The organism is Pseudomonas sp. 5P_5.1_Bac1, from assembly GCF_025466015.1.
GTDB lineage: Bacteria > Pseudomonadota > Gammaproteobacteria > Pseudomonadales > Pseudomonadaceae > Aquipseudomonas.
The window spans coordinates 1-115,343 of the sequence record NZ_JANLNX010000027.1 but is presented as its reverse complement, the minus strand read 5'-3'; the positions used below and the strand labels follow the sequence as shown (position 1 = coordinate 115,343).

At 59.7% G+C, this 115,343-nt stretch carries 95 protein-coding genes, 2 tRNA genes, 1 other RNA gene and 3 pseudogenes (1 of these 101 running past the window's edge); 58 read left to right on the top strand and 43 right to left on the bottom strand.

Going from position 1 to position 115,343, the window contains the following annotated elements; genetic code table 11:
* Nucleotides 1-656: the 3' portion of a nucleotidyltransferase domain-containing protein gene (locus tag NTD82_RS05390; RefSeq protein WP_262128013.1), read on the top strand. The gene continues 145 nt to the left of window position 1, outside the view; 656 of the gene's 801 nt are visible here — the last part of the coding sequence; its start codon lies beyond the left edge, outside the window; it ends in the stop codon at nt 654-656.
* Between the two features lie 65 nt (nt 657-721).
* Here the strand turns inward: NTD82_RS05390 and NTD82_RS05385 are convergent, their stop codons facing one another.
* The 6 genes from NTD82_RS05385 to NTD82_RS05360 all read right to left on the bottom strand — a co-directional run bounded on the left by NTD82_RS05385 (nt 722) and on the right by NTD82_RS05360 (nt 7,843).
* The gene (locus tag NTD82_RS05385) at nt 722-1,513 is read right to left on the bottom strand and encodes an outer membrane protein OmpK (RefSeq protein ID WP_262128012.1); all 792 of its coding nucleotides are present in this window, start codon (nt 1,511-1,513) and stop codon (nt 722-724) included.
* Nucleotides 1,514-1,762: 249 nt separating this feature from the next.
* Complete coding sequence (locus NTD82_RS05380) at nt 1,763-2,728, bottom strand: 2-oxoglutarate and iron-dependent oxygenase domain-containing protein (protein ID WP_262128011.1); 966 nt, start codon at nt 2,726-2,728, stop codon at nt 1,763-1,765.
* Between the two features lie 223 nt (nt 2,729-2,951).
* Nucleotides 2,952-4,034, bottom strand: coding sequence for a BMP family ABC transporter substrate-binding protein (locus NTD82_RS05375; protein ID WP_262128010.1), 1,083 nt, complete (start codon nt 4,032-4,034; stop codon nt 2,952-2,954).
* A gap of 173 nt (nt 4,035-4,207) precedes the next feature.
* A complete protein-coding gene (locus NTD82_RS05370; protein ID WP_262128009.1) occupies nt 4,208-5,134 on the bottom strand; it encodes an ABC transporter permease in 927 nt (308 codons plus the stop codon).
* Between the two features lie 60 nt (nt 5,135-5,194).
* Nucleotides 5,195-6,295, bottom strand: coding sequence for an ABC transporter permease (locus NTD82_RS05365; RefSeq protein ID WP_262128008.1), 1,101 nt, complete (start codon nt 6,293-6,295; stop codon nt 5,195-5,197).
* A gap of 12 nt (nt 6,296-6,307) precedes the next feature.
* Nucleotides 6,308-7,843: an ABC transporter ATP-binding protein gene (locus NTD82_RS05360; protein ID WP_262128007.1), complete on the bottom strand. Its 1,536-nt coding sequence runs from the start codon at nt 7,841-7,843 to the stop codon at nt 6,308-6,310.
* Between the two features lie 686 nt (nt 7,844-8,529).
* Here NTD82_RS05360 and NTD82_RS05350 point away from each other — a divergent pair.
* The 6 genes from NTD82_RS05350 to NTD82_RS05325 all read left to right on the top strand — a co-directional run bounded on the left by NTD82_RS05350 (nt 8,530) and on the right by NTD82_RS05325 (nt 16,380).
* Complete coding sequence (locus NTD82_RS05350; protein ID WP_262128006.1) at nt 8,530-8,853, top strand: hypothetical protein; 324 nt, start codon at nt 8,530-8,532, stop codon at nt 8,851-8,853.
* Nucleotides 8,854-9,015: 162 nt separating this feature from the next.
* Complete coding sequence (locus tag NTD82_RS05345) at nt 9,016-9,219, top strand: helix-turn-helix domain-containing protein (protein ID WP_262128005.1); 204 nt, start codon at nt 9,016-9,018, stop codon at nt 9,217-9,219.
* Between the two features lie 92 nt (nt 9,220-9,311).
* Nucleotides 9,312-10,874, top strand: a complete 1,563-nt coding sequence (locus NTD82_RS05340; protein ID WP_262128004.1) for a type I restriction-modification system subunit M — start codon at nt 9,312-9,314, stop codon at nt 10,872-10,874.
* Nucleotides 10,871-12,082 carry a restriction endonuclease subunit S gene (locus NTD82_RS05335; protein WP_262128003.1) on the top strand — a complete coding sequence of 404 codons (1,212 nt, stop codon included), beginning with the start codon at nt 10,871-10,873 and terminating at the stop codon, nt 12,080-12,082. The genes NTD82_RS05340 and NTD82_RS05335 overlap by 4 nt, the downstream gene beginning before the upstream one ends.
* Before the next feature lies 1 nt (nt 12,083).
* Nucleotides 12,084-13,283, top strand: a complete 1,200-nt coding sequence (locus NTD82_RS05330; RefSeq protein ID WP_262128002.1) for an AAA family ATPase — start codon at nt 12,084-12,086, stop codon at nt 13,281-13,283.
* The gene (locus tag NTD82_RS05325; RefSeq protein ID WP_262128001.1) at nt 13,276-16,380 is read left to right on the top strand and encodes an HsdR family type I site-specific deoxyribonuclease; all 3,105 of its coding nucleotides are present in this window, start codon (nt 13,276-13,278) and stop codon (nt 16,378-16,380) included. Before NTD82_RS05330 ends, NTD82_RS05325 begins: the two co-directional genes overlap by 8 nt.
* A gap of 460 nt (nt 16,381-16,840) precedes the next feature.
* Here NTD82_RS05325 and NTD82_RS05320 read toward each other — a convergent pair whose 3' ends face one another.
* Nucleotides 16,841-17,098, bottom strand: a complete 258-nt coding sequence (locus NTD82_RS05320) for a helix-turn-helix domain-containing protein (protein WP_262128000.1) — start codon at nt 17,096-17,098, stop codon at nt 16,841-16,843.
* A gap of 1,293 nt (nt 17,099-18,391) precedes the next feature.
* A complete protein-coding gene (locus tag NTD82_RS05315) occupies nt 18,392-18,601 on the bottom strand; it encodes a hypothetical protein (protein WP_262127999.1) in 210 nt (69 codons plus the stop codon).
* 308 nt (nt 18,602-18,909) lie between these two features.
* Between NTD82_RS05315 and NTD82_RS05310 the strand changes: the two genes are divergently transcribed.
* The 15 genes and pseudogenes from NTD82_RS05310 (at nt 18,910) to NTD82_RS05245 (ending at nt 36,771) form a co-directional block, all read left to right on the top strand.
* Nucleotides 18,910-19,587, top strand: coding sequence for a thermostable hemolysin (locus NTD82_RS05310; protein WP_262127998.1), 678 nt, complete (start codon nt 18,910-18,912; stop codon nt 19,585-19,587).
* The gene (locus NTD82_RS05305) at nt 19,577-21,040 is read left to right on the top strand and encodes an AMP-binding protein (RefSeq protein WP_262127997.1); all 1,464 of its coding nucleotides are present in this window, start codon (nt 19,577-19,579) and stop codon (nt 21,038-21,040) included. Before NTD82_RS05310 ends, NTD82_RS05305 begins: the two co-directional genes overlap by 11 nt.
* Before the next feature lie 8 nt (nt 21,041-21,048).
* Nucleotides 21,049-21,729: a TenA family transcriptional regulator gene (locus NTD82_RS05300; protein ID WP_262127996.1), complete on the top strand. Its 681-nt coding sequence runs from the start codon at nt 21,049-21,051 to the stop codon at nt 21,727-21,729.
* Complete coding sequence (locus NTD82_RS05295) at nt 21,716-22,522, top strand: SDR family oxidoreductase (protein ID WP_262127995.1); 807 nt, start codon at nt 21,716-21,718, stop codon at nt 22,520-22,522. Before NTD82_RS05300 ends, NTD82_RS05295 begins: the two co-directional genes overlap by 14 nt.
* The gene (locus tag NTD82_RS05290; RefSeq protein ID WP_262127994.1) at nt 22,519-23,160 is read left to right on the top strand and encodes a tetratricopeptide repeat protein; all 642 of its coding nucleotides are present in this window, start codon (nt 22,519-22,521) and stop codon (nt 23,158-23,160) included. The genes NTD82_RS05295 and NTD82_RS05290 overlap by 4 nt, the downstream gene beginning before the upstream one ends.
* A gap of 2 nt (nt 23,161-23,162) precedes the next feature.
* Nucleotides 23,163-23,825, top strand: a complete 663-nt coding sequence (locus NTD82_RS05285) for a response regulator (RefSeq protein ID WP_262127993.1) — start codon at nt 23,163-23,165, stop codon at nt 23,823-23,825.
* Nucleotides 23,822-25,216, top strand: a complete 1,395-nt coding sequence (locus NTD82_RS05280) for an ATP-binding protein (RefSeq protein WP_262127992.1) — start codon at nt 23,822-23,824, stop codon at nt 25,214-25,216. Before NTD82_RS05285 ends, NTD82_RS05280 begins: the two co-directional genes overlap by 4 nt.
* Before the next feature lie 51 nt (nt 25,217-25,267).
* Complete coding sequence (locus NTD82_RS05275) at nt 25,268-25,810, top strand: cytochrome b (RefSeq protein ID WP_262127991.1); 543 nt, start codon at nt 25,268-25,270, stop codon at nt 25,808-25,810.
* A gap of 288 nt (nt 25,811-26,098) precedes the next feature.
* Nucleotides 26,099-26,863, top strand: a pseudogene (locus tag NTD82_RS29240) (MCP four helix bundle domain-containing protein); the annotation flags it as partial.
* Nucleotides 26,858-27,721, top strand: coding sequence for a methyl-accepting chemotaxis protein (locus tag NTD82_RS29235; protein WP_410017030.1), 864 nt, complete (start codon nt 26,858-26,860; stop codon nt 27,719-27,721). The pseudogene NTD82_RS29240 and the gene NTD82_RS29235, both read left to right, overlap by 6 nt.
* A gap of 269 nt (nt 27,722-27,990) precedes the next feature.
* On the top strand, nt 27,991-29,433 hold the full coding sequence (locus tag NTD82_RS05265; RefSeq protein ID WP_262127989.1) for a diguanylate cyclase: 1,443 nt from the start codon (nt 27,991-27,993) through the stop codon (nt 29,431-29,433).
* Between the two features lie 377 nt (nt 29,434-29,810).
* Nucleotides 29,811-32,639, top strand: a complete 2,829-nt coding sequence (locus NTD82_RS05260) for an ATP-binding protein (RefSeq protein WP_262127988.1) — start codon at nt 29,811-29,813, stop codon at nt 32,637-32,639.
* Nucleotides 32,629-33,717, top strand: coding sequence for an HD-GYP domain-containing protein (locus tag NTD82_RS05255; RefSeq protein ID WP_262127987.1), 1,089 nt, complete (start codon nt 32,629-32,631; stop codon nt 33,715-33,717). The genes NTD82_RS05260 and NTD82_RS05255 overlap by 11 nt, the downstream gene beginning before the upstream one ends.
* A gap of 282 nt (nt 33,718-33,999) precedes the next feature.
* Nucleotides 34,000-35,052, top strand: a pseudogene (locus NTD82_RS05250) (cation:proton antiporter); the annotation flags it as partial.
* A gap of 168 nt (nt 35,053-35,220) precedes the next feature.
* Complete coding sequence (locus NTD82_RS05245; RefSeq protein ID WP_262127986.1) at nt 35,221-36,771, top strand: sensor histidine kinase; 1,551 nt, start codon at nt 35,221-35,223, stop codon at nt 36,769-36,771.
* Between the two features lie 23 nt (nt 36,772-36,794).
* Here the strand turns inward: NTD82_RS05245 and NTD82_RS05240 are convergent, their stop codons facing one another.
* The 12 genes from NTD82_RS05240 to NTD82_RS05185 form a co-directional block, all read right to left on the bottom strand.
* Complete coding sequence (locus NTD82_RS05240) at nt 36,795-37,154, bottom strand: response regulator (protein WP_262127985.1); 360 nt, start codon at nt 37,152-37,154, stop codon at nt 36,795-36,797.
* Nucleotides 37,155-37,478: 324 nt separating this feature from the next.
* Entirely contained in the window at nt 37,479-38,192 is a 714-nt protein-coding gene (gene arsH, locus NTD82_RS05235; protein ID WP_262127984.1) for an arsenical resistance protein ArsH, read from the bottom strand.
* Between the two features lie 23 nt (nt 38,193-38,215).
* Nucleotides 38,216-38,686: an arsenate reductase ArsC gene (locus NTD82_RS05230; protein WP_262127983.1), complete on the bottom strand. Its 471-nt coding sequence runs from the start codon at nt 38,684-38,686 to the stop codon at nt 38,216-38,218.
* Between the two features lie 14 nt (nt 38,687-38,700).
* Nucleotides 38,701-39,984 (bottom strand): arsenic transporter, encoded by a 1,284-nt coding sequence (locus NTD82_RS05225; RefSeq protein ID WP_262127982.1) that lies wholly within the window; start codon nt 39,982-39,984, stop codon nt 38,701-38,703.
* A 20-nt stretch (nt 39,985-40,004) separates the two neighbouring features.
* Entirely contained in the window at nt 40,005-40,352 is a 348-nt protein-coding gene (locus tag NTD82_RS05220; protein ID WP_262127981.1) for a metalloregulator ArsR/SmtB family transcription factor, read from the bottom strand.
* A gap of 491 nt (nt 40,353-40,843) precedes the next feature.
* Nucleotides 40,844-41,059, bottom strand: coding sequence for a helix-turn-helix transcriptional regulator (locus tag NTD82_RS05215; RefSeq protein ID WP_262127980.1), 216 nt, complete (start codon nt 41,057-41,059; stop codon nt 40,844-40,846).
* 725 nt (nt 41,060-41,784) lie between these two features.
* Nucleotides 41,785-43,023: a tyrosine-type recombinase/integrase gene (locus tag NTD82_RS05210; protein ID WP_262127979.1), complete on the bottom strand. Its 1,239-nt coding sequence runs from the start codon at nt 43,021-43,023 to the stop codon at nt 41,785-41,787.
* A gap of 164 nt (nt 43,024-43,187) precedes the next feature.
* Nucleotides 43,188-43,579, bottom strand: a transfer-messenger RNA (tmRNA) gene (gene ssrA / locus NTD82_RS05205).
* Between the two features lie 96 nt (nt 43,580-43,675).
* Nucleotides 43,676-43,954, bottom strand: coding sequence for a hypothetical protein (locus NTD82_RS05200; protein WP_095159715.1), 279 nt, complete (start codon nt 43,952-43,954; stop codon nt 43,676-43,678).
* Between the two features lie 126 nt (nt 43,955-44,080).
* Nucleotides 44,081-46,891, bottom strand: coding sequence for an FAD-binding and (Fe-S)-binding domain-containing protein (locus tag NTD82_RS05195; protein ID WP_262127978.1), 2,811 nt, complete (start codon nt 46,889-46,891; stop codon nt 44,081-44,083).
* A 79-nt stretch (nt 46,892-46,970) separates the two neighbouring features.
* Nucleotides 46,971-48,116, bottom strand: coding sequence for an FMN-dependent L-lactate dehydrogenase LldD (lldD, locus tag NTD82_RS05190; RefSeq protein ID WP_095159717.1), 1,146 nt, complete (start codon nt 48,114-48,116; stop codon nt 46,971-46,973).
* A 69-nt stretch (nt 48,117-48,185) separates the two neighbouring features.
* Nucleotides 48,186-49,853, bottom strand: coding sequence for a lactate permease LctP family transporter (locus NTD82_RS05185; RefSeq protein ID WP_262127977.1), 1,668 nt, complete (start codon nt 49,851-49,853; stop codon nt 48,186-48,188).
* A 254-nt stretch (nt 49,854-50,107) separates the two neighbouring features.
* On the opposite strand from NTD82_RS05185, the gene NTD82_RS05180 reads away from it, so the two are divergent.
* A complete protein-coding gene (locus NTD82_RS05180; RefSeq protein WP_095159719.1) occupies nt 50,108-50,875 on the top strand; it encodes a GntR family transcriptional regulator in 768 nt (255 codons plus the stop codon).
* Nucleotides 50,876-50,954: 79 nt separating this feature from the next.
* Here the strand turns inward: NTD82_RS05180 and smpB are convergent, their stop codons facing one another.
* Nucleotides 50,955-51,437 carry an SsrA-binding protein SmpB gene (gene smpB, locus NTD82_RS05175; RefSeq protein WP_095159720.1) on the bottom strand — a complete coding sequence of 161 codons (483 nt, stop codon included), beginning with the start codon at nt 51,435-51,437 and terminating at the stop codon, nt 50,955-50,957.
* 209 nt (nt 51,438-51,646) lie between these two features.
* Between smpB and NTD82_RS05170 the strand changes: the two genes are divergently transcribed.
* Nucleotides 51,647-52,081 carry a type II toxin-antitoxin system RatA family toxin gene (locus NTD82_RS05170; protein WP_095159721.1) on the top strand — a complete coding sequence of 145 codons (435 nt, stop codon included), beginning with the start codon at nt 51,647-51,649 and terminating at the stop codon, nt 52,079-52,081.
* A gap of 88 nt (nt 52,082-52,169) precedes the next feature.
* On the opposite strand, the gene NTD82_RS05165 is transcribed toward NTD82_RS05170, so the two are convergent.
* Nucleotides 52,170-52,691: an outer membrane protein assembly factor BamE gene (locus NTD82_RS05165; protein ID WP_095159722.1), complete on the bottom strand. Its 522-nt coding sequence runs from the start codon at nt 52,689-52,691 to the stop codon at nt 52,170-52,172.
* 97 nt (nt 52,692-52,788) lie between these two features.
* Between NTD82_RS05165 and fur the strand changes: the two genes are divergently transcribed.
* Complete coding sequence (gene fur, locus NTD82_RS05160; RefSeq protein WP_095159723.1) at nt 52,789-53,193, top strand: ferric iron uptake transcriptional regulator; 405 nt, start codon at nt 52,789-52,791, stop codon at nt 53,191-53,193.
* Between the two features lie 63 nt (nt 53,194-53,256).
* On the opposite strand, the gene recN is transcribed toward fur, so the two are convergent.
* A complete protein-coding gene (recN, locus tag NTD82_RS05155; protein ID WP_262127976.1) occupies nt 53,257-54,930 on the bottom strand; it encodes a DNA repair protein RecN in 1,674 nt (557 codons plus the stop codon).
* Between the two features lie 226 nt (nt 54,931-55,156).
* On the opposite strand from recN, the gene grpE reads away from it, so the two are divergent.
* The 8 genes from grpE to NTD82_RS05115 all read left to right on the top strand — a co-directional run bounded on the left by grpE (nt 55,157) and on the right by NTD82_RS05115 (nt 65,514).
* A complete protein-coding gene (grpE, locus tag NTD82_RS05150; protein ID WP_110968928.1) occupies nt 55,157-55,723 on the top strand; it encodes a nucleotide exchange factor GrpE in 567 nt (188 codons plus the stop codon).
* Nucleotides 55,724-55,825: 102 nt separating this feature from the next.
* Nucleotides 55,826-57,745, top strand: coding sequence for a molecular chaperone DnaK (dnaK, locus tag NTD82_RS05145; RefSeq protein ID WP_095159726.1), 1,920 nt, complete (start codon nt 55,826-55,828; stop codon nt 57,743-57,745).
* Between the two features lie 192 nt (nt 57,746-57,937).
* A complete protein-coding gene (gene dnaJ, locus NTD82_RS05140; RefSeq protein WP_110968926.1) occupies nt 57,938-59,062 on the top strand; it encodes a molecular chaperone DnaJ in 1,125 nt (374 codons plus the stop codon).
* Between the two features lie 12 nt (nt 59,063-59,074).
* A complete protein-coding gene (dapB, locus tag NTD82_RS05135; protein ID WP_175651980.1) occupies nt 59,075-59,878 on the top strand; it encodes a 4-hydroxy-tetrahydrodipicolinate reductase in 804 nt (267 codons plus the stop codon).
* Between the two features lie 267 nt (nt 59,879-60,145).
* On the top strand, nt 60,146-61,282 hold the full coding sequence (gene carA, locus NTD82_RS05130) for a glutamine-hydrolyzing carbamoyl-phosphate synthase small subunit (RefSeq protein WP_262127975.1): 1,137 nt from the start codon (nt 60,146-60,148) through the stop codon (nt 61,280-61,282).
* A gap of 107 nt (nt 61,283-61,389) precedes the next feature.
* Complete coding sequence (gene carB, locus NTD82_RS05125; protein ID WP_110968923.1) at nt 61,390-64,611, top strand: carbamoyl-phosphate synthase large subunit; 3,222 nt, start codon at nt 61,390-61,392, stop codon at nt 64,609-64,611.
* On the top strand, nt 64,608-65,090 hold the full coding sequence (gene greA / locus NTD82_RS05120) for a transcription elongation factor GreA (RefSeq protein WP_175651982.1): 483 nt from the start codon (nt 64,608-64,610) through the stop codon (nt 65,088-65,090). Before carB ends, greA begins: the two co-directional genes overlap by 4 nt.
* 28 nt (nt 65,091-65,118) lie before the next feature.
* Nucleotides 65,119-65,514 (top strand): MFS transporter, encoded by a 396-nt coding sequence (locus tag NTD82_RS05115; RefSeq protein ID WP_262128023.1) that lies wholly within the window; start codon nt 65,119-65,121, stop codon nt 65,512-65,514.
* Between the two features lie 12 nt (nt 65,515-65,526).
* On the opposite strand, the gene yhbY is transcribed toward NTD82_RS05115, so the two are convergent.
* Entirely contained in the window at nt 65,527-65,835 is a 309-nt protein-coding gene (gene yhbY / locus NTD82_RS05110) for a ribosome assembly RNA-binding protein YhbY (protein WP_262127974.1), read from the bottom strand.
* A gap of 100 nt (nt 65,836-65,935) precedes the next feature.
* Between yhbY and rlmE the strand changes: the two genes are divergently transcribed.
* The 16 genes from rlmE (at nt 65,936) to NTD82_RS05030 (ending at nt 81,884) form a co-directional block, all read left to right on the top strand.
* Nucleotides 65,936-66,559, top strand: coding sequence for a 23S rRNA (uridine(2552)-2'-O)-methyltransferase RlmE (gene rlmE, locus NTD82_RS05105; RefSeq protein ID WP_095159733.1), 624 nt, complete (start codon nt 65,936-65,938; stop codon nt 66,557-66,559).
* Nucleotides 66,560-66,769: 210 nt separating this feature from the next.
* Complete coding sequence (gene ftsH, locus NTD82_RS05100; RefSeq protein WP_095159734.1) at nt 66,770-68,677, top strand: ATP-dependent zinc metalloprotease FtsH; 1,908 nt, start codon at nt 66,770-66,772, stop codon at nt 68,675-68,677.
* A gap of 8 nt (nt 68,678-68,685) precedes the next feature.
* On the top strand, nt 68,686-69,537 hold the full coding sequence (gene folP / locus NTD82_RS05095) for a dihydropteroate synthase (RefSeq protein WP_262127973.1): 852 nt from the start codon (nt 68,686-68,688) through the stop codon (nt 69,535-69,537).
* Nucleotides 69,538-69,553: 16 nt separating this feature from the next.
* Nucleotides 69,554-70,894 carry a phosphoglucosamine mutase gene (glmM, locus tag NTD82_RS05090; protein ID WP_095159736.1) on the top strand — a complete coding sequence of 447 codons (1,341 nt, stop codon included), beginning with the start codon at nt 69,554-69,556 and terminating at the stop codon, nt 70,892-70,894.
* Nucleotides 70,895-70,960: 66 nt separating this feature from the next.
* On the top strand, nt 70,961-71,716 hold the full coding sequence (tpiA, locus tag NTD82_RS05085) for a triose-phosphate isomerase (RefSeq protein WP_262127972.1): 756 nt from the start codon (nt 70,961-70,963) through the stop codon (nt 71,714-71,716).
* A 3-nt stretch (nt 71,717-71,719) separates the two neighbouring features.
* Entirely contained in the window at nt 71,720-72,109 is a 390-nt protein-coding gene (secG, locus tag NTD82_RS05080; protein ID WP_095159738.1) for a preprotein translocase subunit SecG, read from the top strand.
* Between the two features lie 19 nt (nt 72,110-72,128).
* Nucleotides 72,129-72,214: transfer RNA gene (locus tag NTD82_RS05075), tRNA-Leu, on the top strand.
* A 99-nt stretch (nt 72,215-72,313) separates the two neighbouring features.
* Nucleotides 72,314-72,390 (top strand) — tRNA-Met (locus NTD82_RS05070).
* 131 nt (nt 72,391-72,521) lie between these two features.
* Complete coding sequence (gene rimP, locus NTD82_RS05065) at nt 72,522-72,980, top strand: ribosome maturation factor RimP (RefSeq protein ID WP_157969672.1); 459 nt, start codon at nt 72,522-72,524, stop codon at nt 72,978-72,980.
* Between the two features lie 60 nt (nt 72,981-73,040).
* The gene (nusA, locus tag NTD82_RS05060; RefSeq protein WP_095159739.1) at nt 73,041-74,522 is read left to right on the top strand and encodes a transcription termination factor NusA; all 1,482 of its coding nucleotides are present in this window, start codon (nt 73,041-73,043) and stop codon (nt 74,520-74,522) included.
* A 26-nt stretch (nt 74,523-74,548) separates the two neighbouring features.
* Nucleotides 74,549-77,056 carry a translation initiation factor IF-2 gene (gene infB, locus NTD82_RS05055; RefSeq protein ID WP_095159740.1) on the top strand — a complete coding sequence of 836 codons (2,508 nt, stop codon included), beginning with the start codon at nt 74,549-74,551 and terminating at the stop codon, nt 77,054-77,056.
* A 119-nt stretch (nt 77,057-77,175) separates the two neighbouring features.
* Nucleotides 77,176-77,574, top strand: coding sequence for a 30S ribosome-binding factor RbfA (gene rbfA / locus NTD82_RS05050; protein WP_095159741.1), 399 nt, complete (start codon nt 77,176-77,178; stop codon nt 77,572-77,574).
* A 3-nt stretch (nt 77,575-77,577) separates the two neighbouring features.
* Nucleotides 77,578-78,495: a tRNA pseudouridine(55) synthase TruB gene (gene truB, locus NTD82_RS05045; protein WP_175651988.1), complete on the top strand. Its 918-nt coding sequence runs from the start codon at nt 77,578-77,580 to the stop codon at nt 78,493-78,495.
* A gap of 153 nt (nt 78,496-78,648) precedes the next feature.
* The gene (gene rpsO, locus NTD82_RS05040) at nt 78,649-78,918 is read left to right on the top strand and encodes a 30S ribosomal protein S15 (RefSeq protein WP_095159743.1); all 270 of its coding nucleotides are present in this window, start codon (nt 78,649-78,651) and stop codon (nt 78,916-78,918) included.
* Nucleotides 78,919-79,170: 252 nt separating this feature from the next.
* Nucleotides 79,171-81,276 (top strand): polyribonucleotide nucleotidyltransferase, encoded by a 2,106-nt coding sequence (gene pnp, locus NTD82_RS05035; protein ID WP_095159744.1) that lies wholly within the window; start codon nt 79,171-79,173, stop codon nt 81,274-81,276.
* A 257-nt stretch (nt 81,277-81,533) separates the two neighbouring features.
* Nucleotides 81,534-81,884, top strand: a complete 351-nt coding sequence (locus tag NTD82_RS05030; protein WP_262127971.1) for a BON domain-containing protein — start codon at nt 81,534-81,536, stop codon at nt 81,882-81,884.
* A 106-nt stretch (nt 81,885-81,990) separates the two neighbouring features.
* On the opposite strand, the gene NTD82_RS05025 is transcribed toward NTD82_RS05030, so the two are convergent.
* From NTD82_RS05025 to dksA, 15 genes and pseudogenes are all read right to left on the bottom strand, one after another.
* Nucleotides 81,991-84,927, bottom strand: a complete 2,937-nt coding sequence (locus NTD82_RS05025; RefSeq protein ID WP_262127970.1) for a DUF748 domain-containing protein — start codon at nt 84,925-84,927, stop codon at nt 81,991-81,993.
* A gap of 99 nt (nt 84,928-85,026) precedes the next feature.
* Nucleotides 85,027-86,043: a class I SAM-dependent rRNA methyltransferase gene (locus NTD82_RS05020; RefSeq protein ID WP_095159746.1), complete on the bottom strand. Its 1,017-nt coding sequence runs from the start codon at nt 86,041-86,043 to the stop codon at nt 85,027-85,029.
* Nucleotides 86,044-86,119: 76 nt separating this feature from the next.
* A complete protein-coding gene (locus tag NTD82_RS05015; protein ID WP_262127969.1) occupies nt 86,120-87,298 on the bottom strand; it encodes an acetyl-CoA C-acetyltransferase in 1,179 nt (392 codons plus the stop codon).
* Nucleotides 87,299-87,433: 135 nt separating this feature from the next.
* Complete coding sequence (locus NTD82_RS05010; RefSeq protein WP_262127968.1) at nt 87,434-88,303, bottom strand: oxygenase MpaB family protein; 870 nt, start codon at nt 88,301-88,303, stop codon at nt 87,434-87,436.
* Between the two features lie 121 nt (nt 88,304-88,424).
* Nucleotides 88,425-90,358 (bottom strand): annotated as a pseudogene (acs, locus tag NTD82_RS05005) (acetate--CoA ligase).
* A gap of 161 nt (nt 90,359-90,519) precedes the next feature.
* Entirely contained in the window at nt 90,520-92,184 is a 1,665-nt protein-coding gene (gene pgi, locus NTD82_RS05000; protein ID WP_262127967.1) for a glucose-6-phosphate isomerase, read from the bottom strand.
* A 165-nt stretch (nt 92,185-92,349) separates the two neighbouring features.
* A complete protein-coding gene (gene panC / locus NTD82_RS04995; protein ID WP_262127966.1) occupies nt 92,350-93,207 on the bottom strand; it encodes a pantoate--beta-alanine ligase in 858 nt (285 codons plus the stop codon).
* Nucleotides 93,204-94,004: a 3-methyl-2-oxobutanoate hydroxymethyltransferase gene (gene panB / locus NTD82_RS04990; RefSeq protein WP_095159752.1), complete on the bottom strand. Its 801-nt coding sequence runs from the start codon at nt 94,002-94,004 to the stop codon at nt 93,204-93,206. The genes panC and panB overlap by 4 nt, the downstream gene beginning before the upstream one ends.
* Nucleotides 94,005-94,255: 251 nt before the next feature.
* Nucleotides 94,256-94,732: a 2-amino-4-hydroxy-6-hydroxymethyldihydropteridine diphosphokinase gene (gene folK, locus NTD82_RS04985; RefSeq protein ID WP_175651995.1), complete on the bottom strand. Its 477-nt coding sequence runs from the start codon at nt 94,730-94,732 to the stop codon at nt 94,256-94,258.
* 5 nt (nt 94,733-94,737) lie between these two features.
* Nucleotides 94,738-96,126, bottom strand: coding sequence for a polynucleotide adenylyltransferase PcnB (locus tag NTD82_RS04980; protein ID WP_177454500.1), 1,389 nt, complete (start codon nt 96,124-96,126; stop codon nt 94,738-94,740).
* Nucleotides 96,127-96,830: 704 nt separating this feature from the next.
* The gene (locus NTD82_RS04975; RefSeq protein ID WP_262127965.1) at nt 96,831-98,267 is read right to left on the bottom strand and encodes a sigma-54-dependent transcriptional regulator; all 1,437 of its coding nucleotides are present in this window, start codon (nt 98,265-98,267) and stop codon (nt 96,831-96,833) included.
* Between the two features lie 22 nt (nt 98,268-98,289).
* Nucleotides 98,290-101,244, bottom strand: coding sequence for a sensor histidine kinase (locus tag NTD82_RS04970; RefSeq protein ID WP_175651998.1), 2,955 nt, complete (start codon nt 101,242-101,244; stop codon nt 98,290-98,292).
* Entirely contained in the window at nt 101,228-101,404 is a 177-nt protein-coding gene (locus tag NTD82_RS04965) for a hypothetical protein (RefSeq protein ID WP_010796831.1), read from the bottom strand. Before NTD82_RS04965 ends, NTD82_RS04970 begins: the two co-directional genes overlap by 17 nt.
* 151 nt (nt 101,405-101,555) lie before the next feature.
* On the bottom strand, nt 101,556-102,443 hold the full coding sequence (gluQRS, locus tag NTD82_RS04960; protein WP_262127964.1) for a tRNA glutamyl-Q(34) synthetase GluQRS: 888 nt from the start codon (nt 102,441-102,443) through the stop codon (nt 101,556-101,558).
* Nucleotides 102,444-102,509: 66 nt separating this feature from the next.
* A complete protein-coding gene (gene dksA / locus NTD82_RS04955; protein WP_095159757.1) occupies nt 102,510-102,953 on the bottom strand; it encodes an RNA polymerase-binding protein DksA in 444 nt (147 codons plus the stop codon).
* A 213-nt stretch (nt 102,954-103,166) separates the two neighbouring features.
* Here dksA and NTD82_RS04950 point away from each other — a divergent pair, with 213 nt between their 5' ends.
* On the top strand, nt 103,167-104,339 hold the full coding sequence (locus NTD82_RS04950; protein WP_175652001.1) for a pyridoxal phosphate-dependent aminotransferase: 1,173 nt from the start codon (nt 103,167-103,169) through the stop codon (nt 104,337-104,339).
* Nucleotides 104,339-105,052 (top strand): DNA/RNA nuclease SfsA, encoded by a 714-nt coding sequence (sfsA, locus tag NTD82_RS04945; RefSeq protein WP_262127963.1) that lies wholly within the window; start codon nt 104,339-104,341, stop codon nt 105,050-105,052. The genes NTD82_RS04950 and sfsA overlap by 1 nt, the downstream gene beginning before the upstream one ends.
* Here sfsA and NTD82_RS04940 read toward each other — a convergent pair.
* Nucleotides 105,042-105,359 carry a Rieske (2Fe-2S) protein gene (locus NTD82_RS04940; protein WP_095159760.1) on the bottom strand — a complete coding sequence of 106 codons (318 nt, stop codon included), beginning with the start codon at nt 105,357-105,359 and terminating at the stop codon, nt 105,042-105,044. The two genes, sfsA and NTD82_RS04940, sit on opposite strands and share 11 nt — an antisense overlap.
* 168 nt (nt 105,360-105,527) lie before the next feature.
* On the opposite strand from NTD82_RS04940, the gene NTD82_RS04935 reads away from it, so the two are divergent.
* The 4 genes from NTD82_RS04935 to NTD82_RS04920 are packed head-to-tail and all read left to right on the top strand — an operon-like array spanning nt 105,528 to nt 109,116.
* Entirely contained in the window at nt 105,528-106,409 is an 882-nt protein-coding gene (locus NTD82_RS04935) for a hemin ABC transporter substrate-binding protein (RefSeq protein ID WP_262127962.1), read from the top strand.
* A 50-nt stretch (nt 106,410-106,459) separates the two neighbouring features.
* Entirely contained in the window at nt 106,460-107,443 is a 984-nt protein-coding gene (locus tag NTD82_RS04930) for a FecCD family ABC transporter permease (RefSeq protein WP_262128022.1), read from the top strand.
* Nucleotides 107,443-108,210, top strand: a complete 768-nt coding sequence (locus NTD82_RS04925; protein ID WP_262127961.1) for a heme ABC transporter ATP-binding protein — start codon at nt 107,443-107,445, stop codon at nt 108,208-108,210. Before NTD82_RS04930 ends, NTD82_RS04925 begins: the two co-directional genes overlap by 1 nt.
* Before the next feature lie 9 nt (nt 108,211-108,219).
* Nucleotides 108,220-109,116, top strand: a complete 897-nt coding sequence (locus tag NTD82_RS04920) for a ChaN family lipoprotein (protein ID WP_410017029.1) — start codon at nt 108,220-108,222, stop codon at nt 109,114-109,116.
* Nucleotides 109,117-109,293: 177 nt separating this feature from the next.
* Here NTD82_RS04920 and NTD82_RS04915 read toward each other — a convergent pair whose 3' ends face one another.
* The 3 genes from NTD82_RS04915 to NTD82_RS04905 all read right to left on the bottom strand — a co-directional run bounded on the left by NTD82_RS04915 (nt 109,294) and on the right by NTD82_RS04905 (nt 111,732).
* Nucleotides 109,294-109,566 carry a TfoX/Sxy family protein gene (locus tag NTD82_RS04915; RefSeq protein WP_095159765.1) on the bottom strand — a complete coding sequence of 91 codons (273 nt, stop codon included), beginning with the start codon at nt 109,564-109,566 and terminating at the stop codon, nt 109,294-109,296.
* A gap of 156 nt (nt 109,567-109,722) precedes the next feature.
* Nucleotides 109,723-110,067, bottom strand: coding sequence for a pentapeptide repeat-containing protein (locus NTD82_RS04910; protein ID WP_095159766.1), 345 nt, complete (start codon nt 110,065-110,067; stop codon nt 109,723-109,725).
* 102 nt (nt 110,068-110,169) lie between these two features.
* Nucleotides 110,170-111,732, bottom strand: a complete 1,563-nt coding sequence (locus NTD82_RS04905; RefSeq protein ID WP_095159767.1) for an AAA family ATPase — start codon at nt 111,730-111,732, stop codon at nt 110,170-110,172.
* 117 nt (nt 111,733-111,849) lie between these two features.
* Here NTD82_RS04905 and mrcB point away from each other — a divergent pair, with 117 nt between their 5' ends.
* The 3 genes from mrcB to NTD82_RS04890 are packed head-to-tail and all read left to right on the top strand — an operon-like array spanning nt 111,850 to nt 115,269.
* Nucleotides 111,850-114,171 carry a penicillin-binding protein 1B gene (mrcB, locus tag NTD82_RS04900; protein ID WP_262127960.1) on the top strand — a complete coding sequence of 774 codons (2,322 nt, stop codon included), beginning with the start codon at nt 111,850-111,852 and terminating at the stop codon, nt 114,169-114,171.
* 25 nt (nt 114,172-114,196) lie between these two features.
* Nucleotides 114,197-114,940, top strand: coding sequence for a tetratricopeptide repeat protein (locus tag NTD82_RS04895; RefSeq protein ID WP_095159769.1), 744 nt, complete (start codon nt 114,197-114,199; stop codon nt 114,938-114,940).
* The gene (locus NTD82_RS04890) at nt 114,937-115,269 is read left to right on the top strand and encodes a YqcC family protein (RefSeq protein ID WP_095159770.1); all 333 of its coding nucleotides are present in this window, start codon (nt 114,937-114,939) and stop codon (nt 115,267-115,269) included. Before NTD82_RS04895 ends, NTD82_RS04890 begins: the two co-directional genes overlap by 4 nt.
* The last annotated feature ends 74 nt before the right edge of the window (nt 115,270-115,343 follow it).

Sequence of the window (115,343 nt, the reverse complement as noted above, 5' to 3'; positions counted from 1 at the left end):
ACAGCGATTACGATGTGCGCTTCGTCTACGTGCACCGGCCGGACTGGTATCTGCGCGTGGAAGAGCCCCGCGATGTGCTGGAGCGTCCGCTGACCGACGAGCTCGACCTCAGTGGTTGGGAACTGCGCAAGGCCCTGCGCTTGCTGCGCAAGTCCAATCCGACCTTGCTGGAGTGGTTGGATTCGCCACTGGTCTATCGCCAGGACGAAGCCGCGAGCAGGCGCTTGCGCGAGCTGGCGCTGGAGTTCCATTCGCCGGCGGCGGTGCGGGCGCACTATCTGGCAATGGCGCGGAACCACTACCGCGCGTTTCTGCGCGGCGATGAAGTGCGCTACAAGAAGTACTTCTACGTCTTGCGACCGCTGTTGGCGGTGCGCTGGATAGACCAGGGACGGGGCGTGCCGCCGATGGTGTTTGAAGAGCTGCTGGCGGCAACCCTCGATGACCCGGTCCAGTGCGCGGAGATCAATGAACTGCTGCGCCTCAAGCGGCAGGTCGGAGAGGCCGCGTGTGGCCCGGTTCGCCCGGTGTTGCAGCATCTGGTGGAAACCGAGCTGCACCGAGCCGAGAGCATGAGCGCTCCGCGCACGTACATAGGAGACGTGTCGAAGCTGGATGCGTTTCTGCGGGAGTGCGTGAGCGCTACGGCTGTTTGATCGGAAAGGCACTGGTTTGCACCGGTGCCTTTTTGGTCTGTCCCAGGCTGCGGTTCACTGGAAGCTCAGAAGTGCGCCTTGACCAAGAAGCTGATAGCGCTCTGGTTGGTGCCGCCGAGGATTTCCTCGCCCAGGTAGCTGTTGTCGCTGATCCCGTACTTGTCGCTCCAGTAGTCGTACTCCACGCCTACGTAGAACTTCTCGCCCCAGCCCATGGCCTTGGCCAGGTCGTACTTGATCTGCGGGTTGAAGTGGAAGTTGGCGTGGTAGCTCTTGTCGTTGTCGACGACCCAGTCGATGAAGCCGTCGATCACCACGTTGGAGTTGCCGACCGGCACGGTGTAGCTCCACACGGGAGTGATCTGCCAGACGTTCTTGCCGTCGCGCTTGCCATCCGGGGTGCGCAGGTAGGTGTTGAGCTGGAAGTAATCGAAGCCGGGAATGTTCAGGTCGACCGCCGGGCCGATCAAATAGGCGTCGACATCGTCTTCGCCGAACTCGTAGGTCGCGGCGATGAGCACGTCCTTGATCGGGCCGAACGACAGGTTGGCGCCGCTGATCTTGCCGAGGGACAGGCGCGGGCTGATCTCGCCGTAGAAGCTGTGGCCGTCGCCCGCACCGTTGGTGGCTTCGGTGTTGTACTTGATGCCGTCGACGAAGACGAACAGGTCACCGAAGCTCCAGCCGCTGGCGTGTTCGAAGGTCACGGTCTGCTGCTTGGGCGGATCGACCTTGAAGTCGATGCCGTTGAGGTAAGTGAGGCTGTTGTCCTGCCACAGCAGAAGGTCGCCGGCCATGGCCTGACCGGTTGCCAGCAGACCGCTCGCCAGCAGCAGGGAAGTGGTGGTGCGAGTCATCGAAAGCTCCTGATTTTTGTGTTGTTCAAGCGTTGAACCTGTCGTGTTGGTCAGGCTTTTAATGAGAGAGCAAGAACGGCGCCAATTCCTGTCTTGCCGGACAGAATTGCGGTTTTTTCCGGTGTTTTTTCGTTATTGGCGGTGGGTGGGGCGATGGTGCTGTCACAACAGCGCGCAATGGCCTGGTTGCGCGCTATTGCTCAGGGCGGAGTTGCTTCAGGATGGCGCGTTGCTGCGCCATCGCGGGGCTCAGGCCTTGGTTTCCTCGCGGCGGTAGGCGTAGGTGTCGGCGAAGCGCGAGAGCATGTAGGCGCTGCAGGATACCGGCGGGTACTTGGGCGGGTTATCGCTGCCCGAGCAGTTGGGCAGGCAACTGATTTCGGTGTCCGGGTGCGGCTCGGCGAAGAACGGCATCGAGTAGCGGTCGACGCCCAGCGGGCTGATTACCCGGTGCGGGGTGGACATGTAACGGTCGTTGCTCCAGCGCGCCATCATGTCGCCAATGTTGACCACGTAGGTGCCCTCGATCGGCGGGGCGTCGATCCATTCGCCAGCCAGGTTCTGCACCTGCAAACCACCGGCATTGTCCTGATAGAGCAAGGTCACGCAGCCATAGTCGGTATGCGCGCCGGCGCCTTGCTGATCGGCGCTGCTGGCGGTTTGGCGCGGCGGGTAGTGGATCATGCGGAACACGCTGATCGGGTCGGCGAAGCGTTGGTCGAAGAAGTCCTCCTCGATGCCCAGTGCCTCGGCCATGGCGCGCAGCAGGGTCAGCGACAGTTCGTGCATGTCCTGATAGTGCTGCTGCAACAGCGCTTCCCAGCCGGGAATGTCGGGGTGACGGTTCGGGCCGCGCAGCGGCTTTTCCGCGAGCACGTCGGGATGCTCGGCGCTCATGTGGAAACCCATGTCGAAGGTTTCCTTGAGATCGCTCGGCCGGCTTGGGTCGAGTTGCTCGGTGGCAATGGCGCCGTAGCCGCGGTGGTGAGCGCTGCGGGTGATGTCGATACGCAGTTTTTCTTCCGCCGGGCGGGCGAAGAAATCTACCGCGGCGGCGTTCAGTTCGGCGATGCGCGTGGCCGGGATCGGGTGCCCCTTGATGTAGTAGAAACCCCACTGGCGGCAGGCAGCGTCGATCTGCCGGGCCACGGTCTCGCGGGCGGCGGGGGCGTCCTGGTACAGCGGGGCGATATCGATGATCGGCAGGGTGTTCATGGTTGGCTCCAAGAAGTGCGGACCCCGGTGTCGGTGGGCGGGTCCGTGGTGCTGCGAGTCTTCTCGTACCCATGCAGCGAAGAGATCGGCGGGGCCGATCTTGTGCGCGGTTCTCCGGTAGGAGGGACGGCGACACAGCCTTGAGGCGGCGCGCGATGGGCGCGGCGCGGTTATGAAACAGACGGGAGCGACTGGCGCTCCCGTCCGGCGTTTACAGCGGTACTTACTTCGGCAGTTGCGCGGTGATGCCTTTGACGTAGTAGTTCATGCCCGCCAGTTCGGCGTTGCTGGCCACGGCGCCCTCGGCGATCTTGACCGCGCCGCTCTGGTCCATGATCGGGCCGGTGAACGGGTGGAACGAGCCATCCTTGATGCTGGCGATGATCTGCTCGGCTTCGCTTTTCACGTCAGCCGGGACCAGGTCGCTGATCGGCAGCTCGACCGTGCCTTCAGCCAGGCCGCCCCAGTAATCCTGGGATTTCCAGGTGCCGTCGATGACCGCCTGGGTGCTCTTGATGTAGTGCGGGCCCCAGTTGTTGACGATGGAGGTCAGCACGGCTTTCGGCCCGAAGTGCGCCATGTCCGAGGCGTAGCCCACGGCATAGACCCCACGGCGTTCGGCGGTCTGGATCGGTGCCGGGCTGTCGGTGTGCTGGAAGACCACGTCGACGCCCTGGTCGATCAGCGCGTTGGCGGCGTCGGCTTCCTTGCCCGGATCGAACCAGGAGTTGACCCACACCACCTTGATTTCGGTACCGGGGTTGTACTTGTTCAGGGCCAGCTGGATGGCGTTGATGTCGCGCAGCACTTCCGGGATCGGGAAGGAGGCGACGTAGCCGATCTTCTTGCTCTTGGTCATCTTCGCGGCGAGGAAGCCACCGACGTAACGGCCCTCGTAGGACGTCGCCAGGTAGGTGCCGAGGTTTTTGTCCTGCTTGTAGCCGGTGGCGTGTTCGAAGGTCACTTTCGGGAACTGCTTGGCGACCTTGGCGGTGGGGTTCATGTAGCCGAACGAGGTGGCGAACACCAGGTCGTAGCCGCCCTTAGCCATGTTGCGGATCACCCGCTCGGCGTCGGCACCTTCCGGCACGTTCTCGACGAAGCTGGTGTCGACCTTGTCGCCGAACTGCTTGATCAGCGCCTGGCGGCCCTGCTCGTGCTGGTAGGTCCAGCCGTGGTCGCCGATGGGGCCGATGTAGACGAAGCCGACCTTCAGTGGATCAGCGGCGGAGGCGGACAGCGCGGTGCTCAGGCCGATGGCGGCGGCGAGGGTGCGCAGCAGGTTTTTGCTTTTCTTCTGATGCATCTGGGGTTGGCTCCTGTAGGTCTTTTATAGTGGCCGTGTCGGGCTTTTCCCTTACTGCAAAAAGCTGACCAAGCGGGCAAAAACCGGGTTTTTGCGGGGTGTGGCGGTTGGGGGGTAGCGGATCGGTTCTGGGATGGTGCGTGATGCTTTTCAGGTCGCCTTTTGCTGGTGCATCAGTGCCCCGCCTTCCACGGCTGCCCAAGGGAAACCGGCGCATACAGCCGGGTCTTGATCGCATCCCGCGACAGCACCACCAACACCAGGATGGTCGCCACATACGGCAGCATCGCTAGCAAGTTGGCCGGGAAGCTCACGCCGATTCCCTGGGCCACCAGATGAAGAATGCTGGCCAGGCCGAACAGGTACGCGCCGAGCAGCACGCGGAACACCCGCCAACTGGCGAACACCACCAGTGCCAAGGCAATCCAGCCGCGTCCGGCGGTCATGTTTTCCGCCCACATCGGTGTGTAGGCCAGCGACAGGTAACCACCGGCCAGACCGGCCATGGCCCCACCGAACAACACCGCCAGGGTCCGCACCCGCAGCACCGGCAGGCCCATGGCGCTGGCGGCGTCGGGGTTTTCGCCGACAGCTTGGAGGATCAGGCCGATGCGGCTTTTCAGCAGCACCCAGGCGATCAGACCGAACAGGACGAAGGACAGGTAAACCAGCACATCCTGGTTGAACAGCATGTGGCCGATGATCGGCAGGTCGGCCAGCAGCGGAATGGCCACCGGCTCGAAACCGGTCAGCGGTTTGCCAACCCAGGCCGCGCCGACGAAGGACGACAGGCCGACGCCGAAGATGGTCAGCGCCAGTCCGGTGGCCACCTGATTGGCCTGGCAGCCGAGCGCCACCAGGGCGAACAGCGACGACAGCAGCATGCCGGCCACGCAGGCCATGAGCACGCCGAGCCACAGGTTGCCGGTGGCGAAGGCGGCGATGAACCCAACCACCGCGCCGAACAGCATCATGCCTTCCTGGCCGAGGTTGAGAACGCCGCTCTTCTCGCACACCAGTTCGCCGAGGGCGACCAGCAACAGCGGGGTGCCGCAGCGCACCATGGCGTAGAGGATGTTGCCAAACAGATCGAGATCCATAGTCGAAGCCTCAGGCTGCGCGCAGGCAGCGGCAGCCAAGCGAAAGAGTGAGTGGGGGCGTCAGGCGCTGGCCGTTTCAGCGAGCGCGGCGCGGCGACGGTGATTCAGCTTCAGCCGTGGCGTGTAGAGGATCAGCACATCGCAGGCGAGCAGGTAGAACAGCATCATTCCCTGGAACAGCCCGGTCAGTGATTGCGGCAGGTTGAGGGTCATCTGCGCGTTCTCGCCGCCGAGGTAGAGCAGCGCCATGAGCAGGCCGGCGGCGAGGATGCCGAACGGATTGAGGCGACCGAGAAACGCCACGGTAATCGCCGCGTAGCCGTAGCCGGGCGACACCTGCGGCACCAGTTGGCCGATAGGCCCGGTGACTTCGCTGACCCCGGCCAGACCCGCCAGGCCGCCGCTGATCAGCAGGGCCAACCACACCAGACGCTTCTCGCGGAAACCGACGAAACCGGCAGCGCGCTGGTCCAGGCCCAGCACCTTGATCTGGAAGCCGAGGAAGCTCTTGTGCAGCAGCACCCACACTGCGACCAGCGCTAGCAACACGAAATACAGGCCGATGTGCACCCGACCGTCTTCGAACAGTGCCGGCAGGCGGCTGGCATCACCGAACATCGCCGACTGCGGGAAGCTGAAACCGTCGGGGTCCTTGAGCGGGCCGTGAACGAAGAACAGCAACAGGTTCAGGGCGATGTAGTTGAGCATGATGGTGGTGAGGATTTCGTTGGCGTTGAACCGCGTGCGCAGCCAGGCCGCGAGCCCGCCCCACAAAGCGCCGGCGAGGCTGCCGGCGGCGAGCACCCAGAGCAGCGCCCAGCGGCTTTCCCAATCGATGAGGTGGATGGCCAGGGCGCTGCCGGCCAGTGCGCCTATCAGCAACTGGCCTTCGGCGCCGATGTTCCAGATGCGCGCCTGGTACGCCACGGACAAGCCGAAGGCGCAGAGCAGGATCGGCAGCGCCTTGAGCAGCAACTCGGAGATGCCGTAGAAGTCGCTGATCGGCTCGATCAGCAGGGTGTGGAAAGTCTGCAACGGATCGTGACCCAGCGCGGCGAACAGGATCGCCCCGCTGATCAGGGTCAACAGCCCGGCGAGCAACGGCGAAAGCAGGAGCATGGCGCGCGACTGCTGGGTACGGGGTTCGAGGGATAACAGCATGGTGGGCTCTCGTCAGGCGGCGTCTTGCGGGGCATCGAACTGGCCGGCCATCCAGCCGCCGACCTCCACGGGATGGGTGTCGGCGGTGGCCTTCAGCGGCGACAGGCGCCCGCTGCACAGGGCGCCGATCCGGTCGCTGATCTGGAACAGCTCATCGAGGTCTTCCGAGATCACCAGGATCGCCGCCCCGGCGTCGCGCAGGGCGATCAGCGCGCGGTGGATCGCGGCGGCGGCCCCCACGTCGACGCCCCAGGTCGGGTGCGCGGCGACCAGCAACTTGGGGTTCTGCAGGATCTCGCGACCGAGGATGAATTTCTGCAGATTGCCGCCGGACAGGCTGCGTGCTGCGGTGTGGGCGTCCGGGGTTTTCACCGCGAAGCGCTGAATGATCTCTTCGGCCAGCGCCAGCACCTTGCCCGAGCGGATCAGGCCACGGCTGACCAGTCCCTGCTGGAAGGCGGTAAGCAGGGCGTTGTCGGCCAGGCTCATGTCCGGCACAGCGCCGTGACCGAGGCGTTCGGCGGGAACGAACGCCAGGCCCAGGGCGCGGCGGGCGTCCGGGTACAGGTTGGCCATCGGCTGGTTGTCGAGGGTGACGCGCTCGCGTTCGCTGGCGGGCAGGCGCGTCTCGCCGCTGAGCAGCGCGAGCAATTCGTCCTGGCCATTGCCGGCGACCCCGGCGATACCGACGATCTCGCCGCTGCGCACTTCCAGGCGCAGGTGCTCGAAGGACGTGCCGAACGGATCCTTGTTGCGCCAGCTCAGGTCGTCCACCCGCAGGCGCGGCAGGCCGCCGGCGGTCTTCGCGTAACTGGCCTCCAGCCCCTCCGCGTCGCCGACCATCAGCCGCGCCAGTTCCAGGTCACTGCAACGGGCCGGCACGCAGTCGCCGGATACCCGGCCGCCACGCAACACCGTGGCGCTGTGGCACAGCGCGCGGACTTCGCCGAGCTTGTGGCTGATGAACAGAATGCTGCAGCCCTCCGCGGCGAGGGCGCGCAGGGTGATGAACAGCTCATCGACCTCTTGCGGAGTCAGTACCGAGGTGGGCTCGTCGAGGATCAACAGCTTGATCTCCTGCATCAGGCAACGAACGATCTCCACCCGCTGGCGCTCACCGATCGACAGGCTGTGCACCAGCCGTTCCGGCTCCAGGCCCATACCGTAGCGCTGCGACACCTCCCGGATTCGCGGCGCCAGTTGCTTCGGCGTACCGGCTTCGCGGCCCAGCGCCAGAGCGATGTTCTCCGCCACGGTCAGCGTCTCGAACAGCGAAAAATGCTGGAACACCATGCCGATGCCGAGACCACGGGCTTGTGCCGGGTCGCGCACCTGAACCGGCTGGCCCTCCCACAGCACCTCGCCGGAATCCGGAGCGGTAACGCCGTAGATGATCTTCATCAGCGTGCTCTTGCCGGCGCCGTTCTCGCCAAGCAAGGCATGGATTTCACCGGCGTCGATACGCAGGTCAATGCGGTCGTTGGCCAGCGTGCCAGGGTAGCGCTTGGTGATGGCACGCAACTCCAGGCGCAGGGGGGATTCGGACATGGGACTGCTCGGTGGTGATTGTTTTGAACAGCTTCAAAGCAAAAACATGGCCAAGTGGTCAGATTATTTGCTGAGGCCCGTGTCAGAGGGCTTCGGGGAGGGGTGTCAGAAGATTCTTGCGTGACGGGGTAGGGCGGGTGTGTGGTTTTGGGGCGCGGGGGAGCGCCAATCTGGTGCGGGGCGGCGGGGCGGCGGGGCTGTCGCGTGAAGCGTTTTGCACAGGCACAAAAAAGGCACTTTGCGAGATTCGCGAAGTGCCTGATTTGTTTAGCGTTTGGTGGGCCCGGGGTAATTTGAACAGGAAATATAATTATATGATTTTATTGTAGAAAATCTGGTTAGATTCTTTCATGGAATACCGTTCGGAATACCAGCCTCTGATCTAACGCTTCCGGAGAATCTGACCAAGGTGCAACCCTGCCTCTGCTTCGTTGAGAATGAACCTCTCTAGGATTTTCGTCCTTTGATAGGCGAGATCTGAATGCGCGGGCTAACGTGCACCACGTCATGCGTTACCTGGTCAAGAATGATCAGTATCTGCGGCTCAAACCAGTGGGTGCTCGTTGCCTACGAAAGGGACGGATAGAGAAGGGGGGGGAGGCCGGCGCTTGTGATGCTGGTGGAGCCCAGGCCTGCCGATGGTTTATTCCCTTGTAATGACTCTAGGCTGATATGGGCGCTGATGGATGGCAGAAAGTAGAGCGCTGCCGACAGCACTACCAGTCGGTGTCGAACTGAATCTGACAGAACTCAGCAAGGGCCGTGCTCTTGATGAATGCCTGCATCATTCCCTTGATCATCGCTTGGCAGGTAAGAACAAGAACTTGTCAGTAGTTGATCGTGCGCAAGGCCTGGCACCGGCATCGTTTTGGCTTGATGTGGATGCGGTTGCTCAATCCGAACTCGCCAGTCCAGCCCTCAGTCGCGCGCTGCATTCCGATAATGCAGTCAGTGTCGAGCTGCTGTTGCACCTCGCTAGCTCACGAAGGAGCCTGCCGAGTAGCGGCTGAAGCGGATCTCCTACTTGGGCTCAATCTCCAAGCAAGCCAAAAATCGATAAAATTTGTTTTTGATTGAAAAATTTGAGTCTGACTAACAAAATGTCGTACCAAGAAAAGCGTCGCGTTACTTTCAGGGTTTCGCGAGAAGACAAATTGCTAGGGGGCACAGCCATGATCCGCTGCCACCTCGCCCGCATGATGGGCGAGCACAAGATGCGTATTGCTGATGTTGCCAGAGAAACAGGGCTAAGCCGCGCCACGGTAACCCTGCTCTACAAAGAAACAGCGCAGAAAGTGGATCTGGAAGCCATTGAGAGGCTGTGCCTGCTGTTTGAATGCCAAATAGGCGATCTGTTTGAGCTGATACAAACATAGATGGCGCTGCCGCCAAGGCCCCAGATCACAAACAGACGTCTTAACGACATCAAACAAATGACAAACATTTAGATAATCAATAGGAATACCCCATGACCAGCACCCAACAACGCGCCGCCCTGCAACGCCAGATTTGGGCAATTGCTAACGATGTTCGTGGCGCAGTCGATGGTTGGGACTTTAAGCAGTACGTGCTTGGCACCTTGTTCTACCGTTTCATCAGCGAAAACTTCGCCAGCTACATTGAGGGCGGAGACGACAGCATCAAATACGCTGAGTTGCCCGATAAGGTCATCACCGCAGATATCAAAGACGATGCCATTAAAACCAAGGGCTACTTCATCTACCCCAGCCAGTTGTTTGCCACTATCGCTGCCGGCGCCAACACCAACGAAAGCCTGAACACCGATCTAGCCGCCATCTTTGCCGCTATCGAAAGCTCAGCAAACGGCTACCCCTCCGAGCGCGACATCAAAGGCCTGTTTGCCGATTTTGATACCACCAGCAACCGTCTGGGCAATACCGTAAAGGACAAGAATGCGCGCCTCGCCGACGTGCTCAAAGGTGTAGCCAAGTTGGACTTTGGCACCTTTGACGAAAGCCACATCGACCTGTTTGGCGACGCTTACGAATTCCTCATCTCCAACTACGCCGCCAATGCCGGCAAATCGGGCGGTGAGTTCTTCACTCCACAGCAGGTCTCCAAGCTGATTGCCCAGCTCGCCATGCACAAGCAAACCAGTATCAACAAGATCTACGATCCCGCTTGCGGATCGGGCTCGCTGCTGCTGCAAGCCAAGAGGCACTTTGATGAACACATCATCGAAGACGGTTTTTTCGGTCAGGAACTCAACCACACCACGTATAACCTGGCGCGGATGAATATGTTCCTCCACAACGTCAACTACGACAAATTCAATATCCAGCTCGGTGATACGCTGATCGAGCCGCACTTTGGCGACGATAAACCCTTCGATGCCATCGTCTCCAACCCGCCGTATTCGGTGAAGTGGAAGGGGGCGGACGACCCCACCCTGATCAACGATGACCGCTTTGCGCCTGCCGGTGTGCTAGCCCCCAAATCCAAAGCTGACTTTGCTTTTGTGCTGCATGCACTGAGTTACCTCTCCAGCAAAGGCCGAGCGGCGATTGTCTGCTTCCCTGGTATTTTTTACCGTGGCGGCGCTGAGCAGAAAATTCGTCAATATTTGGTGGATAACAACTACGTCGAAACCGTGATTTCGCTCGCACCCAACCTGTTCTTTGGCACCACCATTGCAGTCAATATTCTGGTGCTGTCCAAACACAAAACGGACACCAACACGCAGTTCATTGATGCCAGCGGCAAAGATTATTTCAAGAAGGAAACCAACAACAACGTGCTGCTGGATACGCACATAGACCAGATCATGGCGGTGTTCGACAGCAAGGCGAATGTGGAGCACTTCGCCTTGTCCGTTCCGTTCGAGAAAGTGGCCGCCAACGACTACAACCTGTCGGTCAGCAGTTATGTCGAAGCCAAAGACATCCGCGAAGTGGTGGAGATTGCTCAGCTTAATGCCGAGTTGAAAACCACCGTCGCCAGGATCGACCGGCTTCGGATGGATATTGATTGCATCGTCGCAGAGATTGAAGGCGAGGAGCTGGAAGCATGAGCGGAGTGACCCTTTTGGAAAAGCTGCTGGATGGCGCAGGAGTGGAGCGGCGGGCGCTGGGGACCCTTGGCAAACTAGTTCGTGGCAACGGCTTGCAAAAGAAGGACTTCACTGACGCAGGTGTGCCGGCTATCCACTACGGCCAGATATATACCTATTACGGCCTATCCACGACTGAAACAAAATCCTTTGTTTCACCTGAGCTAGCTAAGCAGCTAAAGAAGGTAAACAAGGGTGATGTTGTAATCACCAACACAAGTGAAAACCTTGAAGATGTAGGCAAAGCGCTGGTTTATCTTGGCGAGCCGCAAGCAGTTACGGGCGGACATGCAACCGTATTGAAGCCCGGAGACCTTCTTCTGGGAAAATACTTTGCTTATTTCACTCAAACAAACGAATTTGCGTCTGAAAAAAGAAAATATGCAAAGGGTGCAAAGGTAATTGATATTTCTGCCACAGATATGGCAAAAATCCCAATTCCACTCCCCTGTCCAGAAAACCCCAAAAAATCGCTGGAAATCCAGACCGAAATCGTCCGTATTCTGGACGCATTTAGCGAGCTTACACGCGAGCTTACACGCGAGCTTATAGCCCGTAAAAAACAATACAACCACTATCGCGGCCAGTTTTTGAGTTTTGAGGAAGGGGACGTGGAGTGGAAGACGTTGGGGGAGCTTGCTGAAAACCTTGACTCAAAGCGCAAGCCTATAAGAAGTGGACTAAGAGATGTTGGTGATATTCCATACTACGGCGCATCGGGCATTGTCGATTACGTTAAAGATTACATTTTTGATGGTGACTTTTTGCTTGTTTCTGAAGACGGTGCAAATTTGTTGGCACGAAACACGCCAATAGCATTTAGTGTTAGCGGTAAAAGCTGGGTAAATAACCACGCACATGTGCTTAAATTCGAGACATATGCCGAAAGAAGATACGTTGAGTATTACTTAAACAGTATTGATTTAACGCCATACATTTCAGGGGCTGCTCAGCCGAAGCTGAATCAAAAGAATTTAAATGGCATTAAAATTCCAAATCCTTCACCTGAAGAAAAAGAACGCATCGTCGCCATCCTCGACAAATTCGACGCCCTCACCAGCTCTATCACCGAAGGCTTACCGCGCGAAATTGCGTTGCGCCAACAGCAATACGAGCATTACCGCGATTTGCTGCTGAGCTTCCCTGAGCCTGAAGAAGTGGTGGTATAACATGAGCAAGACGCTAACGGAAATTGCTCAACAACTGAGTACACCAAAAACAGTTAAAAAAACTGTACCTGAAAAAACCAAGGAGGTTGAAGAAGCCAAGCCGGTTCCAAAGGTGCAGTTGATATATGCCTTTAACGGTACAGGCAAGACACGCCTTTCACGGGAGTTCAAGCAGCTGATTGCGCCCAAAGCCGATGACAATGAGGGCGATGGTGAACCCAATCAGGATGAGTTGACGCGCAACAAGGTCCTTTATTACAACGCTTTTACGGAGGACTTGTTTTATTGGGATAACGATCTGGAGAGTGATGCAGAACCGAAACTCAAAATTCAGCCCAATTCTTATACAGACTGGCTGCTCACTCTACTCAAAGATCTGGGTCAAGATAGAAACATCGTTACATACTTCCAGCGATATGCGAATGACAAACTAACTCCGCATTTCAGCGAAGATTTTACTGAAGTTAGCTTTTCATTAGAGCGAGGTGACGATGAGCGTACCGGTCATATCAAAATATCAAAAGGTGAAGAAAGCAACTTTATCTGGAGCGTTTTTCACACTCTGCTAGATCAGGTGGTAACGATTTTAAATATCGTCGAGCCTAGCGAGAGAGAAACCAACCAGTTCGATAAGTTGGAATACGTGTTTATTGATGATCCAGTCAGCTCTCTGGATGAGAATCATTTAATTGAATTGGCTGTCAACTTGGCGAGCTTGATAAAATCCAGTCAATCTTCTCTAAAGTTCATCATTACAACGCATAGTCCGCTGTTTTATAACGTACTGCACAATGAGCTAAAAAATAAAACCTGTTACATGCTAGGGCGACTTGAGGATGGCACCTTTGATCTGGCTGAAAAGCAGGGTGACTCCGATACGAGTTTTTCCTATCACTTGCACCTTAAGAAAATTCTTGAGAAAGCAATTGCTGATAATCAGGTGCAAAAATATCACTTTACACTCTTGCGTAATTTGTATGAGAAAACAGCCAGTTATCTGGGCTATCCAAGATGGGCGGAGCTTTTGCCGGATGATAAACAAACCTATTTAAAATTTATTATTCAATTTACCAGTCATAGCACCTTATCCCATGAAACCGTCGCCGAGCCCAGTGAGCCAGAAAAAAATACGGTCGCGCTATTGCTTAATCACTTGACGAACACCTACAGATTTTGGCAACAGGAAAATCAAAATGGTTGATTACACAAAGCCCATCGCCGAATCGAATAGCTTCATCGTTCTGGACAAATACACCCAAGAATGGAAGGTCGCAGAATACTACCAAAGCGAAGGCGACCTAGAGCGAGAGTTCATTCAAGACATGCAGAATCAGGGCTACGAGTATGCCCTTGGTTTAAACACGCCTGCGAAACTTCTGTCCAATGCGCGCGAGCAGTTGCAGGCATTGAACAGCATGCAGTTTCTTGAAGGCGAGTGGCAGCGCTTTGTTGAAACCTATCTGGACAGACCCAGCGACAGCATCGTCGATAAAACCCGCAAGATCCATGATGACTATATCCATGACTTTGTGTTTGACGATGGTCATATTCAGAACATCTATCTGCTGGATAAAAAGAATATTGCCCGCAATAAGGTGCAGGTGATCAAGCAGTTTGAGCAAGCGGGCAGCCATGCCAACCGATACGATGTGACGATCTTGGTCAATGGTCTGCCGCTGGTGCAGGTGGAGCTGAAGAAGCGAGGCGTGGCGATTCGCGAAGCCTTTAATCAGGTGCACCGTTACAGCAAAGAAAGCTTTAACAGCGAGCAGTCTTTGTTCAAGTATCTGCAACTGTTTGTCATTTCCAACGGCACCGATAGTCGTTATTTCGCCAACACCACCCAGCGCAACAAAAACAGCTTCGACTTCACCATGAATTGGGCAAAGTCGGATAACAGCCTGATCAAAGACCTGAAAGACTTTACCGCTACGTTCTTTCAGAAAAATACCCTGCTCAATGTGTTGCTGCATTATTCGGTGTTTGATGTCAGCAATGCGCTGTTGGTAATGCGTCCCTACCAAATTGCCGCCACTGAGCGAATTTTGTGGAAGATCAACAGCGCCTATCAGGCCAAGAGCTGGAGCCAGCTTGAGGGCGGCGGCTTTATTTGGCACACCACCGGCTCAGGCAAGACGCTGACCAGTTTTAAAGCGGCACGTTTGGCTACCGAGCTGGAGTTCATCGACAAAGTGTTCTTCGTGGTGGATCGCAAGGATCTGGATTACCAGACCATGAAGGAATACCAGCGTTTTTCACCGGATAGTGTGAATGGCTCTGACTCTACCGCCGGCCTGAAGCGCAATCTGGATAAGGACGACAACAAGATTGTCGTCACCACGATCCAGAAGCTCAATAACCTGATGAAGAGCGAAGGCGACCTACCCATCTACAACAAGCAGGTGGTGTTTATTTTTGATGAATGCCACCGCAGCCAGTTTGGCGAAGCTCAGAAAAATCTGAAGAAGAAATTCAAAAAATTCTATCAGTTTGGCTTTACCGGCACGCCGATTTTCCCGCAAAACGCCCTGGGCGCAGACACTACTGCCAGCGTGTTTGGTCGGGAGTTGCATTCTTATGTAATAACCGACGCCATTCGTGATGAAAAGGTGCTCAAGTTTAAGGTGGACTACAACGATGTGCGCCCGCAGTTCAAAGCCATCGAAACCGAAAAGGACGAGAAAAAGCTGAGCGCGGCAGAGAACAAGCAAGCCCTGTTGCACCCCGACCGTATCCGCGAGATTACGCAGTACATCCTGAATAACTTCCGGCAGAAAACCCACCGCCTGCAATCTGCGACAAAAGGCTTCAACGCCATGTTTGCGGTTAGCAGCGTGGATGCAGCCAAGCTGTACTACGAGTGCTTCAGGGAACTGCAGAAGAGCAGCGACAAACCACTGAGGGTGGCCACTATCTTCTCGTTCGCTGCCAATGAGGAGCAGGATGCGATTGGCGACATTCAGGACGAAAGTTTTGATGTGGCTGCCATGAACAGCAGTGCCAAGGAGTTCTTAAGCGCGGCCATTGTCGACTACAACACGCTGTTCAAAACCAACTTCAGCGTGGACAGCAATGGCTTCCAGAATTACTACCGTGATCTGGCCAAGCAGGTCAAAGCCAAGGAAATTGACCTGCTGATCGTGGTCGGCATGTTCCTGACCGGCTTTGACGCCCCCACGCTGAACACCCTGTTTGTGGACAAGAACCTGCGCTACCACGGTTTGATGCAGGCTTACTCGCGCACCAATCGAATTTTCGACGCCACCAAGACCTTTGGCAATATCGTTACTTTCCGAGATCTGGAACAGGCGACCATCGATGCCATTACCTTGTTTGGAGATAAAAGCACCAAGAATGTGGTGTTGGAGAAGAGCTATAAGGAATACATGGAGGGCTTTACCGATGTGGCGACAGGTGAAGCACGGCGCGGTTTTGTGGGAGTGGTGAATGAGTTGGAACAGCGTTTTCCTGACCCTTCAGCCATTGAAAAAGAGTCCGATAAAAAAGCCTTCGCAAAACTGTTCGGCGAATATTTGCGCGTTGAGAACGTGCTGCAGAACTACGATGAATTTGCCAGCCTGAAGGCTTTGCAAAGTGTCGACCTCAATGATCCGGAGGCAGTCGAGGCATTCAAGACTAAGCACTATTTAAACGATGAGGATCTGGCTGCGTTGCAAGCAATCAAGATACCAGCAGAACGGAAAATTCAGGACTATCGTTCAACCTATAACGATGTTCGCGACTGGCTGCGTCGGGAGAAATTCTCCAACGATAAAGAAAAATCGACTATCGATTGGGATGATGTGGTCTTTGAGGTGGACCTGCTCAAGTCGCAAGAAATCAACCTAGATTACATCCTAGAGCTGATCTTCGAGCACAACAAAAAGATCAAGAGCAAGTCCGACCTAGTGGATGAAGTACGTCGCGTGATTCGCGCAAGTCTGGGCAACCGCGCCAAAGAGAGCTTGCTTGTGGACTTCATCAATCAAACCGACCTTGACCAGATTGGCGATAAGGCCAGTGTGATAGACGCCTTCTTCATTTTCGCCCAAGCGGAACAACAACGAGAGGCTCAGGAGCTTATTAGCGCTGAGAACCTCAATGCAGAAGCGGCCAGACGCTATATCACCACTTCTCTGAAGCGGGAGTTCGCCAGCGACAGCGGTACAGAACTCAACGCCGTACTACCCAAGATGAGCCCGCTGAACCCTCAATACCTGACCAAGAAGCAGAGCGTGTTCCAAAAGATCGCTGCGTTTGTCGAGAAGTTCAAAGGTGTGGGTGGGAGCATTAAATAAAAGCGGCATGAGGCGGATAGGGAGCTCAGTAGCCCTCTGTCCACCTCATGCCGTTTATTCGATTTTCTGGGTTCCTCAGAATGAGCAAGGCGCCTATTTTGGCCTGCGCAACGGGGATCAGAACTGTTATTGCAACAGATACCCCATTGGCTGGTCATCTTTGTCGAAGCAGAGGAATACCATCTGGAATACCAAAAGACATAGATCTTGCTGGACGCTCGCGGACACTAATGGCGCTGAAAGCCCCGTATTTACTGGATTTCAGGCACAAAAAAAGACGTCCGTGGACGTCTTTAGATGATGAAGTGGTGGGCCGGTGGCGTTTGAACTGGGCTTTAGCCACCGCTGCCTGTTTGCTTTCTGCGAGCTATAGCTTTTCAGGGATACACGCAGGGATACAGTATGCCCGCTGCTGACGAACTTCTTAGTGGAGGTGGCGAGAAAGGTTTGCGCCTTTCGGCTACTCCTGAGATGACTCAGCCGCCAGCAGAGGTTCGAGCTCACGTAAAAGCAGGTATGGATCCGCTTTCAGATTGAGCGCGATCTGGAGGAACTCTATTACATCCAGGCGCCGCTCGCCTCGTTCGTACTTGGACACATAGGATTGGGGCTTTCCAAGCCTTGCAGAGAGATCCTGCTGCGTCATCTGCGCGTCCTTGCGTGCGTCCACGAGCAATGCGATTAGTCGCTGGTAGGGGGTGGAACGGAAATTCTTCATCTGAGTCACCGGATCGAGGCCGGTGATCTAAATAAACCTTATTTAGAATTATCCCAAAGCGGGTTTATCCCGATTTGGGTTTTGTATAGCATGCGCTCAACGAGGGAGGGCGCATGGTGCAGGTATGGACTACGGTGGGACGATGGGTCAGGGATGTAATCTCCCTCAGGCGGCCGAGTTCGAAGCGCAATGAGGTGTACGGGGTCAGTCGCTCGGCCTTGGGGCGATTGTCGATTCGTTTTGAGGGAGGTCCTTCTTACCCTGAAATGGTGGATGATTTAGAGTGGGCGTTGCAGCGTTATGGACACCTGATCAGCACCGGGGAATGCCTCACAGGGGAGGAGTGGGTTCAGCTCATAGTCACAAATGGTGCAGGCGTTGACATGGTAGCGATTCACGCTATTCGAACTCTGATGCCGGCAGCAATAAAAGCGGACTAAGGCACCTAAAAGTCGAGAAATTTCCGTGGGAAACATTGCGATTTCTGCCCCTTTTGACGCTTGGTAAGTGATTCACGGCCTTCGGGCTTTGAGTCGTTTCTTGTGTTAGGGGCTGTAGTTCGCCATGCCGGAAAGGGTGATTGATTCAATCAAGTCTCGCATCCGTGGATAGATGAGTTAGGGGGCAAGCCGAGGGGATGTAGTCGTGTCTCTTAGAGGGGAAAGCTGCCCTTGCGAGTGACCGCAATCAGTTGATGTGGTCCTTGGTCACAGGCTGCAACCGGCCAATAGCAGCTCCTCGGGAAAATGGCTGACGCCTCGCCATCAGGAGTGGCAAACACCCCGGAGCAAACCTGTCACAGTCTGTTATACGTACAAGCAAAGCGTGTCTCGTATGCGCCTGCCCGCCTTATCAAGACAAACTCCATAATCAGAAAGGGCTAATTTTTTTCTGTCCGTTTTGAATCCGTAAGCGGGACATATTTGAATAGTGAGCGACCAGCAGGTCTTTATGTGATCGGCGGTAGTCATAGATCACTATCCGCTTTTCCTGTTGAGCAGCTTTCGTCAAAATATCTGCCAGCAGTGAGTCGCCCCTGATTTGGTAGCCAACTTAAGCTACAAGAGAAGCTTGCCAAGCCATAGATAACCTTCCGTTGTTGGCCGACCGCGGCCTTCCACCAATGGCCGCTTTGGGACGACTCAAGTCATTCGCTCCGCTTACTGGGAATGCGTGCCTGGGCGTCCGGGAACGTCTGCAATGGGTCGATAGCGGACATTCTTATGCTGGAGCTTTTGACCCAAAGCGGCCTACCAGAAAGGCCGGGGGAAGATAACTATCGTTGAATATGCGTCAGTGAAAAGATGGTATGGGCCCGCCTAGCAAGCCTGCCTGATACGCAGAAACCGCCTGAAAAAGGCTCTCGGCTAAAAGCCGGAGGCGTTCGACCTCATCAGGTGCTGCTCCCGCATTCTGAGCATCGTGATAGCGGCGCAGCGCTTCGGTCGCCTCTTTAGTCAAAGGCTCCAACGAAACGATAGCCTCAGAAAGTGACTGCTTCATAGATGGTTATCCGGGTACTGAGACTTCAGCTTAGCTCCGAATCTGGCAGACCACAGTGATGGATGGTCGTAGGTTTCTGTTCCAACTCCGGAAACGACCTCGACCATTTTAGCCCGCCCAAGCCCGAAAGAAGCGGGCAAAGTCCTGACGCCTTGTTCGTGAAGCCGACCTGCGTAGCGCTAATGAGTATGGGCACGCTTGCACTTCTCAACTCATGTCAGTAAGTCAGGGGTTTGTCAGGTCCTTCAGACTCCCTTCAGATTCGACGCCGATACTCACCCCCGTCGAGCCCAATCGGGGGGAGTTTCATGACCCAGCTTAAATGGAGCAGCCTGCTCCCATTGTCTGTCGGCAGCCATGCCGAGCATCACGCGCAGTTGTCCCTTCACCGAGATCATGATCCTGGTCGCGGGGAACTGGAGCACTTCATTCACGAATGTTTCGCCGCTATCCATCAGGCAGATGTGCAGCATTACTTGCCGGAACTACTGGCGCTGCACGACCGTCACGGGCGGCTGATCGCAGCAGCCGGCGTTCGTCCGGCCCACGCCGGGCCGTTGTTTCTCGAGCGCTATCTGGACGAGCCACTGGAGGTTGCTGTTTCACGGCTGGCAGGCGCTCCGCTGGAGCGCAATTGCCTGGTCGAAGTGGGCAATCTGGCGTCGCTGAGTGCTGGCAGCGCCCGAATTATCATCATCGTGGTCACTTGGTTGTTGGCCATCAGGGGACTGACGTGGGTCGCGTTCACAGGTGCTGCCTCGCTGATCAACAGCTTCCAGCGCTTGGGGCTGCAGCCCAGCGTGCTAGCAGTGGCCGATCCCGGTCGTCTGGACGGAGAGCAGGACCAGTGGGGTACTTACTACGCCCAGCGCCCTCAGGTCTTCGCCGGCAATATCGGTTATGGCTTCGACGCCTTGACCCGAGCAGGGGTATTCCAGCGCCTGGGCTTACCGGCGATCACCCAGGAGGCTGGTCATGCCGCATGAATTGGAGCGTTTTCAGCAGCTATTGACGATAAATGCCCGGGACCGGAGCGACGAAGTCGTCCTGCAGGGTCCTACTCGACGTCTGACCTGGATGGAACTCCTGGTTGAGGTAGGCACACGTGCCAATGCCTTGCGCGAGCAGGCGCCGGGGGCTTTGGTCCTGGCCTTGGAAAACGGGCCCGAGGCCTTGCTCTGGGATCTGGCGGCGCTATTCGCTGAACGTCCATGTGTATTCATCCCGTCGTTTTTCAGCACTGCACAGTTCGAGCATTGCCTTCAGCAGAGCGGCGCTACCTTGGCGTTGGTCGAGGAACAATGGAACGAGCGCCTTATCGAGCAAGGCTTCAACCAGGACGATAGTTTCTGGACGCGGGTTGTCACGGTATCCGCAGCGTTGCCCGAGGGTACCGCCAAGATCACCTATACCTCCGGCAGCACCGGCCGTCCCAAGGGGGTGTGCCTGAGCGCCGACACTATGCTGCGGGTGGCCCGCGAGCTGGAGGCGGCGAGCCGTGAAACTGCTGCGCATCGCTACCTGGCGGTACTGCCGCTAGGGGTTCTGCTGGAAAACCTCGGCGTCTATGCCGCGTTGATGGCCGGAGCCTGCGTGCTGCTCTATCCGCAAGCGCAACTGGGCATAGGCGGTGCCAGCCAGGTGGACTTCAAGCGCTTGCTCGGTGCCGTTGCCCTGAGCGGTGCGCACAGTCTGATCCTGGTGCCGCAATTGTTGATGGGGCTGGTGACCGCTATCGAGCGCGGACTGATGCCGGTCGGCCCTCTGCGCTTCGTCGCCGTTGGCGGTGCCCGGGTTTCCCCTGACCTGTTGGCTCGCGCCGAGGCGGTCGGCCTGCCCGTGTTCGAGGGCTATGGCCTGTCCGAGTGCGCATCGGTGGTGGCATTGAACCGCCCGGAGGCGGTACGGCCTGGCAGCGTCGGCAAGCCGTTGCCGCACGTGCAGGTCCGCATCGCCGAGGACGGCGAAGTCATGGTGACCGGATCGACCCTGCTGGGTTACCTGGAGGAGCCCGTATTCCAGGGGCAGTGGTGGGCTACCGGCGACCTGGGCTACTTCGACGAGCAGGGCTACCTGTACCTGAACGGACGCAAGAAGCACCAGTTCATCACCAGCTTCGGACGCAACGTCAACCCCGAATGGGTGGAAGCCGAACTGACCCAGGGCGGAGTCTTGGCCCAGGCCTTCGTCCATGGCGAGGGCTTGTCGCGCAACAGCGCCTTGCTCTGGCCGCTCGATCCGAATGCCAGTGACGACACCATCGAACAGGCCGTGCAGCAGTGCAACGCCCGCTTGCCCGATTACGCCAGGGTACATGCCTGGCGGCGCCTGCCGGTCCCCTTCGATAGCCGCAATGAAACCCTGACTGCCAATGGTCGCCCGCGCCGCGAGGCGATCCTGAAGCGTTACCACACCCTGTTATCCGACATTCCGCTATGAGGTATTCCATGGTCTTTTTCGACACCCTGCAACAACAGACCGCCCAGGAACGCCAGGCGCTATTCGCCGTTCCGGTGATCCGCGAGGCGCTGGCCGGCCAGGTCAGCCTGGACAGCTACATCGCGTTCCTGAGCCAGGCCTACCACCATGTCCGCCACACCGTGCCACTGATGATGGCCTGCGGCGCACGCCTGCCATCGCGCCTGGAGTGGCTGCGCGGCGCGGTCTGCGAATACATCGAGGAGGAGTACGGCCACGAGCAGTGGATCCTCAACGATATCAAGGCCTGCGGCGGTGACTGGGAGGGCGTGCGGGATGGCCGGCCGTCATTGTCCATCGAACTGATGGTGGCTTACCTCTACGACCTCATCGCTCGTGGCAATCCGGTCGGCCTGTTCGGCATGGTCAACGTACTCGAGGGCACCAGCATCGCCCTGGCAACCCAGGCGGCCGGCACCATCCAGAGCACCCTGGCCCTACCGGACAAGGCCTTCAGCTACCTCAGCTCCCACGGCGCCCTGGACCAGGACCACATGGTCACCTACCGCAACCTGATGGATCGCCTGGACGACCCAGCCGACCAGCAGGCCGTGATCCATGCCGCCAAGGTGGTGTACCGCTTGTACACCGTGATGTTCGAGAGCCTGCCACGGGTGGGCCAACCTGAGGTGCGCCATGCGCTTGTCTGATTCCGTGGTGATCCTGACCGGTGCCAGTGGTGGCATCGGCCTGGAACTGGCTGAGCAACTCTGTGCCGCCGGTGCCAGGGTCTTGGCGGTCAGCCGGCAGATGGGCGAACTGAGCGGTCTGTTAAAGCGCTACCCGCACCGGCTGTATTGGCAGAGCGCCGACCTGCGCACTGCCGAAGGCCGTGAGCTGGTAGTTGGCCGGGCCCGGGAAATCGGCGGGGTCAATGTGTTGATCAATGCTGCCGGAATCAATCGCTTCGCCTTGCTCGACCAACTGGACGAACACGCCCTCGACGAACTGCTGGACATCAACCTCAAGGCTCCGTTGCAACTGACCCGAGCCTGCCTGCCGCTACTGCGGGCACAGGCCAGGGCACTGGTAGTCAATGTCGGCTCGACCTACGGCTCGATCGGCTATCCGGGGTACGCCACTTACTGCGCCAGCAAATTTGCCCTGCGCGGATTTTCCGAAGCACTGCGCCGGGAACTGGCGGATACCACCGTTGACGTGTTGTACGCCGCACCCAGGGCCACGCGCACGAGCATGAACAGCAGCGCCGCTACAGCCCTCAACAAGGCTCTCAAGGTCGGTATGGACGATCCAGCGGACGTTGCCAGGGCTGTGCTTGAGGCTGTGCAGTCCGAACGTAGCGAACTCTATTTGGGTTGGCCGGAAAAGCTCTTCGTGCGCCTCAACGGCATGTTGCCAGGGGTGGTCGATCGAGCACTGCGCAAGCAATTACCGGTGATCCGCCGGCACATCGGTAGCCACTCCAAGGAGTCGATCAAATGAAACGTTTTTTTGTAGCAAGTCTGCTGGCATTCAGCCCCCTGACCTGGGCGCTGGACCAGGCAGGCACTCAGCATCTCGGCGAGTTGCAGCAACGCTGGGCGCAGATCCAGTACCAGACGCCCAAAGAACAGCGTGCAGGAGCGTTTGAGAAGTTGGCCGGCGATGCTGCTAGCTTTGCTCATCAATACCCCGATGCAGCCGAGCCGCTGATCTGGGAAGGCATCATCAACAGCAGTTGGGCTGGTGCTACCGGTGGGCTGGGCGCACTGGGCAAGGTCAAGGCGGCGCGGGCCAGCCTTGAGCAGGCAATCAAACTGGATGCCAATGCGCTGCAGGGGTCGGCCTACACCAGCCTGGGCACCCTGTACGACCAGGTGCCAGGCTGGCCGATCGGCTTCGGTGATAGCGACAAGGCCGAGACGCTGTTGCGCAAGGCGTTGCAGATCAACCCCAACGGTATCGACAGCAACTACTTCTGGGCCGATCATCTGTTCCGGCAAAAACGCTACGGTGAAGCCCGCCTGGCGCTGGAGAAAGCCTTGCAGGCGCCACTGCGGCCTGGACGCGAGCTGGCCGACCAGGGCCGGCGCGGCGATATCGATGCTTTACTCAAGGCGATCAAGGACAAACAGGACTGACTATGCGGCTGCTGCTGGTTGAGGACGATACCGCGCTGGGCGAGGGGATCTGCGATGGTTTGCGCCAGGAGGGCTATACCCTCGACTGGCTGCGGGACGGGGCGAGCGGGTTGCATGCATTGCAGCATGAGGCGTTCGATCTAGCGATCCTCGACTTGGGCCTACCGCGCCTGGATGGTATCGAACTGTTGCGGCGGGTAAGAGCTGGGGGTGATAGCCTGCCGGTTCTCATCCTCACTGCCCGGGATGCCACTGAGGATCGTATTACCGGCCTTGATGCAGGGGCCGATGATTATCTGGTCAAGCCGTTCGACCTTAACGAACTGAAGGCCCGCCTGCGTGCTTTGCTGCGGCGCAGTGCGGGGCGTGCCAAGGTGCTGATCGAACATGTCGGCGTCAGCCTCGACCCTGCGACCCAGCAAGTGCATTACAACGGCGAGCCGGTGATCCTCACGCCCAAGGAGTATGTACTGCTGCATGAGCTACTAGCTCAACCGGGCAAGGTCTTCACCCGCGAGCGCCTGACCCAACTGCTCTATGGCTGGGACGAAGAACCGGAAAGCAACACACTGGAAGTGAATATCTACCACCTGCGCAAGAAGCTGTTCAACGGCCTGATCCGCACTGTGCGCGGTATCGGCTATCTGGTCGAGGGCAAGGCATGAGCTCGCTGCGCCAGCGAACGCTGTGGCGGGTAATGCTTTTACTTGTGCTGGGGACTAGCCTGTTGGCGCTGTACAACTACCATGACAGCCGTCGCGAAATCACCGAGGTCTATGATGCCCATCTTGCGCAGAATGCACGCCTGCTAGAGGGCGTAATGAGCATTCCCGTCCAGGACGGCAGCCGTGAGGAACTGTACCGTGCTTTCAACGACGCCTTAGGCAAGGCTGGGCGGCATAGGGTTGGTCATCCCTATGAAAGCAAACTGGCCTTTCAGGTCTGGGATGATGCCGGAAAACTGTTGGTTAACACCCCCAGCGCCCCGTCCTTGGGGGCGCTTCCAGTCTCTTCGGGCTTTGCCGATTTCCCGGTCAATGGTGAGCAATGGCGCGGTTTCGTCCTGCCTGTACCGCAACGGCATTGGGTCATCTGGGTCGGCGAACGGGAGGATGTCCGCTACGACCTGATTGACCGGATCGTCCGTCATACCCTATTTCCCTTCCTGATCGGCAGCCTGGCCCTCGCCCTACTGGTCTGGGCCGCGATCGGGTGGGGCCTGCAACCCTTGCAGAACATGGCCAATGTCATCCGCGCCCGGCATGCCGATTCGCTGGAGCCGTTGCAACTGGTGCCGTTGCCATCGGAGCTGGAGCCCATGCAGGCGGCGATCAATCGTCTGCTGGCACAGATCGAAGACCTGTTGCGTCGCGAGCATCGCTTCATCGCCGACGCGGCCCATGAAATGCGCACACCGCTGGCCATCCTGCGGCTTCATGCGCAAAACGCCCAAGCGGCCACCACCGAAGCCGAACGGCAAAAGGCCCTGGGCTTTCTGATCTGCGGTGTCGATCGCTTGGCCCGGGTGGTCAACCAGTTGCTGACCCTGGCCCGCCTGGAACCGCGCCTTGGACAACGTGCGAGCCCCCCGATCGATCTCGCGCAGGTGCTCACCGATACGCTGGCGGAGTTGACCCCTTGGATTCTCGACCGTGGCCTGGAACCTTCACTGGACATCGGCGAGGGCGAGCTCCACGTGGCCGTTGATGCGGGCGTGCTGGGCATTGCATTGCAGAATCTGGTGGCCAACGCGGTGGAGCACTCGCCGGCGGGAGGGCGTATCACGGTGTCGCTCAGGCAGTTAGACGGTGAGGCAGAGTTAACCGTCGCAGACGAAGGTCCGGGTATCGACGAGGCCAGCCTGTCGCGGGTCTTCGAGCGCTTCTACAGCCGGAACAGCCCCAATGGCGCTGGCCTCGGGCTATCTATCGTCGCCACAATCGTTGAGCGCATGGGAGGGCAGGTGCGCCTTGAAAACCGATCGTGCGGTGGACTTGCCGCGACCCTGTCGATCCCGCTTGAGCGTGTTACCACTGCGGACTTCAGACTTCCTTAAGCTTCAGATGGCACCTTGGCATCGTCTGTTCCACTCCGAGAGGCCAATGACATGAAGCGCGACTCAAGTACTGACCGTTACGGTCGCCTGTCCATCATCATGCACTGGGGCATGGTAATCCTGTTTATCGGCATCTATGCCTGTATCGAGTTGCGCGGGGCCCTGCCCAAGGGTCATGTCCTGAAGGGATCGCTGCTGGGGTTCCATGGCCTGCTGGGCCTGGCGGTCTTCGCGCTGGTCTGGGTCCGCCTGCTGGGCCGTCTGACCCCCCGCCCCCCGATACGACCGCAACCTCCGGTCTGGCAGAACGAAGTTGCAAACCTCATGCAACTGGCGCTGTACGGGCTGATGATCGTTACACCGCTGCTGGCTTGGCTGATGCTGAGCGCAGCAGGTAAACCGCTGCCTTATTGGGATATTACGTTTCCATCGCCGCTCGTTCTGGATCCTGTCCTGGCCCGACAACTCAAGGGCTGGCATGAATGGTTGGGAAGCGCCGGTTACTGGCTGATCGGCCTGCATGCCTTGGCGGGCCTCGTGCACCACTACTGGGTCAAGGACAACACCCTGAAACGCATGTTGCCTGGTCGTTGAGGTCGGTTACAGACCTTGTTGCAGCCGTATAAAAGGCCTTCAAGCACAAACGCTTGATCATTTGTTGCGGTACGTCAATAAAGTAATGGTTTTTTACTCATCTATTAAAAATTAAACCGTGGATAAGTACTTGTGAGAATATTAAAATTCGCACATGGGAGAGGCGGTAAGAAATAAGAAATCTAATTATCAGCTCTAACGAATAATTGCTATTTTGGGTTTTGGTCGAATTTAAACTGGTGAAGTGCCTTGCCTCTCAACCGTGTTCTAGCTATTTAGGAAAATATCATGTGGTTTAGAAAAATACGGATTGGCCTCCGCTCTACACTTGCGTTTTCAACTCTTGGAGTGCTGCTGGTTGCCTTGGGGGCTATTGCTCTTTATCAGATGAAACAGATGGATGTTCGGAGCGATGAGGTTAACGGCAACTGGGTGCCATCCATCGTCGCAGTCAACGATATTACTGCCGCCAGCTCACGTATTCGCGCCTTGACATTGCGTTTTGCCCTTGTCGAAGGGACAGCGCGGGATACCACGTTGCGCAGTCTGGAGAAGGCCCTGGTTGACCTAGACGCTGCCGAGCGTCGTTACGAGTCATTGATTTCTTCGCCTGAGGAACGAGCCCGGTACGAGGCCTACAAAGCGGCCAAGGCACTTTATCTAGAGCAGTCGAGACTGACCATTTCGCTGAGCCAATCGGGCGACCTGGCTGGCGCTAGGCACGTCGTGGGGGAAAAGCTGGGCGAGTATGCTGAAGAGATTGCCAATGCACTTGGCCTACTGACCCAGATGAACAGCGAAGGCGCCCAGATTGCTTCAGCCGCGAGCGACGCGACCTTTAACAACTCAGTCAAGCTGGTGATCTTCCTGATGGTGGTGGCCGTAGTCCTGACCCTAGTGCTGGCGATGATTTTTACCCGCAGTCTGGTCATCCCCTTGGCACAGGCGGTGGAGCAGGCCCGAATCGTCGCTTCTGGCGATCTGAGCCGCAGCTTCGAGATCAAGGGCCAGGACGAGCCGGCGCAGTTGCTCAATGCGTTGCAGGAGATGCAGGCCAGTCTGCGGGGCACTATTCAGCACATCGCCGACTCCGCTAGCCAGTTGGCTTCCGCTTCCGAGCAACTGCACTCGGTAACCGAGGATTCGACTCGCGGTCTGCATCAGCAGAATGCCGAGATCGAGCAGGCCGCTACCGCAGTCAACGAAATGACCAGCGCGGTAGAAGAAGTTGCACGAAACGCGGTCAGCACCTCGGAAGCTTCCCGTCAGGCCGACCAGACCTCGCGCAATGGCCGTGAGCAGGTCGGGCAGACGGTCAACTCTATCGTCCGCCTGGCTGAGGACGTTACCCAGACCTCTGGCAGCGTCGAGGAGTTGGCTAACCACGTGCGAGATATCAGTCAGGTACTGTCAGTCATTCGCGCGATTGCCGAACAGACCAACCTGCTCGCACTCAACGCGGCCATCGAGGCAGCCCGCGCGGGCGAACAAGGCCGTGGTTTTGCCGTGGTAGCCGACGAGGTCAGGGCTCTGGCCCACCGTACCCAGCAATCGACCCAGGAAATCGAGCAGATGATCGCCGCCATAGGCCAGGGCACCAGTCAGGCCGTTGCGTCGATGCGCACCAGTTGCGAGCGGGTCGATTTCACCCTGGAGGTGGCTCGTGCTGCGGGTGCGGCACTGGACGAGATCACGCAATCGATTTCTGCCATTAACGAACGCAACCTGGTCATTGCCAGTGCCTCGGAAGAGCAGGCCAACGTTGCCCGCGAGGTCGATCGCAACCTGCTGAACATCCGCGACCTGTCACAGCAAAGTTCGGCAGGCGCCGACCAGACCAGTGCGGCAAGCCAGGAGCTATCAAGGTTGGCGATTGACCTGAATGGTGTGGTGCAGCGCTTCCAGTTGTAAGTGGGAACGGGACTTTTGCCCATGAGTCGGTAACTGTCCCGGACTTGAGAGGGGACACCAGGGCGCCGGCATACCGGCTGCTCCTTTGCAAAGGAAGGCGATGTGATTAATGCGAACTGTCGTTCGATGAACGACAGCTTGCTCAGTCGTTTCCTTTGTTAGTGGATTTTCCGATGCCTGCGTGGCCCAAGCCAACGTTCAAACTCCGCACTCTCATACTCTTGTTTGCGTTGTTCTCTGCAGTTGTAACTCTTGCAAACAGTTTCTGGGTGACCTACAGCGTTCAGCGTGAGGCGCTTGTTCAGGATGCATTAGAGGACAATGCGTCCTACGCCCGCAGAATCTCCGTCGGTGTCGAGCAACTGCTCGGCGCAGATATGTCCCGTCTGGCATACAGCTCTGGTCGAGTAGCAACCCGTCCAACCGACAGGGCGGCATGGACAGATGAGGTCCAGCGCCTTCTCGCTCAAGATGACAATTTCAACTCGGTGCTGATGGCCAGCGCGAGCGGCGATGTGATCGTCGCCGAGCCCGCTCGGATGCATCTAGAGGGCAAGCCTTTGCGTGATCGTGAGCCTCTCAAGCGACGTAGTGCCATGATCAGCGATGCGTTCAAGTCCATCGCCGGCAACCTGGTCATCTTTCTTTCCAGCCCCATCGAAAGCGTTGATGGCGAATATCTGGGGCTAATGGGCGGGACTGTACGTCTGGATCAAAATAACGCGCTACGCGATCTGATAGACCAGCATGTAAGGCATGACGGGGCGTTCGTCTACTTGGTGGACCGTTCCGGCAGAATTCTTTATCACCCCGATCCGCAGCGTGTCGGTACGTTGGCCGATGATGTGATTACAGGTGCTGCCTTGAAGGGGGAAGGGAGCCTGCAGGATCATGGCATGCTGGCAGGCTTTGCCAGTGTACCGACCGCGCAATGGGCGGTCGTCTCGCTGCAGCCGTTGGCATCTATCGATGCCAACCTTCGGACGTTGGCGTGGAAAGTTGTACTGGGCATGGTCCCCCTTGGGGCGCTTGGCATCGTAGTGATCCTGTGTGCGGGTAGCTACTTGTCCAGTCCGCTGGCGCGACTGGCGAGGTGCGCCGGGCAGTTGGACAATGCGGAAAGCTACGAGCAGATTCGCGCCGTGCCGGTACGGTTTATTGAAGAGTGGCGTATTCGACGTGCTCTGTTGCAAAGCGCAGCGCTGCTGCGTGAAAAAATCCTGCGTCTGAACAGGCAGGCCCAAAGCGATGCATTGACGGGCCTGCCCAACCGCAGGGCGATGATCGATGCAATTACTGAATGGCAGCGCTCTGGAACGCCATTCGCGGTCGTCTCCGTAGACATCGATCACTTCAAGCGCGTCAACGATACCTATGGTCACGCAACTGGCGATGACACGCTGAAGGTGCTCGCAGCGTTGCTGCAACGTAGCGCCAGACCGAACGATCTGCCCTGCAGAGTTGGTGGGGAAGAGTTCATGCTGTTGTTGCCTGAAGTATCCGTGCCCAACGCGACGGAGGTCGCTGAGCGCTTGCGGCGTACGTTGGAAACTACACATATCGAAATTGTTGGACAGATAACCTTGTCGGCCGGCGTTGCTGACTGGCACCCGGGCGGCGATTCGATCGAGAGTGTGTTCGAAGAGGTTGATCGGCGCTTATACCAGGCGAAGAAATCCGGGCGCAATCGAGTCGTCGCAGCCTCCGACTAACGCAATGCGTCCGGACGACTCGTGCATGCGGTTGCTTGATGGAAATTCAATAACTGTATCGTAAATCTGGAAATTTCAATGCACGTTTATTATCCATGGCAAGGCGCTGGCCATATTTAATTGGAGGCTTATCGCGCTTTCGTACTTTGATTTCGTCAGGCGATTGGTTGGATGTCCGGTAGAAATAAACCATGGCTTTCATGGTTGCCTGATGAAAGTAATTTTTACTTGATGAAAGTGTGAAGAATTATCGTTTGAGTCGAGTGCTTTCATGACGGTAAGGAAATGAGCTATAACAATAGTGGCACTATGGCACTAGCTGTGTATGGGGAGGAGAGATGAACGGAGCATCCACTCGAACAGGACTTAGGCAGTGGATGTGGCGCGCCTTTGTGGGTAGTGCCTTGATTCCGCTCATCCTCGTCGAGACAGTGCTGGTGGGTTGCTATCTTCTGAGCAACCAAGCCATACGCGATGCACAATTGGCCTATCTGGGACGCAGCGCCAATGACAGCCTGGGGGCCAGTGCGGAGCAAAACGCGCTGATAATCGAGAACCAACTCCAGCATATTGGCGATACCACCGCACTGCTTGCTCGGATGACTCAGGAGGCATTGCAACGCCCGGTAGCTGCGGCTGATGAGCTTCTGGCGTTATCGGCGCAGGGCGCACGCTACAGCCCGGAAGACCGGGGAGGAGCGGCATCTTTCTATTCCTCGGCAACGCCAGCGCAGCAGCATGACTTGGCCAAGGTCGCACGTCTATCCGCACTCGATCCGCTGCTCAAGGAGATAAAGCTCCATGACAGGACCATAGCCAGCCTCTACTTCAATAGCTGGGATAGCTATAACCGCATCTATCCGTGGTTTCGTACCGACCAGCAGTATCCCCCGGACATGCGAATTCCCGAGTTCAATTTCTATTACCTTGCCGATGCCGCACATAATCCGGACAAAGACGTGCGCTGGACCGACGTCTACCTGGATCCTGCGGGGCATGGCTGGATGATGTCGGCGATCGCCCCGGTCTACAAGGGCGACTTCCTGGAGGGGGTGGCAGGCATCGATGTAACCGTCAGCGAGCTCCTTACGCAAATTGACAGACTCAAGCTGCCTTGGAGCGGCTATCTACTACTGGTCTCCGCCGACTCGACGATCATGGCGATGCCCGAGCAAGCCGAACACGATTTCGATCTGCGTGAGCTGACCCAAGAAAGCCACTCGCAGAAACTGAGCAATGAACTGTTCAAGCCCGAAGATTTCAATCTGAAGTCGCGCGGCGACACCCGTGAACTGGCCGCGCGTTTGCTGGAAAGTACCCAGGGGACGCTGGAAGTGTCGCTGAAGGGACGGGCGCACTTGATTGCCTGGAACACCATCGCTAGTACGGGGTGGCGACTGCTGGCCGTGGTTGACAAGGAACAGGTCATGGCGGCTACCAATGCCTTGGCTTCCCACTACCGCAACATCGGTTACCTGATGATCATTGGTCTTCTCGGGTTCTATCTGGTGTTCTTCAGTATCCTGTGGATGCGCTCGCGCCATCTGAGCGAGCGGCTTCGTCAGCCCATCTCGGGCATAGGCCGAATGCTGGGGGAAATCGGTCGAGGACAATGGCAGCCAATACGCACCCACTCGTCCATTCGCGAACTGGACGACATGGCGGGCAGTGTCTTGACCATGGGTGGACAGTTGGCCACCAGCGAACAACAAAGGCAAATGGCCCAGCGACGCTTGATGTCGCTGATCGATCACCCAACTTCCGGCATGTGGGAATACCACCTTGAAGATGATGGCATCACGTTTCGCGGTGGGTTGTGCAAACGCCTTGGCTTGCCTGTCAGGGGAATGTCCCGTGAAGGTTTCCTGGCGCGCCTCTCGACAGAGAGTGCAATCCAATTTGTCGATGCTCTGGATAGCCTACGAGCTGGCCGAGCACCGCGCATAGAGGTCGAACTCAGGCTGCTGCGGGAAGATGGCAGTTGGCTCTGGCTGCTCTGCCAAGGCCGTACGCTGGACGATTCAACTGAGGGTACGCGCATAGCGCTAGGGACCCTGGTCGATATCGACACCCTCAAGCACACCGAGGAAGACCTTCGCGACCGTACCTTGCAGGCACAGGCGGCTAGCCGAGCCAAGTCACGTTTCATATCCAGCATGAGCCATGAGTTGCGCACACCGCTGAACGCCATCCATGGTTTTGCTCAGTTAATGAGCATGCAAGCCAACGATTTACAGTCCCGTGATTTTCTTCAGGAGATTCTGGGAGCGAGCCAGCATCTTGGAAACCTGGTGGATGACCTGCTGGACTGGTCCAGCCTCCAGGCAGAAACCCAGAAGCTGACGCTGGTTGCCGTTCCTCTGCTTGGCCTGCTGGAGGAATGTGCAGAAATGATCGGCCCGCAAGCCCAGAATGCGGGTCTGCACCTTGAAATTACCAAGCCTCCACCAGGCCTGGATGTCTGGGCGGAGCCGAGACGGCTACGACAGGTACTGCTCAACTTGCTGTCCAACGCCATCAAGTACAACCGTCCAGAAGGCAAGTTACTCATCGGGGCGGAGCAAAAAACCGATGGAGTTTGCATCTATGTTGAAGACGGTGGGATGGGAATAGAACCGGCCCTGCAAGGTGAATTGTTCGAGCCGTTTCAGCGTCTGGGAAAAGAAAACACCGCCATTCAAGGTACAGGGATTGGCCTGGCCCTCTGTAGGGAACTGGCGTCACTCATGGAGGGCAAGATGGGGCTATACAGCGTGCCAGGAGAGGGAAGCCGGTTCTGGATAGAGCTGGCCAGGGGCGCAGAACGTGCGACGAATCCAGTGCACACACTCATCCACCCTCGATTGTTCTACTCCGGTTCGGATCCTAGAGCGATGGATACTTTCCGACTGCTGCATGCTGACCATATCGAGTTTCAGGAGGGCCCACTCGCTCACTGTCTGGCCGATGCCCGTGATAAAGGCGCACCGGCGATTCTGCTTGTTGACTGCGACGAAGAGGATGCCGCGCGAATCAACACTCTTCGGCAGATCAGGCGGTGCGCTCAAGGACAAGATATGTCCCTGATACTCATTGGCAGCACCCCGCGCAGCCTAGCCATGCTGGGCATCGAGTTCCAGGGTGTTTTGGGCAAGCCGCTGGACAATGATGAGCTGGCAGAACTCATTGGCCTTCTGCTTGAACAGGAGCATAGCGATGTTTACTGATATTCCTTCCGATGTCCGCATCGTTCTCATCGATGACGTGGCAGCGAATCTGCGCCTGCTTTCATCGAGCCTGAAAGCATTTGGCTTATCCAATGTCAGCAGCTTCACTGATTCGGCAGCAGGGCTGCAGTGGCTGGATAGCAATCCTTGGGACCTGTTGCTGCTCGATCTCGACATGCCGGAGCCGGACGGTTTCCAGATACTGGAAAAACTCGCAGGACGTGATCGCTCTAGGCGGCCAGTCATAATTCTAACCGCGCTGACTGATGCCACGAGCCGACGCAAGGGTCTGGAGCTGGGCGCCAACGACTATCTAACCAAACCTCTGGATTTACCCGAACTGGTATTACGAGTACGTAATTGCCTGCGCTTGGCTCAAACGACCCAGAAGCTTCACCAACTGAATCTGGATCTTGAGGTCCAGGTCCTGCAGCGCACCATGCAATTGCACGCGAGCTACCAAGCAGCGATACGCGCATTGGGAAGGGCCGCAAGCTATCGAGACAATGAAACCGGTGAACATATTTATCGGATAGGAGAAATTTCGGCGCTACTGGCGCAGGGCGCAGGCATGCCTGAAAACTGGTGTCAGCAATTGCGTAAGGCTTCGCCCATGCATGATTTGGGCAAGATCGGCATACCGGATCACATTTTGCTCAAAGAGGGTGTGCTGACCACCGAAGAGCGGCAGGTGATCATGGAGCATCCCACTATCGGGTACAACATTCTGCATGATGACCCGGTGGACGAACTGACCGGAATGGCGGCCCAGATTGCCTATTGTCACCACGAAAAATGGGACGGCAGCGGCTATCCGCAAGGGCTTGCAGGTGAAGCGATCCCCTTGGAGGCACGCATCGTGGCGCTGTGCGATGTCTACGACGCCCTGCGTATGCCACGGCCTTACAAGCCGAGTTGGTCAGCGGAGCGTGCCCAAGCATATGTTATTGAGCAGTCGGGGAAGCACTTTGATCCGACACTGGTTCAAGTGATGTGTAGCCTTTTTTCGGAGATCGAACTCTTCTTCGCAGACAGCCAGCATGCTGACGCGGACAGGATTCAGAGCCAGGGAAGGTGAACAATCAAGGGTTGCTCTACATAGGCGCTTAGTAATGCTGGCTGCGAACTATCACACATCATCGTCGATGGGAAACTACCTGTGGTGGCAGTTTCTGATCAACGCTAGCCGTTGTAAGGACCCCAGTGAGTACTTCAGTCGCATTTAATTCGAAAATTTCGCATCTGTTTCGAAAACTCGGAATTTTAATGGCGCAGGGGACTGTGTCACTTGCCCGCGTCAGACTGATCAATGTGGACTGCCCCCATCCCCATAGACATTTTCCAGCCTCAAAGTGAGGCACTTTCGAAGTCCTTAGGACTGACACCGCCCAGGTGGCGGACAGCGTTCTATCTTGCGGGCCCAGTGCTCGTGGTGTGCATAGGAGGTGTTTGCCTCCTGCTTCATTACGCACTCAACATGAGTTGGGGCGTTTCGGTGCTAATTGGCGCAATTCTCGCCCCCACAGATCCAGTGCTTGTAACCCTCGTGCAGGTGGTAGATGCCCAGGATGATGACCCTGTGCGCTTTGGCTTGTCGGGAGAGGCCGGGTTGAACGATGGTGTGGCCTTTCCCTTCGTAATGCTGGGGCTGCTAGTACAGCGAAATCCCGTGGAGCCGTGGTTCATCCATTGGGTCGTGGGGGATGTGCTGTGGGCAGCTTACGCTTGCGCAACGACGACAGCACGGTCTCGCCTAATGATTACCTTGCCCTGGCTCTTGTGGCGCTTGCCTATGTCATCACCGAGGCGATACAGGTCTATGGTTTCCTGGCAGTGTTCGCGGCTGGTCTCGGGCTGCGGCAGGCTGAAGTGCTTACTGCTGCGAGTCCTTCAGATCCCGCGGCAGAACACCTGGTGCAGGCTGTGGTGGGTCACCAGCATGTGGCGCCAGAGCTGGCCGTTAAGGGGGACGTGGGAGAGCTCGACGACTCCCGGGTCGCGGCAGGGATCATGCTGGGCGATATGCTAGCGTTCGGTAGCCTGGTTGAGCGGGCAATGGAGGTCTTTCTGGTCACGCTCTTGGGTGTGGTGCTGCTGGAGCATTGGGATTGGCAGGGACTAATCGTTGCGGGCGCACTGTTCTGTATCATCCGACCACTCAGCCTTTTTCTCACCCCTTTGCGCCAAGGTTTGGATGCTCCTCAGCGAGGACTTCTGGGCTGGTTCGGCATCAAGGGAATCGGCAGCCTAGACTACCTCTTCTACGCGATGAATCACGGGCTTCCCCCCGAGTGCTGCAGCGCAGAGCAGCCACCTGGTTCTGTCAGTCGTTGCGCTGAGCATCTTGGTCCATGGTCTCTCTGTTCAGCCTCTCCTGGCACGATATCAGGCCCGGCGAAAGCGGACGCCTTGATCCGCGACAAAACCTTCTCCTAAAAGTCAAGGACCAGGACATTTGCTCGGCGGCCGAACTATGCTGGAGAGCTGCCCAAGCCGCTGAAGCTCCATCATCGATGCGATTGTTTCTGTAGTGCGCCGGTGCGACGATAACGACCCCCACCCCCGTTGTGGAACACCGTTTATGGAACACTCGACTCCTGATGAGACGATCCGGGCTGCGCTACGAAAGACTCATGCCCGACTCAAGAGACAGCATGAATTGGTTGTCGAGTTTGGTGTTCACTCGCTGAAATCGAACAGCCTTGATGCGTTGATTAATCAGGCATGTACGGTGGTGGCAGAAGGGATGCAAACGCGCTTTGCCAAGGTCCTCACTCCGATTGAGGACACCAATGATTTCCTCCTCGCTTACGGGGTTGGCTGGGATGAGGAGGACATCGGTAGCGCAATTGTAGGTGGCGATGTCGCTAGCCCGGCCGGTTATGCCATATCGACCTACCGTCCAGTGCTTTCCAACCATCTCGGCCAGGAAGAGCGTTTTCGGACCCCAGAGCTGCTGAAGAGATACGGTATAGAGCGCGCGATCAACGTGCCTATCCGGGGCATATCGGTCCCTTTTGGGGTATTGGAAGCTGACAGTAGCGACGGTGATGACTTCATCGAAAGCGATCTGGTCTTCCTGGAAGGCATATCCAGCGTTATCTCGATGACCTTGGAAAGACTGGCCGCCGGCGCTGACGTTCCCGCTTCAAACCCTTATTCGGAAAGCATGCTCAACGCCAGTCCCGACTGCGTGAAAGTCCTTTCGAACGAGGGGGAAATCGAATTCATGAACGACGCCGGCCTGTGTTTGATGCAGATCGGCGACCTGGCTCAGGTCAAAGGCAAATCCTGGTGGCATCTATGGCCTCAAGAGTCCGAATCACTGGTACTTAATGCATTGGAAAAGGTAGTGAGCGGCGAATCGACACGTTTCGAAGCTCTCTGTCCTACAGCACTCGCTGAGCCCAAGTGGTGGGATGTGACTGTCGCCCCTATCTTGGGTCCTGAAGGCGCTGTAGAAAAAGTTATTGCGGTCTCCCGGGACATCACAGAGCGTCGGCATCACGAAGCCCAATTGCTATCGCTGATAGAAGCGCAAAACACCCTACTCAACAGAAGCAACATGGACGTGGAGGAGGTCCATCACCGGGTCAAGAACAGCCTCCATCTGGTCAATACCTTACTGCTTCTTCAAGCCAACCTGACTCCCGATGAGGCTGTCAGGATTCAGCTTCAAACTGCGGCCGGTCGGGTCGTCACCATCGCCAGCGTGCATGAGCGTCTATACAACGCCTCGCATGAGCAAGCCATTTTGGCATCGGACTACCTCAAGGCGTTGCTGGATGACCTAGGCCGGGCACTGGCTGACCGAAAAATCGAGCTGGATGCCGACCCATTGGCGCTTTCTCCAGAGCGAATGGCGCCGTTAGGCTTGGTGGTGTCCGAGTTGATCACCAATGCACTGAAATACGGGAAAGGGACCATTGAGGTCGAAGTGAAGGATGCCGGCGATCATGCGCTGATCAGCGTTTCAGATGAGGGGGATGGTTTCCCGGACACCTATCCCAAGCCAACCGGTACCGGCCTGGGTATGCGTCTGGTCAAGAATTACTGCGGATTCGGGGCTGCGGCCATTTCGATCGACAGGCAGTCTGGAAAAAGTACCATTCGCGTGCGATTCAAGGTGTAAGGGCTAGACCGCTACGCTTCGTTTCATTGGCACAGGAGTTCATTGATCGCGTGGCTCAATGCATCCAAGGTGCACGGCTTGGTAATGAACCGGGCATTGCTCGGAAGAAAACCCGGCTCAAGCGCCGTATTGCCTGAAACGATAATGACCGGCAGTTCGGGGCGCAACGCCCATGCTGCTTTGGCCAGATCCAGACCATCATAATGACCGGGCATGCGTACATCGGTAATCAGCAACTCCAACGGTTGACCCTCTTGCAGTTTGCGGATGGCGTCATCGGCGCTTGCGCACTCGACGACGCCGTGCCCCAAGTGCGTTACCACTTCAGTCATCAACCATCGGAGGATGTCGTCATCCTCCACCACCAACACCAGCCCACGCATAAATTTCTCCCACCATCTCCCTATTGGTGTCAGCACATTCACCTTTGTTTCTAGGGACTGACGGAATGAAGGACAGACGGCGCAAGAGCGCAAGAATGTGCACTCTGGAGGACATAGCCTCCGGCCGGATGTTCCGGTTAAGCCACCGTGCTGAACTGGAGAATTGGCCTACAAGTGACGAGTGATCAATGCTGACCCACCGGTTGCATTCGACGTGACTTGCCATTTGTGTTCGATATGACCCGTTGCACGCATGCTGAATGGCGAAAACGGTAATTCATGATCGGTCGCTAACGACCCGAAGCTGACATTCCGAGCATAGCATCAGATCGAGCACTGGTTCACACGGGCAGATAGCTGCTCGGCGCTCTCTTTGCGTTCTGAGTAACGGTCCACGAGGAACTCTTGGCGATCACGCAACAGCATGGTGAACTTCACCAGCTCTTCCATGACATCGACAACACGGTCGTAGTAGGCCGAGGGTTTCATGCGCCCAGCCTCGTCGAACTCCAGGTACGCCTTGGGCACCGAAGACTGGTTGGGGATGGTAAACATGCGCATCCAGCGGCCTAGCACCCGCATCTGGTTGACCACGTTGAAGGATTGAGAGCCGCCGCATACCTGCATCACCGCCAATGTCTTGCCCTGAGTAGGGCGCACGGCTCCAAGGGCCAGCGGTATCCAGTCGATCTGAGCCTTGAACACGGCAGACATTGCACCGTGACGCTCCGGCGAGCACCACACCTGGCCCTCCGACCACAACACCAGGTCGCGCAACTCTTGCACCTTAGAATGCTCAACAGGCACATCGTCAGGCAGCGGCAGGCCCGAAGGATCGAAGATGCGGGTTTCGGCGCCGAACTCTTCCAACAGCCTCGCAGCCTCCTGGACCATCAAGCGGCTAAAGGAACGCTCGCGGGTCGATCCATAAAGCAGCAACATGCGTGGTTTGTGGGTCGAAGGAGTATTCGGCTCCATTCGATCCAGTAACGGCAAATCGATCAGTTCTGGCCGAACGTTCGGCAGGTTGTCATTCATCTCGGTCTCCATCGATCCAAGAACTAGAGCGAGCCAATGCGAGCGAGTTCGGCTTTCAGCTCGTCCTGGCTCAGTTGCTGGAAAGGCAGAGCTACGAATCTGCGTACACGCTCATCGATCTTCGCCAGCGTGGTCTGGAACGCTTCTTCGATTTCCGCCTCACTCCCGGTCACAAGCGAAGGGTCGGCCAGGCCCCAGTGGGCCTTGAGCGACGGACCGAAGAAGATTGGGCAAGCCTCACCAGCAGCGCGGTCGCAAACAGTGATAACGATGTCAGGGGGGGCGCTTTCAAAAGCGTCCGAAGCCTTGCTCGAAAGGCCAGCAGTTGAGATACCGGCGGATTCCAGAGTCTTTAGTGCCCGCTCATTGACCTTGCCGCTGGGGAAGCTGCCCGAGCTTACAGCTTGCATTCCCTCAGGGGCGAGGTGATTGAACAGCGCCTCGGACAAGATACTGCGGCAACTGTTGTGGGTGCACATGAACAAGACTTTCATCAGATATCTCCGGTTCAAAAGCTCAGGCGGATGGCCAGTGCGGCCAAGGTGGCAAGTAGGATCGGCAGCGTTAGCACGATGCCTGTGCGGAAGTAGTAGCCCCAGGTAATGACGATGTTTTTGCGGGCCAGGACGTGCAGCCACAGCAAGGTGGCCAAGCTTCCGATGGGAGTAATCTTGGGACCGAGGTCACAGCCGATGACGTTGGCGTAGACCATGGCTTCCCGCACGATGCCAGTGGCCTCGGCGGAATGAATGGACAGGGAGCCCACCAGCGCAGTGGGCATGTTGTTCATGACTGACGATAGGCCAGCGGCGAGCAGCCCGGCCCCGAGTGATGCACCCCAGACTCCATAGCTAGCGAAGACATTGAGAACCTGCGTCAGGTAGTCGGTAAGCCCGGCGTTACGCAAGCCGTAGACCACGAGGTACATGCCAAGCGAGAACACCACGACTTGCCAAGGCGCTTCCTTGAGCACCTTGCGGGTAGAGATGACATGCCCGCGAGCAGCTATCAGGTAGAGGATCAACGCACAAACGGCAGCGATGGCACTGATAGGAACGCCCAGCGGCTCGATGGCGAAGAAGCCAACCAGCAGCAGCGCCAGTACCCACCAGCCCGCAACGAATGTCGCCTCATCGCGGATGGCGGCTTCGGGAGTCTTTAAATGATCCAGATCGTAGGTGCGCGGTAGGTCTTTACGGAAGAACCACAGCAGCATGCCCTGCGTGGCGGCGATGCTGACCAGATTGACTGGCACCATAACCGAGGCGTATTCGCTGAAACCGATGTTGAAGTAGTCGGCGGAGACGATATTAACCAGGTTCGACACTACCAGCGGTAGGCTCGCGGTATCCGCAATGAACCCCGCCGCCATAACAAATGCCAGTGTCGCCGCTGGGGAGAAGCGCAAGGCCAGCAGCATGGCAATCACTATCGGTGTCAGGATCAGTGCCGCACCGTCGTTGGCGAACAGTGCTGAAACTGCTGCCCCGAGCAGCACGCAGAAGGAGAACAATCGGTATCCGCTTCCATTCGCCCAGCGAGCCACATGCAATGCAGCCCATTCGAAGAAGCCCGCCTCATCCAGAAGCAAGCTGATGATGATTACTGCGATGAAGGTGGCCGTGGCATTCCACACGATGGCCCATACAGTCGGGATATCGTGGAGAGATACAGCGCCAACAGCCAACGCAATAATTGCACCCAATGCGGCGCTCCAACCAACGCCAAGGCCCTTGGGCTGCCAAATCACTAACGTTAGGGTGAACACGAAGACGGCGAATGAAACTAGCATGGAAGGCTCGAAGGTTGGGCTTAACAGCAGGCAGCGGCACGAACAGGACGGTCCTCCATGCTTTGCAAGCGGGATACGTTGATCTGTAGCCACTCGGCATTCGCCTGGGTAGTCACCTCCAGCATCTCGCTCACCCACGTTGGTAGTTCCGGGTTGAGGCGGTAATACACCCATTGCCCCTGACGGCGATCCAGCAGCATGCCAATGCTGCGCAGTTGCGCGAGGTGGCGGCTGATTTTCGGCTGGCTGTCGTTCAGCGCACACATTAGTTCGCAGACGCACAGTTCACCCAGGCTGGCGATCAGCAGGGTGGCGCGAGCGCGGGTCTCGTCAGATAGACTCTTGAAGACATCAGGTGGAGTGATCATGGCTGCACCAATACATATGGAAAATCGAATATACGAATTTCCATATGTTACTTGCAAGCACGTTTCGGCTGAACGTCCGCTATGGGTCGTTAGCTGCCTGTCATAGATGACCACTGTCGTCCCTTAGCTGTGCGTGCGACTCGTCAGACCGACTGCAAGTGACTTTTCACGTCGAATGCAAACGTGTGGTCACGTGAGTGCAATTACGCATGCAGAGCTAGTGCTCACAAAAGCTAATGTTTCCCGAGCCTGATGGAATCTCCTGAACCCCGATAAACGCAAGCTACTTGCAACTTCACTGCGGTCACATGAGCGTTCGTATAGCCAATATTTGAGTTGGCGTTATACCGCGCCGATAGCATCAATTCGTTGACCAGACCCTCAATGTATCTAGACAGGCTAGCGGGTATGGGGCATCGGACGTTGATTGAAGACTGATGCCAGTGAGCGAGCTTCTTGGTGGCGACTGTTGAGCGATTTGTGAGCTAGTTCTAGCCTGCGTCCCTAGCAGCAACCCGCAACTGAATCCATGCTTCGATTTCAGCCATAACATAGTAGGCGGCAGCTTGGCGCGACTCGCCATCTTTGAGCGGTTTTGGGAACGTCGGATCTTTTTTGCGAAGCTTGTCCAGACCGGAACGGGACAAGTCGAGCAAGTCACAGAGGGCTGACTGGCGGATAAGAACTTTAGCTGTCGTGTTCATCATGAGTGCTTCCGTAACCGTTTGTAGGTCGCTATTTCGCTACAAAAGCATCAATCAGGCACCCTAATTAATTCGACCTTTTCGCGCCTTTGTTAATAGTGCTTCCAAGCTCTTGGTCCCGAGAGATATGCCAGCCGCATCAAAAACTGCTTGGCAGAAATTTAGACATTTAGGGGCCTTGGGCGGGAAATGCTCCTCCCAAACTCTCAGGCAAGCGTGCATCAATCTAAGCTGGTACGGTTTTTCTTTCGGTCCGCGCGACATCTTCCGAGATTCAATTATAGAGAGGGCTAGTATTATTGAGTCGCGGATGCTTTCTGGTGACAGAGCCTGAATGGCTAACCCGTCAATTTCGCTGGGTGTATTGACCCATGTCACTTGAGGCAGAGCGTTCTCCGCTTCCGCAATAGCGATTCTTGTAGTCCTATCGCAGTGCTCGATTGCCTGCGCCAAATCAGTTCCTCTGAGCTTCAGCAAGGTTTTTAGCTGTCGGACGGAGTCTGGTTTGGTGGGCAACACGCACCGGGTAGCTTTATGGTGGTGGTGACCTGCCCACGCGACTGCCCTCAGTAGCTCCGTCAAGTTACTTTCTGTGATCCGATAGTTTGTCAGCAGATGCAGGCTGCGTATCAGACCCGTGTTGGTATTGGCCTTGACCTCAGTTTTGAAGTGTCGGGACCAGTGTCGCCCATCTCTGTATAGAACCGATCCGGCCACGCTACTTTTCCCTATGCTCGTTTGAGTTCTACGACATTCCCTGCCGCCAGTCTGTCCAGATGGTCGGCATACCACTGCATCATGGTCTTGCGCTGTTCCAGATAGGTGCTCTTGTCGTACACCCCTCGCACGCCGTCCTTTACGTGAGACAACTGGGCCTCGACGTGTTGCGAGTCAAATCCGTGCTCGTTGAGTATGGTGCTGGCTAGATGACGGAATCCATGACCGGTTTGGCGACCTTCGTAACCCAACCGGCGGAGTGCCATCAGAAAAGCGGTGTTGCTTCGTGGTTTGGATGCGTTTCCGCGTCCTGGGAAAAGCAGGGGATAGCTACCGGTGATGTGTTGTAGCTCTTTCAGCAGCTCAAGTGCCTGGCGTGAAAGAGGAACCAGGTGCTCGCGACGGCGTTTCATACGTTGAGCGGGTATCAGCCAGAGTCCTGCATTGAGGTCGAACTCTGTCCACGATGCTTCTCGTAATTCTGAGGTACGGCATGCCAGCATCGAGAGGAGTTGCAGGCCGATTCTCAAATCAGAGGCATGTGGGTAAGAGCGCATCGCTCTCAACAAGGCTGGCAGTTCATCTGCTGGCACATGTGCATAGTTTTCCACTGGTTTCTTCAGTAGGTACTTGCTCAGCCCTTCGAGAGGGTTGTGGGTTGCCCGACCCGTAACGCGGGCAAGGTCATAGACTTCCTTGCACATACCGCGTACGCGACTGGTCTGTTCGACAATGCCTGTCTTCTCCATGGCAAGCAGGAAGTCCATCCATTCCTTTGGCAGAATTTCAGCGAAGGAGCGTCTTCCAAAGATAGGAAAAACGTGTTTTTCAAGCGCTCCGATGGTCCGTGTCGCAGTCCCCTCTGTCCAAGTTTTGGACTTGAGTACGTGCCACTCACGTGCCAGATTCTCGAAGGTGCTGTTTGCTGCTTCAAGCTCTGCGGCTTTCTTCGCGCGCTTGGTCAGCATCACATCGCCGCCTTTAGAAGTGCTTTCGCGCAGCTCACGAGCCTTTCGTCGCGCTTGTTCTCCAGTCAGTTGGTGGACGCCGCTACCGTAGCCGCCAATCCCCATAAACGACCAAGCACCGTTGGCTTTCTTGTACCGCAACTGCCATGACTTGGTGCCGTTCGGTTTCACGCGGAAGTAGAGATTGTCACCGTCAGGTTCTCGATATTCCTTTGCTTCCGGCTCCAGACTCGCAAGCACGGTATCGGCCATAGGGCGGCGCTTGATCTGATCGCGCTTCACTCTTGTATCCCTCGGTTCAAATTTTCAGAGAGGATACACAGCGGGATACACGAAGAGCAAGAATGTGTGGAAATGCTTGGAGGCATTCAGATACAAGAAAGCCCGCACAAGGCGGGCTTCTCGGGTCGTTTCCAATCATGAGGAAGCATGTGAAAACATATGTTTGGTGGAGCCGGGGGGATTTGAACCCCCGTCCGCCAGTGTTCCGCTGTCGGTACTACATGCTTAGCCGTGTCTACTGAGTTAATCCGCAGCCGCCCGACGGGCAGGGTGCTTTGGACGAGTTGTGTAAGTTTTAGCCGATTCGTCCACAACGTACTGCACGGCGATCCTGTTCTGTATGACAATCACTTCGGGTTTACAGGCATCCCCTGGTGATTGCTGGAGCCGAAGCTACCAGAAGAGCGGGCTCGGCTGCTTACGCAGCGAGAGCGTAGCCCTCGTAGGTTTCGTCATTGGCAACTATAGAAAGTTGCAACAGTGGATTTACGAGTTCTGTTACCAACTCGGCATGCACCTAGAGTTTCACTACCGGCGTCGAATCCTAATCGGCCCCAATTGTTGCTCTCTAGCTGAGCGCCTTTATCCAGCGCGTGGGGCGGAGTATACGCCATCATCCGGGCGACGTACACCATCGCCCGGATGCGCTGGCTCACTGGTTACCGCCGCCTTTGGTGCTGTCTTCCAGATCCTTCAGGGCCTTCGTGGTGAGGGCGATGCAGTCCTTGTCGTTGCCTGCTGCCTGGGCGGCGCGGGCGTCGTCGGTTTGTTCCTTGACTGACTTGGCGAGGTTTTCCGAGGTCGTGCTGAGGGTGGCCGCTTGATCGTCGATTTTCTGCAGGTTCGCAGCACACAGGTCGTCCGCGGCAAACACAGGGGATGCAAGCAGTGCGGCGCTCATGAACAGTCCGGTAATCACAGTACGCTTCATGTGAATCTCCTTGGCTGGGAAGGCCTCGGGAAGATGGGGCCTATCAGGATGGACTTCGCCGCTTGCCAGGGGTTCAGATGAATCTCGCGGCGGGCCGTTGACCGGTAACGGCCCGCCGCGATTGGCTCAGATCGCGCGGGCGCGGGTCACCCGGTCCACCAGATAGACGAGCCCGTGATAGTCGATCCCGCCATGGTTGGACAGGCCGATCTCACAGGTCCGGCTGGTGGAAATGCCTTCGCTGCAATACTGCACGGCATCCTTCAGGCTGCGCAGCGAGTGGGCATTCAGTTCCGGTGTGGTGAAGCCCTTGTCGCCGGCAAACCCACAGCAATGAATACCTTCCGGAATCACCACGTCCTTGCTGCACATTCGCGCGAGGTCGATCAGTGCCTGGCTCTCGCCCAGGTGCTGGGTGCTGCAGGTCACATGCACGGCAATCGGGGCGTCTTGCGGGGTGAACTCCAGTTTGTCCAGCAGGTGGGTGCGGATGAAGCGCACCGGGTCGTACATGTCCAGGCGGGTATCGGCCAGGTCTTGCACCAGGCGCAGGGTGCACGGGCTGGTGTCGCAGTAGATCGGGTCGAGGCCGCCACGGCTGGCGTGCAGCAGGGCGCTGATCAGTTCCTGACGCTTGTGCTCGGCCTGTTCGGCGTAGCCTTTGGAGGCGAACGGCTGGCCGCAGCAGAGGCTGTCCTGGTTGTCCGGGAAGATCACTTGATAGCCGGCCTTTTCCAGCAGGCCGCGGGTCTTGTCCAGCAGAGAGGTCTGTTCGCGATCCGCCGCCGCGGGGCCCATCACCCGCGACACGCAGGCCGCCAAGTACACCACGCGAGGCCGCGCGTCGTTGCTGGCCACACTCACCAACGGGTTCTTCAACGGTTGCGGCATGGCGGGCGTCCACTGCGGCAGACGGCCGTTGCTGACGTTGCTCAATGAACGGCTGATGCGGCTCAGGCGCGGTGCGCCGAGCAGGCGACGAGCACCATTGGCGACACGCAGGGTCAGGCGCGCGCCGCTGAGGGCGGTGTGGAAGTTCTCCGCCAGCCAGTCGGCGGTCTTGCCGTGATGGGCGGCTTCGCCGCGCAGTTTCTTCACCAGCTCACCGGTGTTGATCCCGACCGGGCAGCGCTGGGCGCAGAGCCCGGTGGCCGCGCAGGTATCGATGCCTTGGTACTGATAGTCACGTTCCAGCGCCGCGGTATCTTCGCCGGCGCGCTTCCTTGCCTGAATGTCCCGCCACATGACGATGCGCTGGCGCGGACTCAGGGTCAGCCCCTTGGACGGACAGACCGGTTCACAGAAACCGCACTCGATGCACTTGTCGACGATCTCGTCGGCGGCCGGCAACGGTTTCAGATTTTTCAGATGGATATCCGGGTCTTCGCTGAGCACCACATCCGGGTTGAGGATGCCGTTGGGGTCGAGCAGACGCTTGAGTTTCCACATCAATTGGTACGCGTCGTTGCCCCATTCCAGCTCCACGAACGGTGCCATGTTGCGCCCGGTGCCGTGCTCGGCCTTGAGCGAGCCGCCGAACTCCACGGCCACCAGTTGCGCCACGTCGTCCATGAAGCCCTGGTAGCGCGCGACTTCCACGGCGCTGTTGAAGCCCTGGGTGAAGACGAAGTGCAGGTTACCTTCCAGCGCGTGGCCGAAAATGATCGCCTCGTCGTAACGGTGCTTGTCGAACAACTGGATCAGTCGGTTGACGCCTTCGGCCAATTGTTCGACAGGGAAGGTGACGTCTTCGATGATTACCGTGGTCCCGGTCTGACGCACTGCGCCGACAGCGGGGAAGGTGTCTTTGCGAATTTTCCACAGCAGGTTGTACACCGCCGGGTCTTCGCTGAAGTCGACTTTCTGCTCCAGCGGGAATTCGGCGATGGAGGCCATGATCAGCCCCAGTTGCTCGTGCAGCAGGCTCTGGCTGGCGGCGCGGGATTCGATCAGCAGGGCGCAGGCGTTGTCCGACAGGCCTTTCACCCATTCCGGCATGCCCGGTTTGTTCTGCACCGAGCGCAGGCTGCGACGGTCCAGCAGTTCCACCGCCGAGACCGGTTGTTGCTTCAGCACGGTGACGGCCTTGCAGCAGCTTTCGACGGTCGGGAAGACGATCAGCGCGGAGGCTTTGTGCGGGTGATCGATGACGGTGTCGTAGGTCACGGCGCTGATGAAGCCCAGCGTGCCTTCGGAACCGACCAGCAGGTGCTGCAGGATGTCGAGCGGCTGGTCGTAGTCCACCAGCGCATTGAGGGACAGACCTGTGGTGTTCTTCAGCCGGTATTTATGCCGGATGCGGTCAGCCAGTTCGCTGTTGGCGCGAGTCTCGCGGCCGAGGCGGGCGAGTTCGTTCAACAGGTCGGCGTGGCTGTTTTCGAAGGCGGCGACGCTGGCCGGATCTTCGCTGTCCAGGCGCGTGCCGTCGGCCAGCACCAGGCGCAGGCCGGCCAGGGTGTGATAGGTGTTCTGTGCGGTGCCGCAGCACATGCCGCTGGCGTTATTGGCGACGATGCCGCCGATCTTGCAGGCGTTGATCGAGGCCGGGTCCGGGCCGATCTTGCGGCCGAACGGTGCCAGCCAGGCGTTGGCCTGGGCGCCGATGACCCCGGGTTGCAGGCGGATCTGCTCGCCCTGGCCGCGAATCTCGCGACCGTTCCAGTTGTCGCCGAGAACGATCAGCACCGAGTCGCTGATGGCCTGGCCGGACAGGCTGGTGCCGGCGGCGCGGAAGGTGACCGGGACGCGGTCGCGCTGGGCCAGGTGGATCAGGCCGACCACTTCGTCCTCGGATTCGACGCGCACCACCAGCTTGGGGATCAGCCGGTAGAAGCTGGCATCGGTGCCGAAGGCCAGGGTGGAGGTGGGGTCGTCGAAGCGGCGGTCGGCGGGAATCAGTCGCTCGGCGTCGCGCAGGAACGAGGCGGGCAGGCTCATGCAGTCTCCTCGCGGGGCCGCGGCGTCTGGCGCGCCGCGTGCCCCGGTCAATCAGGCGGTGTGGGGTGTGGGCGCGCTATCAGGCGCCCAGTTCGCGGACCAGCGAGTCGCGAGTGATTTCGCTGATGGACTTGGCGCCCGTGAGCACCATGGCCACGCGCATTTCTTTCTCGAACAGGTCCAGCAGGTTGCGTACGCCGGCCTCGCCGTGGGTGGCCAGGGCATAGAGGAAGGCGCGGCCGATCATCACGGTGTCGGCACCGAGGGCGATCATGCGCACCACGTCCAGGCCGCTGCGGATACCGGAGTCGGCGAGAATGGTGATGTCACCCTTCACCGCGTCGGCGATGGCCGGCAGGGCGCGGGCGCTGGACAGCACGCCGTCGAGCTGGCGACCACCATGGTTCGACACGACGATGCCGTCGGCGCCGAATTTCACTGCGTCGCGGGCGTCGTCCGGATCGAGGATGCCCTTGATGATCATCGGGCCGTCCCAGAATTCGCGGATCCACTCCAGGTCTTTCCAGGAGATCGACGGGTCGAAGTTGTTGCCCAGCCAGCCGATGTAGTCGGCCAGACCGGTGGGGTTGCCACGGTATTTGGAGATGTTGCCCAGGTCATGCGGACGCCCCAGCAGGCCGACATCGAGCGCCCATTGTGGGTGAGTCATGGCTTGCCAGACGCGGCGCAGCGGTGCGTTCGGGCCGCTCATGCCGGAGTGGGCATCGCGGTAGCGAGCGCCGGGAACCGGCATGTCGACGGTGAATACCAGGGTCTTCACGCCGGCTGCCTTGGCACGCTCCAGGGCGTTGCGCATGAAGCCGCGGTCCTTGAGCACGTAAAGCTGGAACCACATTGGCCGGTCGATGGCCGGGGCAACTTCTTCGATCGGGCAGACCGAGACCGTCGACATGGTGAAGGGAATGCCCTTGGCGGCAGCCGCGCGGGCAGCCTGGACTTCGCCACGGCGGGCGTACATGCCGGTCAGGCCGACCGGTGCCAGCACGACCGGCATGTTCAGGGTTTCATCGAACAGCCGGGTCTGCAGGCTGAGTTCGGACATGTTCTTCAGAACGCGCTGACGCAGGGCGATGCTGGCCAGGTCTTCTACGTTGTGGCGCAGGGTGTATTCGGCGTAGGCGCCACCGTCGGCGTAATGGAACAGGAATGGCGGCAGCTTGCTCTGGGCCGCGGCGCGATAGTCGGTGGAGGCGGAAATGATCATGGGGTCTCGCAGCGTTTGTGTGAGAAGGCGGCTGCCGGGCGCGCCGTGACGCGCCCGGCCCCTGTCACTTTAGTGTTGAACCAGCATGCCGGTCAGCCAGTAGGCCTGGACCAGAGTGATCACGCCAACGATGGTGGCGAAGAACAGGCTGTGCTTGAGGGTGAAGCGGAACAGGTCCGATTCCTTGCCGACCAGGCCGGTGGCGGCGCAGGCCACGGCGATGGATTGCGGGGAAATCATCTTGCCGGTCACGCCGCCGCTGGTGTTCGCCGCGACCAGCAGGGTGTCGTTGACTCCGATCTGGTGGGCGGTGGTGGCCTGCAGCGAGCTGAACAGGGCGTTGGACGAGGTGTCCGAACCGGTCAGGAACACGCCCAGCCAGCCGAGGAACGGCGAGAAGAACGGGAACGCGGCGCCGGTGCCGGCCAGTACCAGGGCCATGGTCGACGACATGCCCGAGTAGTTGGTGACGAAGGCGAACGCCAGAACCATGCCGATGGACAGGATCGGCCAGCGCAGTTCGTAGAAGGTCTCTTTCAAAGTGGTCAGACCAGTTTTGAAATTGATCTTCAGGACGATCATCGACAGCAGCGCCGAGATGAAGATCGCGGTACCGGTGGCGGAAATCGGGTCGAGCTTGAACACCGCCGGCATCGCGGTTGGCGCGGTGACGATCGGGGCGGTCTTGATGACCAGTTGATCCAGGTGCGGGATGGCGAAGTTGAACACCCAGTTGTACATCGCGCCACCAGAGGCGAACGCGGCCTTGAATGGCTTCAGGGTCCAGATGGTGACCAGCACGGTCAGGATCAGGAACGGCGACCAGGCCTTGAAGATTTCACCCAGGCTGTACGGCGTAGGTTGGCTGCCGGTATTGACCACAGCGGCACCGACGCTACCAGTGGCGGTAGTGAACGAGCGCTTGGGCTGCCAGACCTTCAGAAACAGGGTCAGGGAGATCAGGCTGGCGAGGGCCGAGGTGATGTCCGGCAGCTCTGGGCCAATGAAGTTCGAGGTGAAGTACTGGGTGACGGCGAAGCTCAGGCCGGCAACCAGGGCGGCAGGCCAGGTTTCTTTCACACCACGCAGGCCGTCCATCATGAACACCAGCCAGAACGGTACGAACAGCGACAGCAGCGGCAGTTGACGACCGGTCATCGCGCCGATGTGGAACGCATCGATACCGGTGACCTGGCCCGCGACGATGATCGGGATACCCAGGGCGCCAAAGGCGACGGGCGCGGTGTTGGCGATCAGGCACAGGCCGGCGGCGTACAGCGGGTTGAAGCCGAGGCCCACGAGCAGGGCGGCGGTGATGGCCACCGGAGCACCGAAGCCGGCCGCACCTTCAAGGAAGGCGCCGAAGCAGAAGCCGATCAGCAGCACTTGCAGGCGTTGGTCGTCGGTAATCGACAGCACCGAGCTGCGGATCACTTCGAACTGGCCACTCTTGACCGTCAGTTTGTACAGGAAGACTGCGGCGACGATGATCCAGGCAATCGGCCACAGACCATAGGCGAAGCCGTAACCGGCGGCAGCGAACGCCATGTCGGCAGGCATCTGGAAGGCGAAGATCGCGACCAGAATCGACAGGCCCAGCGTGATGCTGCCTGCAATGTGTCCCTTGAGGCGGAACACGGCCAGCGCCAGGAAGAAGAAGACGATTGGAATGACCGCCGCCAGTGCGGACAGGCCGAGACTACCAAGCGGGCTATAGATTTGTTGCCATGTTTGCATGTTGGGTGGCCCCTAATTGTTGTTGGTCAGGCACTGGCATTGGTTAATTGGTAATACCAATTTACAATGTCGAGGCGCTAGGTTAAAAGCCTCCTTATCGGTGTGTCAATTTGTCCCGGTAAAACTTTCGTCGGGTGCCGTGGGAAGGATCTGACTGAGTGGTAAGGAAACTTGCCAACTGAGTGGTGTGGCGGGTGGCCGGATAGGCCAAAATAGACGGCCCCGAACTGACTCGGGATTGTGGAGAGCACGCGATGGTTTTCGACCAGGTCCGCCAGCGCCGTTTGTCCGACGATATCGTCGAGCGGCTGGAAGGAATGATTCTTGAGGGCACCCTGACCGCGGGCGAGCGCTTGCCGGCCGAGCGGGTGCTGGCTGAACAGTTCGGTGTGTCGCGCCCGTCGTTGCGCGAGGCAATCCAGAAACTGGTGGCCAAAGGCATGCTGGTCAGCCGCCAGGGCGGTGGCAACTATGTGGTTGAATCGCTGGGGACGACCTTCAGTGATCCATTGCTGCAACTGCTCGAAAACAATCCTGAAGCCCAGCGCGACCTGCTGGAGTTCCGCCATACCCTTGAGGCGTCATGCGCGTATTACGCGGCCATGCGCGCCACGGATGTGGATCGTGAGCGGCTCAAGGCGGCGTTCGATACCTTGCAGGACTGCTACACCCGGTGCGACGAAGTCAGTCGGGCGGAAGAGGGCGCTGCGGATGCGCGCTTCCATCTGGCGATTGCTGAGGCCAGCCATAACGCGGTGTTGCTGCACACCATTCGCGGGCTGTTCGATCTGCTCAAGCGCAACGTGGTGACCAACATCGGCGGGATGTACAAGCAGCGCACGGAAACCCGCGACATGCTGATCAGTCAGCACCGCGATTTGTATCTGGCGATTGTCGAAGGACGCGCGCAGGACGCTCGCGAAGTGTCGAGCCGACACATTCTGTATGTGCAGGAAGTGTTGGAGGAGGTGAGGCAGGAGGTTCAGCGGGTGGCGCGGGCGGAGCGACGCAAGGGCCGTTGAATGATGTGCACGGCCATCGCTGGCAAGCGGAGCGCCGCCCGGCCAGCGATGAGGCCTTGAAAGACTGAATGCGGATGAATCAGTCTTCGCGCCCTTTGTTGCGCACTGCGCGCTGCAATTCGCGATCGGAATCACGCTCGCGCTGTGTGTCGCGCTTGTCGTATTCCTTCTTGCCCTTGCCCAGAGCGATCTCGCACTTGATCAAGTGCTTGCTCCAGTACATGGACAGCGCGACGCAGGTATAGCCCTTCTGCTGCACGCCCACGAACAGACGTTCCAGCTCGCGGCGATTGAGCAGCAGCTTGCGGGTGCGTGTCGGGTCGGCAATGACGTGGGTGCTGGCTGCCGTCAACGGAGTAATGTGGCTGCCCATCAGCCAGGCTTCACCGTCCTTGAGCAGCACGTAGCTGTCCACCAGGTGCGCCTTGCCGGCACGCAGGCTTTTTACTTCCCAACCGGACAGGACCAGTCCGGCCTCGAATTTGTGTTCGATGAAGTAATCGTGTCGCGCTTTCTTGTTCTGCGCGATGGTCCCTGTCGGATGTTTCGTTTGTTTGGCCATAGGGGCGGCATTATAGGCAGTCGTTGCGTCGTCGGCTACGGGGGAGTGGTGAGCTTGAGCCCTCGCAATGAATCCCGGACAATGCCCGCATTTTTCGGCCACTCCGCTGTCATCAGTGATGTGGCATTTGGCCGGTTGCCGGGTGCCGCATTCTTTGTTCTAGTGGCGCCGGTTTGCTTTTTTCGCTCAGTTTTGGAAATGACGCCTGGATGACTACCCATATTCAACGGTCGGCCCTGCTGCCTTATCCCGCTCGGTCACTCTACGATCTGGTCAACGATGTTGCGCGCTATCCGGAGTTTCTGCCGTGGTGCTCGGCGAGCACGGTACTGGAAGTCAGCGAGACGCATATGCGGGCCAAGGTCGAGGTGGCCAAGGGCGGTATCAGCCAGCATTTCGTAACCCGGAATGTGCTGGTGCCGGGGCAGTCCATTGAAATGAATCTGGAGGAGGGTCCGTTCAGTCAGTTGCACGGGCTCTGGGTGTTCAAGCCGCTGGGTGAGAAGGCCTGCAAGATCAGTCTTGATCTGTCCTTCGAGTATTCCGGGGCACTGGTGCGCGCGACCTTGGGGCCGCTGTTCAACCAGGCCGCCAACACGCTGGTCGATGCGTTCTGTCAGCGGGCCAAGCAGCTCAACGGTTGAGAGGGTAAGAAGGGTCTTCAATCAAGCCGGCCGCTGAAGACAGACGTAAAAAAGCCCGAACATGTTCGGGCTTTTTTGTGGCTTCGGATCACTGCGTTTGCAGTGGTTCCTGAACCGGGACAGGCATGACTTCGATGGTATCGACGTCGCGCTGGATCTTGTCTTCCAGCGAGCCAGGGCGTGCTGGCTTGTCCACTTTCACCGGCTTGACCTGTTGTTCAGGCTGGGTGACGGTGGTGTTGCTCTCGCTGCCGAGGATTTCCTGGTCGCGGCTCACGCCTGGCATGAAGTCGCCGGACAGGCTCGCCAGTTGGTCGCTTTCGTTGAAGAAAATACTGATGCGTTCCTGTTGGCGCTCGCCGCCGCCTGGCTGCAGGCTATACAGGTAGTCCCAGCGATTGGTATGGAACGTATCCTGGATCAGCGGGTTGCCCATGATAAACCGTACTTGCCGACGGGTCATTCCGGGGCGCAATTGGTCTATCATGTCCTGCGTCACGACATTGCCCTGCTGGATGTCGATTTTGTAAACCCCGGGAAACGAGCAACCGGCGAGTGCGAGCAGTCCCACGAGGGTGAGGCTGGTTAGCAAGAGCTTGGTGTTTTGCATCGGTGGGCGACTTCCACTATCTTGGCTGGACAACGTAAACCCCGATCATACCCGTATTCAGAGAAGCTGCGAAGCAGCATCGGCGAGAAAGCTGACCATGGTTGAAAATAGCGAACTGCGCAAAGCCGGTCTCAAGGTAACCCTGCCTCGAGTCAAGATCCTACAGATGCTCGACTCCACCGAGCAGCGCCATATGAGCGCTGAAGATGTCTACAAGGCATTGATGGAAGCGGGAGAAGATGTTGGCCTGGCCACGGTGTACCGTGTTCTGACCCAGTTCGAGGCGGCCGGTCTGGTCGTGCGTCACAACTTCGACGGCGGTCATGCGGTATTCGAACTGGCCGACGGCGGCCACCACGACCATATGGTCAACGTGGAATCCGGTGAGGTGATCGAGTTCTTCGATCCCGAAATCGAGAAGCGTCAGAAAGAAATTGTTGCCCAGCATGGTTACGAGCTGGTTGATCACAATCTGGTGCTGTACGTACGCAAGAAGAAGTAAGCGCTAGCGCTTGCGGCAAAAGCTTCGAAGGCGACCTCAGGGTCGCCTTCGTGCTTTCCGGGGTCAGGCTTTGCTGGTCACGACCATCTTCTTGGCATGGGCAAGAGATTCCTTGGTCAGATCGATGCCGCCGAGCATCCGTGCGACTTCCTCGACGCGTTCGCGCTTGCCCAGGCTGGCGACCGCGGTGTGGGTGGCATCGCTGTTGCGGACTTTATGCACGAACAGGTGGTGATGGCCTTGCGCGGCAACCTGCGGCAGGTGAGTGACGGTCAGTACCTGGCCGCGCTCGCCCAGTCGGCGCAGCAATTGCCCGACGATTTCTGCGGTAGGGCCGCCGATCCCCACATCCACTTCGTCGAATACCAGTGTCGGGATGCGTGAGGTCTGTGCGGTGATCACCTGGATGGCCAGGCTGATGCGTGACAGCTCGCCCCCTGACGCCACCTTTGCCAGGCCCTTGAGTGGTTGACCAGGGTTGGCGCTGACCAGCAACTCCACCTGTTCCAGGCCATGTGGGTGCAGGTCATCGCTGTTGCCAGCGCGTAGCTCGATACAGAAGCGTCCTCCGGGCATTCCCAGGCGCTGAATTTCAACTTCTACCGCAGCTGCAAGCTGATTGGCCGCACTCCGACGCAGTCCGCTGAGCTCGCTGGCCTTCTCGTGGTAATGACGGGCATACGCCTTCAGTTCTTCCTCCAGCCGCTCGATGGATTCGTCGTTGGCATTGAGGCTTTCCAGCTCTTCGCCCAGGCGTTGTTGCAGGCTGATTAATTCACTGGGGTGCACGCGATGCTTGCGCGCCAGGGTGTAGAGCGTATCCAGGCGTTCTTCCAGCTGCTGCAGGCGCGCCGGGTCAGCATCGAAGTTGTCGAGGAAGCGGTTGAGCTCGCCCACCGCTTCCTCGACCTGGATCTGTGCGCTGGCAATCAGGTTGGCAGCCTCGCCCAGGGCGTGCGGTGCGTTGTTTATCGCAGTCAGGCGGTTGAGGCTGACAGTCAGTGCGCTGAGCACGTTGCCCGAATCATTTTCGCTGCAGTGGTCGATCACTTGGCGGCAGATGCCGAACAGCGCCTCGGCATTGGTCAGGTTCTTGTGTTCCTGTTCCAGTTGCTCCAGTTCGTTTTCGCCGAGGCCGAGATTGTCCAGCTCTTCCAGTTGATAGCTGAGCAACTGGTGTTGCGCGCGCTGCTCGTCACCGGAATTGCACAGTCGGTCCAGCTCCACGCGCGTCTGGCGCCAGCGCTGGGCTGCCATCTGCACCTGGCGGGCAAGATCGGTGGCGCCGGCGTATTCATCGAGCAGGCGACGGTGGGTGTCGGTTTTCAGCAGCGACTGGTGTTCGTGCTGGCTGTGGATGTCGATCAGCAATTCGCCGACCGCCTTGAGGTCGCCCAGCGGGCAGGGCGTGCCGTTGATGTAGCCGCGGCTACGGCCCTCGGCGGTGATGACCCGGCGCAGAATGCATGGGCCGTCGTTGTCGAGGTCGCGTTCGGCCAGCCAGGTGCGTGCTTCAGGAATGTCGATCAGGTCGAAGGTCGCGAGGATGTCGGCCTTGTCCGCGCCGGGGCGCACCACGCCGCTGTCGGCACGATCACCCAGCGTCAGGCCGAGCGCGTCGAGCATGATCGATTTGCCAGCACCGGTTTCGCCGGTGATGACGCTCATGCCTCGGGCGAGTTCGAGATCGAGGTGTTCGACGATGGCGTAATTGTGGATGGACAGGTGCACCAGCATTCGGGCGGCTCCCAGAAAAATGTCTGGTTATTTATACAGTGTTTTCAAATTCCCTGACAATGCCCGCGCTTAGTCCGATTCCGTCGCCGAGGCCGCGTTTTGATCGCGGACAGTTATGTCGTCGCCACATTGATGTTCAATCACCCTTGAAGCTGCTTTTTGCGACCCCATATAGGCCGGCAGATACGCGAGTCGAGCTCGCTGACGAAATGAGAGGAGAGATTTCATGGCTGATGAACAGATGCTGGACGAACAGAATCTGAACGCCGACAAATCCGCCGACGCGGGCGCCAACGAGCTGGCTGCGCGCGTACAGGTGCTCGAAGAGCAACTGGCGGCGGCCCAGGATCAGGCCCTGCGTACCGCGGCCGATCTGCAGAATATTCGCCGCCGCGCCGAACAGGACGTGGAAAAGGCGCACAAATTTGCTCTGGAGAAGTTCGCTGGCGACCTGCTGCCGGTGATCGACAGCCTGGAGCGTGGCCTTGAGCTGTCCAACCCGGATGACGAAAGCATTCGTCCGATGCGCGAAGGCATCGAGCTGACCCTGAAGATGTTCCAGGACACCCTCAAGCGCTTCAACCTCGAAGCCATTGATCCGCACGGCGAGCCGTTCAATGCCGAGCATCACCAGGCAATGGCCCTGCAGGAAAGTGCCGAGGTCGAGCCGAACACCGTGCTCAAGGTCTTCCAGAAGGGCTATCAGCTCAATGGTCGCCTGCTGCGCCCGGCCATGGTCGTGGTCAGCAAGGCTCCAGCGCCAGTTTCGCCTTCTATCGACGAGAAGGCTTGAAATTAACCTGGCGACCCCCATCTAGGTGTCAAGCGTTTAAGTGCTACCGCAGTTGGCCAACACCACTGCGGCAACCAAATCCAAAGTTTCGGGAGAGTTAAAATGGGCAAAATTATCGGTATCGACCTGGGGACTACCAACTCCTGCGTCTCCATTCTGGAAAACGGCAACGTCAAGGTGATCGAGAACGCCGAAGGCGCTCGCACCACGCCGTCGATCATCGCTTACGCCAACGATGGCGAAATCCTGGTTGGCCAGTCGGCCAAGCGCCAGGCGGTGACCAACCCGCACAACACCCTGTACGCGGTAAAACGTCTGATCGGCCGTCGCTTCGATGAAGAAGTCGTGCAGAAAGACATCCAGATGGTTCCGTACAAGATCGTCAAGGCCGACAACAGCGACGCCTGGGTCGAAGTGAATGGTCAGAAAATGGCTCCGCCGCAAATCAGCGCCGAAGTCCTGAAAAAGATGAAGAAAACCGCCGAAGACTACCTCGGCGAAGCAGTGACCGAAGCGGTCATCACTGTTCCTGCGTACTTCAACGACAGCCAGCGCCAGGCTACCAAAGACGCTGGTCGCATTGCTGGTCTGGACGTAAAACGGATCATCAACGAACCCACTGCGGCCGCTCTGGCCTACGGTATGGACAAGGCTCGCGGCGACCACACCGTCATCGTTTATGACCTGGGTGGCGGTACCTTCGACGTGTCGGTGATCGAGATCGCTGAAGTCGACGGCGAACACCAGTTCGAAGTACTGGCAACCAACGGTGACACGTTCCTCGGTGGTGAAGACTTCGACATTCGCCTGATCGACTACCTCGTCGACGAGTTCAAGAAAGAAAGCGGCATGAACCTGAAAGGTGACCCGCTGGCGATGCAGCGTCTGAAAGAAGCTGCTGAAAAAGCCAAGATCGAGCTGTCCTCGAGCCAGCAGACCGACGTCAACCTGCCGTACATCACTGCTGATGCGACCGGTCCGAAGCACCTGAACGTGAAGATCTCCCGTGCCAAGCTGGAGTCGCTGGTCGAAGACCTGGTTCAGCGCACCATCGAGCCTTGCCGCATCGCTCTGAAAGATGCCGGTATCGACGTCAGCAAGATCGACGACGTGATCCTGGTCGGTGGCCAGACTCGTATGCCGCTGGTGCAGAAAACCGTTGCTGATTTCTTCGGCAAGGAAGCGCGTAAAGACGTCAACCCGGACGAAGCTGTTGCCATGGGTGCTGCCATCCAGGGTGCGGTTCTGGCAGGTGACGTGAAAGACGTGCTGCTGCTGGACGTCAGCCCGCTGACCCTGGGTATCGAAACCATGGGTGGCGTGATGACCGCGCTGATCGAGAAAAACACCACCATCCCGACCAAAAAGTCGCAGGTGTTCTCGACTGCCGATGACAACCAGGGCGCCGTGACCATTCACGTGCTGCAGGGTGAGCGTAAACAGGCTGCACAGAACAAGTCCCTGGGCAAGTTCGACCTGGCCGAGATTCCACCTGCTCCACGTGGCGTGCCACAAATCGAAGTGACCTTCGACATCGACGCCAACGGCATCCTGCACGTCGGCGCGAAAGACAAGGCCACCGGCAAGCAACAGTCCATCGTGATCAAGGCCAACTCCGGTCTGTCCGAGGAAGAAATCCAGCAGATGGTCCGCGACGCTGAAGTCAACGCCGAGGAAGACCGCAAGTTCGAAGAGCTGGCAGTAGCCCGTAACCAGGGTGACGCGCTGGTTCACTCGACTCGCAAGATGGTCGCTGACGCCGGTGACAAGGTGACTGCTGACGAGAAGTCGGCGATCGAAGCCGCTGTTGTTGCTCTGGAAGCTGCTGTCAAAGGCGACGACAAGGCTGCTATCGATGCCAAGGTCGAAGAGCTGTCGAAAGTCTCCGCTCCGGTTGCTCAGAAGATGTACGCCGAGCAGGCCGAGAAGCCGGAAGCGGGTGCTCAGGCACAGCAGGCTGACGAAGCCAAGCACGACGACGTCGTCGACGCGGAGTTCGAAGAAGTCAAAGACAACAAGTAATTGCTGCTTGTTGTCGGCCGGTTGACTGATGTTTGACGTTGACTGGTAGGATATCGCCGCGCGGGGGCTTGCTCCCGCGTTGGCGTGTCTGGAATACCCGAATTTTTACAGCACTGGTTCACATGCCGGTGCTGTCGGCACAGCGCTCAACGCGCAGAGGTTTGCCGAACGTCCTCAAGAGTGCATAGAACCATGGCGAAGCGTGACTATTACGAGGTTCTGGGAGTCGAGCGAGGCGCAAGCGAGGCCGATCTGAAAAAGGCCTATCGCCGCCTGGCGATGAAGCATCACCCGGACCGTAATCCCGACGACAAAGAGTCGGAAGAGAAATTCAAGGAAGCCAACGAGGCATACGAAGTCCTGTCCGATGCCAGCAAGCGCGCGGCCTACGACCAGTATGGCCATGCCGGTGTCGACCCAAGCATGGGTGGCGGCGGTGCGGGCTTCGGTGGCGCCAACTTCTCCGACATCTTTGGCGATGTCTTCAGTGATTTCTTTGGCGGTGGCCGCGGCGGCTCTCGTGGTGGCGCCCAGCGTGGAAGCGACCTGCGTTACACGCTGGAACTGAACCTTGAAGAAGCGGTGCGCGGTACCACGGTCAATATCCGTGTACCGACGCTGGTCAATTGCAATCCTTGTGATGGTTCCGGTGCGAAGAAAGGTTCTTCGCCGGCGACCTGCCCGACCTGCGGTGGCATTGGTCAGGTGCGCATGCAGCAAGGCTTCTTCTCTGTGCAGCAGACCTGTCCGCGCTGCCAGGGCCAAGGCAAGATCATCACCGACCCGTGCGACTCCTGCCACGGCGAAGGTCGCATCGAAGAGTACAAGACGCTGTCGGTCAAGGTGCCGGCTGGCGTCGATACCGGCGACCGCATTCGTCTTTCCGGCGAGGGCGAGGCGGGTACTCAGGGTGGTCCGACCGGTGACCTGTATGTCGTGATCAATGTGCGTGAGCACCCGATCTTCCGACGCGACGGCAAGCATCTGTATTGCGAAGTGCCAATCAGCTACACCGATGCTGCGCTGGGTGGCGAGCTGGAAGTGCCGACCCTCGATGGTCGGGTCAAGCTGAAGATCCCGGAAGGGACCCAGACCGGCAAGCAGTTCCGTCTGCGCGGTAAGGGTGTCGCTCCGGTGCGCGGCGGCGGTGCCGGTGACCTGGTGTGTCGGGTGGCTGTAGAAACTCCGGTTAATCTCAGTCGCCGTCAGCGTGAGCTTCTCGAAGAACTGCGTGCTTCACTGGAAGGCGATAGTTCCCATTCTCCCAAGGCCAATGGCTGGTTCGAGGGTGTAAAGCGCTTCTTCGGCGATCTGTAAAAAGGAAAAGGCATGCGACGTATAGCGGTAGTGGGCGCGGCAGGGCGCATGGGCAAAACCCTGATCGAGGCGATTCAGCAGACTCAGGGTGCTGGCCTCACGGCGGCGGTTGATCGTCCCGACAGCACGCTGGTGGGTGCTGATGCTGGTGAGCTGGCTGCGCTGGGGCGCATTGGTGTGCCGCTTTCCGGCGACCTCGCGCGAGTCGTGGATGAGTTCGATGTGCTTATCGACTTCACTCACCCTTCGGTCACGCTGAAGAACCTGGCTTTCTGCCGCAAGGCGGGTAAGGCCATGGTTATTGGCACCACCGGTTTCAGTGTCGAGGAAAAGCAACTGCTGGCCGAGGCGGGCAAAGAGATTCCGATCGTCTTTGCCGCCAACTTCAGCATCGGCGTCAATCTGTGTCTGAAGCTGCTCGACACCGCTGCTCGTGTGCTGGGTGATGAGGTGGATATCGAGATTCTCGAAGCTCACCACCGCCACAAGGTCGATGCGCCGTCCGGTACCGCGCTGCGCATGGGTGAAGTCGTTGCCCAGGCGCTGGGTCGCAATCTGCAGGAAGTGGCTGTCTACGGCCGTGAAGGCCAGACCGGCGCCCGTGATCGCCAGACCATCGGTTTCGCCACTGTGCGTGCCGGTGATGTAGTGGGTGATCACACGGTGCTGTTTGCCGCAGAAGGCGAGCGTGTCGAGATCACTCACAAGGCATCCAGTCGCATGACCTTCGCCAAGGGTGCGGTGCGTGCTGCGCTCTGGCTCGATGGCCGTGAGCCAGGTCTGTACGACATGCAGGATGTGCTCGACCTGCATTGATTTATCGCCTCATCTCTCTCGGAAACGGGCTGGTCAGTGACGGTCAGCTCGTTTTCGCAGCCCTTGTGATGCGACTTGTCGCATTCCTGAGCCTTTCAGGCACATCAGTGGTAGACCAAAAAAGCACATTTCTGTAAGCTACAGCTTTAGTGTGTCCACTAAAAGCGCGCAGATAATTCGACGAAGAAAGCGGGGTGACGTGTCTATACGTCATTCCGCTTTTTTGCAACCTGCGATCGCCCCTTCAGGCTATTTACGGAGGTCTTCTTGACTAAGCCAGCCATACTCGCCCTTGCCGATGGCAGCATTTTTCGCGGTGAAGCCATTGGAGCCGACGGTCAGACCGTTGGCGAGGTGGTGTTCAACACCGCAATGACCGGCTATCAGGAAATCCTGACTGACCCTTCGTACTCGCAACAGATCGTTACCCTGACTTACCCACACATCGGCAACACCGGCACCACTCCGGAAGATGCCGAGTCTGACCGCGTATGGTCGGCCGGCCTGGTTATCCGCGATCTGCCGCTGATTGCCAGCAACTGGCGTAACACGCTGTCCCTGAGCGACTACCTCAAGGCCAACAATGTCGTGGCGATCGCCGGTATCGACACTCGCCGCCTGACTCGCATCCTGCGTGAAAAGGGCGCGCAGAATGGCTGCATCCTGGCGGGTGACAACATCAGCGAAGAAGCCGCCATTGCCGCCGCTCGCGGCTTCCCGGGGCTGAAGGGCATGGACCTGGCCAAAGTGGTCAGCACCCAGACTTCCTACGAATGGCGTTCCAGTGTCTGGGAGCTGAAAAGCGACAGCCACCCGACCATCGAAGCTGCCGATCTGCCGTATCACGTCGTCGCCTACGACTACGGCGTCAAACTGAACATCCTGCGCATGCTGGTTGCTCGCGGCTGCCGCCTGACCGTGGTGCCGGCGCAAACCCCGGCCAGCGAAGTGCTGGCGCTCAAGCCTGATGGCGTGTTCCTGTCCAACGGCCCTGGCGACCCAGAGCCTTGCGACTACGCTATCCAGGCCATCAAGGAAATCCTCGAGACCGAGATTCCGGTGTTCGGTATTTGCCTTGGTCACCAACTGCTGGCCCTGGCCTCCGGCGCCAAGACCGTCAAGATGGGTCACGGCCACCACGGTGCCAACCACCCGGTCCAGGACCTGGATACCGGCGTTGTAATGATCACCAGCCAGAACCACGGTTTCGCGGTCGACGAGGCCACGCTGCCGGCCAACGTTCGTGCGATCCACAAGTCGCTGTTCGACGGTACCCTGCAAGGTATCGAGCGTACCGACAAGAGCGCGTTCAGCTTCCAGGGCCACCCTGAAGCGAGCCCTGGCCCGACCGACGTCGCTCCACTGTTCGATCGCTTCATCGATGCCATGGCCAAGCGCCGCTAAGCATCCCTGCGAGAAGGCCCTGAACCGGCTTCGGCCTGGTTCGGGCGCGCCTGACCAAGATTGTTCAAGACGGCTTGCCGACTGACCTGCGGATTTGAGTGACAACCATGCCAAAACGTACAGACATTAAAAGCATCCTGATTCTCGGCGCTGGCCCGATCGTGATCGGCCAGGCCTGCGAATTCGACTACTCCGGCGCCCAGGCTTGCAAAGCCCTGCGCGAGGAAGGCTATCGCGTCATCCTGGTGAACTCCAACCCGGCCACCATCATGACCGACCCGGCCATGGCCGATGCCACCTACATTGAACCGATCAAGTGGCAGACGGTTGCCAAGATCATCGAGGCAGAGCGTCCGGATGCGCTGCTGCCAACCATGGGTGGCCAGACCGCTCTGAACTGCGCCCTGGACCTGGAGCGCGAAGGCGTCCTGGAAAAATTCGGCGTGGAGATGATCGGCGCCAATGCCGACACCATCGACAAAGCCGAAGACCGCTCGCGCTTCGACAAGGCCATGAAGTCGATCGGCCTGGATTGCCCGCGCTCCGGTATCGCTCACACCATGGACGAGGCCAATGCAGTCCTCGACAAGCTGGGCTTCCCTTGCATCATTCGTCCGTCCTTCACCATGGGCGGCACCGGCGGCGGCATCGCCTACAACCGTGAAGAATTCGAAGAAATCTGCGCCCGTGGTCTGGACTTGTCGCCGACCAAGGAACTGCTGATCGACGAATCGCTGATCGGCTGGAAAGAGTACGAGATGGAAGTGGTCCGCGACAAAAAGGACAACTGCATCATCGTCTGCTCCATCGAGAACTTCGATCCGATGGGTGTGCACACCGGCGACTCGATCACCGTCGCACCGGCTCAGACCCTGACCGACAAGGAATACCAGATCATGCGCAACGCCTCCTTGGCGGTGCTGCGTGAAATCGGCGTCGAGACCGGTGGTTCCAACGTTCAGTTCGGCATCTGCCCGGACACCGGCCGCATGGTCGTGATCGAGATGAACCCGCGCGTATCGCGTTCTTCCGCCCTGGCTTCGAAAGCGACCGGTTTCCCGATCGCCAAGATCGCGGCCAAGCTGGCGGTCGGCTACACCCTCGACGAACTGCAGAACGACATCACTGGCGGCCGTACCCCGGCGTCCTTCGAGCCGTCGATCGACTACGTCGTTACCAAGCTGCCGCGCTTTGCATTCGAGAAATTCCCGAAAGCCGACGCCCGCCTGACCACCCAGATGAAATCCGTGGGTGAAGTCATGGCCATCGGCCGTACCTTCCAGGAATCCCTGCAGAAAGCCCTGCGCGGTCTGGAAGTTGGCGTCTGCGGCCTCGACCCTAAAGTCGACCTGGCCAGCCCGGAAGCCTCGAGCATCCTCAAGCGTGAACTGACCGTGCCGGGCGCCGAGCGTATCTGGTACGTGGCCGACGCTTTCCGCGCCGGCATGACCCGCGACGAAATCTTCGCCCTGACCAGCATCGACCACTGGTTCCTGATCCAGATTGAAGACCTGATCAAGGACGAAGAGAAGGTCAAGACCCTCGGTCTGTCGACCATCGACAAGGACCTGATGCTGCGCCTGAAGCGCAAGGGCTTCTCCGACCAGCGTCTGGCCAAGCTGCTGGGCATCACCGACAAGAATCTGCGTCGTCATCGGCACAAGCTGGAAGTGTTCCCGGTCTACAAGCGCGTCGACACCTGCGCCGCCGAGTTCGCGACCGACACCGCCTACCTGTACTCGACCTATGAGGAAGAATGCGAGGCCAACCCGTCGACTCGCGACAAGATCATGATCCTGGGCGGCGGTCCAAACCGTATCGGCCAGGGCATCGAGTTCGACTACTGCTGCGTACACGCGGCACTGGCCCTGCGTGAAGACGGTTACGAGACCATCATGGTCAACTGCAACCCGGAAACCGTCTCCACCGACTACGACACCTCTGATCGCCTGTACTTCGAGCCGCTGACGCTGGAAGACGTGCTGGAAGTGGTTCGCGTCGAGAAGCCGAAAGGCGTGATCGTCCACTACGGTGGTCAGACTCCGCTGAAACTGGCTCGCGCGCTGGAAGAGGCCGGTGTGCCAATCATCGGTACCAGCCCTGATGCCATTGACCGGGCGGAAGACCGTGAGCGCTTCCAGCAGATGGTTCAGCGCCTGAACCTGCTGCAGCCGCCAAACGCCACCGTGCGTAGCGAAGACGAAGCCATTCGTGCCGCCGGCGTTATCGGTTATCCGCTGGTAGTTCGCCCGTCCTACGTACTGGGCGGTCGTGCCATGGAAATCGTCTACGAACTGGACGAGCTCAAGCGCTACCTGCGCGAAGCGGTACAGGTTTCGAACGACAGCCCGGTCTTGCTCGACCACTTCCTCAACTGCGCCATCGAGATGGACGTGGATGCGGTGTGCGACGGCACCGACGTGGTTATCGGCGCAATCATGCAGCACATCGAGCAGGCCGGCGTTCACTCCGGTGACTCCGCGTGCTCGCTGCCGCCATACTCGCTGCCAGCCCATGTTCAGGATGAAGTCCGCGAACAGGTCAAGAAGATGGCTCTGGAGCTTGGCGTTGTTGGTCTGATGAACGTCCAGCTGGCGTTGCAGGGCGACAAGATCTACGTGATCGAGGTCAACCCGCGCGCTTCCCGTACCGTGCCATTCGTGTCGAAGTGCATCGGCACTTCGCTGGCGATGATCGCCGCGCGCGTCATGGCTGGCAAATCGCTGAAAGAGCTGGGCTTCACCAAGGAAATCATTCCGAACTTCTACAGCGTCAAGGAAGCGGTGTTCCCATTCGCCAAGTTCCCGGGTGTTGACCCGATCCTCGGCCCTGAGATGAAATCCACTGGTGAAGTGATGGGCGTCGGCGACAGCTTCGGTGAAGCCTTCGCCAAAGCGCAGATGGGCGCCAGCGAAGTGCTGCCGACCGGCGGTACTGCGTTCATCAGCGTACGTGACGACGACAAGCCACAAGTGGCTGGCGTTGCCCGTGACCTGATCGCTCTGGGCTTTGAAGTGGTTGCTACCGCCGGTACCGCCAAGATCATCGAAGCGGCTGGCCTGAAAGTGCGTCGCGTGAACAAGGTGACCGAAGGTCGTCCGCACGTGGTCGACATGATCAAGAACGACGAAGTGTCGCTGATCATCAATACCACGGAAGGTCGTCAGTCGATTGCCGACTCCTACTCGATTCGCCGCAATGCGTTGCAGCACAAGATTTACTGCACCACTACCATTGCGGCCGGTGAAGCTATCTGTGAAGCGCTGAAATTCGGTCCGGAAAAGACCGTTCGCCGCTTGCAGGATCTGCATGCAGGACTTAAAGCATGAGCATTACCAAATACCCGATGACCGTCCAGGGCGCTCGCGCCCTGGAAGAAGAGCACCTGTTCCTGAGCAAGACCGAGCGCCCGCGCCTGAGTCAGGCGATTGGCGAAGCGCGCGAACTGGGTGACCTCAAGGAAAACGCTGAATACCATGCCGCCCGCGAGGAGCAAGGCATGGTCGAGGCGCGTATCCGTGATATTGAAGGCCGTTTGCAGAACTCGGTCGTGATCGACGTGACCACCATTGCCCACACTGGCAAGGTCATTTTCGGCACTACTGTGTTGCTGGAAAATGCCGAGACTGGCGATCAGGTGACTTACCAGATCGTTGGTGAGGACGAAGCCGACATCAAGAAGGGCAAGCTTTCGGCGGGTGCGCCGATTGCCCGTGCCATCATCGGCAAGGAAGAAGGTGACGTGGTGGTCGTCAAGACACCTAGCGGCGTGCTCGAGTACGAGATTGTCGAAGTCAAACACATCTGACCGGCCCCGTGGCTTCGCTGCCACGGCCGTGATCTGGCAACTGGCCCAGGTACTCTGGGTCGGTGGCCTGTGGATCCTTCATCTGGGGTTGTTGCCCGCACTGAATCAGGTCGGCCTCGCGCCGTTTCTGGTCGAAGATGTCAGTCGTGTGGTGGCGTCATTGCTGGTGGCTTTCGCGGCTGTCGGTAGCGGCGTGCAGGTGTTGGTGCTGGTCCGGGCCGAGGGCATGACCAGTCTATGGCGGGATGCGCGTGGGCAGTTGCTGCTTATGGCGGTGCTGGCGTGTGCTGTCTACTTCGTATTGAGCACGGTGTTCGCGGGGCAACTGCGCTGGCAGTTGTTCTGTTACCTGGTGCTGGGCCTTACCGGTCTGTTGCTGGTGCTGCAACCGGTGCCGGGCAGGGCGCGCAAAGCGCGCCACTGATCGGAGCGAACATCACTTGTAGCGGTGAATGTTCGACAGTTGCTTGTTTGGCTGTGGGTTGCGGCGATAGATCAGTGCCTTCTTCCCGATGGTCTGCACCAGTTCGGCACGGCCAGCCTTGCACAGTGCAGCGATTGCTGCGGCACGCTCTTCGCGGTCTTCCGAGCGGATCTCGACCTTGATCAGTTCGTGATCGGCCAGGGCGCGGTCCAGTTCGGCGAGAACGCCCTCAGTCAGTCCATTGCCTGCCACAATCAGAACTGGTTTCAGATCGTGGCCAATGGATTTGTACTGTTTCTTCTGCTCGTTATTGAGCGGCATAATCTGACCCTTTGTCTGATTCTGTAAAAATGGCGGCCATTTTACCCGAGGGCCCGTGGATCCGCCCAGTTAATCACGACCCTAATCATCGAGGTGCCCAGTGGCGCGTTCCAAGACAAGCCTTGGCTGGCTGAAAGAACATTTCAACGATCCTTACGTCAAAATGGCGCAAAAGGATGGTTATCGCTCGCGTGCGAGCTACAAACTGCTGGAAATTCAGGAAAAGTACAAAATCATCCGCCCAGGCATGAGCGTAGTTGACCTGGGCGCCGCGCCGGGTGGCTGGTCGCAGGTGACCAGTCGTCTGATCGGCGGTCAGGGGCGTCTGATCGCGTCGGACATCCTGGAGATGGACAGCATCCCTGATGTCACCTTCATTCAGGGCGACTTCACGCAGGATGACGTCCTGGCGCAAATTCTTGAGGCCGTCGGTAATTCGCATGTGGACCTTGTGATTTCCGATATGGCCCCCAATATGAGTGGTACGCCAGCCGTCGATATCCCCAAGGCAATGTTTCTCTGTGAGCTAGCCATTGATCTGGCTACTCGCGTGCTCAAGCCTGGTGGTGATTTCCTGATCAAGATTTTCCAGGGGGAAGGCTTTGATGTTTACCTCAAGGAGACTCGCAAGAAGTTCGACAAGGTGCAGATGCTGAAGCCCGATTCTTCGCGTGATCGCTCACGAGAGCAGTACCTGCTGGCGAGAGGGTATCGCGGGGAATAAAAGCATCACCGGCGGCTTCTTGAGGCAGTGATAGTTTTTTCCAATCAGTCCGTGTGTCTGATATGGATGAACATCGTGTAGTCTAGATTCACAAAGGGTTACAGACGGCGCCAACTGCTGTTGTAGGTAATGTAGTAAGTTACGCCGGTGATTATCATGCGAGGCACGGTTGCGCCTAAACCTGCTTCAGAGGGTAGCTAATTGAACGATATGGCAAAGAATTTGATCCTGTGGTTGATCATCGCGGCTGTCCTGGTGACAGTGATGAACAACTTCTCCAGCCCGAATGAGCCGCAAACCCTCAACTATTCCGACTTCATCCAGCAAGTCAAGGATGGCAAGGTCGAGCGCGTTGCGGTCGACGGCTACGTCATTACTGGTAAACGTACTGACGGTGACACCTTCAAGACCATCCGTCCGGCCATTCAGGACAACGGTCTGATCGGCGACCTGGTCGACAACCATGTTGTGGTCGAAGGCAAGCAGCCAGAGCAGCAAAGCATCTGGACGCAGCTACTGGTAGCCAGCTTCCCGATCCTCGTGATCATTGCGGTCTTCATGTTCTTCATGCGGCAGATGCAAGGTGGCGCCGGTGGTAAAGGCGGCCCGATGAGCTTTGGCAAGAGCAAGGCGCGACTGCTGTCCGAGGATCAGGTCAAAACCACACTGGCCGACGTGGCGGGTTGTGATGAAGCGAAGGAAGAGGTCGGCGAGCTCGTCGAGTTTCTGCGTGATCCGGGCAAGTTCCAGCGCCTGGGCGGTCGTATTCCTCGCGGCGTCTTGATGGTTGGTCCTCCTGGTACCGGTAAGACATTGCTGGCCAAGGCCATCGCTGGTGAGGCGAAGGTTCCGTTCTTCACCATTTCCGGTTCCGACTTCGTCGAAATGTTCGTGGGTGTGGGTGCCAGTCGCGTACGTGACATGTTCGAGCAGGCCAAGAAGCATGCGCCGTGCATCATCTTCATCGACGAAATCGATGCCGTAGGTCGCCATCGTGGTGCTGGCATGGGTGGCGGTCACGACGAGCGTGAACAGACCCTTAACCAGTTGCTGGTGGAGATGGATGGCTTCGAGATGAACGATGGCATCATCGTGATCGCAGCTACCAACCGTCCAGACGTGCTTGACCCTGCCTTGCTGCGTCCCGGCCGTTTCGACCGCCAGGTGGTGGTTGGTTTGCCAGACATTCGTGGTCGTGAGCAGATCCTCAAGGTTCACATGCGCAAGGTGCCGATTGGCGAGAACGTCAATCCTGCAGTCATTGCTCGCGGTACTCCTGGTTTCTCGGGTGCTGACCTGGCCAACCTGGTCAACGAGGCTTCACTTTTCGCGGCGCGTGGCGGCAAGCGCGTTGTCGAGATGAAAGAGTTCGAGCTGGCCAAAGACAAGATCATGATGGGCGCTGAGCGCAAAACCATGGTCATGTCGGAAAAAGAGAAGCAGAACACCGCTTACCACGAAGCGGGTCACGCGATCGTTGGTCGCGTCGTTCCGGAACACGATCCGGTTTACAAGGTATCCATCATCCCTCGCGGTCGTGCGTTGGGTGTGACCATGTTCCTGCCGGAAGAAGATCGCTACAGCCTCTCCAAACGTGCGCTGATCAGTCAGATCTGTTCGCTGTATGGCGGTCGTATCGCTGAGGAAATGACCCTTGGCTTTGATGGTGTGACCACAGGCGCTTCCAACGACATCATGCGGGCCAGTCAGATTGCTCGTAACATGGTTACCAAGTGGGGGCTGTCGGAGAAGCTTGGTCCGCTCATGTACGCTGAGGAAGAGGGCGAAGTGTTCCTGGGGCGCGGCTCCAGTTCTGGACACGCCAGTGTTTCCGGCGAGACTGCGAAGCTGATCGATTCCGAGGTTCGCAGCATCATTGACCAGTGTTATGCCACGGCCAAGCAGATCCTCACCGACAACCGTGACAAGCTCGACGCAATGGCCGACGCACTCATGAAGTACGAAACCATTGATGCCGACCAGATCGAAGACATCATGGCTGGCCGCCCGCCGCGCGAACCGCGTGACTGGGATGGTGACTCGGGTACATCTGGAACGACGGCTTCCCAGGGTGATCGTCCAGAGTCCCCGATTGGTGGGCCGGCAGCGCAACACTAAGGGCTGACATGACTTCACAGCAGTACCCAACCCGGTTGCCTTGCGGCAACCGGGTTCTTGACCTTTCGCATACCCATGTAATGGGTATTCTCAATATCACTCCGGATTCCTTTTCAGACGGCGGCCGCTTCACTCAGCGCGACGCGGCGCTGCGCCATGCCGAGGAAATGGTGGCTGCCGGCGCTACGTTGATCGATGTGGGGGGGGAGTCAACCCGGCCAGGGGCGCGCGTTGTCACTGCTCTTGAGGAGCTTGAGCGCGTTGCGCCTATTGTCGAGGCTCTGAATCGTGAGCTGGATGTGGTCATCTCGGTGGACACTTCGACGCCGTCGGTTATTCGTGAGTCGGCGCGCCTCGGGGCAGGGCTGATCAATGACGTCCGCTCGCTCAGTCGTGACGGAGCGTTGGATGCTGCTGCAGCTACCGGTTTGCCTGTGTGCCTCATGCATATGCGTGGTGAGCCTGGAAACATGCAGGATGCCCCAAGCTACGGCGACGTGACTGCCGAGGTTGCTACGTATCTTGAAGAGCGGATGGCTGCCTGCAGTTCTGTTGGAATCGAGGCAGAACGCATAATTCTTGACCCAGGTTTCGGCTTTGCCAAAACACTGGAGCATAATCTCAGCCTGTTCAAGCATATGGACAGTCTGCAGCGCTTGGGGCGCCCTTTGCTGGTGGGCGTCTCGCGCAAGAGTATGATCGGCCTGACCCTTGGTCGGGCTGTGGATGGACGGCTATATGGCAGCTTGGCGCTGGCCGCATTGGCGATCACCAAAGGAGCGAAGATCCTTCGTGTTCACGATGTTGCTGAAACCGTCGACATCGTACGGATGATCGCTGCGGTACAAGCCGCCGAATAAGAGTGACGGAGCATTTATGAGCAGAAAATATTTTGGTACCGACGGCATTCGCGGTCGTGTTGGTGAGTTCCCTATTACCCCTGATTTCATGCTCAAGCTGGGTTGGGCGGCGGGTATGGCCTTCCGCAAGCAGGGGCACTGCCGTGTATTGGTAGGCAAGGACACCCGTATTTCCGGGTATATGTTCGAGTCTGCCCTGGAGGCCGGGCTTTCGGCTGCCGGGGCTGATGTGCTGCTGTTGGGGCCGATGCCGACTCCGGCTATCGCCTACCTGACGCGGACCTTCCATGCTGAGGCGGGCATCGTCATCAGTGCCTCCCACAATCCGCATGACGACAACGGCATCAAGTTTTTCTCCGGGCAAGGTACCAAGTTGCCTGACGAAGTCGAACTGATGATCGAAGAGCTGCTTGACCAGCCGATGACAGTGGTCGAGTCGAGCAAGTTGGGCAAGGTCTCTCGAATCAACGATGCTGCTGGTCGCTATATCGAGTTCTGCAAGAGCAGCGTGCCGAGCAGCACCGATTTCTCTGGCCTGAAGCTGGCTATCGACTGTGCTCATGGCGCGACCTACAAGGTAGCTCCAAGCGTGTTTCGTGAGCTCGGTGCCGAAGTTACCGTGCTGTCTGCGCAGCCGGATGGTCTGAACATCAATGAAAACTGTGGCTCGACTCATATCGAGTCGCTGCAGGCAGCAGTGCTGGTTGGTCATGCCGATCTGGGTATCGCCTTCGATGGTGACGGTGACCGCGTGCTGATGGTTGATCACACGGGCGCCATTGTTGATGGTGACGAACTCTTGTTCATCATCGCACGTGACCTCCATGACCGCGGCAAGCTTCAAGGTGGCGTGGTGGGTACGCTCATGAGCAACCTGGGGCTGGAGCTTGCGCTGAAGGACCTGTCGATTCCCTTCGTGCGAGCGAAGGTGGGTGACCGTTACGTCATGGCAGAGCTGCTGGCGCGCGAGTGGATCATTGGCGGGGAAAACTCCGGGCATGTGGTTTGCTGTAGCCACACCACGACTGGAGACGCGATCATCGCTGCTCTGCAGGTGCTGATGGCGCTCAAGCGTCGTGGAGAGACCCTTGCGCAAGCTCGCCAGGCTGTCCGCAAGTGCCCGCAAGTGCTGATCAATGTCCGCTTCGGGGCAAGCAAGGTCGATCCGCTCGAGCACCCTTCGGTGAAAGAAGCGTGTGAGCGTATTACCGAGGATATGGCCGGGCGTGGTCGCGTGTTGTTGCGCAAGTCCGGAACAGAGCCTCTCGTGCGTGTAATGGTCGAAGGTGACGACGAAAGTCAGGTTCGCGGCCATGCCGAGGCACTGGCAAAACTGGTAAGTGAAGTTTGCGTTTGATTTACGCTTGCCAGTAGTGATCGGGTTGGGTAACATCTGCGCCCACTTTGACCGACGAGGTACAGCATGCGTCGCCCTATGGTAGCTGGTAACTGGAAGATGCACGGTACCCGCGCCAGCGTCGCTGAGCTGATCAAAAGCTTGAGTAATCAGGCCTTGCCAAGCGGTGTTGATGTCGCGGTGTTTCCACCCAGCCTGTTCATTACACAGGTGATCGACGGGCTTGAAGGCAAGTCGATCGCTGTAGGTGCTCAGGACTCCGCGGTCGAACCCCAGCAAGGGGCTTTGACGGGAGAGGTGGCTCCGAGTCAGTTGGTTGATGTCGGTTGTGAGTGGGTGTTGATCGGTCACTCCGAGCGGCGTCAGATTCTGGAAGAGCAAGACTCGACCCTGATTCGGAAGTTCGCAGCGGCACAGTCCTGTGGATTGAAGGTTGTGTTCTGTGTAGGGGAAACCCTCGAAGAGCGCGAAGCAGGCAAGACGCTTGAAGTTGTTGGGCAGCAGCTGGACAGCATCATCGATACGTTGTGTGTTGCGGTCTTTGCAAGTGCGATTATTGCCTATGAGCCAGTTTGGGCCATCGGTACTGGCCTCACAGCTACTCCGCAGCAAGCGCAGGATGTGCATAAAGCCATTCGCGAGCAGTTGGCGGTAAAGGATTCAGAAGTTGCGCAGAATGCGCGGCTTCTATACGGCGGCAGCGTGAAGGCGGCCAATGCGGCTGAGCTGTTCGGCATGCCGGATATTGATGGGGGCCTCATTGGTGGGGCTTCCCTGAACGCAGACGAATTCGGTGCAATTTGTCGCGCCGCAGGAAACTGAAAAATGCTGGAAACAGTTATTGTCGTTCTTCATCTGTTGGGCGCACTGGGTTTGGTAGTGCTGGTTCTGCTGCAACAGGGTAAAGGTGCGGAAGCCGGTGCATCTTTCGGCGCAGGTGCTTCAAATACTGTGTTCGGAAGCCAAGGTTCTGCTACCTTCCTGAGTAAGTTTACTGCTATACTAGCTGCCTCTTTCTTCTTAACTGCTCTTGGGTTAGGATACTTTGCTAAAGAGAAAGCTCATGAGCTGACTCAAGTGGGGTTGCCAGATCCAGCGGTATTAGAAGTTAAGCAAGCCAAACCGGCAGCAGATGATGTACCGGTGCTCCAGGAGCAACAGAAGAACGAAGCCGGCAACACTGGCGATGTTCCTCCCGCTCAAGAGCAGAAGTAACGGGTTTCAAAGTAGTATTGCCGAGGTGGTGGAATTGGTAGACACGCAACCTTGAGGTGGTTGTGCCCATAGGGTGTAGGGGTTCGAGTCCCCTTCTCGGTACCATTTGAAGCATGAGAGCCCGCTTTGAGCGGGCTTTCTTGTAGGTGGAGGTTGGATTGACCCTTCCGGGGGTTCGGTCGTATACTTTCGCCCCAGCTTTGTCGCGGGGTGGAGCAGTCTGGTAGCTCGTCGGGCTCATAACCCGAAGGTCGTTGGTTCAAATCCAGCCCCCGCAACCAGTTTCAGCGGAGCCCCTTTTCAAGGGGCTTTTTGTTAGCTGAACAGTTCTCAGCGCCGATGTTCAACGGCGCATTTCATGGATGGGCGCTTGCCCATTTTTTATTTGCACAGCATGCACGAGGGGGTTCAGGTGTCGAGCAAGCTAGAACAGTTGCAGGCCTTGTTGGCCCCGGTGGTCGAGGCGCTCGGCTATCAATGCTGGGGAATCGAGTTCATTTCTCAAGGCAAACATTCGGTACTGCGTATCTATATCGACAAAGAGGGCGGCATTCTGGTCGAAGATTGCGAAGCCGTCAGTCGCCAGATCAGTGGCGTTCTGGATGTTGAAGATCCAATCAGCTCCGAATACACCCTTGAAGTGTCCTCTCCTGGCATGGATCGCCCGCTGTTCACACTTGAACAGTTTGCCTCGCATGCCGGCGAACAAGTGAAGATCAAGCTGCGTACGCCCTTCGAAGGTCGTCGTAACTTTCAAGGCCTGCTCCGCGGTGTGGAGGAACAGGATGTCGTGGTCCAGGTGGACAGTCACGAATTCCTGTTGCCGATCGACTCGATCGACAAGGCCAACATTATTCCCAGTTTTGACTGAGACATGCCGGATCCGCTCCAAAAAAGCGGACCTAATGGCTTGCGAAAGGCGAGGCGTACGATGAGCAAAGAAGTACTGCTGGTTGTTGAGTCGGTATCCAATGAAAAGGGCGTACCGGCCGGCGTGATTTTTGAAGCGCTGGAAGTGGCTCTGGCCACCGCAACTAAAAAACGTTTTGAAGACGAAGTTGACCTGCGTGTGGAAATCAACCGCCACACCGGTAACTACGAAACCTTCCGCCGCTGGACTGTGGTCGAAGACGAAGACCTGGACGATCCTGCGATCGAACTGGCCGTCGACCAGGCCCAGGCGAAAAAGCCGGGCGCTGTCGCTGGCGAGATCATCGAAGAGAAGATCGAATCCATCGAGTTCGGCCGTATCGCTGCCCAGACCGCCAAGCAAGTCATTGTGCAGAAGGTTCGTGAGGCAGAACGTGCTCAGGTGGTCGATGCCTATCGTGAGCGTGTAGGTGAAATCATCTCCGGCACGGTCAAGAAAGTTACCCGCGACAACGTCATCGTTGATCTGGGTAACAATGCTGAAGCACTGCTGGCACGTGAAGATATCATCTCTCGCGAGACTTTCCGGGTAGGCGTTCGAGTTCGTGCGCTGCTCAAGGAAATCCGCACTGAGAACCGCGGTCCGCAACTGATTCTGTCGCGTACCGCGCCACAGATGCTGATCGAGCTGTTCCGCATCGAAGTACCGGAAATCGCCGAGGGCCTGATCGAAGTGATGGCTGCTTCGCGTGATCCGGGCTCTCGAGCAAAGATCGCCGTTCGCTCCAAGGACAAACGTATTGACCCACAAGGCGCCTGCATCGGCATGCGCGGCTCCCGGGTTCAAGCGGTTTCCGGAGAGCTGGGTGGTGAGCGCGTGGATATTGTGCTCTGGGACGACAACCCAGCACAGTTCGTCATCAACGCCATGTCGCCGGCTGAAGTCGCGGCGATCATCGTTGACGAAGATGCCCACGCGATGGATATCGCTGTTGCCGCTGACAACCTGGCGCAGGCGATCGGTCGCGGCGGTCAGAACGTTCGCCTGGCCAGTCAACTGACCGGCTGGACCCTGAACGTGATGACCGAATCGGACATCCAGGCCAAGCAGCAAGCGGAAACCGGCGACATCCTGCGCAACTTCATCGAAGAGCTGGAAGTCGACGAAGAACTGGCCCAGGTGCTGGTCGACGAAGGCTTTACCAGCCTCGAAGAAATTGCCTATGTACCGCTGGAAGAAATGCTCAACATCGATGGCTTCGACGAGGAGATCGTCAACGAACTCCGCGCTCGTGCCAAGGACCGTCTGTTGACCAAAGCCATCGCTACCGAGGAAAAACTGGCAGACGCCCATCCGGCCGAAGACCTGCTCTCTCTTGAGGGTATGGACAAGGACCTGGCGGCGGAACTGGCGGTGCGCGGCGTGGTTACCCGCGAAGACCTGGCCGAGCAGTCGATTGACGATCTGCTCGACATCGACGGCATCGACGAAGAGCGTGCCGGCAAGTTGATCATGGCCGCCCGAGCCCACTGGTTCGAGTAAGCAGGCTGGCCTGAGGAGAGAAGTGCATGACGCAAGTCACGGTGAAAGAATTGGCCCAAGAGGTCGCTGCACCGGTAGAGCGCCTGCTGCAGCAGATGCGTGAGGCAGGTCTGCCGCACACCGATGCCAGTCAGCTGGTGAGCGACAATGAGAAGCAGGCTCTGCTGACCCATTTGAAAAGCAGCCATAAGGCAAAGGTGGAAGAGCCGCGCAAGATTACCTTGCAGCGCAAGACCACCAGCACCCTGCGTGTTGCCGGTAGCAAGAGCATCAGCGTAGAAGTACGCAAGAAGAAAGTTTTCGTACAGCGCAGCCCGGAAGAAGTCCAGGCTGAGCAGAAGCGTGAGCTGGAAGAGCGCCGCGCTGCCGAAAATGCTGTCCGCGAGAAGTCCGAAGCCGAAGCGCGTCAGCGCACCGAGGAAGAGACTCGTCGCCAAGCGCCGGCAGCACCGGCTGCCGCGCCTGTAGCCGCTCCGGTTGCGCAGGCTGAGGCCTCGGCTGCCGTCGAGCCCGCTGCAGCCCCGGCTCCAGCTGCTGACCGCAAGAAAGATGAAAGCCGTCGCAACGACCGTGCCCGTGACGATGATCGTCGCGGTGGCGAGCGTCGCAACGAAGCGCCGCGCGTATCGGTCAAGGTCAAGGAGAAAGAGAAAGCTCCTACTCCTCGCGCCGCTCCACGTACTACCGAGGAAGAAAGCGATGGTTTCCGTCGCGGCGGTCGTGGCAAGTCCAAGCCGAAGAAACGCAACGCTCACGGTTTCCAGAGCCCTACCGGTCCGGTCATCCGCGACGTAAGCATCGGCGAGACCATTACGGTTTCCGACCTTGCACAGCAGATGTCGGTCAAAGGCGCTGAAGTCGTCAAGTTCATGTTCAAGATGGGCACTCCGGTCACCATCAACCAGGTGCTCGATCAGGAGACCGCTCAACTGGTCGCCGAAGAGCTGGGCCACAAGGTCACCCTGGTCAGCGACACTGCCCTGGAAGATTCCCTGGCCGAATCGCTGAAGTTCGAAGGTGAGACCTTTGCCCGTGCGCCGGTCGTGACCGTAATGGGCCACGTTGACCACGGTAAGACCTCGCTGCTCGACTACATCCGTCGTGCCAAGGTTGCTGCTGGCGAAGCCGGTGGTATCACCCAGCACATCGGTGCCTACCACGTGGAAACCGACCGCGGCATGGTCACCTTCCTCGACACCCCTGGTCACGCCGCGTTTACCGCCATGCGTGCCCGTGGTGCCAAGGCGACCGACATCGTGATCCTGGTGGTCGCGGCTGACGACGGTGTGATGCCTCAGACCCGCGAAGCGGTTCAGCACGCCAAGGCTGCTGGTGTTCCACTGGTTGTTGCAGTGAACAAGATCGACAAGCCGGGCGCTGACCTCGATCGCATCCGCAACGAGCTGTCCGTCGAAGGCGTTACCTCCGAGGACTGGGGTGGTGACACTCCATTCGTCAAGGTTTCGGCGAAGATGGGTACCGGTGTTGACGAACTGCTCGAAGCCGTTCTGCTGCAAGCCGAGATCCTCGAGCTCAAAGCCACTCCATCCGCGCCAGGTCGTGGTGTCGTGGTCGAGTCTCGCCTGGACAAGGGCCGTGGCCCGGTGGCGACCGTTCTGGTTCAGGACGGCACCCTGCGTCAAGGCGACATGGTTCTGTGCGGCTCCAACTACGGCCGTGTACGAGCGATGCTCGACGAGAACGGCAAGCCCGTCAAAGAAGCCGGTCCGTCTATCCCGGTCGAGATCCTCGGCCTGGACGGTACCCCGGACGCTGGCGACGAGCTGTCGGTAGTGGCTGACGAGAAGAAAGCCCGCGAAGTTGCACTGTTCCGCCAAGGCAAGTTCCGCGAAGTCAAACTGGCTCGCGCTCATGCTGGCAAGCTGGAAAACATCTTCGAGAACATGGGCCAGGAAGAGAAGAAGACCCTCAACATCGTGCTCAAGGCCGACGTTCGTGGTTCTCTCGAGGCTCTGCAAGGTTCGCTCGGCGGCCTGGGCAACGACGAAGTGCAAGTGCGCGTGATCGGTGGCGGTGTCGGTGGTATCACCGAGAGCGACGCCAACCTGGCACTGGCTTCGAACGCAGTACTGTTCGGCTTCAACGTTCGTGCCGATGCCGGTGCGCGCAAGATCGTCGAGCAGGAAGGTCTGGATATGCGTTACTACAACGTGATCTACGACATCATTGAAGACGTCAAGAAAGCCCTGACCGGTATGCTCGGCAGCGATGTTCGCGAGAACATCCTGGGTATCGCCGAAGTGCGCGACGTGTTCCGTTCGCCGAAGTTCGGCGCCATCGCCGGTTGCATGGTTGTGGAAGGTACGGTTCACCGTAACCGCCCGATCCGTGTACTGCGCGAAGACGTGGTTATCTTCGAAGGCGAGCTGGAATCCCTGCGCCGCTTCAAGGACGATGCGTCCGAAGTACGTGCCGGCATGGAATGCGGTATCGGCGTCAAGAGCTACAACGACGTCAAGGTCGGCGACAAGATCGAAGTCTTCGAGAAAGTCCAGGTGGCTCGTACGCTCTGATTCACGAGCTTGGAAGCGACGGGCGGGTGGCTGTGAAGCCACGCTTGTCGCTGAACGCAACGCCCGGTCCGGCTGATGCCTGGCCGGGCGTTTGCCGCTTTAGTTACAGGTAGCAAGACATGGCAAAAGAATATAGCCGTACCCAACGCATCGGCGATCAAATGCAGCGTGAGCTGGCTCAGTTGATCCGTCGTGAAGTCAAAGATCCCCGCGTCGGCCTGGTGACCATCACCGCCGTCGATGTCAGCCGCGATGTCGGCCATGCCAAGGTGTTCATCACCGTCATGGGCCAGGACAGCGCTGAAGACATCAAGCAGAGTCTGAAAGTCCTGAACTCCGCCTCCGGTTTCCTGCGCATGCAGCTCGGCCGTGAAATGAAGCTGCGCAGCGTGCCGCAACTGCATTTCCACTATGACGAGAGCGTCACCCGCGGCGCCCATCTGTCCGCGCTGATCGAGCGTGCCGTCGCCGAGGACAGTCAGCACCAGAGCACCGACGTTCCGGATAGCAAGGAGTGATCCGTGGCTCAGGTCAAACGTATCCGTCGTAACGTCAGTGGCATCATACTGCTCGACAAGCCGCTGGGGTTCACCTCCAACGCCGCGTTGCAGAAGGTCCGCTGGCTGCTCAATGCTGAAAAGGCCGGACATACCGGCAGTCTTGATCCGCTCGCTAGTGGCGTACTGCCGCTGTGCTTCGGCGAGGCAACCAAGTTCTCGCAATACCTGCTCGATTCCGACAAGGGCTACGAGACGGTCATGCAACTGGGGCAGACCACCACCACCGGCGATGCCGAGGGTGAAGTCCTGCAGACCCGCGATGTGACCGTTGGTCGCGCCGACATTGAAGCGGTGTTGCCACAATTTCGTGGTCCAATCAGCCAGATACCTCCGATGTACTCGGCCCTCAAGCGCGATGGCCAGCCGTTGTACAAACTGGCGCGTGCAGGTGAAGTAGTGGAGCGTGAAGCACGTTCTGTTACTATTACCCGCTTGGAACTGCTGGAGTGCGAAGGCACCCGGGTTCGTCTCTCGGTCGGTTGCACCAAGGGCACGTATATCCGCACCCTGGTCGAAGATATCGGCGAGGTGTTGGGATGTGGTGCTTATGTCGCCGAACTGCGTCGCACCCATGCCGGACCGTTCGAACTGGCCCAGACCGTGACCCTCGAAGAACTCGAGCAGGTTCACGCCGATGGCGGCAATGAAGCGATCGATCGCTTCCTGATGCCTTCGGACAGCGGTTTGCTGGACTGGCCGTTGCTGCAGTTCTCCGAGCACAGTGCGTTTTACTGGCTGCATGGTCAGCCGGTACGTTCGCCGGACGCGCCGAAATTCGGCATGGTCCGCGTACAGGATCACAACGGTCGCTTCATCGGGATCGGTGAAGTGAGCGAAGACGGGCGCATCGCGCCGCGTCGACTGATTCGGTCGGAATGACCGAAACCGTCAGTGCCGGGCTCAGGTCCGGCACGGATGGATTAGAGGGTGGCTGTTAATAGGCATGGTCACACCTCACTTTTATGAATACAGGGAGCAGTCCCTGGCCTATTGGAAGCCTTTACCGGTTTCCCTTGATTTGGAGAAAGCCAGATGGCACTCAGCGTTGAAGAAAAAGCACAGATCGTTGGCGACTACCAGCAAGCTGCTGGTGACACCGGTAGCCCGGAAGTTCAGGTTGCTCTGCTGACCGCCAACATCAACAAGCTGCAAGGCCACTTCAAGGCCAACGGCAAAGACCACCACTCCCGTCGTGGTCTGATCCGCATGGTAAACCAGCGCCGCAAGCTGCTGGACTACCTGAAAGGTAAAGACGCCACTCGTTACAGCGCCCTGATCGGTCGTCTGGGTCTGCGTCGCTAATAGCGGCCTGGCCAGTGGTGTGCGCGGCGTGCTGCGGTCTTCAGCCAAGAGCTTTCGCTCCATGGCTGACGAGCGCGCCGCGCGTATCTATGAGGTTGGCAGTCTGTCTTGCCCGAGCGGTTTTCCGCGACGGCCGGGCAGGCTCCCAACCTTTAGTTTTATCTGGACGGTCAATGGGGCCGATTCCCCGTTCTGCCCAAGAATTCGCAAGAAACCAGTTCCCCCAGAGCCACTAAGATAAGGTAGGAAACCGTGAACCCGGTAATCAAGAAATTTCAGTTCGGTCAGTCGACCGTAACCCTCGAGACTGGCCGTATCGCCCGTCAAGCATCCGGTGCCGTATTGGTCACCGTTGATAATGACGTCACCGTGCTGGTGACCGTGGTTGGCGCCAAGCACGCCGATCCGAGCAAGGGCTTCTTCCCGCTGTCCGTGCATTATCAGGAAAAGACCTACGCCGCCGGCAAGATCCCTGGTGGTTTCTTCAAGCGTGAAGGCCGTCCTTCCGAGAAAGAAACCCTGACTTCGCGTCTGATCGACCGTCCGATCCGTCCGCTGTTCCCCGAAGGCTTCATGAACGAAGTGCAGGTTGTCTGCACCGTCGTTTCCACCAGCAAGAAGACCGATCCGGACATCGCTGCGATGATCGGTACCTCGGCTGCCCTGGCCATCTCCGGCATCCCGTTCGAAGGCCCTATCGGTGCCGCGCGCGTTGCCTTCCACGAGAGCACCGGCTACCTGCTGAACCCGACCTACGAGCAACTGGCTGCCTCCAGCCTGGACATGGTCGTCGCCGGTACTTCCGACGCCGTTCTGATGGTTGAATCGGAAGCCAAAGAGCTGACCGAAGACCAGATGCTGGGTGCCGTGCTGTTTGCCCACGACGAATTCCAGGCAGTCATCCAGGCTGTCAAAGAGCTGGCCGCCGAAGCTGCCAAGCCAACTTGGGACTGGAAACCAGCCGTTGCCAACACCGAACTGCTGAACGCCATCCGCGCCGAATTCGGCGAAGCTGTTTCCCAGGGCTACACCATCACCGTCAAGGCCGACCGTTACGCTCGTCTGGGCGAACTGCGCGATCAGGCGATCGCCAAGTTCTCCGGTGAAGAAGGTCAGGCTTCGGCTGGCGAAGTCAAAGAAATCTTCGGCGAAATCGAATACCGCACCGTTCGCGAAAACATCGTCAACGGCAAGCCACGTATCGACGGTCGCGACACCAAGACCGTACGTCCGCTGAACATCGAAGTCGGTGTTCTGCCGAAGACTCACGGTTCCGCACTGTTCACCCGTGGCGAGACTCAGGCGCTGGTTGTTGCGACCCTCGGTACTGCCCGTGACGCACAGCTGCTGGACACCCTCGAAGGCGAGCGTAAAGACCCCTTCATGCTGCACTACAACTTCCCTCCGTTCTCGGTGGGCGAGTGTGGTCGCATGGGCGGTGCTGGTCGTCGTGAAATCGGTCACGGCCGTCTAGCCCGTCGTTCGGTTCAGGCCATGCTTCCAGCCGCTGACGCATTCCCGTACACCATCCGCGTTGTGTCGGAAATCACCGAATCCAACGGTTCCAGCTCGATGGCATCGGTTTGCGGTGCTTCCCTGGCACTGATGGACGCCGGTGTACCGATGAAGGCTCCGGTTGCCGGTATCGCCATGGGTCTGGTTAAAGAAGGCGAGAAGTTCGCCATTCTGACCGACATCCTCGGTGACGAAGACCACCTGGGCGACATGGACTTCAAGGTTGCCGGTACCTCCAAGGGTGTTACCGCGCTGCAGATGGACATCAAGATCAACGGCATCACCGAAGAGATCATGGAGATCGCCCTGGGCCAAGCCCTGGAAGCGCGCCTGAACATCCTCGGTCAGATGAACCAGATCATCGGTCAGTCCCGTAGCGAGCTGTCGGAAAATGCTCCGACCATGATCGCGATGAAGATCGACACCGACAAGATCCGTGACGTCATCGGTAAAGGCGGCGCGACCATCCGTGGTATCTGTGAAGAAACCAAGGCTTCGATCGATATCGAAGACGACGGCTCGATCAAGATCTTCGGCGAAACCAAAGATGCAGCAGAAGCAGCGCGTCAGCGCGTTCTGAGCATCACTGCCGAAGCCGAGATCGGCAAGATCTACGTCGGCAAGGTAGAGCGCATCGTCGACTTCGGCGCCTTCGTCAACATCCTGCCGGGCAAGGACGGTCTGGTTCACATCTCCATGCTGAGCGACGCTCGCGTAGAGAAAGTGACCGACATCCTGAAAGAAGGTCAGGAAGTTGAAGTTCTGGTGTTGGACGTGGACAACCGCGGTCGCATCAAGCTGTCGATCAAAGACGTTGCTGCAGCGAAGGCGTCGGGCGTTTAACTCCCGGCTTTCGAAAAAGGACCCTCCGGGGTCCTTTTTTTATGCGCGCGAATTGATGGGACAACTTGCATCTTGCATGCGCAATAACGCGGCAACTTGCAATTTGCACGATCCCGGCATTTTCGTATGTACGTAAGTTACTGTTTATAAACGATTTTTAAGATATCAAAAACTGGCACAGCGTCTGCAATGTAAGGATTACACCTGCCACCAGGACCTTTCGGTGGCAGATTTCTCGAAAAACAGGAGTGTCTCGTATGAAGAAGTTCGCTATTGCTGCTGCCACCGCTACTGCCCTGACTCTGACCATGGCCAACGTAGCGTTCGCCCAACAGCCGACCCAGGCGCCACTGACTCTTGCGGCCGGTGAAGTGACCCAAGCGAAGGAAGCCACTTCCGACACCTGGATCACCACCAAGGTCAAAGCTGATCTGGTAACCGAGAAAGGTATTCCTGGTACCGACATCAAAGTCGAAACCAACAAAGGCGTAGTGTCGCTGTCCTCCGATGTGGCAGTGAGCTCCTCCCAGAAAGACGTGGCAGTGGCTATCGCCAAGAAAATCAAAGGCGTCAAAGCCGTATCGGCTGATGGCCTGAAAACCAACTGATGGTTTGTCCCGTTCGCTGATCCTGACGGTTCATGCGAAAGCCCAAAAGGATTTGAGCACCCAGAGCCCCGGCAATGCCGGGGCTCTTCTTTTTGCGGGTGGGCAATTACTCGGCGTCGAGGTGCATCGGCGAGATTACCCGGCCATCGGGTTCGGCCTGGCCGAGGCTGGCATCGACGAAGTAGACCCGCTCGTCTTCCAGCTTGCCCTTGTCCACCAGGTAATCCTTGATGCTGCTGGCCCTTGCCTGGCCGAGCTGACGCAGCAGTACAGCGCTCTCCGCCCAGGTCTTGAGCACGGCATCACGCATCTGGCCGACACGCTGCTCTGTGTCCAGTTGCTCCCACTCCACTGGCGGTTGCTGCTTGAGACGGGTGCGGTAGATGCCTTCAAGCATCGCCGGCTTATCGCCTTCCGGCACCTGCAGCATCGACGCCTGGGCCGGGACCTTGTCGCCGCGGCGCTGGAGGATCTTGTAGTAGGTGCTCTGGTATTCACGCTCCAGTCGTTGCTGGGCAATCAATGGGCCGTCGCTGCTCTGGGCGCTGGTGCCTTCGATTTCCAGGCGCAGGGCGGGGCGTTCTTTCAGGGCAGCGGACAGCTTGTCCAGGGCACCCTGGGCATCAGTGCTCAGATCGCTGGAACCCGGGGCGAAGGCAACGTTGCCGAGGTCTTCCGCACCGCCACCGGCAATCAGCCCACCGATGAACTTGAACGGCGCCTGCGCCGCGCGCAGCACCAGATTGCGCAAGGTTTGCCAAACGATCGGCATGACGCTGAACTGCGGGTTGTTCAGGTCCCCGGTGACCGGCAACTCGATGGAAATCTTGCCCTCGGTGTCCTTGAGTAGTGCCACCGCAAGGCGGATCGGCAGGTCCACGGCATCCGGGCTGTCGACCTTCTCGCCCAGTTGCAACTGCTCCACCACCACCTTGTTCTCGGCCTTGAGCTGGCCGTTGGTAATCACATAGTGCAGGTCGAGGTTCAGCCGGCCCTTGCGGATGCGGAAGCCGGCGAACTTGCCGGAGTAGGGCGTCAGTGTGGTCAGCTCGACCCGGCGGAAGCTGGTGGCGATATCCAGGCTGGCCATCGGGTTGAACGGGTTGAGCGCGCCTTTGATGATCACCGGCGCGTAACGGTCGACCTTGCCTTTGACGTCGACCTTGGCCGGCTTCGGCTGGCGATTGTCGATGGTGCCGATCTGGCCATTGAGCTGCTGGACCGCCGTGGCGAAGTTGGGCGTGAGGCTGAAGTCGGCGAAGTTGGCCGAGCCGTCGTTGATGTCGATCTGACCGATATGCACGCCCAGAGGCTTGTCGTTTCCTGGTGCGGCCTTGGCCTGATTTTTCGCGCCGCTGTCGGCCGGTTGCGGAATCAGCAGGTCGTCGATGTTGGTAGTGCGGTCCTCGTTGATCATGAAGCGCGCGTAAGGCTGGAGCAGATTGACCTTGGCGATGCTCAGGGCGTCACCGTGACGGTATTCGATGCCGTCCAGATCGAGTTGCTGCCATTTGACGAAGTCGCGGTTCTTGATGGTGTCCAGGGTGTGCAACTGGTTGACCCGGGCCTTGCCCGTAATGGCAAAGGCCAGTGGCTCGGTACTCTTGAGGTCGACATTAAGGTCGCTGCCGAGCATGCCGCTACGCAGTTCCAGGCGAATGAACGGGCTGATGTAGGCCTGGGCAATACGCAGGTCGATGTCTTGGGTGCTGACCTTGAGCTTCGCCGTGACCGGCGCCAGATTGACCTCGCCGGACGCCTGCAGCTTGCCCTGCTTGCCGACGCCGCTGTCGAGCTTGAGGGTAAAGGGCGATTTGTTCAGGCTGTCGAAATTCTGCAGATCAACGTTGATCGGGCCGACATCAAGGGCGACGGCTTCCTTTTGCGTGCGATCGGCCAGATGCACCTGGTAGTTGCGCAACTGGGTGTCGCGCAGCAGTACTTGCCATGGCTTGCCGGGAGCATCTTGCGCGGCTTTTTCCTTGGCGGAAGGCTCAGCGGTGGCTGGCTCGGCTTTTTCCTTGGGCGTGGCCTTGGCCGGTTGGCTGGCGAACAGTTTCTGCCAGTCCAGTTGCCCGTCGGCTTCAAGGGCTGCCCAGGTTTCCAGTTGTTCGCTGCGGATCTTGCCGACGGTCACCAACTGCTTCGCCAGGTCTACCGCGCTTTCCGACACGTCCAGCTTGGCCAGGCGCACCAGCGGGCGACCATCGGGGGCCTTGATCGCAAAGGACGCAATACTCAGCGCGGTGTTGTCCAGCAGGAGTTCGGTTTCCTTGGCCAGGCTGATGCTGTAGTCGGTCTGCAGGTTGTACACGCCGTTTTCCAGCACCAGCGGAACGGCGTCACGCACATAAGGCCAGAACGCTTTCATCTTGCCGTCGGTGATTTTCAGCGTGCCCTTGGAGGCGATCGGCGACAGGCTGAACGTGCCGCTCCAGTCGATGTGTCCACCGTTCGGACCGGCCGCCACCAGGGTCATGTCGGTGTTGTCGTCGGGCAGGGTGCTGAGGTTTTTCAGCTCCAGGTTCATCGAGTCGTAGAGGAATTCGATTGGCTCGCTTGGGCGGTCATCCTGGAAGTGCAGGTAGCCATCGCTCAGACGAATGCTGCCGATGCGCAGCGGGAATGGATCGCTGGCCGGCGCTTCGGGTTTAGCTTCGCTTGGCGGGAGTTTGAACAGTTGGGTCAGGTTCAGGCTGCCGTCCTTGGCGAACAGCAGCTCAGTGCGCGGTTTGACCAGTTCGACGCTGTCCAGGTGCAGGGCGCCGCTCCACAGGCTGTCCAGTTGCAGATTGGCGTAGAGACGTTCGAAGCCAATCTGCTCCTTGCCCGGGTCACCGATCTGCAGGCCCCAGACCGTCAGTTCCAGGCTGAACGGATTGAGTTCGATGCGCTGCAACTGTGCCGGTACGGTGGCGTATTGGGCCAGTTGCTGGTTGGCAATGCGAAGGGCGACGCCGGGAAGGATGAAGAAGCCAAGAAGGCTGTACAGGGCGAGGGCGGCCAGCAGGGCGCCGAGGGCGCGGGTCAATCCTTTGGACATGTGCGGCATCTGCGTAGGAAGCGGGACGCTTAGAGTATGGCACGTTAATCGAGTTCCGGCGGTTGCCGGGAAAACCCGACAGCCCCCGGTCTGTGTGCCCTACAGATGCAGCACCAATGTCTTTAGCGGCGGGCGACCATCGTGCGAAGGGAAGTCCGCGGCCGGGCTGATCACCTGCCACTCGCGCACCGGGCGACCGGCTTTTTCCGCGCAGCGCAGCACCTGTTCGCGCCAGTCGTCCATGTCGACCCGGGCCAGGTTGTTGTTGCAGATCAGCACGCCGTCCTCGGCGGTGGTCAGCAAGGCCGGTTTGAGCAGGCTTTGGTAATCGCGCAGCAGGTCAACCGTGCCGAACGCGCTTTTGGCCCAGGCCGGCGGATCGAGAAATACCAGGTCGAACTGCCGGGCTTCCAGGCGCACATAGGACGGCAGCTTCTGCCCGCGCCGCTGGCTGATGGGCAGCCCGGCCAGTTGGCGGATTGCCGGGAAGTAGTCGGACTGGATGAAGTCCATCGGTGCCAGTTGCGGATTGAGCGCACCGTTCTCGCGACCGACAGCCAGGTTGCCTTCGGCGAAATCGAGGTTGCACACCTCGCTGGCACCGCCGGCTGCCGCGCTCAGGCCGACCCCACAGGTGTAGGAAAAGAGGTTGAGCACACTTTTGCCGGCGCTGTGCTGCTTGACCCAGCCACGGGCATTGCGCAGGTCGAGGAACAGCAGGGGATCCTGCCCGGCATGACGGCCGCGCACTCGGTAATTCAGCCCCCACTCATGGCCGACGGTGTCCTCCAACGCTTCCTCGGTCGCTTGGTACACCGTGTCCTGACGGTCGATTCGGCTGTTGCCCCGCGAGCGGTCGTTGTAGACCAGTTGCAGCGGTTGTCCGAGGCTTTGCTCGATGCTGGCGTGCAGGTCCAGCAGGGCGTCGCGTTCCAGTGTCTGGTGAAAGCTCTGCACCATGAGTTGCGGGCCGTAGCGGTCGGCGGTCAGGCCGGGCACGCCTTCCTGGCTGCCATGGAACAGGCGGTAACAGTCGGTGCCCTGGGCATGCAGTTCAGCGAGAAGGGGTTGGCGACTATCGAGGGCGGCGCGCAGCGCCTGATTCAAGGAGGACATGCACGTGGCCTTGGTTGTGGGCGTGCAGTTTACCGTCGGGGCGGAGGAGGGGCCAGCGCGGCCCCTCCCGTGTCGATCAGCGTTCGATTGCCAGGGCAACGCCCTGGCCGCCGCCGATGCACAGGGTCGCCAGACCTTTTTTCGCATCGCGCTTGATCATTTCGTGGAGCAGGGTGACCAGCACGCGGCAGCCCGACGCGCCGATCGGGTGGCCGATGGCGATGGCGCCGCCGTTGACGTTGACCTTGCTCGCATCCCAACCCAGCTCCTTGCCCACCGAAAGAGCCTGGGCGGCGAAGGCTTCGTTGGCTTCGATCAGGTCGAGCTGGTCAAGGGTCCAGCCAGCCTTGTCCAGGCAGCGGCGGGTGGCGCTGACCGGGCCGATGCCCATGATCGCCGGATCGACACCGGCATTGGCGTAGGCCTTGATCCGCGCCAGTACTGGCAGCTCCAGTTCTTGCGCCTTGGCCGCGCTCATCAGCATCACGGCGGCGGCGCCGTCATTGAGCGACGAGGCGTTGCCGGCGGTAACACTGCCGTCCTTCTTGAAGGCGGGCTTGAGCTTGCCGAGGGATTCGGCGGTGGTGCCGGCCCGGGGCTGTTCGTCGGTGACGAAGGCAATCGGGTCGCCTTTGCGCTGGGGGATCAGGATCGGGGTGATTTCGTCGACGAAGCGCTTGGCTTCGATGGCGGCCGCAGCTTTCTGCTGGGAAGCGGCGGCGAAGGCATCCTGTTCTTCACGGCTGATGCCGTACTTCTCCACCAGGTTCTCGGCGGTGATACCCATGTGGTAGTCGTTGAACGCATCCCACAGGCCGTCGCTGATCATGGTGTCGACCAGGCTGGCGTGGCCCATGCGCAGACCGGTGCGGGCGCCGGGCATGACGTAGTTGGACAGGCTCATGTTTTCCTGGCCGCCGGCGATGATGATGTCGGCGTCGCCGCAGCGGATGGCCTGGGCGGCGAGGTGCAGGGCCTTGAGGCCGGAGCCGCAGACCTTGTTCAGGGTCAGGGCCGGAACAGCGTGGGGCAGGCCGGCCTTGATCGCGGCCTGGCGTGCCGGGTTTTGTCCGGCGCCGGCGGTCAGTACCTGGCCGAGGATGACTTCGTCGACGAGCTCGCCGTCCAGGCCGGTCTGGGCCAGCAACTGGCGGATCACGGCGGCGCCCAGATCAACGGCTGGAATGTTGGCCAGCGCGCCCTGGAAACTGCCGACGGCAGTACGGGTGGCGGCGACGATTACGACATCTTGCATGCGCGGGTCCTCATTGTTGTTGGATTTAGCGTGGGAACGCTGAAGCTTCTGTGGCTTCGATCGGGCGACATAGTGGCATACATGGCGGTGGATTGGAGATGGCCGGTGCCGAGGCCCTCAAGCGTAGCGCCAGGCTTAACTGACTCCCATCCGCCGCCGTGCCCGATGCGCTGATCCATCGCGCATCGCCCAGCGCAGCACCGGGGCCACCGTATTGATGCCCAGCCCGACCACTCGCTGTTTCAGCGCTCCTTGCCTGAGCGCGAGCATGTCCGCGGCCCAGTCCGGCAGCAGCCCAATCCCGGCCTGCATCATCAGGCTGCCGACCGGCTTGGCCAGACGGCTCGGCGCCGGGGCGTCGAGCAGGACGCGGAGCACTTCGCGGCTGCGTTCATCACACTGGAGTTGCGGGCGCATGCGTCGCAGGTAGCCCGCGACTTCCTGGCGGGAGCGCGGCACGTCGCGAGCACCGAGGCGTTCGGCGATGAGGGCGATTTCGTTGTAATAGGCGTCCTGCGCCGCGTCGCTCAAGTGCGGGTTGCGGTAGCGCAGGTGAGCGGCGAGGAAGCTGCTCACTTCGCAGACATGCACCCAGGTCAACAGGTCCGGGTCACTGGCAGCATACGGGCGACCATCCGCAGCGGTGCCGACGACCTGCAGGTGGATGGTGCGCACCCGCTCGATCAGCCAGTTGGCGTCGCGGGTCGAACCGAAGGTGGTGCCGGAGATGAACTGGCTGGTGCGGCGCAGGCGGCCGAGCATGTCCTCGCGGAAGTTGGAGTGATCCCAGACGCCTGCCAGCGCCAGCGGGTGCAGGACCTGCAGCATCAGGGCGCTGATGCCACCGACCAGCATGCTGGGAAAGTCGCCGTGCACTTGCCAGCACACGCTTTGCGGGCCGAACAGGCCGGGGTCGCCCTTGGGGTTTTCCAGGTCGAGCTGGCCGAGGGCGAGGCCGGTGAGGCTCATGACTTGGGTTTCGATACGGCGGCGAAGGGGTTCCATGGGGGCCTTGATGTCGGTTTCCGAAGCTTTGGGGGCTTATCGCGAGCAAGCTCGCTCCTACAATGCACCGGTAGGAGCGAGCTTGCTCGCGATAGGTCCCCCAATCCAGGGAAACGTTCTATCAGGTATTCAGCCGCTTATCGATCAACCCCTGCACCACGCCCGGGTCGGCCAGGGTCGAAGTGTCGCCCAGGTTGTCCAGCTCGTTGCAGGCGATCTTGCGCAGGATCCGCCGCATGATCTTGCCCGAGCGGGTCTTGGGCAATGCCGGTGCCCACTGGATCAGCTCCGGTTTGGCGAAGCTGCCGATTTCCTTGCTGACCAGCGCCAGCAGCTCTTTTTTCAGCGCCTCGTCTGGCTCGATGCCGTTCATCGGGGTGACGAAGGCGTAGATGCCCTGACCCTTGAGGTCGTGGGGATAACCGACCACCGCCGCCTCGGCGATGCTGTCGTGCAGCACCAGCGCGCTTTCCACCTCGGCAGTGCCGATGCGGTGGCCGGACACATTGATCACGTCGTCGACGCGCCCGGTTATCCACAGGTCGCCCTGTTCGTCGCGGCGGGCGCCGTCGCCGGTGAAGTAATAGCCGGGGAAGGGTTTGAAGTAGGTGTCGATCATCCGCTGGTGATCGCCGTAGACGCTGCGGATCTGCGCCGGCCAACTGGCCTTGATCGCCAACATGCCGGCGCCGGGGCCTTCGATGATCTGGCCTTTCTCGTCCAGCAGCACCGGCTGGACGCCGAACATCGGCTTGGTCGCGCAGCCGGGCTTGATGTGTCGGGCACTGACCAGTGGGGTCAGCATCGTGGCGCCGGTTTCGGTCTGCCACCAGGTGTCGACGATGGGACAGCGTTGCTCGCCGACGACGTTGAAGTACCACTCCCAGGCTTCCGGGTTGATCGGTTCGCCAACGCTGCCGAGCAGGCGCAGGCTTTTGCGCGACGTATTTTTCAGCGGGCCTTCGCCTTCGCGCATCAGGGCGCGCAGGGCAGTGGGCGCGGTGTAGAAGATGTTCACCTGATGTTTGTCGACGACTTGCCAGAAACGCGAGGCGTCCGGGTAGTTCGGCACGCCTTCGAACATCACACTGGTGGCACCGTTGGCCAACGGCCCGTAGACGATATAGCTGTGGCCAGTCACCCAGCCGACGTCGGCGCTGCACCAGAAGACTTCGCCTTCGCGGTAGTCGAACACCACTTTGAAGGTCATGGCGGCCTGTAGCAGATAACCGGCGGTGCTGTGCAGCACGCCCTTGGGTTTGCCGGTACTGCCGGAGGTGTAGAGGATGAACAGCGGGTCTTCGGCGTCCATCGGTTCGGGCGGGCAGTCGTCGCTGACCTGGGCGATGGCATCGTGATACCAGAGGTCGCGCTGGTCGTTCCATTCGACCTTGCCACCGGTACGCTTGACCACCACCACACTGTTTACGTTCGGACAACTGGCCAGGGCCTTGTCGACGTTCTGCTTGAGGGCGACGGTCTTGCCGCCGCGTACGCCTTCATCGGCGGTGATCACCGTCCGGCAGTCGGCATCGAGGATGCGGTCGCGCAGGGCGTCGGGGGAAAAACCGCCGAACACTACCGAGTGAATCGCGCCGATGCGGGTGCAGGCGAGCATGGCGAAGGCCGCCTCCGGGATCATCGGCATGTAGATGCACACCCGGTCGCCTTTTTTCACGCCGCGTTGTTTGAGAACGTTGGCCAGTCGGCAAACCTGCTGGTGCACCTGGCGATAGCTGAGGGTGGCGGAACGGCTCGGGTCGTCGCCCTCCCAGATGATCGCCGGCTGGTCGCCGTGTTTGGCCAGGTGGCGGTCGAGGCAGTTGTAGCTGACGTTGAGTTTCGCGTCCTTGAACCAGACGGCTTTGCCGGTGCGGATGTCGCACTCCTGGATCGCGCTCCACGGGCTGACCCAGTCCAGGCGTTTGGCCTGCTCGGTCCAGAATTGATCGGGCTGTTCTATCGATTGGCGGTAGAGGCGTTCGTAGTCGGCCTGGCTGATTCGGCGGCGCGACTGACGGCGTCGGCTTTGGGGAAGGTACTGATCTCGAACATGGCACAACCTGTCCTATTGTTATGGGACGGCGTTGCCTTCATCAGCGGCGACGCTCCTGCTGCACGCGGGGGAGCGGGTCTTCGCCGTGATGTTCGAAGGCTGCCGGGTCAGGACAGTGTAGTCGCTGCCCCCGGCCATGTTCGGGGGCAGCGTTAGGCGGTCAGCCGCGGTGACGGCCGCGGAAGTAGTTGATCAGGCCTTGGGTCGAGGCGTCTTCGGCAGGTTCTTCGATGCCGCCGGTCAGGCGCTGGTAGACGCCCTTGCCGAGTTCCTTGCCCAGCTCCACGCCCCATTGGTCGAAGGCGTTGATGCCCCAGATCACGCTCTGCACGAAGACCTTGTGCTCGTACATGGCCACCAGCGCGCCGAGACGACGCGGGCTGATCCGCTCCACCACCAAGGTGTTGCTCGGGCGGTTGCCAGGGATCACCTTGTGCGGCGCCAGCCTCTGCACCTCGGCCTCGGCCATGCCCTTCTCGCGCAGCTCGGTTTCGGCTTCGGCGCGGGTCTTGCCGAGCATCAGCGCCTGGCTTTGCGACAGGCAGTTGGCGTACAGCCACTGATGGTGGTCGGCAACCGGGTTGAAGCTGACCACCGGAACGATGAAGTCGGCCGGAATCAACTGGGTGCCCTGGTGCAGCAACTGGTGATACGCATGCTGGCCGTTGCAGCCTACGCCGCCCCAGATGACCGGGCCGGTGTCGTGGTTGACCGGCGTGCCGTCCTGACGGACGGATTTACCGTTTGATTCCATGTCCAGTTGTTGCAGGTGCTTGGTGATATTACGCAGGTAATGGTCGTACGGCAGGATCGCATGAGCCTGCGCGCCCCAGAAATTACCGTACCAGACCCCGAGCAAGGCCAGCAGCACCGGCATGTTCTGCTCGAACGGCGCGTTCTGGAAATGCTGGTCCATGGTGTAGGCACCGGACAGCAGTTCCTTGAAGTTGGCGGTGCCGATGGCCAGGGCGATCGGCAGACCGATGGCCGACCACAGCGAGTAGCGCCCGCCCACCCAGTCCCACATCGGGAAGATGTTCTCTTCGCGGATACCGAAGGCCACCGCGGCGGCCTTGTTGCTGGAAACGGCGATGAAGTGGCGATACAGCTCGGCTTCCGAGCCGCCCTGGGCCAGGTACCAGGCGCGAGCGGCCTGGGCGTTCTTCAGGGTTTCCAGGGTGTTGAAGGACTTCGAGGAAACAATGAACAGGGTGGTTTCGGCGCGCAGCTTGGCCGACAGCTCGTGGAATTCGCTGCCATCGATGTTCGCCAGGTAATGGCAGCGCACGCCGCGTTGGGCGTAGGGCAGCAGGGCTTCGGAGACCAGCTCCGGGCCGAGGAACGAGCCGCCGATACCGATGTTCACCACGTCGGTGATGGGCTTCTCGCTGTAGCCGCGCCACAGCCCGTCGTGGATCTTGCCAACCAGCTCGGTGACCTGGTTCAGCACTTTGTGCACTTCCGGCATCACGTTGACGCCGTTGACGCTCAGCTTGTCGCCGACCGGGCGGCGCAGCGCGGTGTGCAGGGCCGGGCGACCTTCGGAGGCGTTGAGGATCTCGCCGGCGAACAGGGCGTCGATCGCCTCTTTCAAGCCGACTTCATTGGCCAGACCGACCAGCTTGGTGCGGGTCTCGGCGTTGATCAGGTTTTTCGAGTAGTCGAGGAAAAGCCCGCAACTGCTCAGGGAGAATTGGTTGAAACGTTGCGGTTCGGCATTGAATGCCTCGCGCATGCTGAAATCCTGCATGGCTTCGCGGTGTTGCTGGAGTGCCTGCCAGGCTGGCAGAGCGGTGACATCATGGGGAGTGCGGTAATACGCCATCGCTGCAGGTTTCCTTGGTTGCTTGAACTGCCTTGGACACTGTGTACCCGGGACCGTTTGCCGGCCCTCGCGGATTATTTCGCGGCGGGCCGGCAAATGCCATTGAGATATGTCATTCAGACACGGTCTGGCCTTCGGATGATGGCACGGACTTGCTCTTCGAGCTTACTTCTCGTCGAGATTCAGGTGCAGGTTGTCGATCAGGCGGGTGGCACCGAGGAACGCTGCCACCAGGATCACCAGATCGCGGTCGGTTTCGCCGGCCGGGCGCAGGTTCAGCGCCTGGCGTACTTCCAGGTAGTCCGGTTTGAGGCCGGCGGTCTGTAGCGTTTGCTGGCCTTCGGCAATCAGCGCGGGGTAGTCGCGACGACCCTGGCGGATCGCCTCGGCCATCTGGCTGAGGGTGCGGTAGACGGTTGGCGCGATGGCGCGCTGTTCGTCGTTCAGGTAGCCGTTGCGCGAGGACAGCGCCAGGCCGTCGTCGGCGCGCACGGTCGGCTCGCCGATGATCTGGATCGGCATGTTCAGGTCACGCACCAGCGCGCGGATCACCGCCAGTTGCTGGAAGTCCTTCTGACCGAATATGGCCAGGTCCGGCTGGACCATGTTGAACAGTTTGCTGACTACCGTGGCCACGCCTTCGAAGTGGCCTGGACGGCTGGCGCCGCAGAGACCTTCCGAGAGGTGCGGAACGCTGACCCGGGTCTGCACGCCCATGCCGTCGGGGTACATCTCTTCGACGGTGGGGGCGAACAGCAGGTGGCAACCGGCCTGGAGCAGGCGTTCCTGGTCGGCGGCCAGGGTGCGCGGGTACTTGTCGAGGTCTTCGCTGGGGCCGAACTGCAGCGGGTTGACGAAGATGCTGGCGACGACGAAATCGGCGCGTTGGGCGGCCTTGGTCACCAGGGCCGCGTGGCCGCTGTGCAGGTTACCCATGGTCGGTACGAAACCGACCCGCTTGCCTTCGCTGCGGGCGCGGGCGACGGCGGCGCGCAGCTCGCGAACGGTCTTGACGGTGTTCATGCGCTGAACCCATGTTCGGTGCCAGGGAAGCTGACGTCCTTGACCGCTTGTACATAGGCCTGGAAAGCACTCTGGATGTCCGGCTGGCCGGCCATGAAGTTCTTCACGAACTTCGGTGTACGACCGGTCAGCGACAGGCCCAGCATGTCGTGCATGACCAGCACCTGACCATCGGTGGCGCTGCCAGCGCCGATACCGATGACCGGAATGCCCACGGCCTGGGTGATTTCCGCGGCCAGCTCGCTCGGCACGCACTCGAGCAGCAGCATTGCGACACCCGCCTGTTCCAGGGCGATGGCGTCGGCGCGCATCTGCCGGGCCTGGTTTTCCTGACGGCCCTGGACCTTGTAGCCGCCGAGGATGTTCACCGCTTGCGGGGTCAGGCCCAGATGGGCGCAAACCGGCACGCCACGCTCAGCCAGCAGGCGAATGGTGTCGCCCAGCCAGGCGGCGCCTTCGAGCTTGACCATGTGCGCACCGGCCTGCATCAGCTGGGCACAGTTGGCGAAGGCTTGCTCGGGGGTGGCATACGCCATGAAGGGCAGGTCGGCCAGGATCAGCGCACCTTCGTTGCCGCGTTTGACGCTGGCGACGTGGTAGGCCATTTCTGAATTGGTCACCGGCAAAGTGCTGTCATGGCCCTGCAGGACCATGCCCAGGGAATCGCCCACCAACAGGATCTCCACGCCGGCGCGGTTCGCGGTCTGGGCGAAGGTCGCGTCATAGCAGGTCAGCATGGCGATTTTCTCACCCTTGGCCTTGAGGGCCTGGAGGGTGGTCAGGGTTACGTCTGGCATGAAAAGCAATCCTCGTTCAGGCGCTGTGAAAAACCACTGCGTACAACGCATGTATTCATCTTCTGGAACAGCACATCATCGATCGTGGTGTTTGGGTTTGGATCTGTTCCAGGCCTATTTACGCCTTGTTTATGGCACTGGGGTGCCACGGGACGCCTATAGTCGTGAGCGCGAGGGGGGAAGTCAATTACCGTGTTACCGCATTGTTACGTCGTGGCTGTTACGGGCGTTACCGCTGGGGGAACGCCCGGTTACAGGCGCTCGAGGCCGACGAACGGGCAATCTGCCAGTAATTGCGAGAGGGGCCGCTGATCTGCCAGCCGGAAGCCTTCGGGCACCAGTTCGGCCAGGGGATAGAGCACGAACGGGCGGGCGTGCATGTGGTAGTGGGGCACTTTCAGTCGCGGTTCGTCGATGACCCGGTCGGCGTACAGCAGGATATCCAGGTCAAGGGTGCGCGGACCCCAGCGCTCCTTGCGTTCGCGGCCCTGATCCGCCTCGATGGCTTGCAGGGCGTCGAGCAGCGCAATGGGCTCGAGTGCGGTGTCCAGCGCGGCCACGGCGTTGGTGTAGCGCGGCTGGCCGGGGGACAGCGAATCGCTGGCATAAAAGGACGAAACGCCGGCGACCTGTGTATCCGGTAGCAGTGCCAGCGCTTCAATGGCGCTGCGCAACTGCTCCTGCGGATTGGCCAGGTTGCTGCCCAGGCCGATGTAGACGCGGACCATGCTGCTTACTCGCCTGTGCCACTGTCGACGCGCTTGCGCTTGCTTGGGCTGCGCTTGCGTTTGCGTGGGCCGGCGCTGCTGCCCTCTTCACGGCCGCCCAGCTCGCGGATCATCTCGCGGCGCTCGCTTTCGTTGCATTCCTGATAGTCGGTCCACCACTGGCCGAGGTCCTCGGTTTCCTCGCCTGCGCTTTCACGCAACAGCAGGAAGTCGTAACCGGCACGGAAACGCGGGTTGTCGAGCAACAGGTCGGCACGCTTGCCGCTGCGGCGTGGCAGGCGTTCCTGCATGTCCCAGATTTCGCGGATCGGCAGGGTGAAGCGCTTCGGAATGGCGATGCGCTGGCACTGTTCGGCGATCAGCTCGTGGGCGGCTTCCTGCATGGCCGGGATCGGCGGCATGCCGCGGCTTTGCAGGTACAGAGCGCGACCCGGCAGGGCTGGCCAGAGCAGGGCGGCAAACAGGAACGCCGGGGTGACCGGCTTGCCCTGCTTGATCCGCAGGTCGGTGTTGATCAGCGCCTGACTGATCAGCGTGTGGGTGTAGTTCGGGTGCTCTTCCAGGGCCTGGGCACTGGCCGGGAACAGCGGATCGAACAGTTGCAGGTCCACCAGCATTTCGAAGGTGTCGGCGGCGTGTCCGGACAGGAACAGCTTCAGCGATTCCTCGAACAGCCGCGCCGCCGGGATTTCCCGCAGCATCGGTGCCAGTTCGCGGATCGGCTGCACGGTGTGCTTTTCGATACCGAAGTTCAGCTTGGCGGCGAAACGCACGGCACGCAGCATGCGGACCGGGTCTTCCTGGTAGCGCTGGGTCGGATCGCCGATCAGGCGCAGCAGGCGATTGCGGATGTCGTGTACGCCATTGGCGTAATCGAGAATGCGCTCGCTGACCGGATCGTAGTAAAGGGCGTTGATGGTGAAGTCACGGCGCTGGGCATCTTCTTCCAAGGTGCCGTAGACGTTGTCACGCAGGATCCGTCCGCTCTCGTTGCGGGAAGACTGGTGACTGTTTTCTTCTTCATCCACCGGATGGTTGGCGCGGAAGGTGGCGACTTCGATGATCTCGCGCCCGAAATGGACGTGGACCAGCTTGAAGCGTCGACCGATGACCCGGGCGTTGCGGAATTCCGCACGGACCTGCTCGGGGGTGGCGCTGGTAGCGACGTCGAAGTCCTTGGGGTTGATGCCCAAAAGCATGTCGCGTACGCAACCACCGACCAGATAGGCCTGGTAGCCGGCGCTTTGCAGGCGCTCGACGATGCTCACCGCGTGGCGGCTGAACTGGCTGCGCTGCAGCGAATGTTGTGCGCTGTTGATCACCTCGGGCGTGGTGCGCCGATGGTGCTGGACATGCACGGGGGGACGGAAAGACTGGAACAGCTTCTTCAGCATGGGATGCACTGTTTGAAGGAATTTTCGGCCATAAACGTAGAATGGCCGCATGATGGGCGTGGATTCTAGCATTTAGTCAGAAAAGGGTGTAGGCGCCCGAAAAATGGCTGTGTAGGAAGCTTCGCAGAAGGGAGAAACTACAAGGGGAGCCGAAGCTCCCCAAGAAGTAGTTGCGTGCTCTTATTGTTTTTTTGTCGGGCTTCTTGTTTTTATTCACGCCCTATCCACAAAACGCCACAAGGCTTGTGGATCGTCTCCCTAATCGGGAGTACAAGAGCAAACGGATTGCTTTGGTCGCCGATGTTGCGATGATCTCTCGATCCAACCAGTTCAGGCTCTGCTTGAGTGCAGTTTTTGTTGTTCTCTGCCCGGTTGTGGGGCAAGCCCCAAACACAACTCCTCTCCAAAAGAATCAGTTAGCTGCGCCTCCGCCGTATTGTTCTTATTGTGCGTGAGCCGATTCGTCTTATTTTTATTGTGTTTTGCTGTGCTTGTTATTGTTCTTGTACCGAACATATAGCAGGTGCCGTGCCAACTTTTGAAAACCCCAGTAAAACAAAGGGTTAGGTAGTTTCGGGGGCCAATTCGAGGCGAAAAAAAACCGGGATTTCGTTACCGTAAACCCCGGTTTTTGTTACGTCGCCGCCAAGAGGTAACAGTTTGTGCCACGCCGTCACTGTTACCTGTGGAGCAGCGGCGGTGCCTCAGCTCTCGCTGGTAGCGCCGCTCTTGCGACGTGGAATGCCCAGGCGCTGGCGCCGTTCCCACAGGCATTTGCGGCTGACACCCAGCTTGCGTGCCAGCTCGGTCTCGGTCATGTGGTCCTGGTGCTCGAGGACGAAGTGCTGGAAGTAGTCCTCCAGCGACAGATCTTCGGTGGGCTCGTGGCTGGTGGCGTTGGCTGCGCTGCCGATAGCCGGCAGGTTGTCGAAGTGCACGTGGTCTTCCAGGTCGCTCAGCTCGATGTCGATGCCCAGCAGGTCAGCGGAAATTTCCGGGCTCTCGCTCAGAATCACCGCGCGCTCGACGGCGTTTTCCAGCTCCCGCACGTTACCCGGCCACGAGTAATGACGGATGGCCTGTTCCGCGTCGTGGGCGAACTTCAGGTCAGAACGGCCAATGCGCGCGCCCTGGCGGGCGAGGAAGGCGTTGGCGATTTCATTGACGTCCGCACCGCGCTCACGCAGCGCCGGCAGTTTCAGCGCGATGACGTGCAGGCGGTAATAGAGGTCTTCCCGGAATTGCCCGACCTTGGCCAGGTTTTTCAAGTCACGGTGGGTCGCCGCGATCAGGCGGACATCGACCTTCTGCGACTGCACCGAACCCACCCGGCGAATTTCGCCTTCCTGCAGTACCCGCAGCAGGCGAGCCTGGGCTTCCAGTGGCAGCTCGCCGATTTCGTCGAGGAACAGCGTGCCGCCATCCGCAGCTTCGACCAGACCGGCACGTCCGGCGCTGGCACCGGTGAAGGCGCCTTTCTCGTGGCCGAACAGTTCGGATTCGATCAGGCTTTCCGGAATCGCCGCACAGTTCACCGAAATCATCGGTGCCTTGGCGCGGCGCGAAAGGTTGTGCAGGGCGCGGGCGACCAACTCTTTGCCGGTACCGGATTCGCCCTGGATCAGGACGTTGGAATCGGTGGGCGCGACCTTGCGGATCTTGCTGTAGAGGTCCTGCATCGGCGGACAGGTACCGATGATGCCAATCTCGCCATTGGCATTGCCGGCGGCGACTTTCTCGCCTGCGGCCGCCTTGCCGTTGGCGCGTTCGGCCGGTGCTGCCGGAGCGTTCTGACGATCGCGCAGGATGCGGGCGACCGCCTGGAGCATTTCATCGTGGTCGAACGGCTTGGCGATGTAGTCGACGGCGCCCATCTTCATGGAGTCGACGGCCGAGCGCAGGCTGGCGTAGCTGGTCATGATCAGCACGGGAGTGCCTTGGCCAAGCTTGATCAGTTCGGTACCGGGAGCGCCGGGAAGGCGCAGGTCGCTGACGATGAGGTCGAAGGTGGCAATGCTGAAGCGCTCTTGGGCTTCCTGCACCGACCCGGCCTCGCTGACCTGGTACTGGTTTCGTTCCAACAGACGGCGTAGGGCGGAACGGATGATGGTTTCGTCTTCGACGATCAGAATGTGAGGCATTGATTCAATTCTCTCGACGGTCTCAGTTCACAGCGGACGTCGCTTCGACATGACGCGGCAGGGTCACTCGGATCCGGGTGCCGCGCTGGCTTTGAACATCGGCCGGGCTGTCGATGGTGATCTGTCCATAATGCTCTTCCACGATGGAATAGACCAGAGCGAGCCCCAGCCCGGTTCCCTCGCCCGGATCCTTGGTGGTGAAGAACGGTTCGAACAGACGGTCCATGATGTTTTTCGGAATGCCGCTGCCTTCGTCCTCGACGATGAGGTCGACGGTATGTTCGCTGGCCTCGCTTTTGACCCGCACCGCGGCGCCGGCGGGGCAGGCATCGCGGGCGTTGGACAGCAGGTTGATAAGTACTTGCGCGAGACGTTGCGGATCGCCTTCGACCCAGTGATCGGGATCGCACAGGTTGAAGAACTGCACTTCGAAATTGCGCCGGTTCAATGCCAGCAGGCCGATGGCGTCCTGCGCCACTTCAGCCAGGCACACCGGCTCGTCGGTTTGCTGGTGGCTGCCGGCATGGGCGAAGCTCATGAGCGACTGGACGATGCGCGAAATGCGCTTGGTCTGTTCGAGAATCTGGCTGCTCAGCTCGGTAATTTCGCTGTCATCTTCGCGCTCTTCGCGAAGGTTCTGCGCCAGGCAGGCGATGCCGGTCACCGGGTTGCCGATCTCATGGGCGACCCCGGCGGCCAGTCGGCCAATGCTGGCCAGGCGTTCGGAGTGCACCAGCTTGTCTTCGAGCATCTGGGTTTCGGTGAGGTCTTCCACCAGCACCACCAGGCCGCTGTTACCCGGAGCGAGCGGCTCGTCGATGGCGGCCTTGTGCAGGTTCAGCCAACGGGTCTGGCCATCGAGGCCCAGGCGCTGTTTATGCAAGTGTTCGTCGGGCACGTTGATGAAGCCCAGCAGCAGGCCGCGCCAGGGTTCGACAATGGTGCTCAGGCGCGAGCCGACCACGCGCTTGGCGGGGATGCCGGTCAGCTCTTCCATCGCCTTGTTCCACATGAGGATTTCCTGGTCCTTGGCCAGGGAGCAGACACCCATCGGCAGCTCCTGCAGGGTCTGTCGATGGTAGCGGCGCAGGGCATCCAGCTCGGCGGCCAGGCCGGTGAGACGCGAGTGGTAGTCCTCCAGTCGACTCTCGATGAAGTGGATGTCCTCGGTAACGTAGTTCTCGCTGCCGGATTTGTAGGGCAGGAAGGTCTCGACCATATCCTGGGCCACGCTCGGGCCCATCAGCCCGGAAAGGTTGGCCTCGATGCGGTCGCGCAGGCGGCGAAGGGCATAGGGGCGGCGCTCGTCGAACGGCAGATAAAGGTCGCGCAGCGCTTGTTCGACTTCCTTCTGCGCGGCCTTGGCCCCCAGCGGCTTGGCCAGTTGCGTGGCGAATTCCTGGGGCGAGGCGGCGTGAAGTTCGCGGCGCTGCGGACGGCGGACGTTGTCCACGGCGCAGGCTTCTGCGGCGGAAACCTCTTCGGTGCTGGCATTGGTGAACAGCGATATCAGGGTGAACAGCAACACGTTGGCCGCGAGGGAGGCGATGGCCGCCATGTGCCAACTGGTGTCGTCCAGCACGTAGATCATGTTCAGCAGCGGGATATAGAAGCCCTGCAGGTTGCCGACCAGCGGCAGCAGCATGGTCACCATCCACACGGTGATCCCCGCCAGCAGGCCGGCGATGAAGCCGCGGCGGTTGGCCGTCGGCCAGTACAGCACCGAGAGCACGCCGGGAAGGAACTGCAAGGTCGCGACGAAGGCGACGATGCCGAGGTTGGCCAGTTCCTGTTGCGCACCCAACAGCAGGTAGAAGCCGAAACCGGCGGCGATGATGGCGACGATCAGCGCGCGGCGGGTCCACTTCAGCCAGCGGTAGATGTTGCCCTCCGCCGGCGGTTGATAAAGCGGCAGCACCAGATGGTTCAGGGCCATGCCCGACAGTGCCAGGGTGGTCACGATGATCAACCCGCTGGCGGCCGAAAGCCCGCCGATGTAAGCCAAGAGGGCGAGGGCCTTGTTGTTGGCCGCGATGCCCAGGCCGAGGGTGAAGAATTCCGGGTGGGTGCTGGCGCCGAGCTTAAGGCCGGCCCAGAGGATCAGCGGCACCGCCAGGCTCATCAGCAACAGGAACAGCGGCAGGCCCCAACTGGCGCTGACCAGCGAGCGCGGATTGAGGTTTTCGGTGAAGGCCATGTGGTACATGTGCGGCATCACGATGGCCGAGGCGAAGAACACCAGCAGCAGCGTGCGCCACGGCCCTTCCTGCAGTGGCGTGTGCAGGGCGGCGAGGGCGGTCTGGTTCTGCAGCAGCCAGACTTCCAGTTGATGCGGGCCACCGAACACGCCGTACAGCGCGTACAGGCCGATCCCGCCAATGGCCAGCAACTTGACCACCGATTCGAAGGCGATGGCGAACACCAGGCCTTCGTGTTTCTCGCGGGTAGCGATATGCCGCGAGCCGAAGAAGATGGTGAACAACGTGATCATTGCGCAGAAGGCCAGGGCCACCCGGCTTTTGACCGGCTCGCCGGTGAGGATGCTGATGGAGTCGGCCACCGCCTGGATTTGCAGCGCCAACAACGGCAGCACACCGATCAGCATGAACACCGTGGTCAGGGCGCCGGCCCAGGTGCTGCGGAAGCGGAAGGCGATCAGGTCGGCCAGGGAGGAAAGCTGGTAGGTGCGGGTGATCTTGAGGATCGGGTAGAGCAGCACCGGCGCCAGCAGAAATGCGCCGGACACCCCCAGGTAACAGGCGAGGAAGCCGTAGCCATATTGGTAGGCCAGGCCGACCGTGCCATAGAACGCCCAGGCGCTGGCATAGACGCCCAGCGACAGGGTGTAGGTCAGGGGATGGCGGATGATCGCGCGGGGGATCATGCCGCGTTCGCTGACCCAGGCCACGCCGAACAGCACCAGCAGGTAGGCGGCGCTGATCAGGATCATCTGGGTCAGGCTAAAGCTCATCGGCATCACGTTGGCTCTGCAGGATAAAGGTCACGACGATCAGGATCAGCCAGAGCAGGTAAGGGCGATACCAGGCACCGGTCGGGTCGATCCACCAGTCCATGATGGCCGGGGAGAACAGGTAGATCCCCACGACCAGAAGCAGGACCAAACGATAGATGTACATGCTGGCCTCATTGGATTTTGCCGCTGCGAACTGGACTTATTATTGGCGCAAAACTGTGGCGATGGTAACGGAAGGGCCGCTGCCTGCAAACGGACTTCATGCAGCGGCCCAAGGAATTGAATTTATTGGTCTTTCTGCCGGAAGACCGGGTTCAGCGCAGTTGTGCCTCGGGCAGGGTGAGGCGGCGCGGGATTGCATCGGCATCCCAGTGCGCGGCGGCATGGCGCAGCACCTCGGCCGGGGTGGACGCGGCCATCGCCGGATCGGTGCTCTGGCCCAGTGCACGCAATGCCCGCAGGATCAGGGGCGTGGCCTGTTCAGCCGGCAGCGGCGCGGAACGGTAGGACTTGCCCAGCTTGTGCCCGTCGGGTTGGGTGATCAGCGGCACGTGCAGGTAGCGCGGCTGCGCAAGACCAAGCAACTCCTGCAGGTACAGCTGACGCGGTGTGTTGTCCAGCAGGTCGGCGCCGCGAACGACATCGGTCACACCCTGCCACGCATCGTCCAGCACCACCGCCAACTGGTAGGCATACAGGCCGTCGCGCCGCTGAATGACGAAATCGCCGACGTCACGTCCCAGATGTTGCTCGAAATCACCCTGGACACGGTCGGTGAAGCGGTAGGTCAATTCCGGTACACGAATCCGAATCGCGGCATCGTCCCGCGCGTGGCAGAGGTTGCGGCACAGGCCAGGATAGATGCCGCTGTAGCCTTCCAGTTGCTTGCGCGAGCAGGTGCAGGCGTAGGCCAGGCCTTGGCGGAACAGGCGTTCGATCACTTCGGCGTAAGCATCGTGGCGGTCACGCTGGTAGACGACTTCGCCGTCCCATTCCAGGCCGTAGCTTTCCAGTGTCTTGAGAATCGCGGCCTGGGCGCCGGGGGCTTCGCGAGGTGGGTCGATGTCTTCCATGCGCAGCAGCCAGCGGCCACCCACGGCACGGGCGTCGAGCCAGGAGGCGAGGGCTGCGACCAGCGAGCCGAAGTGCAGGAAGCCACTGGGTGTCGGAGCGAAGCGTCCGATGTAGTGGGACTGTTTCATGGTGGATGCCGGGATCTGTAAATGAAACGGGGCGCAATATGCGCCCCGTTCTGTATGCGGTCAGGATCAGCCTTTGCCGATCGTCTTTTCCTTCTTCTCCGCCAGTTCCTTGCAGTCGAAGCACTGGTCAGCGGTCGGACGGGCTTCCAGGCGCTTCAGGCCGATCTCCACGCCACAGCTGTCACACCAGCCGTATTCATCATCGACGATCTTCTGGAGAGTCTTGTCGATCTTCTTGATCAGTTTTCGCTCGCGGTCACGGTTACGAAGCTCCAGAGCGAACTCTTCTTCCTGGCTGGCACGGTCTGCCGGATCGGGGAAGTTGGCCGCTTCATCCTTCATATGGTCCACGGTGCGGTCCACGCTGGTCATCAGGTCCTGTTTCCAGGCACCGAGCAGCTTGGTGAAGTGTTTTTTCATGGGCTCGCCCATGTACTCCTCACCTTTGGTTGCGACATACGGGTCGAGACCATACATGGAGCCTGCTTTTTGCTTTTCTACGGTGGACATGAATAGACCGCCTCTCACTCATCTGAATCCAATGCGCAGGCTTATTCCATCTCCGGCGCCCGCCGGCCCTGCGACTGCGAGCCGCCGAACTTACCAGATAGGACGGGGGTGCGCTACTCCCCGTTAGCTCGGGTAGGACAGCGAGGTTTAGCCATACGTTCATCGTTGCGCATGGGTAGAATCACCAGTTTAGTCCCAATTGAGAGAAGTCCCATGGCTCAGCCCTACAGTGCGCGCAGTCGCGCCATCGAACCCTTCCATGTGATGGCACTGTTGGCCCGGGCCAACGAGTTGCAGGCCGCCGGTCATGATGTGATTCACCTGGAAATCGGCGAGCCGGACTTCTCCACCGCAGCGCCCATCGTCGAAGCCGGCCAGGCCGCGCTGGGCGCCGGTCACACCCGTTACACCGCCGCCCGCGGGCTGCCGGCGCTGCGTGAAGCGATTGCCGGCTTCTATGACCAGCGCTATGGTGTGAACATCGATCCGCAGCGGATTCTCATTACTCCAGGCGGTTCCGGTGCGCTGCTGCTGACCAGCAGCCTGCTGGTGGACCCCGGCAAGCACTGGCTGCTGGCCGACCCGGGTTATCCGTGTAACCGCCATTTCCTGCGTCTGGTGGAAGGCGGTGCACAACTGGTGCCGGTGGGGCCGGACGTCAACTATCAACTGACCGCTGATCTGGTCGAGCGCTATTGGGATAACGATACGGTCGGCGCCCTGGTGGCGTCGCCGGCCAACCCGACTGGCACCGTGCTCGATCGCGAGCAATTGGCGGGCCTGTCGCGGGCGACCCGGGCGCACAATGGCCATCTGGTGGTGGACGAGATCTATCACGGCCTGACCTACGGCATGGACGCTCCCAGCGTGCTGGAAGTCGATGACCAAGCCTTTGTCCTTAATAGTTTCTCCAAATATTTCGGAATGACCGGCTGGCGCCTGGGCTGGATGGTCGCACCGCCTGCGGCCGTGCCTGAACTGGAGAAACTGGCGCAGAACCTCTATATCAGTGCGCCGAGCATGGCTCAGCATGCGGCCCTGGCCTGTTTCGAACCCGGCACCCTGGCGATCCTCGAAGAGCGCCGCGCCGAATTCGCCCGCCGCCGCGACTTCCTCCTGCCAGCCCTGCGCGGGCTCGGCTTCGGGATCACGGTGGAGCCACAAGGTGCGTTCTACCTGTACGCCGACATCAGCGCATTCGGGGGTGATGCGTTCGCGTTCTGCCGGCACTTCCTGGAAACCGAGCATGTCGCCTTCACCCCGGGCGTGGATTTCGGCCGGCACCAGGCCAGCCATCATGTGCGATTCGCCTACACCCAGAGCCTGCCGCGTCTGCAAGAAGCGGTGGAGCGGATTGCCCGTGGGCTGAAGAGCTGGCAAGGCTGATGCATTTCACTCCATTGCTCGAAGAAGCCCGGCTGCTGCGCCGTTACAAACGCTTTCTCGCGGATATCGAACTACCGAGCGGCGAGCAGATGACCATCCACTGCCCGAACACCGGCTCGATGCTCAACTGCATGAAGGAAGGCGGCAAGGTCTGGTTCAGTCGCTCCAACGACCCCAAGCGCAAGCTGCCCGGTACCTGGGAAATCAGCGAGACCCCGCAAGGCCGGCTGGCCTGCGTGAATACCGGACGGGCCAATGCCATTGTCGAAGAAGCGCTGCGCGCCGGCGTGATCAGTGAGCTGGCGGGTTTCACCGCGCTGCGCCGCGAGGTGCCGTATGGCGAGGAGAACAGCCGCATCGACTTTCAACTGACCTTCGACAGCGGCCTGGCCTATGTGGAGGTCAAGAGCGTGACCCTCGGTTTCGACGGTTCGGCCATCGCGGCCTTTCCCGATGCCGTGACCCAACGCGGCGCCAAGCACCTGCGCGAGCTGGCGGCGCTGGCCCGGCAAGGGGTCCGCGCGGTGCAGCTTTATTGTGTGAACCTCAACGGTATCGAGGCGGTACGCCCGGCTGAAGAGATTGACCCGGGATACGCCATCGCGCTGCGCGCCGCCGTGCTCGATGGCGTCGAAGTGCTGGCGTACGGGGTGACGCTGGACAGTGAGCAGGTGCGTATCGACCGCGCCCTGCCGGTGCTGCTCAATCCGTGAGCCAGATGCCCTGGCTGTCTTCATGACAGTCGAGGGCTTCCAGGGCATCACCCTCGCACGGCCCGGCCACGCACTCGCCGTTCTCGATAAGGAACAGTGCGCCATGCCGGGCGCAGGTGATCAGGCTGGCGCTGCTGTCGAGAAACTGGTCTGGCTGCCAGTTGAGCGCAATCCCGCGATGAGGGCAGCGGTTTCGATACAGATAGACCTGCCCTTGCCGGCGTACGCCCAGCAGTTCGGTATTTTCGCAGGTGAAACCGCGGCTCTGGCCTTCGCCCAGTTCGGCGGAGGTACAAAGGAAGTGCATGAGCGATGGGCTCCGTTAAGGATGCAAGGCAGCTTGACGCTCAAATGCAAATAATTATCAAATTGCCGGCTCTGATGGCGTCGGGCGCCTTTATACCCTGCCCGGCGCTTCTCTCACACCGCTATCCGAGGGGTGGCGGTTCGTCCTGATCGAAAAGGAAGCTCCGTTATGCGCCGATATGCCAGCCTGATCGCCCTTTGTATCGGGCTCGTGTTCAACCCGGCGCACGCCGCCGATCCACTGCCGCAGCGTTGGGTCAGCGCTGGCGGGGCCTTGAGCGAATGGATCGTCGAACTGGGCGCGGAATCGCGGCTGGTGGGCGTCGATACCACAAGTCAGCACCCTGAATCGCTGAAGGCGCTGCCCAGCATTGGCTATCAACGCCAGCTTTCGGCCGAAGGCGTGTTGAGCCTTCGCCCCGATGTGCTGGTGGGCACCGAGGAAATGGGGCCGCCGCCGGTCCTGGCGCAGATCCGCGGTGCCGGGGTGCGGGTCGAACTGTTCTCCAGTCGCGCCGATCTGGAGGCCGTGCAGGGCAACCTCAAGCACTTGGGCGAATTGCTTGGCAAGCCGGAACAGGCCGAACAGCGTTTCGCTGACTATCGCCAGCAACTCGAAACCCTGCGTACCCGGATCAAGGCGGTGCAGGGTACGGAGCAGGCACCCGGGGTAATCCTGCTGGTGGGCCATGCTGGCGGCAAGCCGATGATTGCCGGCACCGACACCGCTGGCGCCTGGCTGGTGGAGCAGGCCGGCGGCCGCAACCTGGCGACTCACCAGGGTTACAAGAACTTCTCCGGAGAGGCGCTGGCCGCCTTGAACCCGCAAGTGGTGGTGTTCGCTGATCGTGCCCTCACCGGCGATGCTGCGCTGCAGGCACTGCTGAAAGAGAACCCCGCGCTGGCCGCATCCCGTGCGGCGAAAGAAAAGCGTCTGATTGATCTTGACCCGACGCTGCTGGTCGGCGGCCTCGGTCCGCGTCTGCCCGCCAGCCTGCAAGCGCTGGCCCAGGCGTTCTACCCGACGGCCAAGGCTCAACTGGCGCCATGACCCGTCTGATCCAGCCGCGCACGCTGTTCATCATCCTCAGCCTGTTGTGTCTGCTGGCGGTCTGGCTGTCGCTGGCGCTCGGGCCGGTGAGTCTGCCGCTGATGGACACCTTGCGCGCAGGCTTGCGTCTGCTCGGCCTGCCGGTGAATGGCGATGGGCTGGAGCAGGCCGAGCTGATTCTCGGGCAGATACGTCTGCCGCGGACGCTGCTCGGGCTGGCGGTGGGTGCTGTGCTGGCGCTGGCCGGTGTGGCCATGCAAGGGCTGTTTCGCAATCCGCTGGCGGACCCGGGGTTGGTGGGCGTTTCCAGCGGCGCGGCGCTCGGTGCCGCAGTGGCGATTGTTGGCAGCGCCTGGGTGGGTGGCGTGCCGGATGCTATCGCGCCCTATCTGCTGTCGCTGTGCGCGTTTCTCGGCGGCCTGGGCGTGACCGCGTTGGTCTATCGCCTGGGGCGACGCGACGGGCAGACCAGCGTCGCCACCATGTTGCTTGCCGGTATCGCCTTGACGGCCCTGGCCAGCTCGGCGGTGGGGCTGTTCACTTACCTGGCGGATGACGCGACCCTGCGGACCCTGACGTTCTGGAACCTGGGCAGCCTCAATGGCGCGAGTTATCAGCGCCTGTGGCCACTGGTGCTGGTGGCGACGGCGGTGGCGCTGTGGTTGCCGCGTCGTGCCGAGGCCTTGAATGCGTTGCTGCTGGGCGAATCGGAGGCTCGTCATCTGGGCATCGAAGTCGAATCGCTCAAACGCGAACTGGTGTTCTGTACGGCACTGGGCGTGGGTGCGGCGGTAGCGGCGGCGGGGTTGATCGGTTTTGTCGGGCTGGTGGTGCCGCATCTGGTGCGGCTGTTGTCCGGCCCGGACCACCGGGTCTTGCTGCCCGCCTCATTGCTGGCGGGGGCTTCGCTGCTATTGTTCGCTGATCTGATCGCCCGGCTGGCGCTGGCGCCAGCGGAGTTGCCGATCGGTATCGTCACCGCGTTCATCGGCGCGCCGTTTTTCCTTTATCTGTTGCTGCGGGGGCGTGCCTGATGCTTCAGGTCGAAGATCTTCAAGTCGTCCGCGGGCGCAAGACGGTGCTCGATGGCGTTACCCTCAAGGTCCAGCCAGGTGAAGTGTTGGGTGTGCTCGGCCCCAACGGCGCGGGCAAGAGCACTTTGCTTGGTGCACTTTGCGGCGAGTTGGCGGTCCAGCGTGGCCGCGTCCTGCTCCACGACCGCGCGCTTGCCGACTGGCCTGGCCATGAGCGCGCCCAATTGCTGGCGGTCTTGCCCCAGGTGTCGAGCCTCGGCTTTGCCTTCCGTGTCGAGGAAGTGGTGGGCATGGGGCGTCTGCCGCATCGGACCGGCAAGGACCGCGACCATGAAATCGTCCGCGCGGCGCTGGAGGCGGCGGATGCCCTGCATCTGGCCGACCGCAGCTACCTCGCGCTGTCTGGTGGCGAACGCCAGCGCGTGCATCTGGCACGGGTGCTGGCGCAGCTCTGGCCGGGCGAGGAGGGGCGGACCTTGCTGCTCGACGAGCCGACCTCGGCCCTCGACCCGTTGCACCAGCACACCACGCTGCAGGCGGTCCGCGGATTTGCCGATCGCGGCGCCGCGGTACTGGTGATCCTCCACGACCTGAACCTGGCCGCACGCTATTGTGATCGTATCCTGCTGCTCGAACAGGGCCGGCCTTACGTCTTCGATACGCCGCAAAAGGTCTTGCAACCCGAGGCCCTGAAGGCGGTGTTCGGTCTGGAGGTATTGGTCCATACGCATCCCGAGCGAGGCCATCCGCTCATCATTGCCCGTTAGGAGTTACCTATGCCCTGGTCCCGGTCGTTCGGCATCCTCATTCTGCTGGCCTGGGGCCTGGCGGGTTGTCACGCCATGGCACCGCTGCCGGCGTTGCCGCAATGGCAGAGCCCGGAAGGGCGCGAGCATGCCGATCTCGGGCAGATTCGCGAGACCGCCAGCGGTCGCCTGCTGACCCCGGAGCAATTGGTGAGCCGGCTGGCGGCCGCGCCACGGGTGCTAGTGGGCGAGCAGCATGACAATCCCGATCACCACGCCTTGCAGCGCTGGCTGTTGCAGGCCCTGGTGCAACAGCGCGCACAGGGCAGCCTGTTGCTGGAAATGCTCGAGCCGGCGCAGCAGGCCAATGTCGACGCGGCTCGTCAGCAAAAGCCGCTGCCGGCTGATCTGGCCAAGGCGCTGGCGTGGCGTGAGGGCTGGGACTGGAAATTCTACGGTCCACTGCTGGAAGAAGCCTTCAGCCAAGGCTATCCGGTGCTCGCGGCCAACCTGGACCGCAGCGAGATGAAAGACATCTACCGCAACCCGCCGCAATTGTCCGGGCCTCGCTCTACCGCGCCGGCGGTGCGCGAAGCGTTGCTGGACGAAGTGCGCGAGGGCCATTGCGGCATGCTCCCGGAAAGTCAGTTGCCGGCGATGCTGGCGGTGCAGCAACAACGCGACCGGCGCATGGCTCAGCGTCTGCTGGCGGCGCCCGCACCGGCCTTGCTGTTGGCTGGCGGCTATCACGTGCGCAAGGATGTCGGTGTGCCGTTGCACCTGGCCGACTTGGGGGCGGCGCAAGAGGATACCGTCGTGTTGATGCTGGCTCAGGTGGGCGAGGAGGTCGGGCCGGCGATGGCGGATTTCGTCTGGTTCACCGCCGCCTTGCCTGAGAAGGACTATTGCGCCGATCTGCGGCAATGAAATCGCGGGCAAAAAAAGACCCGGCAAGATGCCGGGTCAATAACCGTGATTAGCCTGATGAGGAGATAATCTGAGAGTCCGAACCAGGGGCTTTCAGCTTATCCAACCAGTCTCGCGACCAGTTGTGGTAATCATAGTGATTCTCATTTCGAAGTCAAACGATTTGTACGATAAACCTTAATTTTTTTTCCGAAGTGCCGTCGCATCCAGTTGCTGGTTCAGCGCTTCCTTGCGTTCGGCGGGGATATCGTTCCAGTGCACGTCCAGCAAAGCGCCTTCAATGGCGTACAGCAGCACCTTCGATGCCCGGAAACCTCGGGTGCGCACCGCCCGGTAAGCATCCACCGCGCCCAGGCGGCGAAGGTCCGAGGCGCTGTGGATGCCTACCGCGTGCAACCACTGTGCTGAGGTCTTGCCAAGATTCTTCAGGTGCTGAAGTTCATCGTTCATCAAGCCTCCTTGCGCCGGCTGAACGGTTCTTGTGGAGGAAGTCGCGGGTAAACACTGAGGAGTGTAGCGGCACTTGGAAAATACGCGGCGATTTGCCATGTACCGCTGGGAAGGCGAGGGCCGGCGGGCCTGTCGGGCGGGTCCGCCGGGGTCTGATCAGCGTGTGCGGTAGCGCAGGCGGGTGCCGAAATTCACCGACATGAGGATCTCGTCGGCGCTCAGTTCGGCAGGGAACCAGGTCCCGGAGATTTGCGCGTGGGCGAGGCTGGCCCCTTCCATGGGCGTGTCCCGCAGGTCGAGGCCGCGCAGGTCGGCGGCGCGGAAGTAGGCACCCGAGAAGTCGATGCCCACAGTGTCGAGGTTACGCAGGTCGAGGCCGCGAAAGTCGCCATCGCGAAAGTCGATGCTGACGTCCTTTGGTTTCTCCCGGTTGAACGCTGCGATGTTCTCGTTGTGAATCAATGCATACAGCGTGCTGTCGAGTTGCCGTGGCTGATTCATGAGAACGCCTCCTGGGTGGCCTGATAATGGCATTATAGTGTCACCCTTTGCAGGCAGCGGAATAGAGGCGTGAAGTGTGGACTGCTTCACGCCTCTACCGTTTTACAGGCCCGGCAGGCGCTGGCGGATCTGCTTGACCAGATTGTCCAGGCTGTCGCTTTCGTTGGTTTCCACGCGTTTGCTTTGCAGCAGCTCTTCGGCGCTCAGCGCTTCGCGGCTGGCTTGCTGCGCGGTGACCACTTCCAGTGTCGCGTCGGAGGGATCGTTCTGGTCGGCCTGGCGCTGGGCCAGCCAACTGGCGATCACCGCATCCGGGGCGTTGCAGTCGAGGATCAGGAACGGCACGCCGGTCGCGCTGGCCACTTCGGCCGCTGCTTGGCGCTGTGCCTGCTTGAGGTAAGTAGCGTCGATGACGACCGGGAAGCCGGCCCGCAGGATCAGCGCGGCCAATTGATGCAGGCGCTCGTAAGTGGCCTGGCTGGCATCGCTGCTGTAGATGCCGGCTTGCAACTCGCCGGCGGCCTCGCTGGTTTGTTCGCCGAACACGCGCTTGCGCTCCACGTCCGAGCGCAGGCGGATCGCTCCCAGTGCTTCCACCAGGCGCATTGCCACGTGGCTCTTGCCTACGGCGGAAACGCCATGGGTGATGGCCAGCAGACGCGAAGGAATGGCGCTGTAGCTTTCCGCCAGGTTGGCGTAGTTGCGGTACTGGCGCAGGGTGGTGGCGCGCTGCACGCCATCGGCGTCGGCCGGCATGCTGAACAGCGCGATCTTGGCCCGAACCAGAGCGCGGTAGGCTTTGTAGAAGTTCAGCAGTTCCAGGCCTTCGTAGTCGCCGGTCAGTTCCAGGTACTGGCTGATGAAGCGCCGCGACAGGGATTTCAGCCCGCGGTCTTCAAGGTCCATGGCCAGGAAGGCGGCGTCGGCATAGACGTCGGTCAGGCGGAAGGGCTCGTTGAACTCGATGCAGTCGAAAATCACCACGTTACCGTCGATTACCGTGGCGTTGCCCAGGTGGATGTCACCGTGGCACTCGCGGATGAAACCTTGAGCCTTGCGTGCTTCCAGCAGTGTGTGCAGACGGTCGAAGCTGCTACGGGCCCAGGCTTGCAGGGCGTCGAGTTGTTGCAGGTCGGCCTTGTCGCTGAGGAAGGGGCGGATCTGCTCGAAGTTCTGCTCGACGGGCGCCATCACGCTTTCTGGCGTACCCAGCGGATGCTCGGCGGAAACCCGCGGTGCCTGCAGGTGGAACTCGGCGATCTGCTTCGCCATCTGGTCGATGTGTGCGGTGGTCAGCTCGCCGTTGGCTTGCAGGGTGCTGAGCATCTGTTCCTGCGGGAACTGGCGCATTTTCAGCGCGTATTCGATCGCCGTACCTTCGCCGCCGAGTTGCGGGGCCTCGGCAGTGCCGGTGATTGGCAGCACTTCCAGATAGAGGCCATCGGTCAGGCGCTGGTTCAGGCGCAGTTCTTCAGCGCAGAAGTGCGCGCGGCCCGACAGCTCGGTGAAGTCGAGGAAACCGAAGTTCATCGGCTTCTTGATCTTGTAGGCGTAGTCGCCGGTGAGCAGAACCCAGGAAATATGCGTTTCGATAACCCGGAAATCCTGCACGGGATGGGGAAACAGGGCGGGGTTCTGCAAGGCTGTGATCAAGGCTTGGCTCACGGGCGATCCTTCTGGGCAAATGGGATTCTAATCGGCCATTATGGCGACAAGCATGCCGTCTGGAAACCGCCGGGGGGCGCCTGTCGATGAACGATAAAGTGCGTATAATCCGCGCCCATGACTCGTACCCGATCCTCCCGTACCCCTAAAAAACAACCGTCTGGCCGCGTTCGCGCCTTGCTGGGCTGGGCCATCAAGCTCGGTCTCGTCGGCCTTGTCGTGCTGGCCGGTTTCGCCGTCTATCTCGATGCGGTCGTCCAGGAAAAATTCTCTGGCAAGCGCTGGACCATTCCCGCCAAGGTCTACGCGCGGCCATTGGAGCTGTTCGTCGGCCAGAAGCTGAGCAAGGACGACTTCCTTGTTGAACTCGATGCCCTCGGTTATCGGCGCGAAAGTGCGGCCAACGGCCCCGGCGCGGCGGCCGTCAACGGCAATACTGTCGACCTGAATACCCGCGGTTTCCAGTTCTATGAAGGCATGGAGTCTGCGCGGCAGGTGCGGGTGCGCTTCTCGGGTGATTACGTGGCGGGCCTCAGCGCGGCCAATGATTCCAAGCTGGCGGTGGTCCGTCTGGAGCCTCTGCTGATTGGCGGGCTTTATCCGAAGAACCTCGAAGACCGCATTCTGATCAAGCTCGATCAGGTGCCGCCGTACCTACTCGATACCCTGGTAGCGGTGGAAGACCGGGACTTCTATCACCACCTCGGCGTGTCGCCCAAGTCCATTGCCCGTGCCGTCTGGGTCAACACCTCGTCCGGCGCCATGCGCCAGGGCGGCAGTACCCTGACCCAACAGTTGGTGAAGAACTTCTTCCTGACCAACGAACGCAGCCTCTCCCGCAAGCTCACCGAAGCGATGATGGCGATGTTGCTGGAGCTGCATTACAGCAAGCAGGAAATCCTCGAGGCTTACCTGAACGAAGTGTTCGTCGGTCAGGATGGGCAGCGGGCGGTGCATGGCTTCGGTCTCGCCAGCCAGTTCTTCTTCAGCCAGCCGCTCTCGGAACTGAAGCTGCATCAGGTGGCCTTGCTGGTGGGCATGGTCAAGGGGCCGTCCGCCTACAACCCGCGGCGTTACCCGGAGCGCGCCCTGCAACGGCGTAACCTGGTGCTCGACCTGCTTGCGGAGCAGGGCGTGGCCACGCCGGAAGCGGTCGAGGCAGCGAAGAAGATGCCGCTGGGCGTGACCAAGCGCGGCAGCCTCGCGGATAGCTCCTTCCCCGGCTTCCTCGATCTGGTCAAGCGCCAACTGCGCCAGGACTACCGCGATGAAGACTTGACCGAAGAAGGTCTGCGCATCTTCACCAGCTTCGACCCGATCCTGCAGATGAAGGCAGAAGCCTCAATGGCCGACACCTTCAAGCGTCTGGCCGGTCGCAAGGGCTCGGATGAGGTCGAAGCAGCCATGGTCGTCACCAACCCGGAAACCGGTGAGGTGCAGGCGCTGATCGGCAGCCGTCAGGCGGGCTTTGCCGGCTTCAACCGGGCAATCGACGCCGTGCGGCCGATTGGCTCGCTGGTCAAGCCGGCGGTTTACTTGACGGCGCTGGAGAAACCCAGCCAATACACGCTGACCAGTTGGGTGCAGGACGAGCCGTTCTCGGTGAAAGGCGCCGACGGACAGGTCTGGAAGCCGCAGAACTATGATCGGCGCGCTCACGGCACGATTTATCTGTACCAGGGCCTCGCCAACTCCTACAACCTGTCGACGGCCAAGCTGGGCCTGGAACTGGGTGTGCCGAATGTGCTCAAAACAATCGGTCGCCTGGGTGTCGAAGTCGACTGGCCTGCGTTCCCGTCCATGCTGCTGGGCGCTGGCGGCATGTCGCCGATGCAAGTGGCGACCATGTACCAGACGCTCGCCAACGGTGGCTTCAACACCCCGATGCGCGGTATTCGCAGTGTGCTGACCGCCGAAGGTGAGCCGCTCAAACGCTATCCGTTCCAGATCCAGCAACGCTTCGATCCGGGTTCCATCTACCTGGTGCAGAACGCCATGCAGCGGGTCATGCGCGAAGGTACTGGCCGCTCGGTCTACAGCGTGCTGCCGAGCTCGCTGAACCTGGCGGGCAAGACGGGTACCAGTAACGATTCGCGCGACAGCTGGTTCGCCGGCTTCAGCCAGGACCTTCTGGCAGTGGTCTGGCTGGGCCGCGACGACAACGGCAAGACGCCCTTTACCGGCGCCACCGGTGCCCTGCAGGTCTGGACCAGTTTCATGCGCAAGGCCGACCCGCTGCCGCTGGACATGCCGATGCCGGATAACGTCGTTCAGGCATGGCTGGATCCGCACAGCGGCCAGGGCTCGGATGCGAGCTGCCCGGGCGCGGTGCAGATGCCGTATATTCGCGGAAGCGAACCGGCGCCAGGCGCGGCCTGCGGCGGCGAACAGACACCAGCCGACTCGGTCATGGACTGGGTGAAGGGCTGGATGAATTAAGCAGCATCAGCCAAGAGGACGTGATGTGAACAAGTGGTTGTTTCCTGCCTTGACGGCGCTGGCTTTGCTCAACGGCTGCGCCAGCGTGCAGCGTGGTTCGATTCCGGTGGTGGATTCGGGCACCCGGGTATCCAACAGCGAGCGGGTTACGGCCAATCGGGCCGTGACGTCGCAGGTCAATACGGGCTCGCGCCAGAATCAAGCGATCCAGCAAGACAGTGGCGTGACCGTGATGGTCCCGCAAGGCAGCGGCGCTTCGCCGATCCAGACCTTCCCGGCCTCCACGGCGCCTGCGGGGATCAGCACCGGTCCGATCACGCCGGGTCCGGTGACATCGGAGCCCTTCACGCCGCAGTCGACCAACGCAGGCAGTTACACCATGCCATCCGCACCGAGCGGAATCCCGCGTGCTGCCACCGGCAGTGGCCTGTCGGCCGACGAACAGCTTGATGGCCCAGTGCTGGCGCTACTGACTACCGCCCAGCAACAGCAGAGCGGCGGCGACTACAACGGCGCATCTTCCAGCCTGGAACGTGCTCAGCGCATTGCCCCGCGCGAGCCGCAAGTGCTCTATCGCCTGGCCCAGGTCCGTCTCGCCCAGGGTGACGCGCCACAGGCCGAGCAGTTGGCGCGTCGTGCGTTGACCTACGCGAACGGTCGTCCTGATCTGCAATCCGGTCTGTGGAACATCATCGCCCAGTCCCGCGAGAAGCAAGGCGACGCCGCCGGCGCGGCACTGGCGCGGCAGAAAGCCCAGGTCAACCTGTGATGGACCCACGGATCCTGGATATCGCCGATCATCTGCTGCTGATCGAGCGTGAGCTGCATGTGCAGGGCTGGTGGAGTGACGAGATACCCAGCGCCGATGCGCTGGCCAGTAATGTTCCTTTCGCGGTCGACAGCTTGAGCTTCGAGCAATGGCTGCAATGGATCTTCCTTCCGCGTATGAAGGAGATCCTCGAGAAGGGGCTCGCGCTGCCCAATGCCTCGGGCATTCTGGTGATGGCGGAGACGGTTTATGTCAACCGTCCGGAAGAAAGTCGCCAGTTGCGCAGGCTGTTGGCCGAGTTCGACCAATTGATCAGCCCATCCAACTGATTTCACTGTTGTTTATCCGCCGGGGGCGCGTTTTGGGGCCCCCCGTCGTTGTGGCAGAGCGATTGCGACAGCCA

Excerpts from the sequence above, each read along its gene's own strand:
- NTD82_RS05385 (WP_262128012.1), bottom strand. The coding sequence starts at position 1,513 with ATGACTCGCACCACCACTTCCCTGCTGCTGGCGAGCGGTCTGCTGGCA.
- NTD82_RS05380 (WP_262128011.1), bottom strand. The coding sequence starts at position 2,728 with ATGAACACCCTGCCGATCATCGATATCGCCCCGCTGTACCAGGACGCC.
- NTD82_RS05375 (WP_262128010.1), bottom strand. The coding sequence starts at position 4,034 with ATGCATCAGAAGAAAAGCAAAAACCTGCTGCGCACCCTCGCCGCCGCC.
- NTD82_RS05370 (WP_262128009.1), bottom strand. The coding sequence starts at position 5,134 with ATGGATCTCGATCTGTTTGGCAACATCCTCTACGCCATGGTGCGCTGC.
- NTD82_RS05365 (WP_262128008.1), bottom strand. The coding sequence starts at position 6,295 with ATGCTGTTATCCCTCGAACCCCGTACCCAGCAGTCGCGCGCCATGCTC.
- NTD82_RS05360 (WP_262128007.1), bottom strand. The coding sequence starts at position 7,843 with ATGTCCGAATCCCCCCTGCGCCTGGAGTTGCGTGCCATCACCAAGCGC.
- NTD82_RS05350 (WP_262128006.1), top strand. The coding sequence starts at position 8,530 with ATGGCAGAAAGTAGAGCGCTGCCGACAGCACTACCAGTCGGTGTCGAA.
- NTD82_RS05345 (WP_262128005.1), top strand. The coding sequence starts at position 9,016 with ATGATCCGCTGCCACCTCGCCCGCATGATGGGCGAGCACAAGATGCGT.
- NTD82_RS05340 (WP_262128004.1), top strand. The coding sequence starts at position 9,312 with ATGACCAGCACCCAACAACGCGCCGCCCTGCAACGCCAGATTTGGGCA.
- NTD82_RS05335 (WP_262128003.1), top strand. The coding sequence starts at position 10,871 with ATGAGCGGAGTGACCCTTTTGGAAAAGCTGCTGGATGGCGCAGGAGTG.
- NTD82_RS05330 (WP_262128002.1), top strand. The coding sequence starts at position 12,084 with ATGAGCAAGACGCTAACGGAAATTGCTCAACAACTGAGTACACCAAAA.
- NTD82_RS05325 (WP_262128001.1), top strand. The coding sequence starts at position 13,276 with ATGGTTGATTACACAAAGCCCATCGCCGAATCGAATAGCTTCATCGTT.
- NTD82_RS05320 (WP_262128000.1), bottom strand. The coding sequence starts at position 17,098 with ATGAAGAATTTCCGTTCCACCCCCTACCAGCGACTAATCGCATTGCTC.
- NTD82_RS05315 (WP_262127999.1), bottom strand. The coding sequence starts at position 18,601 with ATGAAGCAGTCACTTTCTGAGGCTATCGTTTCGTTGGAGCCTTTGACT.
- NTD82_RS05310 (WP_262127998.1), top strand. The coding sequence starts at position 18,910 with ATGACCCAGCTTAAATGGAGCAGCCTGCTCCCATTGTCTGTCGGCAGC.
- NTD82_RS05305 (WP_262127997.1), top strand. The coding sequence starts at position 19,577 with ATGCCGCATGAATTGGAGCGTTTTCAGCAGCTATTGACGATAAATGCC.
- NTD82_RS05300 (WP_262127996.1), top strand. The coding sequence starts at position 21,049 with ATGGTCTTTTTCGACACCCTGCAACAACAGACCGCCCAGGAACGCCAG.
- NTD82_RS05295 (WP_262127995.1), top strand. The coding sequence starts at position 21,716 with ATGCGCTTGTCTGATTCCGTGGTGATCCTGACCGGTGCCAGTGGTGGC.
- NTD82_RS05290 (WP_262127994.1), top strand. The coding sequence starts at position 22,519 with ATGAAACGTTTTTTTGTAGCAAGTCTGCTGGCATTCAGCCCCCTGACC.
- NTD82_RS05285 (WP_262127993.1), top strand. The coding sequence starts at position 23,163 with ATGCGGCTGCTGCTGGTTGAGGACGATACCGCGCTGGGCGAGGGGATC.
- NTD82_RS05280 (WP_262127992.1), top strand. The coding sequence starts at position 23,822 with ATGAGCTCGCTGCGCCAGCGAACGCTGTGGCGGGTAATGCTTTTACTT.
- NTD82_RS05275 (WP_262127991.1), top strand. The coding sequence starts at position 25,268 with ATGAAGCGCGACTCAAGTACTGACCGTTACGGTCGCCTGTCCATCATC.
- NTD82_RS29235 (WP_410017030.1), top strand. The coding sequence starts at position 26,858 with ATGCAGGCCAGTCTGCGGGGCACTATTCAGCACATCGCCGACTCCGCT.
- NTD82_RS05260 (WP_262127988.1), top strand. The coding sequence starts at position 29,811 with ATGTGGCGCGCCTTTGTGGGTAGTGCCTTGATTCCGCTCATCCTCGTC.
- NTD82_RS05255 (WP_262127987.1), top strand. The coding sequence starts at position 32,629 with ATGTTTACTGATATTCCTTCCGATGTCCGCATCGTTCTCATCGATGAC.
- NTD82_RS05245 (WP_262127986.1), top strand. The coding sequence starts at position 35,221 with ATGGAACACTCGACTCCTGATGAGACGATCCGGGCTGCGCTACGAAAG.
- NTD82_RS05240 (WP_262127985.1), bottom strand. The coding sequence starts at position 37,154 with ATGCGTGGGCTGGTGTTGGTGGTGGAGGATGACGACATCCTCCGATGG.
- arsH (WP_262127984.1), bottom strand. The coding sequence starts at position 38,192 with ATGAATGACAACCTGCCGAACGTTCGGCCAGAACTGATCGATTTGCCG.
- NTD82_RS05230 (WP_262127983.1), bottom strand. The coding sequence starts at position 38,686 with ATGAAAGTCTTGTTCATGTGCACCCACAACAGTTGCCGCAGTATCTTG.
- NTD82_RS05225 (WP_262127982.1), bottom strand. The coding sequence starts at position 39,984 with ATGCTAGTTTCATTCGCCGTCTTCGTGTTCACCCTAACGTTAGTGATT.
- NTD82_RS05220 (WP_262127981.1), bottom strand. The coding sequence starts at position 40,352 with ATGATCACTCCACCTGATGTCTTCAAGAGTCTATCTGACGAGACCCGC.
- NTD82_RS05215 (WP_262127980.1), bottom strand. The coding sequence starts at position 41,059 with ATGATGAACACGACAGCTAAAGTTCTTATCCGCCAGTCAGCCCTCTGT.
- NTD82_RS05200 (WP_095159715.1), bottom strand. The coding sequence starts at position 43,954 with ATGAAGCGTACTGTGATTACCGGACTGTTCATGAGCGCCGCACTGCTT.
- NTD82_RS05195 (WP_262127978.1), bottom strand. The coding sequence starts at position 46,891 with ATGAGCCTGCCCGCCTCGTTCCTGCGCGACGCCGAGCGACTGATTCCC.
- lldD (WP_095159717.1), bottom strand. The coding sequence starts at position 48,116 with ATGATCATTTCCGCCTCCACCGACTATCGCGCCGCGGCCCAGAGCAAG.
- NTD82_RS05185 (WP_262127977.1), bottom strand. The coding sequence starts at position 49,853 with ATGCAAACATGGCAACAAATCTATAGCCCGCTTGGTAGTCTCGGCCTG.
- NTD82_RS05180 (WP_095159719.1), top strand. The coding sequence starts at position 50,108 with ATGGTTTTCGACCAGGTCCGCCAGCGCCGTTTGTCCGACGATATCGTC.
- smpB (WP_095159720.1), bottom strand. The coding sequence starts at position 51,437 with ATGGCCAAACAAACGAAACATCCGACAGGGACCATCGCGCAGAACAAG.
- NTD82_RS05170 (WP_095159721.1), top strand. The coding sequence starts at position 51,647 with ATGACTACCCATATTCAACGGTCGGCCCTGCTGCCTTATCCCGCTCGG.
- NTD82_RS05165 (WP_095159722.1), bottom strand. The coding sequence starts at position 52,691 with ATGCAAAACACCAAGCTCTTGCTAACCAGCCTCACCCTCGTGGGACTG.
- fur (WP_095159723.1), top strand. The coding sequence starts at position 52,789 with ATGGTTGAAAATAGCGAACTGCGCAAAGCCGGTCTCAAGGTAACCCTG.
- recN (WP_262127976.1), bottom strand. The coding sequence starts at position 54,930 with ATGCTGGTGCACCTGTCCATCCACAATTACGCCATCGTCGAACACCTC.
- grpE (WP_110968928.1), top strand. The coding sequence starts at position 55,157 with ATGGCTGATGAACAGATGCTGGACGAACAGAATCTGAACGCCGACAAA.
- dnaK (WP_095159726.1), top strand. The coding sequence starts at position 55,826 with ATGGGCAAAATTATCGGTATCGACCTGGGGACTACCAACTCCTGCGTC.
- dnaJ (WP_110968926.1), top strand. The coding sequence starts at position 57,938 with ATGGCGAAGCGTGACTATTACGAGGTTCTGGGAGTCGAGCGAGGCGCA.
- dapB (WP_175651980.1), top strand. The coding sequence starts at position 59,075 with ATGCGACGTATAGCGGTAGTGGGCGCGGCAGGGCGCATGGGCAAAACC.
- carB (WP_110968923.1), top strand. The coding sequence starts at position 61,390 with ATGCCAAAACGTACAGACATTAAAAGCATCCTGATTCTCGGCGCTGGC.
- greA (WP_175651982.1), top strand. The coding sequence starts at position 64,608 with ATGAGCATTACCAAATACCCGATGACCGTCCAGGGCGCTCGCGCCCTG.
- yhbY (WP_262127974.1), bottom strand. The coding sequence starts at position 65,835 with ATGCCGCTCAATAACGAGCAGAAGAAACAGTACAAATCCATTGGCCAC.
- ftsH (WP_095159734.1), top strand. The coding sequence starts at position 66,770 with ATGGCAAAGAATTTGATCCTGTGGTTGATCATCGCGGCTGTCCTGGTG.
- folP (WP_262127973.1), top strand. The coding sequence starts at position 68,686 with ATGACTTCACAGCAGTACCCAACCCGGTTGCCTTGCGGCAACCGGGTT.
- glmM (WP_095159736.1), top strand. The coding sequence starts at position 69,554 with ATGAGCAGAAAATATTTTGGTACCGACGGCATTCGCGGTCGTGTTGGT.
- tpiA (WP_262127972.1), top strand. The coding sequence starts at position 70,961 with ATGCGTCGCCCTATGGTAGCTGGTAACTGGAAGATGCACGGTACCCGC.
- secG (WP_095159738.1), top strand. The coding sequence starts at position 71,720 with ATGCTGGAAACAGTTATTGTCGTTCTTCATCTGTTGGGCGCACTGGGT.
- nusA (WP_095159739.1), top strand. The coding sequence starts at position 73,041 with ATGAGCAAAGAAGTACTGCTGGTTGTTGAGTCGGTATCCAATGAAAAG.
- infB (WP_095159740.1), top strand. The coding sequence starts at position 74,549 with ATGACGCAAGTCACGGTGAAAGAATTGGCCCAAGAGGTCGCTGCACCG.
- rbfA (WP_095159741.1), top strand. The coding sequence starts at position 77,176 with ATGGCAAAAGAATATAGCCGTACCCAACGCATCGGCGATCAAATGCAG.
- rpsO (WP_095159743.1), top strand. The coding sequence starts at position 78,649 with ATGGCACTCAGCGTTGAAGAAAAAGCACAGATCGTTGGCGACTACCAG.
- NTD82_RS05030 (WP_262127971.1), top strand. The coding sequence starts at position 81,534 with ATGAAGAAGTTCGCTATTGCTGCTGCCACCGCTACTGCCCTGACTCTG.
- NTD82_RS05025 (WP_262127970.1), bottom strand. The coding sequence starts at position 84,927 with ATGTCCAAAGGATTGACCCGCGCCCTCGGCGCCCTGCTGGCCGCCCTC.
- NTD82_RS05020 (WP_095159746.1), bottom strand. The coding sequence starts at position 86,043 with ATGTCCTCCTTGAATCAGGCGCTGCGCGCCGCCCTCGATAGTCGCCAA.
- NTD82_RS05015 (WP_262127969.1), bottom strand. The coding sequence starts at position 87,298 with ATGCAAGATGTCGTAATCGTCGCCGCCACCCGTACTGCCGTCGGCAGT.
- NTD82_RS05010 (WP_262127968.1), bottom strand. The coding sequence starts at position 88,303 with ATGGAACCCCTTCGCCGCCGTATCGAAACCCAAGTCATGAGCCTCACC.
- pgi (WP_262127967.1), bottom strand. The coding sequence starts at position 92,184 with ATGGCGTATTACCGCACTCCCCATGATGTCACCGCTCTGCCAGCCTGG.
- panC (WP_262127966.1), bottom strand. The coding sequence starts at position 93,207 with ATGAACACCGTCAAGACCGTTCGCGAGCTGCGCGCCGCCGTCGCCCGC.
- panB (WP_095159752.1), bottom strand. The coding sequence starts at position 94,004 with ATGCCAGACGTAACCCTGACCACCCTCCAGGCCCTCAAGGCCAAGGGT.
- folK (WP_175651995.1), bottom strand. The coding sequence starts at position 94,732 with ATGGTCCGCGTCTACATCGGCCTGGGCAGCAACCTGGCCAATCCGCAG.
- NTD82_RS04980 (WP_177454500.1), bottom strand. The coding sequence starts at position 96,126 with ATGCTGAAGAAGCTGTTCCAGTCTTTCCGTCCCCCCGTGCATGTCCAG.
- NTD82_RS04975 (WP_262127965.1), bottom strand. The coding sequence starts at position 98,267 with ATGCCTCACATTCTGATCGTCGAAGACGAAACCATCATCCGTTCCGCC.
- NTD82_RS04970 (WP_175651998.1), bottom strand. The coding sequence starts at position 101,244 with ATGCCGATGAGCTTTAGCCTGACCCAGATGATCCTGATCAGCGCCGCC.
- NTD82_RS04965 (WP_010796831.1), bottom strand. The coding sequence starts at position 101,404 with ATGTACATCTATCGTTTGGTCCTGCTTCTGGTCGTGGGGATCTACCTG.
- gluQRS (WP_262127964.1), bottom strand. The coding sequence starts at position 102,443 with ATGAAACAGTCCCACTACATCGGACGCTTCGCTCCGACACCCAGTGGC.
- dksA (WP_095159757.1), bottom strand. The coding sequence starts at position 102,953 with ATGTCCACCGTAGAAAAGCAAAAAGCAGGCTCCATGTATGGTCTCGAC.
- NTD82_RS04950 (WP_175652001.1), top strand. The coding sequence starts at position 103,167 with ATGGCTCAGCCCTACAGTGCGCGCAGTCGCGCCATCGAACCCTTCCAT.
- sfsA (WP_262127963.1), top strand. The coding sequence starts at position 104,339 with ATGCATTTCACTCCATTGCTCGAAGAAGCCCGGCTGCTGCGCCGTTAC.
- NTD82_RS04940 (WP_095159760.1), bottom strand. The coding sequence starts at position 105,359 with ATGCACTTCCTTTGTACCTCCGCCGAACTGGGCGAAGGCCAGAGCCGC.
- NTD82_RS04935 (WP_262127962.1), top strand. The coding sequence starts at position 105,528 with ATGCGCCGATATGCCAGCCTGATCGCCCTTTGTATCGGGCTCGTGTTC.
- NTD82_RS04925 (WP_262127961.1), top strand. The coding sequence starts at position 107,443 with ATGCTTCAGGTCGAAGATCTTCAAGTCGTCCGCGGGCGCAAGACGGTG.
- NTD82_RS04920 (WP_410017029.1), top strand. The coding sequence starts at position 108,220 with ATGCCCTGGTCCCGGTCGTTCGGCATCCTCATTCTGCTGGCCTGGGGC.
- NTD82_RS04915 (WP_095159765.1), bottom strand. The coding sequence starts at position 109,566 with ATGAACGATGAACTTCAGCACCTGAAGAATCTTGGCAAGACCTCAGCA.
- NTD82_RS04910 (WP_095159766.1), bottom strand. The coding sequence starts at position 110,067 with ATGAATCAGCCACGGCAACTCGACAGCACGCTGTATGCATTGATTCAC.
- mrcB (WP_262127960.1), top strand. The coding sequence starts at position 111,850 with ATGACTCGTACCCGATCCTCCCGTACCCCTAAAAAACAACCGTCTGGC.